The sequence below is a fragment of the Streptomyces sp. NPDC023723 genome, from assembly GCF_040639815.1.
Classification (GTDB): domain Bacteria; phylum Actinomycetota; class Actinomycetes; order Streptomycetales; family Streptomycetaceae; genus Streptomyces.
This window is the reverse complement of record NZ_JBFAAP010000030.1, coordinates 1-94973: the sequence shown is the minus strand read 5'-3', so window position 1 is coordinate 94973 and position 94973 is coordinate 1. Positions and strand designations below refer to the sequence as shown.

General features: G+C 74.7%; 78 protein-coding genes and 4 pseudogenes. 40 read left to right on the top strand and 42 right to left on the bottom strand.

What is annotated here, in order from left to right; all coding sequences use genetic code 11:
* Window positions 1-1398 (top strand): annotated as a pseudogene (locus tag AB0G32_RS26840) (hypothetical protein); the annotation flags it as partial.
* Here AB0G32_RS26840 and AB0G32_RS26835 read toward each other — a convergent pair.
* The 4 genes from AB0G32_RS26835 to AB0G32_RS26820 form a co-directional block, all read right to left on the bottom strand.
* Window positions 1368-3803: a right-handed parallel beta-helix repeat-containing protein gene (locus AB0G32_RS26835; RefSeq protein WP_361168371.1), complete on the bottom strand. Its 2436-nt coding sequence runs from the start codon at window positions 3801-3803 to the stop codon at window positions 1368-1370. The pseudogene AB0G32_RS26840 and the gene AB0G32_RS26835 sit on opposite strands and share 31 nt — an antisense overlap.
* A gap of 155 nt (window positions 3804-3958) precedes the next feature.
* On the bottom strand, window positions 3959-4564 hold the full coding sequence (locus AB0G32_RS26830; RefSeq protein WP_361168368.1) for a hypothetical protein: 606 nt from the start codon (window positions 4562-4564) through the stop codon (window positions 3959-3961).
* Window positions 4565-4783: 219 nt separating this feature from the next.
* A complete protein-coding gene (locus AB0G32_RS26825) occupies window positions 4784-5611 on the bottom strand; it encodes an MOSC N-terminal beta barrel domain-containing protein (RefSeq protein ID WP_361168365.1) in 828 nt (275 codons plus the stop codon).
* A 43-nt stretch (window positions 5612-5654) separates the two neighbouring features.
* Window positions 5655-6101 carry a DUF6643 family protein gene (locus AB0G32_RS26820; RefSeq protein WP_361168362.1) on the bottom strand — a complete coding sequence of 149 codons (447 nt, stop codon included), beginning with the start codon at window positions 6099-6101 and terminating at the stop codon, window positions 5655-5657.
* Window positions 6102-6412: 311 nt separating this feature from the next.
* Between AB0G32_RS26820 and AB0G32_RS26815 the strand changes: the two genes are divergently transcribed.
* On the top strand, window positions 6413-7672 hold the full coding sequence (locus tag AB0G32_RS26815; protein WP_361168385.1) for a TerD family protein: 1260 nt from the start codon (window positions 6413-6415) through the stop codon (window positions 7670-7672).
* 19 nt (window positions 7673-7691) lie between these two features.
* On the opposite strand, the gene AB0G32_RS26810 is transcribed toward AB0G32_RS26815, so the two are convergent.
* Window positions 7692-8876 carry a glycosyltransferase gene (locus AB0G32_RS26810; RefSeq protein WP_361168359.1) on the bottom strand — a complete coding sequence of 395 codons (1185 nt, stop codon included), beginning with the start codon at window positions 8874-8876 and terminating at the stop codon, window positions 7692-7694.
* A gap of 57 nt (window positions 8877-8933) precedes the next feature.
* On the opposite strand from AB0G32_RS26810, the gene AB0G32_RS26805 reads away from it, so the two are divergent.
* The 4 genes from AB0G32_RS26805 to AB0G32_RS26790 all read left to right on the top strand — a co-directional run bounded on the left by AB0G32_RS26805 (window position 8934) and on the right by AB0G32_RS26790 (window position 12552).
* A complete protein-coding gene (locus tag AB0G32_RS26805) occupies window positions 8934-9719 on the top strand; it encodes an aspartate/glutamate racemase family protein (protein ID WP_361168356.1) in 786 nt (261 codons plus the stop codon).
* Window positions 9720-9798: 79 nt separating this feature from the next.
* Complete coding sequence (locus AB0G32_RS26800; protein ID WP_361168353.1) at window positions 9799-10344, top strand: hypothetical protein; 546 nt, start codon at window positions 9799-9801, stop codon at window positions 10342-10344.
* Window positions 10345-10389: 45 nt separating this feature from the next.
* The gene (gene lnt, locus AB0G32_RS26795) at window positions 10390-12003 is read left to right on the top strand and encodes an apolipoprotein N-acyltransferase (protein WP_361168350.1); all 1614 of its coding nucleotides are present in this window, start codon (window positions 10390-10392) and stop codon (window positions 12001-12003) included.
* 69 nt (window positions 12004-12072) lie between these two features.
* Window positions 12073-12552: an NUDIX domain-containing protein gene (locus AB0G32_RS26790; protein WP_361168347.1), complete on the top strand. Its 480-nt coding sequence runs from the start codon at window positions 12073-12075 to the stop codon at window positions 12550-12552.
* 12 nt (window positions 12553-12564) lie between these two features.
* Here the strand turns inward: AB0G32_RS26790 and AB0G32_RS26785 are convergent, their stop codons facing one another.
* The 3 genes from AB0G32_RS26785 to AB0G32_RS26775 are packed head-to-tail and all read right to left on the bottom strand — an operon-like array spanning window position 12565 to window position 14815.
* Window positions 12565-13422 (bottom strand): biotin-dependent carboxyltransferase family protein, encoded by an 858-nt coding sequence (locus AB0G32_RS26785; RefSeq protein WP_361168344.1) that lies wholly within the window; start codon window positions 13420-13422, stop codon window positions 12565-12567.
* Window positions 13419-14066, bottom strand: coding sequence for an allophanate hydrolase subunit 1 (locus AB0G32_RS26780; protein WP_361168341.1), 648 nt, complete (start codon window positions 14064-14066; stop codon window positions 13419-13421). The genes AB0G32_RS26785 and AB0G32_RS26780 overlap by 4 nt, the downstream gene beginning before the upstream one ends.
* Window positions 14063-14815: a 5-oxoprolinase subunit PxpA gene (locus AB0G32_RS26775; RefSeq protein WP_361168338.1), complete on the bottom strand. Its 753-nt coding sequence runs from the start codon at window positions 14813-14815 to the stop codon at window positions 14063-14065. The genes AB0G32_RS26780 and AB0G32_RS26775 overlap by 4 nt, the downstream gene beginning before the upstream one ends.
* Before the next feature lie 155 nt (window positions 14816-14970).
* Here AB0G32_RS26775 and AB0G32_RS26770 point away from each other — a divergent pair, with 155 nt between their 5' ends.
* The 8 genes from AB0G32_RS26770 to AB0G32_RS26735 all read left to right on the top strand — a co-directional run bounded on the left by AB0G32_RS26770 (window position 14971) and on the right by AB0G32_RS26735 (window position 23692).
* A complete protein-coding gene (locus AB0G32_RS26770) occupies window positions 14971-15690 on the top strand; it encodes a DUF969 domain-containing protein (RefSeq protein ID WP_361168335.1) in 720 nt (239 codons plus the stop codon).
* Window positions 15687-16661 carry a DUF979 domain-containing protein gene (locus tag AB0G32_RS26765; protein ID WP_361168332.1) on the top strand — a complete coding sequence of 325 codons (975 nt, stop codon included), beginning with the start codon at window positions 15687-15689 and terminating at the stop codon, window positions 16659-16661. The genes AB0G32_RS26770 and AB0G32_RS26765 overlap by 4 nt, the downstream gene beginning before the upstream one ends.
* Before the next feature lie 57 nt (window positions 16662-16718).
* Window positions 16719-17369, top strand: a complete 651-nt coding sequence (gene pcp / locus AB0G32_RS26760) for a pyroglutamyl-peptidase I (RefSeq protein ID WP_361168329.1) — start codon at window positions 16719-16721, stop codon at window positions 17367-17369.
* Window positions 17369-18385 (top strand): DUF2891 domain-containing protein, encoded by a 1017-nt coding sequence (locus tag AB0G32_RS26755; RefSeq protein ID WP_361168326.1) that lies wholly within the window; start codon window positions 17369-17371, stop codon window positions 18383-18385. Before pcp ends, AB0G32_RS26755 begins: the two co-directional genes overlap by 1 nt.
* Window positions 18386-18842: 457 nt before the next feature.
* Window positions 18843-20303 carry a Y4yA family PLP-dependent enzyme gene (locus AB0G32_RS26750; protein ID WP_361168382.1) on the top strand — a complete coding sequence of 487 codons (1461 nt, stop codon included), beginning with the start codon at window positions 18843-18845 and terminating at the stop codon, window positions 20301-20303.
* Complete coding sequence (locus AB0G32_RS26745; RefSeq protein WP_361168323.1) at window positions 20300-21631, top strand: pyridoxal-phosphate dependent enzyme; 1332 nt, start codon at window positions 20300-20302, stop codon at window positions 21629-21631. Before AB0G32_RS26750 ends, AB0G32_RS26745 begins: the two co-directional genes overlap by 4 nt.
* A gap of 4 nt (window positions 21632-21635) precedes the next feature.
* Entirely contained in the window at window positions 21636-22844 is a 1209-nt protein-coding gene (locus tag AB0G32_RS26740; protein ID WP_361168320.1) for an aminotransferase class V-fold PLP-dependent enzyme, read from the top strand.
* A gap of 80 nt (window positions 22845-22924) precedes the next feature.
* Window positions 22925-23692, top strand: coding sequence for a class I SAM-dependent methyltransferase (locus tag AB0G32_RS26735; protein WP_361168317.1), 768 nt, complete (start codon window positions 22925-22927; stop codon window positions 23690-23692).
* A 31-nt stretch (window positions 23693-23723) separates the two neighbouring features.
* Here the strand turns inward: AB0G32_RS26735 and AB0G32_RS26730 are convergent, their stop codons facing one another.
* Window positions 23724-24575 (bottom strand): phosphotransferase, encoded by an 852-nt coding sequence (locus AB0G32_RS26730; RefSeq protein WP_361168314.1) that lies wholly within the window; start codon window positions 24573-24575, stop codon window positions 23724-23726.
* A 392-nt stretch (window positions 24576-24967) separates the two neighbouring features.
* Between AB0G32_RS26730 and AB0G32_RS26725 the strand changes: the two genes are divergently transcribed.
* The 5 genes from AB0G32_RS26725 to AB0G32_RS26705 all read left to right on the top strand — a co-directional run bounded on the left by AB0G32_RS26725 (window position 24968) and on the right by AB0G32_RS26705 (window position 32746).
* The gene (locus AB0G32_RS26725; protein WP_361168311.1) at window positions 24968-25411 is read left to right on the top strand and encodes a nuclear transport factor 2 family protein; all 444 of its coding nucleotides are present in this window, start codon (window positions 24968-24970) and stop codon (window positions 25409-25411) included.
* Window positions 25412-25493: 82 nt separating this feature from the next.
* Window positions 25494-26438 (top strand): MBL fold metallo-hydrolase, encoded by a 945-nt coding sequence (locus tag AB0G32_RS26720; protein ID WP_361168308.1) that lies wholly within the window; start codon window positions 25494-25496, stop codon window positions 26436-26438.
* A 97-nt stretch (window positions 26439-26535) separates the two neighbouring features.
* Window positions 26536-27537 (top strand): hypothetical protein, encoded by a 1002-nt coding sequence (locus AB0G32_RS26715; RefSeq protein ID WP_361168305.1) that lies wholly within the window; start codon window positions 26536-26538, stop codon window positions 27535-27537.
* A 281-nt stretch (window positions 27538-27818) separates the two neighbouring features.
* Window positions 27819-29660, top strand: coding sequence for an HSP90 family protein (locus AB0G32_RS26710; protein WP_361168302.1), 1842 nt, complete (start codon window positions 27819-27821; stop codon window positions 29658-29660).
* 2 nt (window positions 29661-29662) lie between these two features.
* Window positions 29663-32746 carry a hypothetical protein gene (locus AB0G32_RS26705; RefSeq protein ID WP_361168299.1) on the top strand — a complete coding sequence of 1028 codons (3084 nt, stop codon included), beginning with the start codon at window positions 29663-29665 and terminating at the stop codon, window positions 32744-32746.
* Window positions 32747-32815: 69 nt separating this feature from the next.
* Here the strand turns inward: AB0G32_RS26705 and AB0G32_RS26700 are convergent, their stop codons facing one another.
* Window positions 32816-34267 carry an amidase gene (locus tag AB0G32_RS26700; protein ID WP_361168296.1) on the bottom strand — a complete coding sequence of 484 codons (1452 nt, stop codon included), beginning with the start codon at window positions 34265-34267 and terminating at the stop codon, window positions 32816-32818.
* Between the two features lie 92 nt (window positions 34268-34359).
* Between AB0G32_RS26700 and AB0G32_RS26695 the strand changes: the two genes are divergently transcribed.
* From AB0G32_RS26695 to AB0G32_RS26685, 3 genes are all read left to right on the top strand, one after another.
* Window positions 34360-34983, top strand: coding sequence for a helix-turn-helix domain-containing protein (locus tag AB0G32_RS26695; RefSeq protein WP_361168293.1), 624 nt, complete (start codon window positions 34360-34362; stop codon window positions 34981-34983).
* 80 nt (window positions 34984-35063) lie between these two features.
* On the top strand, window positions 35064-36191 hold the full coding sequence (locus AB0G32_RS26690) for a sulfite oxidase (protein ID WP_361168290.1): 1128 nt from the start codon (window positions 35064-35066) through the stop codon (window positions 36189-36191).
* Between the two features lie 23 nt (window positions 36192-36214).
* On the top strand, window positions 36215-37132 hold the full coding sequence (locus AB0G32_RS26685; protein WP_361168287.1) for a Rieske 2Fe-2S domain-containing protein: 918 nt from the start codon (window positions 36215-36217) through the stop codon (window positions 37130-37132).
* 11 nt (window positions 37133-37143) lie between these two features.
* On the opposite strand, the gene AB0G32_RS26680 is transcribed toward AB0G32_RS26685, so the two are convergent.
* The 6 genes and pseudogenes from AB0G32_RS26680 to AB0G32_RS26655 all read right to left on the bottom strand — a co-directional run bounded on the left by AB0G32_RS26680 (window position 37144) and on the right by AB0G32_RS26655 (window position 44285).
* Window positions 37144-37563, bottom strand: coding sequence for a CBS domain-containing protein (locus tag AB0G32_RS26680; protein WP_361168284.1), 420 nt, complete (start codon window positions 37561-37563; stop codon window positions 37144-37146).
* A gap of 116 nt (window positions 37564-37679) precedes the next feature.
* Window positions 37680-38287 (bottom strand): annotated as a pseudogene (locus tag AB0G32_RS26675) (helix-turn-helix domain-containing protein).
* Between the two features lie 200 nt (window positions 38288-38487).
* The gene (locus AB0G32_RS26670) at window positions 38488-39933 is read right to left on the bottom strand and encodes a glyceraldehyde-3-phosphate dehydrogenase (protein ID WP_361168281.1); all 1446 of its coding nucleotides are present in this window, start codon (window positions 39931-39933) and stop codon (window positions 38488-38490) included.
* Window positions 39934-40051: 118 nt separating this feature from the next.
* Entirely contained in the window at window positions 40052-41317 is a 1266-nt protein-coding gene (locus tag AB0G32_RS26665; RefSeq protein ID WP_361168278.1) for an amidohydrolase, read from the bottom strand.
* 84 nt (window positions 41318-41401) lie between these two features.
* Entirely contained in the window at window positions 41402-42445 is a 1044-nt protein-coding gene (locus tag AB0G32_RS26660; protein WP_361168275.1) for a LacI family DNA-binding transcriptional regulator, read from the bottom strand.
* 76 nt (window positions 42446-42521) lie between these two features.
* Window positions 42522-44285 (bottom strand): beta-galactosidase family protein, encoded by a 1764-nt coding sequence (locus AB0G32_RS26655; RefSeq protein WP_361168272.1) that lies wholly within the window; start codon window positions 44283-44285, stop codon window positions 42522-42524.
* Window positions 44286-44535: 250 nt separating this feature from the next.
* On the opposite strand from AB0G32_RS26655, the gene AB0G32_RS26650 reads away from it, so the two are divergent.
* Window positions 44536-44937 carry an SseB family protein gene (locus AB0G32_RS26650; RefSeq protein WP_361168269.1) on the top strand — a complete coding sequence of 134 codons (402 nt, stop codon included), beginning with the start codon at window positions 44536-44538 and terminating at the stop codon, window positions 44935-44937.
* On the opposite strand, the gene AB0G32_RS26645 is transcribed toward AB0G32_RS26650, so the two are convergent.
* Complete coding sequence (locus AB0G32_RS26645; protein ID WP_361168266.1) at window positions 44938-45342, bottom strand: MarR family transcriptional regulator; 405 nt, start codon at window positions 45340-45342, stop codon at window positions 44938-44940.
* Between the two features lie 143 nt (window positions 45343-45485).
* On the opposite strand from AB0G32_RS26645, the gene AB0G32_RS26640 reads away from it, so the two are divergent.
* The 3 genes from AB0G32_RS26640 to crcB all read left to right on the top strand — a co-directional run bounded on the left by AB0G32_RS26640 (window position 45486) and on the right by crcB (window position 46744).
* Window positions 45486-45776: an ArsR family transcriptional regulator gene (locus tag AB0G32_RS26640; RefSeq protein ID WP_361168263.1), complete on the top strand. Its 291-nt coding sequence runs from the start codon at window positions 45486-45488 to the stop codon at window positions 45774-45776.
* 162 nt (window positions 45777-45938) lie between these two features.
* Window positions 45939-46373 carry a CrcB family protein gene (locus tag AB0G32_RS26635; protein ID WP_361168260.1) on the top strand — a complete coding sequence of 145 codons (435 nt, stop codon included), beginning with the start codon at window positions 45939-45941 and terminating at the stop codon, window positions 46371-46373.
* Window positions 46370-46744, top strand: a complete 375-nt coding sequence (crcB, locus tag AB0G32_RS26630; protein WP_361168257.1) for a fluoride efflux transporter CrcB — start codon at window positions 46370-46372, stop codon at window positions 46742-46744. Before AB0G32_RS26635 ends, crcB begins: the two co-directional genes overlap by 4 nt.
* A 71-nt stretch (window positions 46745-46815) precedes the next feature.
* Here crcB and AB0G32_RS26625 read toward each other — a convergent pair whose 3' ends face one another.
* Window positions 46816-47874, bottom strand: coding sequence for an acyl-CoA desaturase (locus AB0G32_RS26625; RefSeq protein WP_361168254.1), 1059 nt, complete (start codon window positions 47872-47874; stop codon window positions 46816-46818).
* A 237-nt stretch (window positions 47875-48111) separates the two neighbouring features.
* Between AB0G32_RS26625 and mptB the strand changes: the two genes are divergently transcribed.
* Both mptB and AB0G32_RS26615 read left to right on the top strand, forming a co-directional pair.
* On the top strand, window positions 48112-49518 hold the full coding sequence (gene mptB, locus AB0G32_RS26620) for a polyprenol phosphomannose-dependent alpha 1,6 mannosyltransferase MptB (protein ID WP_361168380.1): 1407 nt from the start codon (window positions 48112-48114) through the stop codon (window positions 49516-49518).
* Window positions 49515-50897 (top strand): glycosyltransferase 87 family protein, encoded by a 1383-nt coding sequence (locus AB0G32_RS26615; RefSeq protein WP_361168251.1) that lies wholly within the window; start codon window positions 49515-49517, stop codon window positions 50895-50897. Before mptB ends, AB0G32_RS26615 begins: the two co-directional genes overlap by 4 nt.
* An 11-nt stretch (window positions 50898-50908) precedes the next feature.
* On the opposite strand, the pseudogene AB0G32_RS26610 reads toward AB0G32_RS26615, so the two are convergent.
* Together AB0G32_RS26610 and rho are read right to left on the bottom strand one after the other, a co-directional pair.
* Window positions 50909-51796: pseudogene (locus tag AB0G32_RS26610) on the bottom strand (D-alanyl-D-alanine carboxypeptidase); the annotation flags it as partial.
* Window positions 51797-51895: 99 nt separating this feature from the next.
* Window positions 51896-53035, bottom strand: a complete 1140-nt coding sequence (gene rho, locus AB0G32_RS26605; protein WP_361168248.1) for a transcription termination factor Rho — start codon at window positions 53033-53035, stop codon at window positions 51896-51898.
* 307 nt (window positions 53036-53342) lie between these two features.
* Here rho and AB0G32_RS26600 point away from each other — a divergent pair, with 307 nt between their 5' ends.
* Complete coding sequence (locus tag AB0G32_RS26600) at window positions 53343-54065, top strand: class I SAM-dependent methyltransferase (protein ID WP_361168245.1); 723 nt, start codon at window positions 53343-53345, stop codon at window positions 54063-54065.
* Window positions 54066-54071: 6 nt separating this feature from the next.
* On the opposite strand, the gene AB0G32_RS26595 is transcribed toward AB0G32_RS26600, so the two are convergent.
* The 5 genes from AB0G32_RS26595 to AB0G32_RS26575 all read right to left on the bottom strand — a co-directional run bounded on the left by AB0G32_RS26595 (window position 54072) and on the right by AB0G32_RS26575 (window position 58091).
* Window positions 54072-55040 (bottom strand): acetylxylan esterase, encoded by a 969-nt coding sequence (locus AB0G32_RS26595; protein ID WP_361168242.1) that lies wholly within the window; start codon window positions 55038-55040, stop codon window positions 54072-54074.
* Between the two features lie 212 nt (window positions 55041-55252).
* The gene (locus tag AB0G32_RS26590; protein WP_361168377.1) at window positions 55253-55837 is read right to left on the bottom strand and encodes a hypothetical protein; all 585 of its coding nucleotides are present in this window, start codon (window positions 55835-55837) and stop codon (window positions 55253-55255) included.
* A gap of 335 nt (window positions 55838-56172) precedes the next feature.
* Window positions 56173-56937 (bottom strand): ferredoxin reductase, encoded by a 765-nt coding sequence (locus tag AB0G32_RS26585; protein ID WP_361168239.1) that lies wholly within the window; start codon window positions 56935-56937, stop codon window positions 56173-56175.
* Window positions 56930-57535, bottom strand: coding sequence for a molybdopterin-dependent oxidoreductase (locus tag AB0G32_RS26580; protein WP_361168236.1), 606 nt, complete (start codon window positions 57533-57535; stop codon window positions 56930-56932). The genes AB0G32_RS26585 and AB0G32_RS26580 overlap by 8 nt, the downstream gene beginning before the upstream one ends.
* Before the next feature lie 139 nt (window positions 57536-57674).
* On the bottom strand, window positions 57675-58091 hold the full coding sequence (locus AB0G32_RS26575) for a MarR family winged helix-turn-helix transcriptional regulator (protein WP_361168233.1): 417 nt from the start codon (window positions 58089-58091) through the stop codon (window positions 57675-57677).
* A 221-nt stretch (window positions 58092-58312) separates the two neighbouring features.
* Here AB0G32_RS26575 and AB0G32_RS26570 point away from each other — a divergent pair, with 221 nt between their 5' ends.
* Window positions 58313-59128 (top strand): putative protein N(5)-glutamine methyltransferase, encoded by an 816-nt coding sequence (locus AB0G32_RS26570; RefSeq protein WP_361168230.1) that lies wholly within the window; start codon window positions 58313-58315, stop codon window positions 59126-59128.
* Between the two features lie 29 nt (window positions 59129-59157).
* On the opposite strand, the gene AB0G32_RS26565 is transcribed toward AB0G32_RS26570, so the two are convergent.
* The gene (locus AB0G32_RS26565) at window positions 59158-59823 is read right to left on the bottom strand and encodes a GntR family transcriptional regulator (RefSeq protein ID WP_361168227.1); all 666 of its coding nucleotides are present in this window, start codon (window positions 59821-59823) and stop codon (window positions 59158-59160) included.
* A 253-nt stretch (window positions 59824-60076) separates the two neighbouring features.
* Between AB0G32_RS26565 and AB0G32_RS26560 the strand changes: the two genes are divergently transcribed.
* From AB0G32_RS26560 to AB0G32_RS26530, 7 genes are all read left to right on the top strand, one after another.
* Window positions 60077-60940, top strand: a complete 864-nt coding sequence (locus AB0G32_RS26560; protein ID WP_361168224.1) for an amidohydrolase family protein — start codon at window positions 60077-60079, stop codon at window positions 60938-60940.
* On the top strand, window positions 60937-61833 hold the full coding sequence (locus tag AB0G32_RS26555; protein WP_361168221.1) for a hypothetical protein: 897 nt from the start codon (window positions 60937-60939) through the stop codon (window positions 61831-61833). The genes AB0G32_RS26560 and AB0G32_RS26555 overlap by 4 nt, the downstream gene beginning before the upstream one ends.
* A 59-nt stretch (window positions 61834-61892) precedes the next feature.
* Window positions 61893-63218, top strand: a complete 1326-nt coding sequence (locus AB0G32_RS26550) for a cation:dicarboxylase symporter family transporter (protein WP_361168218.1) — start codon at window positions 61893-61895, stop codon at window positions 63216-63218.
* A 383-nt stretch (window positions 63219-63601) separates the two neighbouring features.
* Entirely contained in the window at window positions 63602-64492 is an 891-nt protein-coding gene (locus AB0G32_RS26545) for a hypothetical protein (RefSeq protein WP_361168215.1), read from the top strand.
* A 98-nt stretch (window positions 64493-64590) separates the two neighbouring features.
* The gene (locus tag AB0G32_RS26540) at window positions 64591-64965 is read left to right on the top strand and encodes a hypothetical protein (RefSeq protein WP_361168212.1); all 375 of its coding nucleotides are present in this window, start codon (window positions 64591-64593) and stop codon (window positions 64963-64965) included.
* 109 nt (window positions 64966-65074) lie between these two features.
* Window positions 65075-67090, top strand: a complete 2016-nt coding sequence (locus AB0G32_RS26535) for an NADPH-dependent 2,4-dienoyl-CoA reductase (protein WP_361168209.1) — start codon at window positions 65075-65077, stop codon at window positions 67088-67090.
* Between the two features lie 31 nt (window positions 67091-67121).
* Window positions 67122-67682, top strand: a complete 561-nt coding sequence (locus tag AB0G32_RS26530) for a PadR family transcriptional regulator (RefSeq protein ID WP_361168206.1) — start codon at window positions 67122-67124, stop codon at window positions 67680-67682.
* 53 nt (window positions 67683-67735) lie between these two features.
* Here AB0G32_RS26530 and AB0G32_RS26525 read toward each other — a convergent pair whose 3' ends face one another.
* On the bottom strand, window positions 67736-68287 hold the full coding sequence (locus AB0G32_RS26525) for a hypothetical protein (protein WP_361168203.1): 552 nt from the start codon (window positions 68285-68287) through the stop codon (window positions 67736-67738).
* 145 nt (window positions 68288-68432) lie between these two features.
* Entirely contained in the window at window positions 68433-69443 is a 1011-nt protein-coding gene (locus tag AB0G32_RS26520) for a fibronectin type III domain-containing protein (RefSeq protein WP_361168200.1), read from the bottom strand.
* Window positions 69444-69804: 361 nt separating this feature from the next.
* Here AB0G32_RS26520 and AB0G32_RS26515 point away from each other — a divergent pair, with 361 nt between their 5' ends.
* A complete protein-coding gene (locus AB0G32_RS26515; protein WP_361168197.1) occupies window positions 69805-70548 on the top strand; it encodes a glycoside hydrolase family 75 protein in 744 nt (247 codons plus the stop codon).
* 11 nt (window positions 70549-70559) lie between these two features.
* On the opposite strand, the gene AB0G32_RS26510 is transcribed toward AB0G32_RS26515, so the two are convergent.
* A complete protein-coding gene (locus AB0G32_RS26510) occupies window positions 70560-71312 on the bottom strand; it encodes an SDR family NAD(P)-dependent oxidoreductase (protein ID WP_361168194.1) in 753 nt (250 codons plus the stop codon).
* 141 nt (window positions 71313-71453) lie between these two features.
* Here AB0G32_RS26510 and AB0G32_RS26505 point away from each other — a divergent pair, with 141 nt between their 5' ends.
* Both AB0G32_RS26505 and AB0G32_RS26500 read left to right on the top strand, forming a co-directional pair.
* On the top strand, window positions 71454-72110 hold the full coding sequence (locus tag AB0G32_RS26505) for a helix-turn-helix domain-containing protein (protein WP_361168191.1): 657 nt from the start codon (window positions 71454-71456) through the stop codon (window positions 72108-72110).
* 122 nt (window positions 72111-72232) lie between these two features.
* Window positions 72233-72769, top strand: coding sequence for a TerD family protein (locus tag AB0G32_RS26500; protein WP_361168188.1), 537 nt, complete (start codon window positions 72233-72235; stop codon window positions 72767-72769).
* A 100-nt stretch (window positions 72770-72869) separates the two neighbouring features.
* Here AB0G32_RS26500 and AB0G32_RS26495 read toward each other — a convergent pair whose 3' ends face one another.
* The 13 genes and pseudogenes from AB0G32_RS26495 to entE all read right to left on the bottom strand — a co-directional run.
* Window positions 72870-73817 carry a methionyl-tRNA formyltransferase gene (locus AB0G32_RS26495; protein WP_361168185.1) on the bottom strand — a complete coding sequence of 316 codons (948 nt, stop codon included), beginning with the start codon at window positions 73815-73817 and terminating at the stop codon, window positions 72870-72872.
* Between the two features lie 51 nt (window positions 73818-73868).
* Window positions 73869-75116 carry a 3-deoxy-7-phosphoheptulonate synthase gene (locus AB0G32_RS26490; protein ID WP_361168182.1) on the bottom strand — a complete coding sequence of 416 codons (1248 nt, stop codon included), beginning with the start codon at window positions 75114-75116 and terminating at the stop codon, window positions 73869-73871.
* Window positions 75113-76525 carry an MDR family MFS transporter gene (locus AB0G32_RS26485; RefSeq protein WP_361168179.1) on the bottom strand — a complete coding sequence of 471 codons (1413 nt, stop codon included), beginning with the start codon at window positions 76523-76525 and terminating at the stop codon, window positions 75113-75115. Before AB0G32_RS26485 ends, AB0G32_RS26490 begins: the two co-directional genes overlap by 4 nt.
* Complete coding sequence (locus tag AB0G32_RS26480; RefSeq protein ID WP_361168176.1) at window positions 76522-86508, bottom strand: amino acid adenylation domain-containing protein; 9987 nt, start codon at window positions 86506-86508, stop codon at window positions 76522-76524. Before AB0G32_RS26480 ends, AB0G32_RS26485 begins: the two co-directional genes overlap by 4 nt.
* 1 nt (window position 86509) lies before the next feature.
* The gene (locus tag AB0G32_RS26475) at window positions 86510-87325 is read right to left on the bottom strand and encodes an ABC transporter ATP-binding protein (RefSeq protein WP_361168173.1); all 816 of its coding nucleotides are present in this window, start codon (window positions 87323-87325) and stop codon (window positions 86510-86512) included.
* Between the two features lie 82 nt (window positions 87326-87407).
* Window positions 87408-88337: an iron chelate uptake ABC transporter family permease subunit gene (locus AB0G32_RS26470; protein ID WP_361168374.1), complete on the bottom strand. Its 930-nt coding sequence runs from the start codon at window positions 88335-88337 to the stop codon at window positions 87408-87410.
* Window positions 88338-88417: 80 nt separating this feature from the next.
* A complete protein-coding gene (locus AB0G32_RS26465) occupies window positions 88418-89413 on the bottom strand; it encodes an iron chelate uptake ABC transporter family permease subunit (protein WP_361168170.1) in 996 nt (331 codons plus the stop codon).
* 1 nt (window position 89414) lies between these two features.
* Window positions 89415-90422, bottom strand: coding sequence for an ABC transporter substrate-binding protein (locus AB0G32_RS26460; protein ID WP_361168167.1), 1008 nt, complete (start codon window positions 90420-90422; stop codon window positions 89415-89417).
* A 3-nt stretch (window positions 90423-90425) separates the two neighbouring features.
* Complete coding sequence (locus tag AB0G32_RS26455) at window positions 90426-91307, bottom strand: siderophore-interacting protein (RefSeq protein WP_361168164.1); 882 nt, start codon at window positions 91305-91307, stop codon at window positions 90426-90428.
* Window positions 91304-91543 (bottom strand): phosphopantetheine-binding protein, encoded by a 240-nt coding sequence (locus tag AB0G32_RS26450; RefSeq protein WP_361168161.1) that lies wholly within the window; start codon window positions 91541-91543, stop codon window positions 91304-91306. Before AB0G32_RS26450 ends, AB0G32_RS26455 begins: the two co-directional genes overlap by 4 nt.
* Before the next feature lie 88 nt (window positions 91544-91631).
* The gene (locus AB0G32_RS26445; RefSeq protein WP_361168158.1) at window positions 91632-92828 is read right to left on the bottom strand and encodes an isochorismate synthase; all 1197 of its coding nucleotides are present in this window, start codon (window positions 92826-92828) and stop codon (window positions 91632-91634) included.
* A 145-nt stretch (window positions 92829-92973) separates the two neighbouring features.
* Complete coding sequence (locus AB0G32_RS26440) at window positions 92974-94470, bottom strand: tryptophan 7-halogenase (RefSeq protein WP_361168155.1); 1497 nt, start codon at window positions 94468-94470, stop codon at window positions 92974-92976.
* Between the two features lie 137 nt (window positions 94471-94607).
* Window positions 94608-94973 (bottom strand): annotated as a pseudogene (gene entE, locus AB0G32_RS26435) (2,3-dihydroxybenzoate-AMP ligase); the annotation flags it as partial.

The following is a 94973-nucleotide window of genomic DNA, read 5'->3' as shown; positions in this document are numbered from 1 at the left end:
CTGCTGCTGCTCGCCGCGGTGTACGCCGGCTGGGACCGGCCGGGGTGGGCGTCCGCCGGGCGGCTGCCGGGCGACGCGGTGTTCGGCGGCCTCGCCGCCGCGCAGGGACTGCTGGTGATCGCCCTCGCCGTCGTCGCCCACCTGCTGTACCGCACCGCGCCCGACCGGCGCACCGCGATGCGCGGCCTGGGCGGACCCGCCGTCGTCATGCTCGCCGGCGCCCTGGGCGGCGTCATGTCCGGCGGCGTCGCCCAGCGGGTGTCGGACTGGCTGGACGGCACCGGCACCTCCCTCGCCGGCCCGCCGGTCCTGCTGACCTGGCAGGCGTCCGTCATCCCGCCGCTGCTCCTCGTGCTGCTCGCGCTGCTCGCCCTGCTCGCCCGCCGCACCTGGTCCCGGGCCCGCGCGGAACGCGCCGAGGCGACCGACGAGGCGGCGGGCGGCCACCCCGACGAGAGTGGCGACCCGGCCCCCAGCCGCAAGGTCGCCGCCGCCCGCGCGATGGCCGGCCTCACCGACCGGGTGCCGCTGCTGGTCACCGTCGTCTCCACCACGACCTTCGTGCTCGGTCTGGCCGCCCTGGTCGGCGCCCTGGCCACCGGACGGACCCCGGCCGAGACCGCCGACGGTTCGTACGCCGTCGTGCACGGCGCCGCCGAGACCGCCCAGGCGGTGGGCTCCTGGCTGGTCGGCCTCGGCTTCATACTGTTCGTCACCGGCGGCCGTCGCGCCTACAAGGACGCCTCCGCGCGGCGCAGCATCGGCATACTGTGGGACGTCGGCACCTTCTGGCCGCGCGCCGCCCACCCGTTCGCCCCGCCCTGCTACGCCGAGCGCGCCGTGCCCGACCTCACCTGGCGCATGGCCACCTGGACCCGGACCACCGGCGGCCGGCTCGTGCTCTCCGGGCACTCCCAGGGCAGCGTGCTGGCCGCCGCGGCGGCCTGGCAACTGGAGCCGTCCGCCCGCGGCCGGGTCGCCCTGCTCACCTACGGCTCCCCGCTGGAGCGGCTCTACGGCCGCTGGTTCCCCGCCTACTTCGGACCGGACTCGCTCGCCGCCCTGCACCGGGAGATCGACTGCTGGCGCAATCTGTACCGGCTCACCGACCCGATCGGCGGCCCGGTGCGGCTGCCCGGCGACTGCGGCCCGGAGGTCGACCGGCCGGCGCTGAACGACCCCCTCTCCTACGGCCGCACCGCCGAGCACCCGCTGCCCGCGCCGATCCTCAAGCACGGCGACTACCAGGCCGACCCGGCGTTCGCCGAGGAGCGCCGGCGGCTGCTGGCCCGGCTGCGCCCGGAGGTGCCCGCGCCCCGGCCCGACGAGGACGGGCCCGGCACGGTGCCGGGCGCCGACGGCGGGACTCAGGGCTGCGCGGGCAGGTCCTCGGCGTAGAGCAGGGTCAGCTCGTCCGTACTGGGGTCCGCGACCTGCGCGACCCGGCTCGCGTGCCGCTCCACCATCGCCTCGAAAGTCTGGCGGGCGGTCCGCCCGTTGCCGAACGCCGGGCCCTTGGGCAGCACCGTGAAGTACTTCAGCAGGCCCTCGGCCGCGCCCGGCGCCAGCCGGTACTCGTGCTCGTCGGCCTGCTGCTCCACGATCCGCAGCAGTTCCTCGGGCCCGTAGTCGCCGAAGGTGATGGTCCGTGAGAAACGGGACGCCACCCCGGGATTGACCGACAGGAACCGCTCCATCTCCGCCGTGTAGCCGGCGACGATCACCACGACCGAGTCCCGGTGGTCCTCCATCAGCTTGACGAGGGTGTCGATGGCCTCCTTGCCGAAGTCCCGCCCGGCGTCCTCGGGGGAGAGGGCGTACGCCTCGTCGATGAACAGCACCCCGCCGTGCGCCTTCTGGAACGCCTCCTGGGTGCGGATCGCCGTGGAGCCGATGTGCTCGCCGACCAGGTCCACCCGGGAGACCTCGACCAGGTGGCCCTTGTCCAGCACACCGAGGGAGGCCAGGATCTCGCCGTACAGCCGGGCCACCGTCGTCTTGCCGGTGCCGGGGGAGCCGGTGAAGACCAGGTGCCGTTTGACCGACGCCGCCTTCAGGCCCGCCTGCTGCCGGCGCCGGCCCACCTCGATCATGTCGATCAGGGCCCGCACCTCGAGCTTGACGCTCTCCAGGCCCACCAGCGCGTCCAGTTCGCCCAGCACGTCCTGGGAGGAACGGGCCGGCCGCTCCGGCTCGGCGGCCGTGACCAGCGGCTCCTGCTCGGTACTGCGCTGGCCGGGGATCGAGCCCAGCAGCCCCGGCGACCGGGTCACCGTCTGCACCGCGGGCTCCCGGGTCTGCGGCGGCCCAAGGCTCGTACTCTCGTCGCTGGTGCAGTCCTCGACCACCGGACCCGCGTCGCCCGCGTCCGCCCCGGCGTCCGCGAACTCGTACCCGCCGCGCGCGCACCGCTCGGCACGGCACTTGCGCAGCGTGCTGCGGCAGCCGTCGATCACATGGAAGCCGTAGCCGCCGCTGTTCGTCACCCGGCAGTTCAGGAAGCTGCCGCGGCCGCCGGCCGACACATAGACGCCGGCCTCGCCGGGGGAGTCGATGACGCAGCGCTCGATGGTGGGGTCGGCGCCCTTGGTGACGATCACCCCGGTGCGGGTGGCGTCGATGGAGCAGTTGTTCAGCGTGCCGCCGCTGCCGTGGTCGCGGAACCAGGCGCCGGTCGCCGCCTCCCGGATCCGGCAGTCGTCGAGCTGCGCGGTGGCGCCGTCGCTCACCGACACTGCGGTGTTGCGCACCTGGGAGAGGTCGCTGTCGACGACGTCGGCGCGCGAGCCGCGGTCCAGGACGAACAGGGCGTCCGGCACGTCGTGCACCCGGCAGGAGTCGAGCACCGCGGTGGCGCCGTCGCTGACCCAGACCGCCGGGTAGTCGCCCGTGCTGTCGAAGATCTCGCACTGGTTGGCGTCCACCCGGGTGCCCGGGTCCCACACCGACAGGCCGTTGCGGCCGAACTGCCGCACGGTGGTGCGGGTCAGGGTGAGGACGGACCGGGAGCGCAGGTCCACCGCGTTCTCCGGGATGTCGTGGATGCGGCAGTCGGCGAGGGTGAGTACCGCGTCGGTGTCCAGGGTGATGCCGTCGGCGGTGGTGCGGTGCACGTCGCAGTCGGTGAGGTGCGCGGTGGCCCGGCCGGTGACCTGGACGCCGCTGCCCCGCACCTCGTAGATCTCGCACCCGACGGCCTCCGCCGAGGAGTGCTCCCCGGTCGCGGTGAGGCCCGAGCCCGCGGCGTGGTGGATCCGGCAGCGCTCCAGCCGGGGCCGGGCGCCGGAGCGCACCGCGACGCCCTCCTGGCCGGCCGCGACCACCTCGCACTCCTCGAACACCCCGCCGCCGCCGTCCACCACCGCGATGCCGATGCCCGCCGGGTTGTCGACGGAGCACCGCCGCACCGTCGGACGCGCGGCGCCGCGCACCTCTATCCCGGCGGCGGAGCGGGTGACGATCCGGACGTCGAGCAGTTCCGGAGTGCCCTCCTCGATCAGTACGGCGGGTGCCGCCGCGTCCTGTCCCTCGACGTGCAGGTCCTGCACCACGGCCGAGGCGCGCACGGTGAGCGGCACCCCGTCCAGGGGCGCGATCCGCACCGATCCGTGCGAGCCGTCGGGACCGCGCAGGGTCACCGCCCGCTGGACCACGAGGTTCTCCCGGTAGGTGCCGGGGGCGATGGTGAGCACGTCACCGTCGGCCGCGGCCTCCAGGGCGGCGGCGAGTGATGCGTACTCGCCCGTGCGGCGCCGCCACCGCGACGTACCGGTGTGCGTCACCTGGACCGTGCCCTGTGCCATGGCGTTGCTGTGCCCCCACCTCGTCGTACTGATGGCTCGTCGGCCGCCGGGGGCATGCCCCGGTGCTTCTCACGCGCGGGTCGATGCCGAAACGGGTTCGGCCGGTCCACCGTAGCGTGCGCCGCAGGGGTGGGTTGACCGGAGGCGCAACCCGGTCAACAGCCGGTGCCCGTCCTGCCCCAGTCCGGACCGGCCCGGTCCCAGGCCTGATCCAGGCGCGCGTAGCGGCGCCGGACCATGCGCCACAGGACCAGCCGGCGCGCTCCCTCGGCCAGGGCGGCGGCCGCCAGGGCGGCGCCGGTCCCGGCGAGGACGGCGTGCGTCATGGCGGTGGCGGCGTCCAGCGGACGGGCCACCGTCCGGCCGTGCTCGTCCGTCCATATCCCGAAGCGGTCGCCGGCGTGCGGGGAGTCGATGCCCGCCAGGACCGGGCCGCGCCGGGCCGATCCGTCCGGTGCCGTCCACTCGGCCAGGACACGGCTGCGCAGGTCACCCGCGGCGGCGGTCTCCGGGTCCACCTCCAGCGGTGAGCGGTCCAGTTCGCGCACGACGGTGGCCGTCACCCGGTGGCGGGTCTCCTGCTGGTCGTGGACCGAACGGCGCAGGGCGTCGTCGGCGGCGGTGCCCACCAGCACGCCCAGCACCGGTGCGACGCACACCATGAACAGCAGGGTGGCCAGCGCCACCCAGGCTTCGGCCAGGTCGGTCGCGCGGCGCAGCGGATTGTGCCGCCAGCGCCACAGTCCCCTGATCGCTCGCACGGTCCGCACCCCCTTCCCGCTCCGTGATAACCCCGGACCGCCCCGTTCATGAGCGGGGCCGTCGAAGAGAGAGCGAGATCACCTTCGGTGGCTCACCGCCCGGCGGCTGCCGCCGGGCGCCCGGCGGACCACTCACGAACTTCTCATCCGGGTCAACGCGCGGCACCCGCCCCCGGGTTCCCGCCGGACGATCACGGCCGGCGGACCGCTCGCGCCGGGTCAGCCGTCGACGGTGACCGGGTCGCCGACCCGTACCGTGCCGCCGGACAGCGGCACCAGGTTCTGCCCGAAGAGCAGCCTGCCGTCCCGGCGGCGGTGCCGGCCCAGGGTGTGCAGGGGCTCCCGGCCGCGGGCCGCGGTGGCCTGGTCGGTGGTGGTCACCACGCACCGTCCGCTGGGCTTGGCCACCCGGAAGGCGACCTCGCCGATCGTCACCCGCGACCAGCCGTCCTCCGCCCACGCCCCGGTGCCGTCCACGACCACGTTGGGCCGGAACCGGTCCATGGGCAACGGGCCCTCGGCGGCGTGATCGCCCCGCGCGATCAGCGAGTTGAGGGCGTCCAGCGAGGCGGTGGCCGTCAGCAGCAGCGGATAGCCGTCGGCGAGGGACACGGTCTCGCCCGGCCGCGCGTACACCGGGTCGATCGGCCGGCGCGTGGCCGGGTCGTCCAGGTGGACCAGACGTGTCCGAGCGCCCAGGTACGCCGCGCACCACGCGTGCGCGGCCTCGTCCGCGGCCGGTGTCACCCGGACCTTGTCCCGGAAGAGCTCCACCATGACCGTCTCCCCGCCGTCCGGCGCGGGCACCGTGAGCGGCCGCGCACCGGGCGCGGACAGCCGTACGCCGCCGCCGGGCAGCGGCTCGGCGGCGGCCAGCGCGAGGCTCGGCCGCTGGCGTTGCGTGACGACCTTTCCCCCGTCGTCGACCAGCATCCAGCGGCGGTCTCCGGTCAGCCCCCAGGGCTCCACCTCGGCCGCCCGGGGCGAGACGCCCCGGAACGCCTTGACCGGATGTACGTGGATCGACCGCAGTCGCGCGTTCCCCATGAGGCCATCGTGCCAGGCGGCACCGACAGCGGGCGGGTCCGGCTCAGTAGCCCCGGTACTGCTGGTTGTTGTACGGGTCCTGGTACGGCGCCGGGGCCGGCGCGGGCCGGGGCGCCGCCGGGCGCATCGCCTCGTACCCGGTCGGCGCGGGCGCCGCCGGGCGGGGCTGCTGGGGCTGCTGGGGCGCGGGGTAGCCGCGCGGCGCCGTCATCTGCTGCGGGATGTAGGCGGCGGGGGCCTGCTGGAAGGGCGCGGGCTGGGGGACCTGCTGCGGGTAGCCGTAGGAAGGCTGGGAGGGCGCCGCCGGCAGGGCGGGAAGCGCGGACGGGAGGGCCGGCAGGTGGCTGCCCGGGGCGTCGTACGCGGCGGGGACCCGGATCGGGGCGATCTGCGGAGTGCCCCGTTCGGCCACGAGCGAGTCGTAGATCGGGGTGTCCGGGAAGGAGGCGGAGTAGTAGCCGCCGCCATAGGTGGAGCGGGGGGAGGTCATGGCACATAAGTTAAGCCCACGATGTGCTGGTTGGGGAGACCGATAAGAGGGTTGTTTTCCGTGTCCGCCGTGACCTGGGATCCCCAATGCGAGCGAACTTGACGAAAAAGGGCATGCCCGGAACACGATCTTCTGATAAAGGCCGACTTGCGAACGTGTTACCGGCCGGTTGCGGCCCGGTTCCCCGGGCCGTCCGGGGGAGTTGGCCGGGCGGGCAACGGCGCAAACGCGCCACGCGCGGCAGAATGGACGGAGGCGCGGAACGCGCCCGGGCGCGTTGTCGGCAGGAGATGAGGGAGCCGGACATGGTCATGGCCAAAGGCTCGAACACCGCGGTGCCGACGGGGGCGCTGCGCGTCGAAATGGGCTGGCGGGCCGGCCCGGGCGTGCCCGCCGTGGACGCCTCGGCGCTGCTCCTGGTGAACGGAAAGGTCCGTTCCGACGCGGACTTCGTCTTCTACAACCAGCCCGCGCACCCCTCCGGAGCCGTCCGCCACGAGGGCAAGCGGGAAGCCGGCGGCCGGACGACCGACAGCCTCCTCGTCGACCTGGCGGGCGTGGAGCCCGCCGTCGAGACCGTCGTCCTCGCCGCCTCCGCCGACGGCGGCACCTTCGGCCAGGTCCCCGGCCTCTGCATCGAGGTCCGGGACGCGGCCGGGGACACGGTGGCGGCCCGCTTCGACAACCCGGGCGCGACGGTCGAAACGGCCTTCGTGCTGGGCGAGTTCTACCGCCGCCAGGGCGGCTGGAAGTTCCGCGCCGTCGGCCAGGGCTACGGCAGCGGACTGGCGGGCCTGGCCACCGACTACGGCATCACGGTGGACGACCCGCCGCGCGCCCCGCGGTCGCAGGTGACCCCGGCGCCCGTGCCGCAGCCCCCGGCGCCCGCGCCGGGCCGGTCTCCCGCACCGCCGGTCCGGCTGACGAAGGTCACGCTCACCAAGGCCGCCCCGTCCGTCTCGCTGACCAAGCAGGGCGGCACCTCCGGCGCCCTGCACGTCAACCTCAACTGGCAGACCCGCGGGCCGTCCTCGGGCCCGGGCCCGGGCTCCGGCTGGGTGCGCAGGCTGAGCCGGTCCCTCGCCCCGCAGGGCGGCCTCGACCTCGACCTGTGCGCCCTGTACGAACTCGCCGACGGCACCAAGGGCGTCATCCAGTCCCTCGGCAACGCCTACGGCGCCCTGGACCGGCCCCCGTTCATCCACCTCGACGGCGACGACCGCACCGGCGCCGTGGCGAGCGGCGAGAACCTCACCGTCAACCTCGACCACACCCGCGACCTGCGCCGCGTCCTCGTCTTCGTCACCATCTACGAGGGCGCGCGCTCCTTCGCCGACCTGAAGGCCACCGTCACCCTCCGCCCGCAGCACGGCGCCCCGGTCGACTTCTCCCTGGACGAGTGCACGGTCCCCTCGACGGTGTGCGCGCTCGCCCTGATCACCAACACCGGCGACGACCTCGTCGTCCAGCGCGAGGCCCGCTACCTGGTCCCCGAGCGCGGCGTCAGCCCGCAGCGCACCGTCGACCGCGCCTACGGCTGGGGCATGAACTGGACGCCCGGCCGCAAATGAGCCGCCCGCGCACGGGCGGTCAGCCCTCCTCGGGAACGGCCTCCGGACGGGCGTAGGTCCGGCCCTTCCACGCCGCGCCCCGCCCCCGGTAATGCTGGACCGCCGAGTCGACCGTCATCAGCAGGTACAGCGCCGCAGTGCACGGCAGCAGCGGCGCCAGCCACGGCGGCTGCCGGTAGTAGCGCAGCATCGGCAGGTACGTCCCCGTCATCACCAGCCACGCCAGAGCGCCGAGGACGGCGCCCGCCGCGCTCCCGGTGACCACGCCCGCGACCAGCGCGACGGGCGGGACCAGGTACACCAGCGCCAGCCCGGCGACCGTGCCGAGCAGCACCAGCGGGTTGTGCCGCAACTGGGCGTACGCGCTGCGCGCCACCATCCGCCACAGGTCGGCCAGGCGCGGATAGGGCCGCACGCTGTCCACCCGGTCGGCCAGCCCCAGCCAGATGTGCCCGCCGCCGCGCTTGACGGTCCGGGCCAGCGCGACGTCGTCGATCACCGCCTGCCGGATGGCGTCCGGGATGCCGGCCCGCTCGGCGGTCTCGGTGCGCAGCAGCACACAGCCGCCCGCCGCCGCGGCCGTCCGCGACCCGGGCCGGCCGATCCGGCGGAACGGGTACAGCTGCGCGAAGAAGTAGACGAAGGCCGGTACCACCAGCCGCTCCCAGACACTGGCCACCCGCAGCCGGGCCATCAGGGAGACGGCGTCGAAGCCCCCGGTACGGGCGGCGGCCACCAGCTCCCGCAGGCTGTCCGGCGCGTGCGCGATGTCGGCGTCCGTCAGCAGCAGGTACTCCGGTTCGCGCGCGCGGGCCAGCCCGATGCCGTGCCGCACCGCCCAGAGCTTGCCGGTCCAGCCCGGGGGCGGCTCCCCGGGCGAGGCGACGGTCAGCGGCAGCCCGCCCACCCCGAGGGACAGTTCGCGGGCCAGCGCGCCGGTGCCGTCCGTACTGCCGTCGTCGATCAGGAAGATCTCCGCCCGCCCCGGATAGTCCTGCGCGAGCAGCGACGGCAGGCTGTCCCGCAGTACCGCCGCCTCGTCGCGGGCCGGGACGACCACGCACACGGACGGCCACCCGGCGCCCGGGCGGGGACCGCGGCGGGGCGGCAGCCTGACATCGGTGCGCCAGAAGAAGCCCTGGCCAAGCAGCAGCCACAGCCAGGCGGCGAGTGATACGGCGGAGATCCAGACAACGGCGTTCACGTGCGCAGTCTCCCCCACGGCGGCCGGCCCGCGCCTGTCATCGTCTATCGTGGCCGGGTGAAGATCGCGCTCATGGACTCCGGAATCGGTCTGCTGGCGGCCACCGCCGCGGTACGGCGCCTGCGACCGGACGCCGATCTCATCCTCTCCCTGGACCCCGACGGCATGCCCTGGGGACCGCGTACGCCCGAGGACCTGACCGGCCGCGCCCTCGCCGTCGCCGAGGCGGCCGCCGCGCACCGCCCGGACGCCCTGATCGTCGGCTGCAACACCGCCACCGTGCACGCGCTGCCCGCCCTGCGGGACCGGCACGAGCCCGGCCTGCCCGTGGTCGGCACCGTCCCGTCGATCAAGCCCGCCGCGGCCGGCGGCGGCCCGTTCGCCATCTGGGCGACGCCCGCCACCACCGGCAGCGCCTACCAGCGCGGCCTGATCCGGGACTTCGCCGACGGCGTGCCGGTCGCCGAGGTGCCCTGCCACGGGCTCGCGGAAGCCGTCGAGCACGCCGACGAGGCCGCGATCGACGCCGCCGTGGCCGCCGCCGCGGCGCTGACCCCGGCCGACGTCACCACCGTCGTGCTCGGCTGCACCCACTACGAACTGGTCGCCGAGCGGATCCGGGCCGCCGTGCGGCGGCCCGGCCGCCCGCCGCTCGCGCTGCACGGCTCGGCGGGCGCCGTCGCCGCCCAGGCACTGCGCCGGATCGGCGCCGGACCCGCCCCCGACGCCCCCGCCGACGGCACCCTCACCGTGCTGCTCAGCGGCCGGGAGGGCGTGCTGCCCGCGCCCGCGCTCAGCTACGCCGAGGGCCGGCTGCTGCGGACGGCCACGCCCGCGCGCTGAGCCGGCCGGGCGCCCGGTCGGCCCAGTGACCCTGCGCAGCGCGGTACACACGGCGCCGATCGTGAGTAACCTCTTTGCCATGAGGGACCACCCCCACGGCGGGCACGTGCCCCACCCCGATGTCTGGACCGGCCGCGCCACCAACCGGGTCCAGTGGTTGCTGGCGCTGATCGGCGCCGCCTGCATGGCACTCGGTATCGAGCTGGCCGTCGTCTCGGCCTGGGAGTCCGGCATCGCCGCGCTGGCCATGGCCGTCGTCGGCTGCATCGCGGCCGGGCTGCTGGTCCTCTTCGGCACCCTGGCCTTCGTGCACGTCGCGCTGAAGGTCGACCGGGAATGCCTCGAAGTGCGCTGCGGTCACATCGGCGTCCCGCGCCGCCGCATCCCGCTGTCGCACGTGGCCGGCGCGGAGTTCGCCCCGATCGTGTGCCCGCGCCACTGGGGCGGCTGGGGCTACCGGTGGCGACCGGAGAAGGGCACCGCCGTGGTGGTCCGGCGCGGCGAGGGCGTGGTGCTGCGCCTGTGGGACGGCCACACGTTCACCATCACCGTGGACGACGCGGAGGCGGCCGTACTGGTCATCAAGGACCGGCTTCGCCCGAAGGCCCCCGGCACCGCGCACTGAGGCGGTGCCCGGGCCGGGCCCAGGTCACCCACGTACACTCCCGGGGTGACCGTCACCGCACCATCCGTCGCCGGGCCGGACCGGCCGGACCCGCGGACCGCGCCCGCCTCGCGCGCCGCGCGCCTCGGCCGCCGGCTCCTGCCCGCCGCCGTCGCCGCCCTGGCCGGCGTCCTGCTCTACGTCAGCTTCCCGCCGCGCACCCTGTGGTGGCTGGCGCTGCCCGCCTTCGCCGTCCTCGGCGGGGTGCTGCGCGGGCGCGGCTGGAAGGCGGGCCTCGGCCTCGGCTACCTGTTCGGCCTCGGCTTCCTGCTGCCGCTGCTGGTGTGGACCGGCGTGGAGGTCGGCCCCGGGCCCTGGCTGGCGCTGGCCGCGATCGAGGCGCTGTTCGTCGCGCTGGTCGGCGCGGGGGTGGCCGCCGTCTCCAAGCTGCCCGGCCGGCCGGTGTGGGCGGCGGCGATCTGGACGGCCGGCGAGGCGGCACGCGCGCGCGTGCCGTTCGAGGGCTTCCCCTGGGGCAAGATCGCCTTCGGCCAGGCCGACGGCGTCTTCCTCCCGCTCGCCGCGCTGGGCGGCACCCCGGTGCTCGGCTTCGCGGTCGTCCTGTGCGGCTTCGGCCTGTACGAGGCGGTCCAACTGGCGTTGACCGCCCGGCGCACCCGCGCCGTGCACAAGGGCGCGGCCGTCGCCGCCCTGCTCGGCGTCGCCGTCCCCGTCCTGGGCGCCCTCGCCGCCAGGACGCTGGTCAGCGACGAGGCGGAGGACGGCACCACCACCGTCGCCGTCGTCCAGGGCAACGTGCCCCGCGCGGGGCTCGCCTTCAACGCCCAGCGCCGCGCGGTGCTCGACTACCACGCGCGGGAGACCCGGCGGCTGGCCGCCCAGGTGGACGCGGGCAAGGTGGCCCGCCCCGACATCGTGCTGTGGCCGGAGAACTCCTCCGACATCGACCCGTTCGCCAACGCCGACGCCTATGACGTCATCGACGCCGCCGCCAAGGCGATCAAGGCCCCGATCTCGGTCGGCGGGGTGGTGCGGCGCGACGGCAGGCTCTACAACGAGCAGATCCTCTGGGACCCCGACAAGGGCCCCGTCGACACCTACGACAAACGGCAGATCCAGCCGTTCGGGGAGTACCTGCCGCTGCGCGGTCTGATCGGCGCCATCAACAGCGACTGGACGTCGATGGTCAGCCAGGACTTCAGCCGCGGCACCGAACCCGGCGTCTTCAGCATGGCCGGCACCCGGGTCGGCCTGGTCACCTGCTACGAGGCCGCCTTCGACTGGGCGGTGCGCTCCGAGGTCACCGACGGCGCTCAGCTGATCTCGGTGCCCAGCAACAACGCCACCTTCGACCGCAGCGAGATGACCTACCAGCAGCTCGCCATGTCCCGGGTCCGCGCCGTGGAGCACAGCCGGACCGTCACCGTGCCGGTGACCAGCGGCGTCAGCGCGATCATCCTGCCGGACGGCACCATCACCCAGCGCACCGGCATGTTCGTCGCCGGCTCCCTGGTCCAGGAGGTGCCGCTGCGCTCCTCCGAGACCCCCGCCACCAAGCTCGGCGTCCTGCCGGAGCTCCTCCTGGTGCTGGTCGCGGCCGGTGGCCTCGGCTGGGCGGTCGCCGCCGGTGTGCGCGGGCGGCGCGCCGGTGGCGTGTAGCGGTACGCCCGTCGCACGCCCCGCGTGGATCCCGGTGCCGGGCCCGGCGCTCCCGTTAGGGTCGGGCGCATGGCTACTCCCGACTTCATCCGCACCCTCCGCGCCACCGCCGGCCACCAGTTGCTGTGGCTGCCCGGGGTCACCGCCCTGGTCTTCGACGACGACGGCCGGGTGCTGCTGAACCGCAGGACCGACACCCGGCGCTGGTCGCTGATCGGCGGCATCCCGGAGCCGGGGGAGCAGCCCGCGGCCTGCGCGGTGCGCGAGGTGTGGGAGGAGACCGCGGTGCGGTGCGCGGTCGAGCGGGTGGTCCTGGTCCAGGCGCTGAACCCGGTGACGTACGAGAACGGCGACATCTGCCAGTACATGGACATCACCTTCCGCTGCCGGGCCCTCGGCGGCGAGGCCAGGGTCAACGACGACGAGTCGCTGGACGTCGGCTGGTTCGCGGTGGACGCCCTGCCGGAGATCGGCGACTTCGGCCGGTCCCGGATCAAGCAGGCGCTGGCGGAGGCGCCCACGTGGTTCGAGCCGCCGGCCGTCGACTGACCGGGCGGCGCGTCAGCCCAGTACGAACCGCACCGGCGTGCCCGGCGCCGCCTGGGCCGCGGCGGCGAGGGCGGGTTCGGGGGCGACCGCGATCACCGGGTAGCCGCCCGTCGTCGGGTGGTCGTGCAGGAAGACCACCGGGTGGCCGTCCGGTGGGACCTGGACGGCGCCCAGGACCATGCCCTCGCTGGGCAGCTCGTGCGTCGACGCCCACTCGAGGGCCGGGCCCTCGGTGCGCAGGCCGATGCGGTTGCTGTGCGGGGAGACCCGGTAGACCGCCGAGGTGAAGGCGCGCAGCGCGGCCGGGGTGAACCAGTCGGCGCGCGGGCCCGGACGTACCGGGAGGACCAGTTCGGTGGGCGGGGCGGGCCAGGGGGCGGCGGCCGGGGCCGGGGCCGGCGGTGCGGGGGTGCCGACCGGGACCACGTCGCCGTCGCGCAGGGGGGCCGGGCCGAGCCCGGAGAGCAGGTCGGTGGCGCGGCTGCCGAGCACCGGCTCCACGGCGACGCCGCCCGCCACCGCGACGTACGAACGCACGCCCGCCGTCACCGCCCCGACGTCCAGCACGGCGCCGGCCGGCACCCGCACCGGCGCGCCCCAGGCGGCCGGCCGGCCGGCCACCGTCACCGGGCAGGGCGCACCGCCGACCACGACGGTGACGGCCCGGTCGGGCCGCAGCGCGCAGCCGGTCACGGTGGTCTCCAGGACCGCCGCGCCGGGATCGTTGCCGAGCAGCCGGTTGGCCAGCCGTGTCGCGGGCGCGTCCAGCGCGCCGGAGCGGGGCACGCCCAGATGGGCGTGGCCGGGCCGGCCCGCGTCCTGGACGGTGGTGAGCGCGCCGGCCCGCACGGTGGTGAGCTTGGCGGTCATGGCGCGTCCGCCACGGGGACGAAGCGCACCCGGCTGCCCGGGGTGAGGAGCGCCGCGCGCTCCCGCGCCGGGTCCCACAGCGGGCTCGGGTCGGGCATGGTGCCGATCAGCTGCCAGCCGCCCGGGGTGGCGCGCGGGTAGACCGCGCTGTAGGGGCCGGCCAGCGCGACCGCTCCGGCCGGGACCCGGGTGCGGGGCGTGGCGCGGCGCGGCACGTGCAGGTGCGGCGGCAGTCCGGTGAGGTAGCCGAAGCCCGGCGCGAAACCGCAGAACGCGACCCGGTAGATGAAGGAGGAGTGGCGGGCGGCGACCTCGGCGGGCGCGGCTCCCCACAGCTGAGCGACGTCGGACAGGTCCGGGCCGTCGTAGCGCACCGGGATGTCCACGACGTCCCCGTCGTCGGCGGTGACGGCCGGGATCCGCCACTCGGCGATCCGGAGGGCCAGCGCGTCGGGGTCCCGTACTCCGTCCAGCAGTACGGTCCGGGCGCCGGGCACGATCTCCTCGACCGGCACCAGCGTGCCCGCCGCGCGGCGCCGCAGCAGTTCGGCGTGGAAGGCGGCGGTCCGCTCGGCGTCGGGCAGTTCGACGAGGAGCGCGTGCCGCCCGGCGGGGCGTGCCGTGAGCGGCGGTCGTGGTGTCATGCGAACGGTCCGACCTCGACGCCGGCCGCCGCCAGCGCCGTACGCACCCGCGCGGCGATCCGGGCAGCGCCCGGGGTGTCGCCGTGCACGCACAGCGAACGCGCGGCGACCGTGACCGTGCTGCCGTCCACCGCTCGCACCGTGCCGTCCACCGCGAACGCCACCGCGCGGCGCACCACCGCGTCCGCGTCCGTGACGACGGAGTCCGGCTCGCGGCGCGGGACCAGGGTGCCCTCGGGGGTGTAGGCGCGGTCCGCGAACGCCTCGGGCACGCCGGTCAGCCCGGCCGCCCCGGCGGCGGCCAGCAGCCGTGACCCCGGCAGCCCGAGCACCGGCAGGTCCCCGCCCGCCAGCCGGACGCCGGCCACCACGGCACCGGCCTGCTCGTCGTCGCGCACGGTGCGGTTGTAGAGCGCGCCGTGCGGCTTGACGTAGACCACGTCCGTCCCGGCGGCGCGGGCGAAGACCCGCAGCGCGCCGATCTGGTAGGCGACCTCGGCCGCCAGTTCGTCGGCGGGCACGTCCATCGCGCGCCGCCCGAAGCCGGCCAGGTCGCGGTAGGACACCTGGGCGCCGATCCGCACACCGCGCTCGGCGGCCCGGTCGCAGACGCGCCGCATCACCGAGGGGTCGCCCGCGTGGAAGCCGCAGGCGACATTGGCGCTGGTGACGACGGAGAGCAGGGCGTCGTCGTCGGTCAGGGTCCAGCGGCCGAAGCCTTCACCGAGGTCCGCGTTGAGGTCGATCACACCTCGAACCTAATAGATCGTTGAACGATTCGACAAGAGTTTGGGTCTTGTTAGATCGTTCAACGATCGCCTAGGGTCCGTGCATCTGCCACTTATCCGGGTTTCCCCGGTTCGTGTGCGTGTCCCCCTCCCCAAAGCCTGAAGAAGGCCACCGAATGATCGTGCTTCTCGGTGTGGTCGTGGTGATCCTCGGATTCGTCACGCGCCGCAATCCCGTCCTCGTGGTGGGCGTCGCCGGTATCGTCACCGGCCTGCTCGGCAGGATGAATCCGCTGGAGGTCCTCGCGGCCTTCGGCCGGTCCTTCGCCGACAGCCGCTCGGTCACCGTCTACGCCATCGTGCTCCCGGTGATCGGCCTGCTGGAGCGCTACGGCCTGCGCGAACAGGCCCGTAATCTCATCGGCCGCCTGGGCCGGCTCAGCGCCGGCCGGTTCCTCACGGTCTACCTGCTGGTCCGGCAGGTCACCGCGGCCTTCGGCCTGAACAGCATCGGCGGCCCGGCGCAGACCGTGCGGCCGCTGGTGGCGCCGATGGCCGAGGCCGCCGCCGAGCGCACCACGGGGGCGAAGCTGCCCGACCGGCTGCGCGAGAAGGTGCGCTCCTACTCCGCCTCCGCCGACACCGTGGGCGTCTTCTTCGGCGAGGACTGCTTCATCGCGATCGGCTCCATCCTGCTGATCACCGGTTTCGTGAACTCCACGTACCACCAGGACATCGAACCGACCCAGCTGGCCCTGTGGGCGATCCCGCTCGCGGTCTGCGCCTTCCTCATCCACGGCGCCCGGCTGCTGCTCATGGACAGGCAGCTCGAACGCGAGATGGCACTCGCCGCCGCCGAGCACGACCTGCCGCTTCCCGAGGGGGCCGACAAGTGATCAAGGTCGAATGGCTCTACTGGCTGATCGGGCTGGTCTTCGTCGTCATGGCCGCGCAGATGGCCATGGACCGCACCAACCCCAAGCGGTGGACGTCCGCCGCCTTCTGGGGCCTGCTCGGCCTCACCTTCCCCTACGGGACCGGGGTGGCCAACGCCACCGCGAAGAACGGCGGCTGGACGCTGCCCGCCGAACCGCTCGGCGTCGCCGTGCTCGCCCTGATCGTGCTCGCCGGGTTCAACTTCCTCGGCAAGGGCGTGCCGGTCACCACCACCGGTGAGCAGCGCGAGGCGTCCGCCGCCCGGCTCGGCAACAAGATCTTCATCCCCGCCCTGACCATCCCGCTGGTCGCCATCGTCTGCGCCTCCGTGCTGGACGAGTCCGGCCTGTTCGAGGACGGCAAGGCCACGCTGCTGGGACTGGGCCTCGGCTGTATCGCCGCCCTCGTGGTCGGCATGCTGGTCACCGGCGAGAAGAAGGTCTCCGTCCCGGTGCACTCCGGCCGCTCCATGCTGGAGGCGATGGGCTCCGCGCTGCTGCTGCCCCAGCTGCTGGCCGTACTCGGCTCGATCTTCGCCGCCGCCGGGGTCGGCGACCAGGTCGGCGACATCATGAACAAGGTCCTCCCCGACGACTCCAAGTACTTCGCGGTGGTCGCGTACTGCGTCGGCATGTTCCTGTTCACCGTGATCATGGGCAACGCCTTCGCCGCGTTCCCGGTGATGACCGCGGCGATCGGCTGGCCGGTGCTCATCCAGCAGATGCACGGCAACGAGCCCGGCGTACTCGCGATCGGCATGCTCGCCGGGTTCGCCGGCACCCTCTGCACCCCGATGGCCGCCAACTTCAACATCGTGCCGGCCACCCTGCTCGAACTGAAGGACCAGTACGGGCCGATCAAGGCCCAGCTCCCCACCGGCATCGCGCTGCTCGGCTGCTGCACCGTGATCATGGCGGTCTTCGCCTTCTGAGCCGTCGTCGTACGGAATCTCCGAGCAACTCCTGAGCCCTTCCAGGAAGGAATCGCAGTGACCCGCGTCCTCATCACCGGCTTCGCGCCCTTCGGCGGCGAGCGGGTGAACCCGTCCTGGCAGGCGGCGTCCCTGGTGGCCGCCGAACCGCCCGCCGGGCTCACCGTCACCGCCGTCGAACTGCCCTGCGCCTTCGGGGACAGCCTCGACGCCCTGCGCGCGGCCGTCCGCACCGTCGCTCCCGGCCTGGTGCTCTGCCTCGGCCAGGCGGGCGGCCGCCCCGGCGTCACCGTCGAACGCGTCGCCATCAACGTCGACGACGCCCGCATCCCCGACAACAACGGCCGGCAGCCGGTCGACGAACCGGTGGTCCCGGACGGCCCCGCCGCCCACTTCTCCACCCTCCCCGTCAAGGCGTGCGTCGCCGCGATGCGCGCGGCCGGCGTCCCGGCCGCCGTCTCGAACACCGCCGGCACCTTCGTCTGCAACCACGTCGCCTACGGCCTCGGCCACCTCATCGCCACCGAGTTCCCGCACCTGCGGGGCGGTTTCGCGCACGTCCCCTGGGCGCCGGAACAGGTCACCGACGGCCAGGCACCCGCCCTGCCGCCGGCCACCGTCGCGCACGGCCTGCGGGCCCTGCTGACCGCCGCCGCCCGCACCCCCGCCGGCCAGGACCTGAAGGTCACCGAGGGAGCCACCCACTGATGCCGCTCAGCACCCCGCTCAGCACCTACGCGACGCCGTTCGCCCGGCTCGCCCTCGCCAACATCACCCGCGAGTACCCCAACTTCCCGGCCCACCTGATCGGGTCCGCCGACGAGCGGATCGAGCCCCGGACCCTGCACCCGGCGTTCTACGGCGCCTACGACTGGCACTCCTCGGCGCACATGCACTGGCTGCTGGTCCGGCTGCTCAACAGGTACGGCGGCACCCCCGCGCTGCCCGGCACCGAGGCCGTCGTCGACGTACTGGACCGGCACCTCACCCCCGGCAACCTCGCCGTCGAGGCCGCCTATCTCCGCGACCACCCCTCCTTCGAGCGGCCCTACGGCTGGGCCTGGCTGCTCGCGCTGGCCGCCGAGTGCCGGGCCCGCGGCACCCGGGAGGGCGCCCGCTGGACCGAGGCGCTGGCCCCGGCCGTCGCCGTCGTCGACCGGCTGCTGGCCGACTGGCTGCCCAGGGCCACCTATCCGGTGCGCCACGGCAACCACCCCAACAGCGCCTTCGCGCTGGGCCTCGCCCTGGACTCGGGCGAACTGTCGGCCGGCACCGAACAGGCCGTGCGGGAGCGCCTGTTGGCCTGGTTCGCCGACGACCACGACGCGCCGGCGCACTGGGAGCCGTCCGGGCAGGACTTCCTGTCCCCGGCGCTGAGCGAGGCGGACGCGGTGCGCCGGGTGCTGCCGGCGGCGCGATTCGCGCCGTGGCTGGACCGCTTCCTGCCCGCGCTGCGCACGGGCGCCCCCTGCGCGCTGCTCGACGTCCCGGTCGTCTCCGACCACGCCGACCCGCAGATCGGCCACCTGCTGGGCCTGGCCCTCAGCCGGGCGGCGGCGCTGCGCTCCCTCGCGGACGCGCTGCCCGCCGGGCCGGTCCGCGACCGGCTGAGCACGGCGGCCGACGCCCACCTCGCGGCGGGCCTGCCGGCGGTGGAGCGCGGCGACTTCACCACCGATCACTGGCTGGCCACCTTCGCCACGCTGGCCCTCGACGGCCACTGACCTCGGACCGTTCCCCGGCCCCGGTCCTTCCCCGGCCCCCGGTCATTCCTCGAACCCCGGTCCTTCCCCGGACCCCGGTCATTGCCCGAACCCCGGTCCTTCCCCGACCCCCGGCCGTTCCGGCGTCCCCACGCCGGAACGGCCCTGCGCTTTCCGGCCGTCCGCGACCGCGTTGACGCGGGCCGGTGCGTCGTCGACGCTGAGCGGGACGGCCTTCTCGGTGTGACCGGTGCCGTTCCGACCGCCGTCGCGGCGCTCCGGCCGCCGCCGGCACCGCACGGGTCGCCCACCCCGCTGCCGGACGTGACGGTGGTGACGGTGCGCGCGAAACGGTGGCTTAGCGGCGCGCCTAAATGGAAACGATGATCGAGAGCGGTTGTCGCGACAACGAGGCGGCGACCGGCCGACATGGGGAGGGTACTCAGTGAAGGACGCGCCCTTGTACTTGCGGCCGCGGGTGGATCCACCGCTCGCCGCGCTGCTGGGGGATGTGCCGTTCCTGCACTCGCTGGTGGACGCGCTGGGATCACCGCTGAACGTGCTGCTGCCGGAGGTCGTCGCGGAGAACGCCGGACGGTTCCGGTCGGTCTACCGGCGTCACCACCTGGCCGGACGGGTGTACTTCGCGCACAAGGCGAATCGTTCCAGCGCCCTGGTGCGCAGACTGGCGGCGTGCGACCCGGCCGCGGTCGGCGTCGACGTGGCCTCCCTGGCGGAGCTGCGGCACGCGGTGAGCTGCGGGTTCACCGGGGACCGGGTGATGGCCACCGGCCCGAAGGACGCGGAGTTCCTGTGGCTGGCCGCACGGGTCGGGGCGACCGTCAACCTGGACTCGCCCGGCGAACTGGAGCTGCTGGCGGGGCTGGTACGCCAGTGCGGCCTGGGCCGGGTCGATGTCCTGGTGCGGCTGTCGGGGTTCGAGGCGGACCGGGCGGCCGGCACCCGCATGCTGTCCCGGCGCAGTCGCTTCGGCACCCCGGTGCGGGACGCGGACGCGCTCTGGTCGGCGCTGGAACGGTACGCGGACGTCGTCGAACTGACCGGAGTGGCCTACCACTTGGACACCACCGCGCTGGAGGAGAAGGCCCGCGCCCTGGAACAGTGCGTGCTGGTGCTGGACGAGTGCCGGGCCCGCGGGCTGGCGCCGCGCACCGTGGACGTCGGCGGCGGGTTCGGGGTCGGCTATGTCGAGGACGCGGGGGAGTGGGAGCGCTGGACCACCGCGCTGAGCGAGGCGGTACTGGGCATCCGCCCGCCGCTGGCCTGGCGCGGACACGGCTACGGACTGCGCAACGAGGGCGGTACGGTGCGCGGTTCGGCGGCGCTCTACCCCGCGCACCGGCCCGTCGCCGGCCCCGACTACCTCGAGGAACTGCTCACCCGCCCCGCTCCGGTGCTGGGCCGCGCCCCGGCCACGCTGTTGCTGGAGCACCTGCACGACCTGTACATCGAACCGGGACGCGCACTGGTCGACCAGTGCGGTCTGTCCCTCGCCCGGGTGCTGGACGTACGGCCCACGGGTGACGACCGGCATCTGGTGCGCCTCGGCATGAACGCCGGGGACGTGAGCCTGGAGGAGCACGGTGTCCTGGTCGACCCGGTGCTGCTGCCCCGCGGCGGCCCGGCGGACGCGGCGGACGAGGGCACCGGGCCGGTCGGCGTGCACCTGGTGGGCAATCTCTGTCTGGAGGCCGATCTGATCACCCGGCGGGTCGTCTTCCTGCCCCGGCTGCCGCGGGCCGGGGACCTGCTGGCGTTCGTCAACACCGCCGGGTACGCGATGGACTTCCACGCACACCGCGCGCAGCGCCAGCCGGTCGCGCGGACCGTGGCCGCCGAGCGGGCGGGCGGGTCCTGGCGCTGGTGCCTGGACGAGGACTACTGGCCGGTCAGCTACGCGCAGGGAGTGCGGTCATGAGGTACGACAGCATCACCGAGGCCATTGGCAACACGCCGTTGGTGCGGATCGATCCGGCTGTGCACGGGCTGCGGAACATCGATCTGTTCGCGAAGTTGGAGATGTTGAATCCGTTCGGTTCGGTGAAGGACCGTCCGGCGTGGCACATGGCGCGTCCGCATCTGGAGGCGGCGGCCGGCGGCGGGGGCGGCGGGACGGTGGTGGAGCTGTCCAGCGGCAACACCGCGAAGGCGCTGGCGTTGCTGGCGGGGTTGTACGGGCTGCGGTTCAAGAGTGTGACGAACCGGATGCGGGTGCCGGAGGTCCGGGAGCTGTTGCTGCTGCTGGGGGCGGAGATCGAGGAGTTGCCGGGGCAGAGCGAGTGCCTGGACCCGACAGACACGGATGATCCGTTGACGCGTTTCCACCAGGCGCTGTCGGAGCCGGACGCCGGTTATCTGCATACGGATCAGTACTTCAATCCGCGCAATGTGGAGGCGCACGCGGAGGGGACGGGTCCGGAGATCGTGAAGGATCTGGAGGGCCGGGTCCCGGACTGGTTCGTGGCGTGTGTGGGGACGGCGGGGTCCTCGACGGGGGTGGCGCGGGTGCTGCGGGAGCACGATCCGGGGGTGCGGGTGCTGGGTCTGGTGGCGGGGAAGTCGGATTTCATTCCGGGCATCCGGACCATCGACGAGGTGCGTCAGGTCGGTCTGTTCGACCCGGTGACGTACGACGTGATGGCGTCGGTGTCGTCGGGTGAGGCGATCGAGGGGATGGTGACGCTGATCCGGCGGTGCGGGTTGCTGTCGGGGCCGACGGGGGGTGCGGCGTACTTCGGTGCGGTGCGGCAACTGCGGGAGGTGGATGCCGGGCTGGAGGGGACGGGGCGGCGGGAGAGCGCGGTGTTCATCGTGTGCGACCGGGCGGAGAGCTATCTGAGCTACGTGCGCGAGCGTCGTCCGGAGCTGGTGGGGCGCGCTCCCCGGCGCAGCCCGGTGGCGGAGGTGTCGCAGGCGCAGGCGCGGGTGGTGGAGGTGGCTGAGGCACGGCGGTGGCTGGCGCAGGAGGGGCCGCGTCCGCTGGTGGTGGATCTCCGGGGGCCGCACGCGTATGCGGCGCTGCACATCGCCGGGTCGGTGAACATCGTGGACGAGGTGTTCGGGGAACTGGTGCGCGGTGGGCTGCCGTTCAGCAAGAGTGTGCCGGTGCTGCTGGCGTGTCCGGTGGGGGAGAAGTCGTTGCGGTACGCGGCGCTGCTGACCGGGATGGGACATCCGGACGTGCGGAGTCTGGCCGGCGGGATCGTCGCCTGGCGGGACGCGGGCGCCCCCCTGGTACGGGAGTGACCTGATGCCTGAGTACACACCTGACGAGGACCGGCTGTGGCAGCGCAAGCTGAGGGCACAGTTCCCGATCATCACCGGGCACCCGGAACTGGCGTACCTCGACAGCGCGGCGACCGCGCAGAAACCGCAAGCCGTACTGGACGCCGTACAGACGTACCTCACCACCACCAACGCCAACGCCGGCCGGGGCACCTACCCCTGGGCCAACAAGACCACCGAACTGGTCGAACGGGCCCGGTGGCGGGTCAAGGAATTCCTCGGCGACCGGGACGCGGAGCACTCCTCGGTGCACTTCACCAGCGGCACCACCGAGGGCCTGCGCACCGTCGCCCGGGACTGGCTGGTGCCCCAACTGGCCGACGGCGACGAGATCCTGGTCCCGCTCTCCGACCACCGGGCCAACCTGGAACCCTGGCAGGAGGCCCGGCGGCTGCTGGCCGCCCGCGGTGTCGACGTACACCTGCGGGCCCTGCCGTACCAGGAGACCTCCGGCGACTACGACCACCGGGCGCTGGCCGAGGCCGTCGGGCCGCGTACCCGCTTCGTCGCCGCCACCCACGTCCACCACGTCTACGGCGGTGACATGAACGTGCACCGGCTGCGCGCCGCCGTCGGCCCCCGGGTGCCGATCTGCCTGGACGCCGCGCAGAGCGTGGGCCACCTCCCGGTCGACGTCGGTGACCCGGCGCTCGACGTCGACTTCGTGGTCTTCTCCGGCCACAAGGCGATGGCGCTGCCCGGCACGGGGGCGGTGTGGGCGCGCAACACCCGCGGTCCCGTGCTGACCCCCGCCGGCTGGGCGGGCACCCCCAACACGGTCGGCGTCGTGTCGCTGCTGGCCGCGCTGGACTGGCTGGACGCGGCCGGTGTGGACCGCGTCGCACGGCACGCCGTCCGGCTGGCCACCCGGCTGACCGACCGGCTGCGGCTGCTGGACGTGTACGAGATCCTCGGCTGCGCCGCGAGCCTGGCCGCCGGCTCGCCGCTTCCCGAGGGGCAGCGGCGGCAGGGCATCGTCACCTTCCGGCACCGGGACATCCCCTCCGACGACCTCGGGTTCATCCTGTTCAGCCACGGGTTCATGGTCCGGGCCGACAGCCTCTGCCAGGCGGGCGCGGACGAGAAGGACGCGGTGGTGCGGGTGAGTCTGCACGTCCACAACACCGAGGAGGAGATCGACCGCCTGCTGGCCGTACTCGAGTCGTTGGCGTGAGAGGCTACTGACAATCGTTTCCATCTGTAGATTGCGTGGTACGTGCGACAGATGAGAGACGGAAGAGGTGGCGCGACCGGATGGGCGTGAGCATGGAGACGGCCAGGACGTGGGTGGAGCGCTGGGAGCGGCAGCAGCAGCGGTACGCGGTGGACCGCGAGGAGCGGTTCACCGTGATCTCCGACGTGGTCGAGCACGTGTGCGCCGGCCGGGCCCGGCCGCTGCTGCTCGATCTGGGGTGCGGTCCGGGCTCCCTGTCGGCCCGGCTCGCCCGCCGGCTGCCGGACGCGGAGATCGTCGCGGTCGACATGGACCCGGTGCTGCTGGAGCTGGGGCGCACCCATCACGCGGACGCCGCCCGGTACGTGGACGCGGTCATCGGCGAGGACGGCTGGACCGACGCCCTGGAGCTGTGCCGCAGCCTGGACGTCGCGGTCTCGACGACGGCCCTGCACTATCTGCCGGCCGCCGTCCTGCTGGAGACGTACCGCACGCTCGGAGCGCTGCTCCGGCCCGGCGGGGCGCTGATCAACGGGGATCACTTCCCGCCGGACGTGCGGCCCTGCTCCGACCTGACCGCCCATGTGGGGCGGCGCCGGGCCGAACGGGCGGGGGAGCACGGCCACGAGGACTGGGAGTCCTGGTGGAAGGCGGTGGCCGCCGATCCCGAGCTGGCCGATCTGTTCGAGCAGCGGGAGCGGTGCCGTCCGTCGTCCGGCGGTGGCGGCGGCAACCGGCACCTCTCCGTGCGCCGCCATGCCGAACTGCTGCACCAGGCGGGCTTCCGGCATGTCACACCGGTGTGGCAGGTGGGGGACAGCTGTGTCCTCGTAGCCGTCAAGGGGTGAGGCCGAGGGGTGCGGGCAAGGCAGGTCCTGTTCAGCCGTGGGTGGCCGGGCCGGCGTCCCCGAGTGCCGCCCGGATCCGGACGAGCCACTGCCTGCCCATCCGGAGGCCGTCCGGGAACTGGTCGTCCCGGTCCCAGCGCCAGGCCGTGACCATCGCCAGTATCAGCAGCCGGCACGCGCGCAGCAGGTCCTGGTCGACGCCCGGGCAGTGCGCGGCGACTGCCTCGGGCGCGTGGGCGAGGTCGAACTCGACGGGTCCGCGGCAGCAGGTCTCGAAGTCGATGAACAGCAGCCCGTCCCGCGTGCCGAGGACGTTGCCCGGGTGCGGTTCGCCGTGCAGCAGTTGGTCGGCGGCGCGGTGCTCGCCGACGGTGTGTCTCAGGTCGCGCAGGGTGTCACGGAGCAGTTCCCGGTCCGCATCGGCGAGCGCCGGCGTGCGGCCGGGGTCCGCCACGAGGTCCTGTGCCTGCTGGACCCGGTCCGTGAAGTGCGGTGCCGTGATGTCGAGCCGGCGCATGCCGGCGTGCAGCCGGGCGAGCGCGTCGGCGTAGTCGGCCGGTGCGGCCGCGGCGGCGGTCGCGGGTTCGTAGTAGGTCCACAGCGTGATCACGAAGCCATCCCGCCGGTGCACGCGGGGTGCCACCCGGGGATCGAGAGTGCCCACCGGGCACCCCGCCCCGGCGAGCCGCTGAGCGAGGTCGACCTCGAAGTGCGCGACCTGATCCGCCTCGGGGGCCACCCGGGCCAGCACGTCGCAGGGCAGCAGCCGCAGCGTGAGCTTGTTCGAGTCATGGAGGACGGCCGTGTCGTCGACCGGCAGGCGGAGTGACACGGCGGTCGAGACGGCCGCGGCGGTGGCCCGCCGCACCTGCGGCACCCGCATCGTCGCCACCCGCTCCCCGGAACGCCGCCGTGCCGCGCCGGGCGGGCGGCGTGCGCAGCATACTCAGCTGTTGCCATGCCGGGCCCGGCCTCCCGGGTGGCTCGTCCCGGCCGGGCGGGCCCTGTCGAGCGGCAACAGGTCGGATTCCTGCGCGATCGGGGTGTCACCGACGGCTCCGCGCTGCCACCCTGTTCATCCGCGGCGCCACCGTCTGCGTCTCCGAACCCGGCGAGAAGTCCCTGCACGCCATCGGCCTCACCACCGGTGTCAAGACCGCGGGGCGGCGGCGGGCGTCGCGCACTCGCCGAAACCCAATGTCCGTTCGGGAACGGGCAGTTAGGTTGGTGGGCGCGCCGGGCGATCAGGGGTCCGGCCGTACGAAGGGACCCGTCATGGCCGCAGCCGTACCCACCGACACCCGCGCCGCCGTCGAGGAGTTGCTGCGCCGGATGGGCGAGGGCGACCCCGGGCGCGTCGCCGAACTGTACGCCGAGCACGTCGACTGGAGTGTGAGCTGGCCCGAGGACGAGCACGGCCGTCCCGAGACCCCCTGGATCCGGCACCGCGCCACCCGGGCCGACGCGGCCGCCCACTACCGCGAGCTCGGCGAGCACCACGTACCCGAGCAGGTGGCCACGGAGATCGAACGGATCCTCGTCGACGGACCCGACGCGGTCCTGCTGGGCGAGATCCGCCAGACCGCCCGGTCCACCGGACGCGCCTACCGGGCCCGGTTCGCCCTGCACCTCACCTTCGCGGACGGCTTGATCACCCGGCACCACGTCTACGAGGACAGCCTCGCCGTCGCCCGCGCCTTCGACACCGGCGACCGGTGAGAGTGCAGTCGGGTGACCGATACCGCCGGGGCCGGCGCCCGACGGAGGGTGGGAGGAGCCCGAACACCTCCCAAGGAGAAGCATGTCCCTCTCGTCCACTCCCGCCCCCGCCGCGCCGCCCACCGTCAGCTCCATCGAGCTGGGTGACGTACGGATCGACCGGGTCATGGAGTACTCCGACACCACGCCGATGACCACCGACGTCTTCTTCCCCGGCAGCACCCCCGAGGAGTGGCGGCGGCACACCGAGCTGCTGGCGCCGCACCACTGGGAGCCGGAGCGCGACCTCACCCGTGCCGCCACCCAGACCTGGGTGCTGCGCAGCGAGGGCAAGGTCATCCTCGTCGACACCGGCGCGGGCAACGGCAAGTACCGCCCGCTGCAACCGATCTGGTCCTACCTGAACACCGACTACCTGGCCAACCTCGCCGCCGTCGGCGTCCGGCCCGAGGACGTCGACATCGTCGTCAACACCCACCTCCACGACGACCACGTCGGCTGGAACACCCGCCTGGAGGGCCGCGACTGGGTGCCCACCTTCCCCAACGCCACCTATCTGATGCCGCGGCCCGACGTCGAGTACTGGAAGCCGGAGAACCTCCCCAACACGGTGTTCGGACGGGGCAACCAGAACGTCTACGAGGACAGCGTCGACCCGGTCTTCGAGGCCGGCCTGGTGACCGTCTGGGAGGACTCGTACACCATCGACGGCAACCTCCGGCTGGCAGCCGCCCCCGGGCACACCCCCGGCGCGTCCATCATCCACCTGGAGTCCGCGGGCGACCGCGCGGTCTTCGCCGGTGACCTGCTGCACGGCGCCATCCAGGTGCACGAGCCGCACATCAACAGCTGTTTCGAGGAGGACGAGGACGGGGCCCGCGCCAGCCGCGCGCGGATGTTCGCCCACGCCGCCGACCACAACGCCCTGGTGCTGCCGGCCCACCTGCCCGGCCACGGCGCGTTCGAACTGCGCCGGCGCGGCACCGGCTTCGAACTCACCGCGTGGGCACCGTTCTCGGCGACCTGACAGTGGTGAAGCAGTCGTGAACACCCTGTGGGAGTGATGTCAGCGGTGCCGCTTATGCTGCACAAGTTGATCACGCGGGACCAGGGGAGGACGCGGCATGTTCGGCAAGCTGTTCGGCAGGGGCGGGGAGAGACCGGCGCGGGACCCGCACGCCCTTCCCGTCCCGCGCAGGCAGAAGAACGGGATGTACACGCTGCGCGCGCTCGGCGACCGGCGGGTCCTCGCCCTGGTGGCGGCGGCCGACGCCGGTGACTGGACGGCGGTCAAGGCCGCGCTGGCCCCCTTCGACCTCGGCCGCGACCACCGGGTCCTGGGCCAGCTGGCCGACCTGGCCGGGGTGCAGGACTGGATCGGCCGCGCGGTCGCGGAGGACACCGACGACCACAAGGAGCACCGGGCGACGGCCCTGCTGATCTCCGGAGCGCGGCACGTCAGCTGGGGCTGGGAGGCGCGCACCGCCGAGCGTGCCGTCAACGTCACCCAGGAGCAGTGGCGCACCTTCCACGAGCGGCTCGACATCGCCGAGGAGCACCTGTTCGCGGCCGCCGAACTGCGGCCGGACTGGGTCACGCCGTGGCGCACCCTGCTCACCTCCGGCCGCGGCATGTCGCTCGGCGCCGCCGTCAACGAGACCCGGCGCGACGCCGCCCTGCGCCGCGACCCGCTGGACCTGGAGTGTCACATCGAGTGGGTGTCCCAGTTGCAGCCCCGCTGGGGCGGCGAACCGGGCGAGGCCCTGGCGTTCGCCCGGGACGCGTTCGCCCGCGCCCCGCAGGGACACCCGCTCGGCTGTGTGATCGCCATCGCGCACATCGAGGACTGGGTCGAGTCGGACGACGGCGGCTGCCTCCAGAGCGACGAGATCCGGGCGGAACTGCGCCAGGCGGCCGACCACAGCATCCTGCACCCCGGCTACCAGCGGCGCCCCGGCTGGCAGCACGACTTCAACATCTTCGGCATGGCCCTGGCGCTGGCCGACGAGCGGCACACGGTCCGGCGGGTCTTCCAGGCCCTCGACGGCGCCTACACCGACAGCTGGCCCTGGAAGTACTTCGCGGAGCCGGAGAAGCAGTTCGCCCGCCACCACCGCCGCGCCTGAGTCCCCGCCACCACCGCCGCGCCTGCCACCCGGGACCACCCCGCCGCGCCTGAGCCCCGGGCCGCGTCCGAGCCCGCCCCGGCCACGGCTCCGGTACGGCCGACGGCCCCGCGGTACGTACGCCGGCACCCGTCCGTGCGCGGCCCGACGCGCCGGCGCCGGCGCCGGAACATCCCTGGCGCGTACCCGGCTCCCGGCCCGCCGACCGGCCGTGACGGTGCGCGCGCCGCCGTCCCGCACCCCAGCTGTCCCTGCCGACCCTCCCACCCCCGGACTGCCCGATGACACTTCCCGGCACCACCGCCGATCACACCTTCCAGGTGGACCTGCGCGGCCTCGTCGACCTGCTCTCCCACCACCTCTACTCCAGCCCCCGCGTCTACCTCCGCGAACTCCTCCAGAACGCGGTGGACGCGCTGACCGCCCGGCACACCCTCGAACCCGGGGCCGGCGCCGACGCGTTCGGCATCCGGCTGTACGCCGACGGCTCGGTGGTCCGCGTCGAGGACGACGGCGTCGGCCTCACCGACGCCGACGTGCACGCCTTCCTGGCCACCATCGGCCGCAGCAGCAAGCGCGCCGAGGGGATCGCCGAGCAACGCGGCGACTTCATCGGCCAGTTCGGCATCGGCCTGCTCTCCTGCTTCCTGGTCGCGGACGAGATCCACGTGCTCAGCCGCTCCGCCCGTACCCCCGACGCGCCCGCCGTGGAGTGGCGCGGCCGCGGCGACGGCAGCTACACCGTCCGCACCCTGCCCGCCACCGCCCGCCCCCGGCCCGGCACCACCGTCACGCTGACCCCCCGCGCCGACGCGGGGGAGTGGACCCGGCCGGCCCAAGTGCACGCTCTGGCGCGGCACTTCGGCGCACTGCTGCGCCACCCGGTGACCTTCGACGACGGCACCGCGGGCCCGGCAGGCCCCGGCGCGTCCGTCAACCCCGAGCCCGCCCCCTGGGCGCGCACGTACCCCACCCCGGGAGCCCGCTCCCGAGCGCTCGCCGCCTACGGCGCGGAGGTCTTCGGTTTCACCCCGCTGGACACCGTCGAACTGGACCTGCCCGCCGTCGGCCTCAAGGGCATCGCCTGCGTGCTGCCCGAGACGGTGCCGGCCGGCCGCCGCCACGGCCACCGCGTGCACGTCAAGGGCATGCTGCTGTCCGAACAGGCCGAGGAGATCCTGCCCGAGTGGGCGTTCTTCGTGCGCTGCGTCGTCGACGCCGAGAGCCTGCGCCCCACCGCGTCCCGCGAGTCCCTGTACGAGGACGACACCCTCGCCGCCGTCCGCGAGGCCCTCGCCGAACGGCTGCGGGACTGGATCGCGCGGGCCGCCGCCAGCGACCCCGACCTGCTCGGCCGCTTCCTGGCGGCCCACCACCTGGCCGTCAAGTCGCTCGCCGTGCACGACGACGAGATCCTGCGGATGCTGCTGCCCTGGCTGCCGTTCGAGACCACCGACGGACACACCACCCTCGACGAGTTCGCCCGCACCCACCGCACCGTGCTCGTCACCTCCACCGTGGAGGAGTTCCGGCAGATCGCGGCGATCGCCTCCGCCGCCGGGCTGGGCGTCGTCAACGGCGGCTACACCTACGACCGCGAACTGGTCCACCGGCTGCCCGAGATCCGCCCCGAGGCCACCGTCGCCGACCTCGACCCGGCCACCCTCACCGCCCACCTCGACCCCGTCGACCGGGAGACGGAACTGGCCGCCGCGGCCTACCTCGCGCTGGCCCGGGACGCGCTGGCCGTCTTCGACTGCGACGTGGCACTGCGCACCTTCCAGCCGGCCTCCGCGCCCGCCCTGCTCATGGACAGCCGCGAGGCCCGGCACGAACGCACCCGCTCCCAGCTCGCCCGCGAGCAGGAGGGCGGCCTGTGGGGCGACATCCTCGGTGCCCTGCGCCAGGAGGCACCGCGGGCCCAGCTGATCCTCAACCAGCTCAACCCGCTGGTCCGGGCCGCCGTCGCCATCGACGAACCCGAACTGGCCCGCACCAGCGCCGAAGCGCTCTACGGACAGGCCGCGATGCTGTCCCGGCGCCCGCTGCGGCCCGCCGAGTCCAGTCTCATCAACCGCTCCTTCCTCGACCTTCTCGCCCACGCCCTGCGCAAGGACAGCTGACGATGCCCACCGCACCCCCGCCCCAGAGCACCGACGAGCTGTTCCGGGCGCTCCAGGACAACGACCGCCGCCCCTACGGCCGCACCCGCACCGTGACCGCCGAGGAACTCGTCGACGCCGCCGAGCGGTTCGAGGAACCCGCCGTCCTCGTGCACGCGCTGCTCGAACTCCAGGAGGCGTACACCTACGGCGCCGAACCCCGTAAGTCGCCGGTCGTCTTCGCCCGGCTGCTCACCCTCTTCGACGAGCGGCCCGACGTCTTCGACGAACGGCTGCGCCACCAGCTGTTCTGGCGGTTCAAGTGGGTGGCGCACGCGCTGCGCCAGCTGCCCGAGATACCGCTCGGCAGTCTGCGCCAGTGGCTGACGGAGATGCACGACCGGTACGAGCGGGCCGGCCTGGGCCTCCAGCCCTACTACGGCCAGGCGTACCAGCTCGCCGCCCACCTCGGGGAGGACACCGACCTCGCCTACGAGCTGTGGGCGGGCCGCACCCGTACCCCGCTCAGCGACTGCGAGGCCTGCGAGATCTGCCAGCGCGCCCGCCACCACCTCGCGGCCGGCGACGACGAGCGGGCGCTGCGCAGCTGGGAGCCGGTGCTGGCGGGCCAGGAGTCCTGCCAGGAGGAACCGGCCCGGTCGATCTCCTACGCGCTGCTGCCGCTGCTGCGCACCGGACGCGGCGACCGGGCCCGCGAGCTGCACCTGGCCGGGTACCGCGGCTGCCGCCGCAACCCCTCGATGTCCGGGGAGGTCGGCCGGCACCTGGAGTTCTGCGCGCTGACCGGCAACGAGGCCCGCGGCCTGGAACTCCTCGCCGAGAACCGGAACCTGTTCGAGGAGGTCGACTCGCCGCTGGACCAGCTCGACTTCCTCACCGGCGTCGAGGTCCTGCTCCAGCGCGTCGAGTCCCTCGGCCACGGGAACCTGCCCGCCGCCGGTCCCCCGGGCCGCACCTGGACGGTGGCCGCCCTGCGCGCCGAGCTCCGGGGCCGCGCCGACGGCCTCGCCGCCCGCTTCGACACCCGGGGCGGCACCAGCGCCCACACCGACCGCCGCGCGGCCCGCCTGCACCGCAAACCCTTCCTGGACGCGCTGGAACTGACCCTGCGGACCCGGGCCCTCGCCGACGTGACCCCGGCCGCGCCCGCCGCCCTCCCCGACGCCACGGAGCCCGCGCTGCCGGAACTCATCGCCCGGGCGCGGGCGTTGGACGAGGAGGGGCACCCGGACGCACGGGCCCACTGGGCGCGGCTGCGCACGCTGGTAGCCGCCCCCGACTACATCCACCCCGACGACCCGGCGGTGGGTCCGCTGGTCCGGCTGCGCGCGGACCTGCTGGCCGACGAGGCGGGCCGGGCGGCCGAGAAGGACGACCACGTGCGCGCCCGCGCCCTCCACGAGGAGGCCGCGGACCGGTACGAGGACGCCGGCCGGCCGGCGGACGCGGCGGTCTCCCGGGCCTGCGCCCTGCTCGCCGCGGTCGAGATCCCGACGGCCGAGGCACCTGGTACGCCGACTGGTGCGCCGACCGCCGAACAGGCTGGTGCGCCGACTGGTGCGCCGACCGCCGAAGAGGCCGAGGCCGCCACCCCGTCCACTGAGGAGGCCGAGGCCGCCACCCCGTCCACCGAAGAAGCCGAGGCCGCCGCCCCGCCCGCCACCAGCCCCGCCGATGAAGCCAGGGCCGCCGCCCTGACCGCCGTACACGCGGCCGTGGTCCGGCTGCACGAGCGGACGTCCGGTCTCGCCCCCTACCAGGAGGCCCGGCTGCTGCGGCTGCGGGCGACCGCGTTCGGGCTGCGGTTGCAGCACTCGCGGAGCGTGGCGCACATCGCGCCGGTGCTCGCCGAGGTGGACCTGCTGCACGCGTTCGCCACCCGGCACGACCTCGCCGGGCAGCTCTCCGGCGCCCTGCTGCTGCGGGCCAGCACGCACGCCCTGGCCGGGGACCTGCCCGCCGCGGTCGCCGGCGTCGACACCCTCCTCGAGCGGCTGCGCGGCCACGGCCCGGCCTGGCACCTGCCCCGCACGCTCGGCCTGCGCGGCCGGCTCCAGCTCGGCCTGCGGGACGCCGAGACCGCGTACGCGAACCTCACCGAGGCGCTGCGGCTGGCCGCCGACTGGCCGGCCGGCGCGATCGACACCGCCCGGCTGCACGGCGACCTCGCCGAGTCCTGCCTGCACCTGGGCCGCCCCGACGAGGCCCTGCGGCACCTGACCCGCTCGGCCGAACTCGACCTGCGCACCGGCAGCCGTACCGACGCCTACTGCGCCTACAGCAACGCCGCGCAGCTCAGCCTCGACCTGGGCCGGGTCGAGGACTGCATCGCCCTGCTGGACTCCCTCCTCACCGAGCCAGACGTCGCCGCCGGGGAGGTGGACGACCGGCTGGTGGCCCAACTGCGCCTGACCCGGGCCCGCGCGCTGCACGCCGGGGAGGACCTCAAGGCCGCCACCGCCGAACTCGTCGCCCTCGCCGCCGAGTCGGCCGGCTGGGACGACGACCCGGGCAGCCACGCCATGATCGCCGCGGAGACCGCCGTACTCCTCGGGGAGTCCGGGGAGTTCGCGCGCGCCCGGCAGGCCGCGGACCAGGCGCTCGCCGCGCACGCCCGCGAACCGCGCTTCGAACAGCTCAGCAGCTGCCTGCGCGAACTCGCCCGGCTCCAGGCCCAGCGGCAGGGTCCCGAGGGGCTGGCCGACGCCCGCGCCTTCCTCGCCGACGCCGCCCGGGTCGCCGACGAGGCCCGCGCCGCCGGACACCGGCCGCACGGCCGTTCCCTGGACACCGCCCTGGCCTACGAACACGGGCGGATCAACGCCTACGCCGGTGCCTACGAGGACGCTCTCGCCGCCCTGGAGCGGGCCCTCGGCCTGCTCGGCGAGCCCGGACCGGAGGACGGCGCGGGGGAGTGGGCCGAGTGCGTCCGGTTCGCGGGCGCCGTGGAGGGCGTCTACCTGGAGCGACCCGCTCCCGCCCTGGCCCGCCTCGACGCGGCCGTCGGCCGGCTCACCGCCCTCGGCCGCACCGAGGAGGCCGAACCTCTGACCGCACTGGCGGCGCGGCTGCGCGACGAGGAGTGAGCCGGCCCGCGGAAGGACGGCGAGGACCGCGCTTCCCGCACGCAACAAGGGACCTGGCCGGGCGGCGGCTCAGTGACCGGTGCGGTCCCCCGCCCACACCGCCGGCCTGCGGTCCGCCCACGGGCTCGCCCGCTCCAACTGGCCGGCGAGCCGGAAGAGGCGGTCCTCCCGGCCGTACCCGGCGGCGAACTGCATGCCGACCGGGAGTCCCGTCGCGGCGTCCGCCGTCACCGGCACCGACATGGCGGGCGTGCCCGTCACGTTGAACACCGCGGTGAACGGCGACCGGCCCAGGACCCGGTCCAGCCAGCCCAGGCCGTCCAGCTCCCCGGCCCCCTCGGCGAACGTGCCGAGCGGCACGGGGAGTTCCGGCAGGGTCGGGGTGAGCAGCAGGTCGTACGTGTCGAAGTACCGGGCCAGGCTCCGGGAGACCCGGTTGCGCATCCCGAGGGCGGCGACGAACTGCGCGCCGGTGACCTGCCGCCCGTAGTGGTAGCTCGCGAGGACGGGCGGTTCGAGGGTGGAGGCGTCGACCGGCCGGCCGAGGGCGGCGGCCAGCTCGTCCACCTGTGCGGACAGGTTCGCCGCCCACTGCCGGGCGTTGGCCAGGACGAACTCCTCCCAGCCGGCCCCGAGATCCACCTCGGCCCGCGTGACCCGGTGGCCGAGGGATTCCAGCAGGGACACGGTGCGGGCCAGGGCGGCGGCGACCGGCGCGGTGGTGCGGTGCCCGCCCCACGCCTGGGCCAGCACCCCGATCCGCAGCGGCCCCGGGTCCCGGCCGGCCTCCTGGGCGTACGGCCGGGCCGGCGGCCGGGCGGCGTAGGGGTCGCCCGGTTCCGGGCCGGCGATCAGGTCGAGCAGGACCGCGCTGTCCCGCACGGTGCGGCTGACGGCGCCGTGCACGGCCAGGCCGTTGAAGATCTCGTCGACGGCGGGGCCCACCGAGACCCGGCCCCGGGTGGGCTTGAGGCCGAACAGGCCGTTGCAGGCGGCGGGTATGCGCAGTGAACCGGCGGCGTCGGTGGCGTGCGCGATCGGCACCACCCCGGCGGCGACGGCCGCGCCCGCGCCGCCGCTGGACCCGCCGGCGCTGCGCGTCACGTCCCAGGGGTTGCGGGTCGCGCCGTACAGCACCGGTTCGGTGGTGATGCTGTAGGCCAGCTCCGGTGTCGCGGTCCGTCCGAACGTCACGAGGCCGGCCCGGCGCAAGCGCGACATCAGGAAGGAGTCGCCGCCGGCCACCTGACCGGCCGCCAGCCGGCTGCCCAGCTCCATCCGCCGCCCGGCCATGGCGACCCCGATGTCCTTGATCAGGAAGGGCACACCGGCCAGCGGCGCGCTGCCGGGACCGGGCCGGTCGTCGGTGTCCCAGGTCTCCACCACGGCGTTGATCCGCGGGCCGACCGCGTCCGCCGCCGCCCGCGCCGCGGCTTCCAGTTCGGCGGGGGTCACCTCGCCCCCGGCCACCAGTTCGGCCAGTCCGACCGCGTCGAACCCCACGTACTCGGCGACTTCCACTGTCACTCCCGGTGCTGAGAAGAAAACGATACCTGTGAGTCCCGGACGATACCGAGCGGTATCACTCGGGACGGACTGGTACCGTAGCAGTCATGGAACCGACCGCCGCGAGGCCCTCCAGGAGACCGGAGCGGGTGGCGAAACTGCCGCCCCGGGAGCGCATCCTCGACGCGGCGGAGGAGCTCTTCCAGCGCGAGGGGATCCGGCGGGTGGGCGTCCAGGCGATCGCCGAGCGGGCCGAGACCACCAAGATGGCGATCTACCGGCACTTCGAGACCAAGGACGCGCTGGTCGCCGAGTGGCTGCGGATCGTCGCCGCCGACTACCAGGCCGCCTTCGACCGGGCCGAGGCCGACCATCCCGGCCGGCCCCGGGAGCAGATCCTGGGCCTGGCCCGGTTCATCGCCGACGGGCTGCCGGGGATCTCGCACCGGGGCTGCCCGTTCATCAACTCCCTGGCCGAGCTGCCCGACCGCGCCCACCCCGCACGGCAGGTCGTCGAGGAGCACAAGGCCCGCCAGACCCGCAGGCTGACCGGCATGTGCGCGGCGGCCGGGCTGCCCGACCCCGAGCAGGCCGCGGCCGAGATCACCTTCGTGCTCGAAGGCGCGCAGGTCAGCACCCAGAACGGCAGCGTCGACCGGGCGGGGGAGCGGCTGCTGCGCATCGTCGAGGGCATCCTGGACCGCCACCTCGGCCCGGCCCGGGACCACTGAGGGCCGCGGCGCGCGGGTGGGCGTCACCCGTCACTCCGTGCGCGGGCGGGCTTCGGCAGGGAAGCGGATAATCGCCGCATATGGGGCTCTGGGGCAAGCGGGACGACATGGTGGTGCACGAACGGGAGCCGTTCAACGCCGAGCCACCGCCCGCCGCGCTGACCGGCGGCGGCATCACGCCCCTGGACACCTTCTTCAGCCGCAACCACGGTCCGGTCCCCGACCTCGACCCGGCCGGCTGGCGGCTCACGGTGGACGGCCTGGTCGAGCGGCGGCTCAGCCTGTCGCTGGACGACCTGCGCACCCGGTTCGCGGCGACGGAGGTGACCGCCACCCTCCAGTGCGCGGGCAACCGCCGCCGCGCCCTGACCGATGTGCGCGACATCCCCGGCGAGACGCCGTGGGGGCCGGGCGCCCTGTCCACCGCCCGCTTCCGCGGCGTCCGGCTGGCCGATGTCCTCGGCCACGCGGGCCTGGACCCCCGTACGGCGCACATCGCGTTCACCGCCCCCGACGTCTCCCCGCAGGCCGACCCGCCCGAGCCCTACGGCGTCTCGGTGCCGCTGGCCAAGGCGCTGGGCCCGGAGGTGCTGCTGGCCTGGGCGATGAACGACCGCCCGCTGCCCCGGGTGCACGGCGCGCCGCTGCGCGTGGTGGTGCCGGGCTGGATCGGCGCCCGCAGCGTCAAGTGGCTGCACCGCGTCACCGCCCGGGCCACCCCCTCCGACGCCCACTTCCAGGCGGTCGCCTACCGGCTGCCGCCGGCCGCCGCCGACCCCGGCCGGGCCCGCCCCGGCGACGGCGTCCCGCTCGGACCGCTCGCCCTGAACTGCGCCGTTCTGAGCCCCGCCGACGGCTCCCGGCCGCCCGCCGGTCCGACCAGGATCACCGGTTACGCCCTGGCCGGCGAGGGCCGCACCGTCGCCCGGGTCGACGTCTCGTGCGACGCCGGCCGCACCTGGACCCGGGCCGGCCTGGCGGACGCGGCCGGCCCCTGGGTGTGGCAGCACTGGCACGCGGTGCTGGATCTGCCGGCCGGCGAGGTGGAGGTGGTCGCCCGCGCCCGGGACTCGGCCGGCGCCACCACCCCCGAGTCACCCGCCACCGTCTGGAACCCCAAGGGTTACGTCAACAACTCCTGGGGACGCGTCCGGCTGCGCTGCGGCGGGCGTTTCCGTCCCGCTCCCCGGGGGACTCAGCGCCCATGAACAGAAAGCCAGGTCACCGCCGGATGGGCCAGAACCGAGTCCTGTGGCTGCTGGACGCCCTGGAGCGCACCCCCAGGGCGGACAGGGTCATCGACGCCCTGGGCAAGGGGGTGCGGGCGCTGCCCCTGGGCTCCGCGCGGGACGCACTGCACGGCCGGTGGCTCGGCCACCCGCTGCACCCGCTGCTGGTGCAGGTCCCGATCGGCAGCTGGCTGTCCGCGGCGGTACTGGACCTGTGCCCCGGCCGCTCCCGGGAGGCGGGCCTGCTGATCGGCGTCGGCCTCGCCACCGCCGGCCCCGCCGCCGTCACCGGTGCCGTCGACTGGGCGGAACTGCACCCGCAGCAGCAGCGGGTCGGCCTGGCGCACGCCCTGGCCAACACGGCCGCCGTCGGCCTCTACGGCGCCTCGCTGCTCTGCCGCCTCACGGGCCGGCCCGGAGCCGGCCGGACGTACGCCTTCCTGGGCCTGACGGCGGTCGGCGTGGGCGGCATGCTGGGCGGGCACCTGGCCTACCGGCAGGCATCCGGCGCCAACCACGTCGAAGACGTCCCGCACCTCGTCACCCCGGGCTGGCACCGGGTCGGCGCGGTGTCCGAGTTCCCGGCCGGCGAGCCCGTCCGGCGCACCGTGGACGACGTGCCGGTACTGGTGGTCCGCGAATCCGGCGGTACCGTGCACGCGCTGGCCGACCGTTGCAGCCACCTCGCGGGCCCGCTCTCCGCGGGCGCCGTCGCCGACGGCTGCGTGACCTGCCCCTGGCACGGCAGCGTGTTCCGGCTCGCCGACGGCTGGAACGTCCGCGGCCCGGCCACCGCGCCGCAGCCCGCCTTCGACACCCGCGTCGTCGACGGCCAGGTCGAGGTACGGCTGCGCGGCGAGGACGGCCCGGCGCCGGACACCGGCAGCGCGGACCGGCGGACCCACCAGCACAGCGGCTGACGGCCGCCGCCTCAGCGGTTCGGCTCGGCCGCGCTGATCCGGGCCAGCACGCAGGTCGGGTCCTGCTCGACCGCCACGTCACCCAGGGTGATGATGCCGACCGGCTGCCCGTCGTCGACCACCGGCAGCCGGCGCAGCGCCTTGCCCCGCATCAGCTGCACGGCCCGGTCGACGTCGTCCTCGGGCGCGACACACACCACGTTGCCGCTGCACGCCTCGGCGACCGTCCGGACCGAGGCGTCCTCGGCGTCGGCGAGGATGCGTACCGTCAGGTCGCGGTCGGTGACCAGGCCGCGCAGCCGCCCGTCGTCGACCACCAGGACGGCGCCGATGTTCTTGTCGCGCATGACGCGGGCCACCTCCCACACCGGGGTGTCCGGGGCCACGGTGACCGGACCGAGGGTCATCACCTCACGCACCTGCGGAGCCATGTGCCTCCTCCTCGCCGGATACTGACGGTGTGTCAGAGCGGGTCCGGCGGACGTGACAGTGAAGTACCACCGCTGGGGCGGATCGAACCGGCGCCCGGTCGACATGCCCGGAACGCTCAGCCGGGGGTCAGGTCCTGGAGGCCCACCACGCGCAGCAGCCGCAGCCGTTGGTAGGAGGAGCCGCCGGGGGGCGGGCGGTGCGGACGACGAGCCGCTGGTCGTGCTCCGGGCTCAGCAGTGTCCCGCAGTCCAGTTCCGGGCGACCTCGTGCCCGGCCCCACAACGCCGCGAACTCCCCGCTTGCGGTGCGCGGTTGGGCCACGGCCGCCGCCCGGGCGGCCCGGTCGCTCCTCGGGCGGGAACGGCTCGCGGGCCGCCGGATCGGTGAAGTACCGCCGGATGACGTTGCGTTCGTCCGCCGGGCAGGCGGACGCGTCGCCGGTGAGGCGGTTCCTCCTTGGCCAGATGGAAGAGGTGGTCCCGCTCGTCACGGGTCAGCCGCAGCGCCCGGGCGACGGCGGCCGGCATCTGACGGGACGGGTGGGAGCCCCTGGCCTGCTCGAGCCGCGTGCAGTGGTCGGTGGACATGCCGGCGAGCCGCGCCACCTCCTCGCGGCGCAGCCCCGCCGTACGGCGCCGCGGGCCGCGCGGCAGTCCCACCGCGGCGGGGCCCCCGGGGGGTACGGCGGCGGCGCGGGAAGTCGGCCGGTTCGGATCGGTCCACCCGCCCAGCCTGCCCCGGCCCGCCGGGCGCAGCCAGGGACGGCCGGTCCCCGGACGAGGACGTCCCTCCCCGCCGCGGCCCGCGCCGCCGCAGGCTGGAGCCGTCCCCGCCCGGCACCGACGCCGGCACCCTCGACCAGGCCTACGTGCCCCCGGCCCGCCAGGACCCGGCCCCGCGGCGCCGCCGGGCGGCCTGACCGCTCAGGCCGCGGGTGCCGGATAGGTCGGGTACTCCACCCCGGACACGTGCTGCACGACCCGGACGACCTGGCAGGAGTAGCCGAACTCGTTGTCGTACCAGAGGTAGAGGATCGCGTTGTCGCCCTCCACCTTCAGCGCGCCGGCGTCGACGATCGAGGCGTGCCGGGAGCCGATGAAGTCGCTGGAGACCGCGTCGGGGGCGGTGATGAAGTCGATCTGGCGCTTGAGCGGCGAGGTCAGCGACACCTCGCGGAGGTGGTCGAGGACCTCGGCGCGGGTGGTCTCGCGGGCGAGCTGGAGGTTGAGGATCGCTATCGACACGTCCGGCACCGGCACCCGGATCGAGGAGCCGGTGATCGGGGCCTCCAGGCCGGGCAGCGCCTTCGCGACCGCCGAGGCGGCGCCGGTCTCGGTGATCACCATGTTCAGCGGCGCGGACCGGCCCCGCCGGTCGGACTTGTGGTAGTTGTCCAGCAGGTTCTGGTCGTTGGTGAACGAGTGCACGGTCTCCACGTGCCCGCGCAGCACGCCGTACTCGTCGGCCATCGCCTTCAGCGGCGGCACGATCGCGTTGGTGGTGCAGGAGGCGCAGGAGATGATCTGCTCGTCCGGCTTGACGGTGTCGTGGTTGACGCCGTGCACGACGTTGGGGACGTCGCCCTTGCCGGGCGCGGTCAGCACCACCTTGTCGATACCGGGGCGCAGGTGCTGCGAGAGGCCCTCGCGGTCCCGCCAGCGGCCGGTGTTGTCGATCAGGATGGCGTTCTCGATGCCGTACGCGGTGTAGTCGACGGTCGTCGGATCGGCGGCGTGGATCACCTTGATCGCGTTGCCGTTGGCGACGATCGTGCTGTTCGCCTCGTCGACGGTGATGGTGCCCTGGAACTGGCCGTGGATGGAGTCCCGGCGCAGCAGTGAGGCCCGCTTGACCAGGTCGCCGTCGCCGCTGTCGCGGACCACGACGGCGCGCAGCCGCAGTCCGTTGCCGGAGCCGGCCTTCTCGATCAGCAGCCGGGCCAGCAGCCGGCCGATGCGGCCGAAACCGTACAGGACCACGTCCCGCGGCTCACGCCGGTCGATCTTGTTGGCGCCGGTGGCCCCGGCGACGGCCCCGGCGGTGAACTCCGCCACCGACAGGCCCCGGTCGTCGGCCCTGTAGGTCGCGGCGAGCATGCCGATGTCGATCTGGGACGGGCCGAGGTCGAGCGCGGTGAGCGCCGTCAGGAAGGGCAGCGTCTCGGTCACGGACAGCTCGGCGCCGGCGATCTGCCGGGCGAAGCGGTGCGTCTTCAGGATGCTGACCACCGACTTGTTCACCAGGGAACGGCTGTGCAGCAGGACCGTCACGTCCCGCTCCCGGTGCAGCTTCCCGATGATCGGGATCATCGATTCCGCGATCTCCTCGCGGTTCTTCCAGTCGGTGAACGAGTCGTCGTTGACAGTCAAGGTTCCATCTTTCGAGCTAGGCGGCGCTCATATGTTAACCACACGGACCCGGATGATCGATCAAGTGGGGGTAAGTGTGATCGAATGAGCACCGCCGGGCCCGTCGGCCCGGCCCGCGCTACCCCGCCAGCCAGGCCAGCGCACCCACCGTCAGCGCCCGCACACCGGTGTCCAGGGTGGGCTGCGGGGCGGGGGCGAACCGCGGGCTGTGGTTGGACGGGATGTCCTGCCGGACCGTGCCCCGGTGCTCGGCCTGGGCGTAGGTCTCCGGCGGGATGCCGCCGATGCCCCAGTAGGTGTACGGCACGCCGAACGCGTCCGGGATCTCGCTCAGGTCCTCGCTGGCGGTCTGGAGGTCGACGGTGTGAAGGTCGGTGCCGAAGTGGCCGGCGAAGGCGCGGGTGACGGTGTCGGTCGCCCCCTCGTCGTTGACGGTGGGCGGGAATGAGCGCAGGTGCTCGATCTCCGGCTCCTTCGGCGCCCCGGACGCCTGCGCCTCGGCGCGCACGATCCGCTCGATCGCGGCCAGCACCTGCCGCCGCACGGCCTCGTCGTACGTGCGGACGTTGAGCTGGAGAACGGCGTGGTCGGGGATGATGTTCGGCCCGGTGCCGGCCTGGATGCTGCCCACCGTGACGACGACGGGCGTGGTGGCGCCGGTCTCCCGGGAGACCACCGTCTGGAGCCGGACCACGCACATCGCCGCCATGACCACCGGGTCGACACCGGTCTGCGGGGCCGAGCCGTGCCCGCCCCGCCCGTGCAGGGTGACCCGCAGGTTGTCGGCGGCGGAGAGGAAGGACCCCGGGCGGGTGCCGACGTAACCGGCCGGATACGGCAGCACGTGCTGGGCGAGCACCACGTCGGGACGCGGCACCTTGTCCGTCAGGCCGTCGTCGAGCATCGCCCGGGCCCCGTCGCCGTTCTCCTCCGAGGGCTGGAACAGCACGACCAGCGTGCCCTGCCAGCTGCCGTCCGGCGCCGCCGCCATCAGCCGGGCGAAGCCGACCATGCAGGCCACGTGCACGTCGTGTCCGCAGGCGTGCATCACCGGCCGCTCGTGCCCGTCCGCGTCCTTCGCGGTGGCGGCCGACGCGTACGGCAGCCCGGTCGCCTCCCGCACCGGCAGGGCGTCCATGTCCGCGCGCAGCAGCACCGTCGGACCGGTGCCGCGGGTGAGCACCCCGGTCACCCCGGTCCCGCCGAGCCCCTCGGTCACCTCGTAGCCGCAGCCGCGCAGCGCCTCGGCCGCCTTCTTCGCGGTGCGGTGCTCCTGGAAGCCCAGCTCGGGGTGGGCGTGCAGGTCGCGGTACAGGTCCTCCACGTCGGACCGGATGTCGTGCAGCCCGGACAACACGGCCTGCGCTGCCGTCTCGACGGTCATGGCGATGCCTCCGCTCAAGTGATCTTCGAGCGTCAGCGAAACATCCCGGCGGCCGGGCCGCAACAGCCGCGGCCGGGCCGCGCGCTACCGGACCGGCGGCGGTCCGCTGCTGCGCCGGACCACCAGCTCGGCCGGGACCCGCGCGTCCGACGGCGCCGGCTCGGCGCCGTCGATCCGGTCCAGCAGCAGCCGCAGCGCCCGGGTGCCGATCTCCGCGAAGTCGGTGCGCACCGTGGTCAGCGGCGGCAGGAAGTGCGCCGCCTCCGGGATGTCGTCGTAACCCACCACGCTGACCTCGCCGGGGACCGGCCGCCCGGCCTCGTGCAGCGCGTGCAGGACACCCAGCGCCATCTGGTCGTTGGAGACGAACACGGCCGTCAGCGCGGTCCGCCGCGCCAGCCGCCGGCCCAGTTCGTACCCGGCGTCCGCGCTCCAGTCGCCGACCAGCGGATCCGGCACCTCGGCCGCGGCCGCCACCAGGGCCGCCCGCCAGGCGGCCAGCCGCAGATCGGCGGAGGTCCAGCCGGCCGGTCCCGCGATGTGGTGGACGGTGCGGTGGCCCAGGGACAGCAGGTGCCCGGTGGCCTCGCGGGCCCCGCCGCCGGCATCACCGACGACGGCCGGGGTGTCGTCCAGCACCACCAGGGGGGTGGCCAGACCGGTCGCCGCCAGTGCCGGGCCCACCCAGCGCTGCGGCGCGATGGCGATCACCCCGTCCGCACCCTCGGCCGACAGCCGGTCCACCGCCTCCACCACCGTGTCCCGGTCGGCGGTGTCCAGGGCGATGGAGCTGACCAGGTAACCGGCCTTCTGCCCCGCCGTGTCGACGGCGGCCAGGATCGCGGCCGGCCCGTAGCGCGCGGCGTCGAACGAGATGACCCCGAGCATCCGGGTCCGCCCGCTGGCCAGCGACCGCGCGCTGCGGCTGGGGCGGTAGCCGAGCTCCCGCATGGCCTCGCGGACCGCCTCCCGGGTCTCGGGGCGGACGGCGGGATGCTCGTTGAGCACCCGGGAGACCGTCTGCTTGGAGACGCCCGCGCGGCGCGCCACGTCGTCCATCACCGGGCGCGCTCCGGCGAAGCCCCGCCGGCTGCGCCGCGCGGGGCCCTGGGGCGCGCTGGGGCTCATGTCCGCTCCGTTCCTCCGCGCCGGACGGGCGGTACGGCACACCCGCCCCACCCGGCAGAGGCCCAGCATAGGCCGGTCAGACCTGGACCGGCCCCAGGTCCGGGGCGTCGGTGAAGCGGGCGCGGGCGGCGGCCGTGCCGTGCAGTTCCAGCACCACCAGGTCGTTGCCGCCCGGCCGCAGCACCGGCGCGGGGACGTACAGCGTGTGCTGCGGGCCCCGGTTCCAGTACCGGCCGAGGGCGAAGCCGTTGACCCACGCCTGCCCCTTGGTCCAGCCGGGCAGCGACAGGAAGGTGTCGGCGGGCTCCGCCACCTCGAACGTGCCCCGGTGGTACGCCGGTACGGCGGCGGAACCCGCCGGTGCGGGGGCGAATGCCGCCGGGTCCGGGACGCCCGCCGGCACCGGACGGCACGCCCAGCCGCGCAGCGCCCTCCCGTCGAAGGAGACCGGGCCGAGCAGGCCCTTGGGGTCGCCGATGTGCGGCCCGTAGTTGACCCCGCCCAGGTCCTCGACCAGGACGTCCAGCACGGCGCCGGGGCGCGGGACGCGCACCGCCAGCGTCTCCTCGTTCCGCTCGCGTTCCAGTACCCCCGCCGGGGCGCCGTCGACGAAGACCTGGGCCCGGTCGCCGACCCCGCCCGGGAAGCCGAGCAGTCCGGCACCGGCGGTCGGCACGGTGGTGCGGTACAGCACCAGGCCGGACGCCTGCCCCAGCTCGTGCGCCGGCCGCGGGTCGTCGTCGAGGGCCGCCGGGTCCGCGGCCAGTGTGTACGGCAGCAGTGGCGCCCACTGGTCCAGCTCGGCGTCCGTCAGCGGCAGTTTGGGGCTCGCGGCCGGGACCGGCTCGTCCGGCACCGGGGCGTGCCGGGCGATGACCTCGCGAAAGGCGTGGTACTTCGGCCCGGGGTCGCCCGACTCGGTGAGCGGGGCGTCGTAGTCGTAGGACGTGACGGTGGGGGCGTAGGCGTGGTGGTGGTTGGCGCCGTTGGTGCGGCCGAAGTTGGTGCCGCCGTGGAACATGTACAGGTTCACCGACGCCCCCGCCGACAGCAGCCGGTCCAGGTCGGCGGCGGCGTCGGCGGTGTCCCGCACGTGGTGCGGCCCGCCCCAGTGGTCGAACCAGCCGATCCAGAACTCGGTGCACATCAGCGGGCCCTGGCTCCGGTGCGCGCGGAGCCTGCCGAGCGACTGCTCGATCCGGCTGCCGAAGGTGCCGGTGGCCAGGACGCCGGGCAGGCTGCCGGCGGCCAGGTGCGCCGGGTCGGCCTGGTCGCAGGTGAACAGCAGCTCCTCGACGCCGCGCGCCCGCAGCCCCTCGGCGAGGTGCTTCAGATACGCGGTGTCGTCGCCGTACGCCCCGTACTCGTTCTCCACCTGGACGGCGATCACCGGCCCGCCGGAGGCGGCGAGGTGCGGCAGCAGCGGGGGCAGCAGCAGGTCGAGATAGCGGTCCACGGCGCCGGTGAACCGGGGGTCGCTGCTGCGCAGCCGGATGTCCCGGTCGGCGGTGAGCCACCCGGGCAGCCCGCCGCCGTCCCACTCGGCGCAGATGTACGGGCCGGGCCGCAGCAGCACCCGCAGCCCCGCCGCGCCGGCCAGTCGCAAGAAGTGCGGCAGGTCGAGGATGCCGTCGAGGTCGAGCGGGCCCTCGGGGTCCGGCTGGTGGAGGTTCCACGGGACGTACGTCTCCACCGTGTTGAGCCCCATCAGCCGGGCCTTGCGCAGCCGGTCGGCCCACTGTCCGGGATGGACCCGGAAGTAGTGCAGCGCGCCGGAGATGACGCGGAACGGCTCGCCGTTCAGCAGGAATCCGTCGGACGTCGTCGTCAGGGCGGGCATACGGGAGTTCCCTTCGAGGGAGCGGGACGCCGCTCGGGACGGTGCGGTGTTACCGGTAACATCACACCGTGCGGCCGGCCCCGGGTCAACCCCCGGTGCCGCCCCTCGGCGAGCCGGGCGCCGCCGTCTCGCCCGCCGGGCAGGATTGCCGCGCCCGGCACCGGGTACGCGAGGCGGGACCGCGCCCGTGCCGATCATCGCGAGTCATCGCGAGAGCGGGCGGCACGACCGCAGCTACCAGGGAACTGCCATGGAGACACCTGCGAACGACAACATCGCCACCCCCGCGCAGCGGGCACTGGACACCCTCACCGAGAACACCGCGGACACGGCGGCGCTCGACACGCTGGCGGGCAGCGAGGTGCTGGTGCCGGTGCCGGACGACGCGGGCGACGACGACGCCGCGAGCGCGTCCTCACTGGCGCTGCCGGTGCTGGAACAGTCGGGCGGCGGGCAGGTGGTGCCCGTCTTCACCTCGGAACTGGAGATGGCCGACCTGCTGCCGTTCGTCTCCCGCTACCGCCTGGTGCCGCTCGGCGCGCTCGCCGCGCAGTGGCCGGCCGACGACCTGTCGCTGTCCATCGACGCCGGCTCCGAACACCGGCTCACCCTCACCTCGGACGGTGTCCGGACGCTGCTCGCCAGGCCCTAGCTAGCCGTCCTCGCCGTCCTCGCCGAGCAGCCGGGCCAGCACGGCCCGCTGCAACGGCAGTGTCTCGGTGTGCAGGTCGCGGCCCCTGGGGGTGAGCGCCACCCAGACGCCGCGCCGGTCCTCCAGGCAGACGGTGCGCCGCACCAGGCCGTCCCGCTCCAGCCGGGCGATCAGCCGGGACAGCGCGCTCTGGCTGAGATGGACCCGGCCGGCCAGGTTCTGCACCCGGCAGTGACCGTGCTCCTCGGGCGCGGCGGCGGCGAGGAGGTCGAGCACCTCGAAGTCGCTGGCGCCGAGCCCGTACGGGTGCAGCACCCGGTCGATCTCACAGAACGTGCGCGCGTGCAGCGAGAGGATCTCCCGCCACCGGTCCTCCAGCCGCACGCCGGCCGTCTTCGCTGCCATATCCGCATGGTAGTCCCGCCGCGGCCGCCACTCGTCGGCCCGGCCCCGTCCGCCCGGAGTCGCGCATCGCCGGACAGCGGGCCCGCGGCTGCGGGACAGTGGGGAGCGACGGCAAGGCCGTCCCCGGTGGAGGGAGGGACACGATGCTGAGGCGTCCCGTCGACGGCACGCGCCTGGACATCCTGGAGTGGCTGAAGGACCCGGCCGCGCACTTCCCGCCGCCCCGCGCACCCGCCGGCTTCGCCGCCCACGGCGTGGACGCGGACGCCGTCGCCGCCCGGCTCGGCGTCCCCCGCCGGGTCGCCGAGACCCACCTCGCCCTGCTCGCCGCCGTCGGCCTGCTCCGCGTCAGCAGGGTGCGCGGACGGACGTACTACCGGCGCGACGAGGTCCGTATCGCCGAAGTCGCCCGCATGTTCGAAAAGGGCTGGTAGCCGGGCTGGCAGCGGCGGCCCGGCGTTAGGCTGGGCACCGGCCGCGCCCGCGCGGCGCGGCGGAGGGGCCCGCCGTACCCGAACCGCGGCACCGCCGCCGCCAACGGTCCCTGCTTGCGCACGAAGGCATCCCATGCCGGCGAGTAGGAGACGCACCACCCGATGAGCACCGACCGCCCTGCCGAGCCGCCCCCGGCCCGGGGTCAGGCACCCGTCGTCGCCGCTGTCGCACTGGGCGGAGGCGCGGGCGCCGCCGCCCGCTACGCGGCCGCCCTGTGCTGGCCCACCGGGCCCGGCGGCTTCCCCTGGACCGTCTTCTGGGTCAACGTGGCCGGCTGCGCCGTGATCGGCGCGTTCATGACCCTCACCGACGGATGGCCGGTCCACCGCCTGCTGCGCCCCTTCTTCGGCACCGGGGTGCTCGGCGGCTTCACCACCTTCTCGACGTTCGCCGTCGACTTCCAGCGGCTGACCGCGGCCGGGCACCTGACCACCGGCCTGGCCTACCTCGCCGCCACCCCGCTCGCCGCGCTCGCCGCGGTCTGGGCGGCCGCCGCCGGCACCCGCCGGGTCCTGACCGGCGGGCGGCCGTCGTGAACTGGCTGCTCGTCGTCGTGGGCGCCATGATCGGCGCCCCGGTCCGCTACCTCACCGACCGCGCGGTCCGCGCCCGCTGCGGCCCGGCCTTCCCCTGGGGCATCCTGCTGGTCAACGTCGCCGGCTCGCTGATCCTCGGCCTGCTCACCGGCGCGGCGGTCGCGGGCGCGGCCGGCTCCCGCCTGCAACTGATGCTCGGCACCGGCCTGTGCGGCGCACTGACCACGTACTCGACCTTCTCGTACGACACGCTGCGGCTGGCCGGGACGGGCGCCGGCCGGGCCGCCGCCGGCAATGTGCTGCTCAGCGTGGCGGCCGGCGTCGGCGCGGCGTTCGCGGGCGTGGCTCTGGGCGAGGTTCTCCGGGGCTGACCCGACGTGGCCCCGGGACAGCCGGAGGGGCTTCGGAGGTCGGCCCGTGCCCGCCGCCCCCCGCCCCGTACTCACCGGGCGGCGCGCAGCGGCTCCCCGACGCTCCGCATGTGCCGCAGCGCCTCCCGGTGCGAGGCGAGCAGTCCCGTCTGGTGGTAGGGGACGCCCAGTTCGGCGCAGTACCGCTCGGTGATCCGCTGGGCCCGGGCCAGCGCGGGAGTGGGCATGCTGGGGAAGAGGTGGTGCTCGATCTGGTAGTTGAGGCCGCCCATCAGCGCGTCGATGAACGCGCCGCCGCGCACATTGCGGGAGGTGAGCACCTGGCGGCGCAGGAAGTCCAGCCGGGTGCCCTCCTCGATCATCGGCATGCCCTTGTGGTTGGGCGCGAACACCGAACCCAGGTAGATCCCGAACAGCCCCTGGTGAACGGCGACGAAGACGAGCGCCTTGCCGGGGGAGAGGACCGTGAACAGCCCGCCGAAGTACACCGCGAAGTGCCCGGCCAGCAGCGCGCCCTCCAGCACCGGCCGCTTCACGGCCGGGCCGCGCAGCGCCTTGACACTGTTGAAACTCAGGTTGAGACCTTCGAGCGTCAGCAACGGGAAGAAAAGCACCGCCTGGTGCTTTCCGACGAATCGCGCGATTCCCACCGCCGCGCGCGCCTGCCGCCGTGACCAGACCAGAATGTCCGGCGAGACGTCCGGGTCCTTCTCCTCGTGATTCGGATTGGCGTGATGACGCGTGTGCTTGTTCATCCACCAGCCGTAACTCATGCCCAGCAGCAGATTCGCGGTCAGCAGGCCGCCGGCCTCACTGGGGCGCCGGCGGGAGAACACCTGGCGGTGCGCGAGGTCGTGGGCGGCCAGGGCGAGCTGGCCGAAGACGACCGCGAGCGCCACGGCCACGAACAGCTGGCCCCAGCTGTCGCCCAGCGCGAGGAACGCCGCCACGCCCCCCGCGAGCGCGGTTCCCACCGCCCCGAAACGTATCGAGTAATACAGCGGGCGGCGCCGCAGCAGCCCCGCCTCGGTGATCCGGCGGGAGAGTTCGGAGAAGTCGCTGCCCCTCTCCCGCTCCCCGCGGGATGCGCGTATGGACGTCTGATCGGCGAGCACCGTTGGATTGGCCATGCGCTTCAGTATGTGAACGAGGCCCCGGCAGCAGAATGATGTTGGCCCCCGGACCCGCGCGGTGCGCACCCCCGGCCGGGGGTGGGGCTGACACCACCATCGACCACCACTATCGGCCACCGCCATCGGCCACCACCATCGGCGGAGCCGGGAGCACACGGCGGTCACCCGAGGTCTCCCGGGCGGAGGGCGGCACGTCGACTCCCGGCCACCCGGCGCCGACATGCTGCCCGCGTGCTGCCCGTCGTCCGCTCCGCCGACCTCCGCCGCTGCCGGCTGCTCGGCCTGGCCGGCACCGCCGCCCTCGCGGCGGGCGGTGAGACGGCCGGTGCCCTGCCCGTGCGCGAGCTGCTCGCCCCCGCCGCCGGCCGCGCCGCCCTCGGCCTGGTCGCCGTCTACTTCGGCATCGTCCTGCTGATCGCGGCCTGGGCGCTGCTCGGCCGCCAGGTGCGCGGCCCCGAGCCGCCGACGCCACGCGCCCTGCTGCTGACCCTGGCGCTCTGGTCGGCGCCGCTGCTGCTCGCCCCGCCGCTGTTCAGCCGGGACGTCTACAGCTACCTCGCGCAGGGCGCCATGGCGGACGCAGGCATCGATGTGTACACCCACGGCCCGGCCCGGCTCGGCGGACCACTGGCCGACGAGGTGGCGCCGCTGTGGCAGCACACCGGTGCCCCGTACGGCCCGGTGTTCATCGGCGTCTCGGCCCTGCTGTCCGCACTGACCCGCGGCGAACTCCCGGCGGGCGTGGTCGGGATGCGGCTGGTCGCGCTGGCCGGGGTCGCGGTGATGGCGCTCGCGCTGGCCCGCCTGGCCCGGTACAGCGGCGCCGACCCGGCCGCCGCGCTGTGGCTCGGCGCGCTCAACCCGCTGGTCCTGCTGCACCTGGTGGCCGGCGCCCACAACGACGCCGTGATGCTCGCACTGCTCGGCGCCGGACTGGCCGCCGCGCTGGGCCGTTGGCCGGCCGCCGGGGCCGCGCTGGTCACCCTCGCCGCCCTGGTCAAGGCACCCGCCGCGGTCGGCCTCGGCGCCGTCGTCGTGCTCCAGGTCCGCGCCGGACGCCGTCCGGTCCGGGCACTGCTGACGACCGTCCTCACGGCCGTGGTCACCACCGTCGCCGCCACGGCCGCCACCGGCACCGGATACGGCTGGGCGGCCGCCCTCGACACCCCTGTCTCGACCGGCAACTGGGCCCTGACCAGCCTCCTGGGCGGCGCCACCCGCACCCTGCTGGAGCGCCTCGGCAGCGGCCTCGCCCACCTGGCCGTGCCCGCCTGGCACACCCTGGGCCTGGTCTGCGCCGCCGTCGCCGTCCTCCTGGTCTGGGTCCGGCTGCGGCACCGCCCGGTGTACGCCGTCGGCCTCAGCCTCGCCGCCGTCGCCGCCCTCGGCCCGGCGATCCGCCCCTGGTACGCACTGTGGGGCCTCTACCTGATCGCCGCCGCCGCGCCCACCGCCGTACGCCACCGCGCGGCGGCCGTGACCGGCGTGCTGGCCCTCGCCACGCTGCCCGGCGGCGGCCCGGCGGACACCGGACAGCTGGCCCTGGCGGTCTGCGGCGGTGTGCTCGCCGCGATCGTGCTGTGGCAGGCCCACCAGTTCCAGCAGGCCCGCCCGGCACCGGCGCTGGACCCGGTCGCATGAGGCGGCCGTCCACCGACCGCGGCCGGCTGCTGCTGATCCTGGCCCTGGCCACCGCCGTGACCGTCTTCACCGCCACCGTGCCCCTGCTGCGCGACTGGTTCGACCTGCGCGTCTACCACGGCACCGTCGACAGCTGGCGCCACCACGGCGGCCGGATCTACGACTACCGGGTGCCCGGCACGGCGTACGGCTTCACCTACCCGCCGTTCGCGGCCCTCGCCATGCTGCCGATGGCCCTGCTCGGCCTGCCCGCCACCGTCGCGGTCTGCCTGCTGCTGGACCTGATCGCCCTCGCGGTGGTCCTGCGGGTCCTGGCGGCGGGCGCCCGGTGGCGTCCGGGCGTCTACGGCTGGGCGCTGACCGGCTGTCTGCTGGCCCTGTTCGAACCGCTGCGCGACACCGTCAGCTTCGGCCAGGTCAACCTGGTGCTGCTGGCCCTGGTGCTGGCCGACGCGCGGCTGCTGGCCACCGGGCGCGGCCGGTGGGCGGGCGTCGGCATCGGACTGGCCGCGGCCGTCAAGCTCACGCCCGTCCTCTTCATCGGCCTGCTGCTGCTCGCCCGGCGGTGGCGGGCGGCCGGGACCGCGACGGCGGTGGCCGCCGGGGCGACCGCGCTGGCCGCCTGGGCGGTGCCGGACGCCTCGCGCTTCTACTGGACCGAGGCGCTGTGGGACACCAGCCGGGTCGGCCGTCTCGCCTATGTCTCCAACCAGTCCCTGCAAGGGGTGCTGGCCAGACTGGGCGAACCGGACCGGGCGGTGTGGGCGGCGGCGGTGCTGCCGGTGCTGGCGGTGTGGGCGTGGCGGACCCGGCGGGCGGTCGCCCTGGGGGACTGGCCGGCCGGCTTCGCCCTGACCGGACTGGCCGCGTGCCTGGTCAGCCCGGTCACCTGGGTGCACCACCTGGTGTGGCTGCTGCCGGCCCTCGCGGTTCTGCTGCGCACCGGGCACCCGCGGGTCGCGGGCGCCCTGTACGCGGTGCTGTGCACCAGCGTGGTGTGGCTGTGGACCGACGACGCCTCGGGTCCGGACGGTTTCCTCGGCGCGAACACCTACGTCTGGATCACCCTCGGCCTGCTGCTGGCGCTGCCGGCCGGTCACTCCTCGTCGGACCGGCCCGCCACCCGCCGCAGCACGAGCAGCACGGCCCCGCCGCCCAGTCCGGCCGCGCCGGTGATCGCCCAGGTCTCCGCCCAGCCCGGCCCGTCCTCGGCCGGTGCCGCCGCCGCGACCGGTTCGGCCGACGAGGCCGGCCCCGGCCGCGACCGCGCGCGGGGAGCGTCCAGCGAGCCGACCGGATCGACCCGGCCGGCCGACGCGAACCCCCAGTCCAGCAGCGAGCGGGCCTCCTCGTACACGGTGAAGGCGCCGCCGTCCTGAGGGTTCAGCACCGTCACCACCAGGGTCCGCCCGCCCTGCCGGGCGGCGGCCACCAGGGTGTGCCCGGCGCCGCTGGTGTAACCGTTCTTGACACCGACCAGCCCCGGGTAGGCGGCGACCCCGTCCGCGCCGGTCAGCAGCCGGTTGGTGTTCTCGATCGGGTACGTGTCCCCGCCGCCGCCCGGGAACAGCGCCGCGGCCCGGGCGCAGTACCGGGCGAACTCCGGGTTGCGCAGCCCGGCCCGGCCGAACACCGCGAGGTCGAAGGCGGACGACACCTGGCCCGGCGCGTCGTAGCCGTCGGGCGACCGCACGTGGGTGTCGCGGGCGCCCAGCGCGCGGGCCTTGGCCTGCATCCGGGTGGCCGCCTCGCGCCAGCCGCCGCCGAGCGCGGCCAGTACGTGCACGGCGTCGTTGCCGGAGTTGAGGAACACTCCGTTCCACAGGTCGGCGACCCGGTAGGTGCGGCCCTCGGCGACCCCGACCAGACTGCTGCCCGGACCGACCTCGGCCAGTTCCTCGGGCCGCACCTCGTGCTGGATGCCGCCGGGCAGCACCGGCAGCATGGTGAGGGCGAACAGCGTCTTGAGGGTGCTGGCGGGCGGCAGCGCGCGGTGCGCGTCGTGCGCGGCCAGCACCGCGCCGCTGCCGGCGTCGGCCACCACCCAGGACAGGGCGGACACATCGGGGAGTTCCGGCGCCCCGGGACGCGGCCGGACCTGGGTGCCGGCGCGGTACAGCAGGGCCGGCTCCGGGGCCGCCGCGCGCGCTCCGGGATACGGGCCGGGGTCCGGTGGCCTGGTGCGGACCGCCGCCGCGGCGGGCGCCAGGGCCAGCAGCCCCGTCGCGCACAGTGCGCAGCCGGACAGAACCAACCGGGAAGAGAATCCGATAGTCATACCGCAAACGTAGGAATGTGGGCGCCAGGCGCCACATCGTGAGGGCCGAGTGGCGGGGACCGGCACCCGGATGCCGCACGCCCGGCCGGCGACGGCCCGTCAGCCGGTGGGCAGCGTCGGCTGGATGCGGCGCAGGAACGTGGCGTTGTCCGGCGTCGCGCGCATGCGCTCCAGGAGCGTCTCCAGGCTGCCGTGCCCGTCCCGGCTGCGCAGCGCCCGCCGCAGTCCGGTCACGGCCGTCAACTCGCCGGGGGTCAGCAGCAGTTCCTCGCGCCGGGTGCCGGAGGCGTCGACGTCCACGGCCGGGAAGAGGCGGTGGGAGGCGGGCTCGCGGCTCAGCCGCAGTTCCATGTTGCCGGTGCTCTTGAGCTCCTCGAAGAAGAACTCGTCGGCCCGCGAGCCGGTCTCCACCAGCGCGGTGGCCAGGATGGTGAGCGAGCCGCCCTCCTCGGCCTGCCGGGCGGCGCCGAAGAACCGCTTCGGGCCGGTCAGCGAGCCCGCGTCGACCCCGCCGCTGAGGGTGCGGCCGCCGGGACCGGCGGCGTTGTTGTGCGCCCGGCACAGCCGGGTCAGCGAGTCGAGCAGGACGACCACGTCCTCACCGGCCTCGACCAGCCGCTTGGCCCGTTCGATCACCAGGTCGGCCAGCGCGATGTGCTGCTTGGGCGTCCGGTCGAAGGTGGAGGCGTACACCTCGCCGCGCACCGAGCGCCGCATGTCGGTGACCTCCTCGGGCCGCTCGTCGAGCAGCAGGACCATCAGCCGGACGTCGGGGTGGTTGCCGGTCACGGCGGCCGCGAGCTGCTGGAGCAGGACCGTCTTGCCGGTCTTCGGCGGCGCCACGAGGAGGCCGCGCTGACCCTTGCCGACCGGGGCGAGCAGGTCGACGACGCGTCCGGCGAGGCCCGCCGCCGGGTGCTCCAGGCGCAGCCGCCGGTGCGGGTGGAGCGGCGTCAGGTCGCCGAAGCGCCGCCGCGCGCCGGGCCGCTCGGGGGCGCGGCCGTTGACCCGGACCACGTCGGTCAGGGTGCGCCGGTCGCCGCGGACGCCTTCGACGAGATCGCCCTTGCGCAGGCCGTGCCGGCGGATCAGCGCGGCGGAGAGCTGCGGGTCCGCGGCCGTGGGCAGCAGACCGGCGGTGCGCAGGTGGCCCTTGCCGCCCGCGTCGAGGTCGAGGACGCCGCCGAGGGTCTCGGCCGGCCCCTGCTGGACGGGAGGGTGTTCGAGTGTGGTGGTCATGAGGGAGGGTCCTTTCGAGGACGGCGAGCGAACGAGACGCGTGGGGAAGGGGGAGAGAGGCCGTGCGGGCAGGCGGTGAGACGTGCCTGCGGACGGCGGGGGAACAGCACCTCGGCGACAGCGGGAGAACCCGCTCGCGGGGTGGTGTGAGGAAAACCGACGCCCCGACCGGATCGGACGGGCGGTTCGGTGAACCGGGATGAGAACGGCACCGGCGTCCCAAGAAGGGGACGTGCACGTGTGCTAACCAGACTGTACCACGACCGGCGAGCGGCCCGGCCGCCACCGCTGCCGCTACGCTGACCCGATGTCCCGCCCCGAGGCTCCCACCCTGCGCGAACTCGCCGTCCAGGCACTGTCGTCGGTCGAGCACGGCTACGACCTGCTGGCCCCGAAGTTCGACCACACCCCGTACCGCACCCCGCGACCGGTGCTGGACGCCGTGACCGCCGCGCTGCTGCCGCTCGGCCCGTTCGACGCGGGCCTGGACCTGTGCTGCGGCACCGGCGCGGGCCTGGACGTGCTGGCCCGGGTGTGCCGGACGAGCGTCACGGGCGTCGACTTCAGCGCGGGCATGCTGGAGGTCGCCCGGCGGCCCGCCCGCCCCGCCGGACCGGCCCGCTCCTGGGTCCGCGCCGACGCCCGCGCGCTGCCCTTCACCGCGGCGTTCGACCTGGTGGTGAGCTTCGGCGCGTTCGGGCACTTCCTGCCCCGCGAACTGCCGGGACTCTTCGCCCAGGTGTACGCCGCGCTGCGGCCGGGCGGCCGGTTCGCCTTCCCGCTCGGCGCGCCGCCGCGCCCCGGCTCCCGGGCCTACTGGGCGCTGCTCGGCTTCGACACCGCGATGCGGGTGCGCAACGCGGTGTGGCGGCCGCCGTTCGTCATGTACTACCGGACCTTCCGGCTCGGCGACGTGCGCCGGGAGCTGGCGCGGGCCGGTTTCCTGGTCGACCTGCACCCGCTGCCCGGCATCGGGCGGCGGCCCGACGGCGCGCCGCGCGCCCGCCTGGTCACCGCCCGCAAACCCTGACGTCCGTCAGATCCGGCCGCTGAGCCAGCGCACCTTGGCGGCCTGCTGGAACGGCCCGCCGCCCTCGTGGTCGTTGAACTCGTACACCTCGATGTCCTTGTCCTGGTGCGCCCAGGCGTTGAACGCCGCGAACACCGTCGAGGGCGGGCAGGTCAGGTCCTCCAAGGCCGCCGAGAACAGTGCGGGGGCCCGGCCGCGGGCCGCGAAGTGCACCCCGTCGAAGTAGGACAGCGTGCGCCGCACGTCCTCGGCCCGGCCCCGGTGCGTCTTCAGGTACAGGCCGATCTCCCGGTAGGGGTGCCGGTCGGTGATCGTGGTCGCGCGCGGGAAGTCGCACAGGAACGGCACGTCGGGCGCGACCGCCGTCAGGTCCGGCACCAGCCCGCCGACCGCGAGGGTGATGCCGCCGCCCTGGCTGCCGCCGAGCACGACGGTGCGCGCGGCGTCGGTCAGCGGGTGCGAGCGGGCCGCCTCGACCGCGCGCACCGCGTCGGTGAAGACCCGGCGGTAGTAGTAGTTCTCCGGCGCGTCGATGCCCCGGGTCATGAACCCCGGGTAGGCGGGCGCGCCGCCGACCGGGTCGGCCGTGGCGCCCCCGCCGCCCCAGCCGCTGCCCTGGCCGCGGGTGTCCATCACGAAGTGCGCCCGGCCGGTGGCGGCCCACAGCAGGTGCTCGTGCGGCAGGCCGCGCCCACCGCCGTAGCCTATGTACTCGACGATCAGCGGCAGCGGCCGGTCGGCCCCGGCCGGCAGGTTCAGCCAGCCCTTCACCGGGTGTCCGCCGAACCCGGCGAACGTCACGTCGTACGTCCGTACCGCGGTCAGCCCCGTGTCGACCGGCTCGAAGCGGGCGTCCAGGTCGTGTTCGCGGGACTCCTGGAGCGTCTTGCTCCAGAACGCGTCGAAGTCCTCCGGCTCGGGCGACGTACTGCGGTGGTCGCGGAGTTCGTCGAGCGGAAGGTCGAACAGGGCCATCGAGAACCGCCTTGGGGAGAGGGACAGCGCCGGACCGTCCGGATGATCACACCGTACGTGAGTGATCGGAGGACTCGCCAGATCCTGGTCGCAACTCGTAAGGGGGCGGCGTCGGTGTGTGCACCCGGGGCGGTATGTTCTCGCTGGTCAACCGGGTGGCCGGGACGACCGAGGGTCCCGGTGGACGAGCTCGGCCGCGGAAGGTGATCGGATCAGGCGTCGCGGTGCGACCACTGCGGTTCGGTACGGGCCCAGGCGCGGTCCCACTCCGCCAGCCGGCGCCGCAGGGCGACGCGGCGCACCGCGCAGTGCCCGAGCAGGATGGTGGCCGCCGCGCCCGCCGTGGCGCACGCGCCCATGGTGACCGCGTGCCGCCACACCGTGGCGGCGTCGGCCGGCGGGGGCACGCTGCGGCCCCGCGCGTCCAGCCACACGTCGACGGTCTCGCCGCGCCGGGTCTGGGCCGGCAGCCGGGCCGCGGTGGTCCGCGGCGCCTCGCCCGGCTCGGACCAGCGCACCGTCGCCCGGTAGGAGTGCTGTCCGCCGGACTGCACCGACGGCAGTGTCTCGGGGGTCGCGCCGATCACCTCGGCGCGGACCTGGCGGCGCTCGGCCCGCTGCTCGGCGGCGACCGCCCGCGCTTGGCCGTGCGCCCACCAGGCCGTGGCCGCCCCCACCGCCGGGGCGCCGACCAGCAGCAGCACCGCCACCACCAGTACCGTCCACGCCTCGATCACGTCCGACCGGCGCCGCAGCGGATTGCGCCGCCAGCGCCAGCCGCGCACCCGCATTCGCATCTCGTCCTCCTCGCCCCCGCCGCGGCCGCGGGGCCGGACGGCCGGCCGCACGGCTTCCCGGGCCGCCGGTCCCTCCGCGTCGGCCACGCGCACGAGTACCCGCACGGTTCTGGTACCCCGTCCGGCCGCACCCGCGCCACCCCGGCGCCGCTCAGGTGCCCAGGGCGGGCGACGGAAAACGCGGAGGGGGCGTGGGCAGCGGACCGTGAACCGTGGGCAGCGGACCGTGAACCGTGGGCAGCGGACCGTGAACCGGGGGCAGCGGGCCGTGGACCGGGAGCCGCAGGTGCGCCCCACCGCAGTCGCGGTCCCTACAGCGGTACCTACAGCGGGCCCTACCCGAACCGCTCGACGCGGATCCGGTCGACCGGCTGGCCCGCCGCGACCAGCAGCCGCGACGCGTGCTCGGCGAAGGAGTTGGACCCGCACACGTACGCCTCCCAGCCGCCGGCCGGGCGCTCGGCCAGCAGCGGCGCCAAGTGGGCGGCCGTCAGCCGGCCGACCGGCGTCCCGGCCGGTGCGGACCGGGTGAACACCCGCGTCGACTCCGCGCCGTACTCCCGCGCGTAGAGCAGGTCCTCGGGAGCGCGCGCGGACACCACGAGCCGCAGCGGCACCGACAGGTTCCGGGCCCGGTGGTGCCGCACCATCGACATCAGCGGTACGACGCCGGAACCGGCGCCGACCAGCAGCGCGGGCCGGTCGCCCGGCCAGGCGAAGAACCCGCTCAGCGGGCCGCGCACCGCTACCTGGTCACCGGGCCGGGCCACCGTGTGGAACCAGCCGGAGACCTCGCCGTCCGCGACCCGGTCCAGGGTCAGTTCGATGTGCCCCGAGTCGTCCGGCGCGGACGCCAGGGAGTAGTGGCGCTGCGCGGTGTAGCCGTCGGCGGCGGTGAGCCGCAGCAGCAGGTGCTGGCCGGGCAGATGACCGGCCCAGCCCGGCACCGCGAACCGGAAGGTCGCCGCGCGCGGTGTCTCACGGCGGATCTCGGTGAGCGTCGCGGTCTGCCAGCGGGCCGCCACCTGCTCGTCCACGGCGATCCGCCCGGGGACGGCGAACCGGGTGCGCGGCAGGGGAGCCGCCGTCGTCTCAGTCACCGGAGTACCTCTGTTCCTCCCACGGGTTGCCGCGCGGGTGGTAGCCGTTGCCCTCCCAGAAGCCCGGCTCGTCGTGGTCGAGCAGTTCCAGGCCCGCGACCCACTTCACGCTCTTCCAGAAGTACAGGTGCGGCACCACCAGCCGGGCCGGGCCGCCGTGCTCGGCGTCGAGCGGCCGGCCGTCCGACGACCAGGCGATCCAGGCACGCCCGCCGGTCAGGTCGGCCAGCGGGAGGTTCGCCGTGTAGCCGGTGTGCGCGTGGACCACGGCGTGGGTGGCGGCCGGCAGCGGACCGGCCGCCGCCAGGAAGGAGTCCAGGGACACGCCCTCGAAGCGCATCCCGAACTTCGACCAGCCCGTCACACAGTGGATGTCGCCCTCGTACGCCGCCGCGGGCAGCGCGTGCGCCTGCTCCCAGGTCCAGGTGCGGGCCTCGGCGACCAGCCCGCCGACCCGGAAGGACCAGTCGGCGGCCGGCAGGTCGGGCGTGACCTCGGCGGACAGCACCGGCCAGTCGTCGCGCGCGTCGTACTGGCCGGGCGGCAGCCCCGGACGGACGGCGCGGGGGCGTCCGGTGAAGCCTCGGGTGATGTTCATCGCGGTGGTGCCTTTCGGGCCGCTTGGACAGGGCGGCGTGCGAACCGTGGGTCGGAGGTCTCCACGGTACGTGTTCCACCGGCGTACTCGGATTCCGGCGGCGTACTCGGAGGCGCTCAGGCGCTGCACACGGCCGTGCTCAGGCGTTGTACCGGGCCAGATAGGTCGCGAACCGCACCAGGTCCTCCTGCGGCCAGCCCGCGAGCCGCTCCCGGAACGCCGCCCGGCGGCTCTCGGTGACCTGGGCCAGGATGTGCCGCCCCGCCTCCGTCAGGTGCAGCACCTGGACCCGGGCGTCGTCCGGGTCGGGGCGCCGCTCGACCAGGCCGGCCCGCTCCAGGGCGGTCACCTGGCGGCTGACGGTGGACTTGTCCAGCGCGTAGTGCGCGGCCAGGTCGGTGGCCCGGCAGCCGTCCCGCTCCTCCAGATGCCCGAGCAGGGTGTACGACACCAGCGACAGCTCGGGGTGCATACGGCCCGCCGAGGCGCGGGCCCGCCGGGCGAAGGCGGTCAGCTCGCGGTGGATGATCTCCTCGGCCCTGTCGGGTGCTGTCACGGGACCTCCCTCACTTACTTGGTTGCATCATACAACTTGCCGGCGGGTGCCGGTGCGGTAGTGTGGCCGACGGCCGCGGACCGTCCCGGCCGTCGTGACCGAGGAGGTGGGACCCATCACCGCTGTGTCGGCCCGGGCGTTCTCCTCCCTCGACCGCCGGATCACCTCCGGCAGGTGACCGCGAGAGCGCCCTTCGGTACCCGAAAGGCTCCTCGTCCTCCATGTCGTCACCGTCTTCTTCGTCATCGTCTTCACCGTCTTCTTCCGCTCCCTCCCGCGAGTACGTCGTCGCCGCGCTGCGCGCCGCCGGCTGTGTCTTCGCCGAGGACGAGGCGGAGCTGATCCTCGCCGCCGCCCGCACCCCCGGGGAGATCACCGCCCTGGTGGACCGCCGGGTCACCGGCCTGCCCCTGGAACTCGTCGTAGGCTGGGCCGAGTTCCGCGGCCTGCGGATAGCCGTGCGGCCCGGGGTGTTCGTCCCCCGGCGCCGCACCGAGTTCCTCGTCGAGCAGGCCCTGGCGCACGCCCCGGACGCGTCCGTCGTCGTCGACCTGTGCTGCGGCTCGGGCGCGGTCGGCGCCGCCCTGGCCGCCGCGCTCGACGCTCCCGAGGTGCACGCCGCCGACCTCGACCCGGCCGCGGTGCGCTGCGCCCGCCGCAACCTCGCCGCGGCCGGCGGCCGGGTGTACGCCGGGGACCTGTTCGAGGCGCTGCCCGGCACCCTGCGGGGCCGCGTCGACCTGCTCGCGGCCAACGTGCCCTACGTGCCCACCGCCGAGGTCCCCCTGCTGCCCGCCGAGGCCCGCGACCACGAGCCGCCGCTCGCCCTCGACGGCGGCGCCGACGGCCTCGACGTACTGCGCCGGGTCGCCGCCGGCGCGGGGGACTGGCTGGCGCCCGGCGGCTGTCTGCTGACCGAGACCAGCGAACGGCAGGCCCCCGCCGCCCTCGACGCCTTCACCCGGGCCGGTCTGACGGCCCGGCTGGCGGTCTCGGAGGAGCTGTACGCCCACGTGGTGACGGGGGTGCGAAGGTAGCGCCCCGCCGCCTGCCCGGGCCGCTGTCCTCAGGCGGGCGGCAGCTGTTCGGTCATGCGCAGCTGGTCGATCACACTGGCCAGCTGGGCCGCCGCGGCCGCGTCGGCGGCGTCGGGGTCGCCGGCGGTGACGGCGTCGATGATGGCCAGCAACTGGGGCAGTGACTCCTGGGGGCGCCCGGAGCGCAGCGCGAGGCGGAACTGGAAGCGCACCATCTGCACGTTGAGCCGCTCCAGCTGGCGTTTGGCGATGGTCTGACCGCTGAACTCGATGACTAGGTCGTGCAGCTTGCGGTTGAGCGCCGAGTAGGCGTGGAAGTCCTCCGCGGCGACTGCCGCGCGCAGTCGCGCGCCGAGCTCGATCAGCTCGGCGCGCTGCGCCGGCGTCGCGTGCTCGGCCGCCCTGCGCGCGCACAGCCGCTCCAGCACGGAGCGGCACTCGGTGATCTGGATGGCCTCCTGGACCGATATCACCCGCACGCTGGCGCCGCGGTTGGGCACCAGCTCCACCAGGTCGTCGGAGGCGAGGTCGAACAGCGCCTCGCGCACGGAGCTGCGGGTCACCCCCAGCTGATCGGCCAGGTCCTGCACCACGAGCCGCTGCCCCGGCAGCAGGTCGCCGGCCCACAGGGCCTGCCGGATGTGCGTGCTGACGTGAAGGCGCGCGGCCGCACCCTTGATCTGCGTGCTGGTCACCTGCTGCTGATCCCTCTCTCCCGGAATCCGTCCGTCAAGACCTGGTCCGCAGAACGCCGACACGGTCGCCGATCCTATCATCAGCGATACTTGCGAAAGGATTGCTGAAAATATTGCCGCCAAAATCATTGACCATGATTGCGGCACCCGGTTAGCGTCCCGTTCTGCCGGCGCGGTGCTCTTCGTCCACCGGATCCGTGCGACTCGCGGTCCCACGGCCCGCGCTCCGGCGACTGAAAGGACAGGACCCTCCATGCTGGTGATCGACAGCCACACCCACGTCATCTCGCCCGACACCGGGCGCTACCCGGCCGCCCCGATCGGCGGGCGCCGCTCGGACTGGTCGCAGCGCCGCCCGGTGGACATCGACGGACTCGTCCGCGCGCTGGACGACGCCGGGATCGCGAAGGCGGTGGTGGTGCAGGCCTCGACGGTCTACGGCCATGACAACCGGTACGTCGCCGAGGCGGTACGGGCCCACCCCGACCGGTTCATCGGGGTGTACTCGATCGACGCCCTGGCGCCGGACGCCGTCGAGCGCATCAGGCACTGGCAGGCCGAGGGTCTTTCCGGCTTCCGGCTCTTCACCACCGGCACCACGATGCCCGGCCAGGCGGACTGGCTGGGGCACGAGGACTCCTATCCCGCCTGGGCCCATGCCGAGGAGCACGGCATACCGGTCTGCCTGCAGATGACGATGCAGGGCCTGCCCACGCTCCGCGAGCTGATGAAACGATTCCCCGGGGTGCGGGTGCTGCTGGACCACTGCGCCCGCCCCGACCTGTCCGACGGCCGGCCCTACCGGCGTGCCGAGGACCTGTTCGCGATGGCGGAGTTCCCCGGCGTCCACCTCAAGCTCACCCACCGGGCGCTGGACGCGGCGGCGGCGGGCGGATCCGTCCCCGCCGAGTTCCTGGCGGACCTGGTCGCGGCCTACGGCGCCGACCGGATCGCGTGGGGCTCCAACTTCCCCGCGGCCGAGGGCACACCGGCCGAACTCCTGGCGCAGGCCCGGAAAGCGGCCTCGGAGCTGCCGGGAGCCGACCAGGACCTGGTCTTCGGCGGTACGACCGCCGCGTTCTACGCCCCCGCCGCGCCGACGGGAGCCTCCCGATGACTGACCTCCCCGTCCTGCGCACCGTCCTGGGCGACTACCCGCACACGGCCCCGCTGAAGAACGGCGACGTGCGCAGCGCCCGGGTGCGCCTCGACTTCCTGCCCGTCGCACCCATCCACCGGGCGTTCGCGCCGATGGTGCGCGACGCGGCCTACGACCTGTGCGAACTGGCCGTCGTGACCGCCCTGCAGGCCGTCGCCCACGGCCGCCCCGTGGTCCTGCTGCCCGCCGTGGTCGCCGCCCGCTTCCAGCGCGGCTGCCTCATCGCCCACGCCTCACGTCCGGTACGGCCCGAGGAACTGAAGGGCAAGCGCGTCGGAGTGCGGTCGTACACGCAGACCACCGGGATGTGGGTGCGCGCCCACCTCGCCGAGGACTACGGCCTGGCCGCGCGGGACGTGCACTGGATCACCCGCGAGGGCGCGCACGTGGCCCAGTACGCCGACCCGGCGTTCGTCACCCGTGAGTCGCACGCCGCGAGCCTGCCCGACCTGCTGCGCGCGGGGACCGTCGACGCCGCCGTCCTCGGCAACGACCTGCCCGAGGGCGACGAGTTCGTCCCGGTCTTCCCCGACGCCGCCGCCCGCGACCGGCAGTGGTGGCGGCAGCACGGCTTCATGCCGGTCAACCACATGGTGGCGGTGGCCGCCTCGACGTGCCGCGAGAACCCGGCCGCCGTACGGGAGGGCTACGCGCTGCTGCGGCGTGCGGACGCCGCCGCGGCACGGGCCGACGGCGCGCCCCGCCCCACGCTCTTCGGGTGGGACCGCCTGCGCGGGCCCCTCGAGTCGGTGATCGACGCCTGCCTCGCCCAGGGGCTGCTGCCCCGGCGACTCAGCCCCGAAGAGGTCTTCGGCCCGGCCAGGGAGGTGCTCGGAAGCGACGCGGACTGACCCGTACGGCCCTCGACTCCCCTGTCGGCACCGGACATTCAACGGAGAAACCGGAAACGATGAGCGAAACCACTTCCACGGCAGCCCCCGCCGCCGGGGGCACTCCCGCGCAGGACCCGAAGAAACGCCCGCCGTTCTACCGCGACCTGGCCTTCCAGGTGCTCGCCGGAGTCGCGCTGGGCGTCCTGGTGGGCGCGGTGGTGCCCTCGGTCGGACAGCATGTGCAGTTCCTCGGGGACATCTTCATCCATCTGATCCAGATGGTGGTCGGCCTGATCATCTTCTGCACGGTGACCCACGGCATCGCCAGCGTCCGTGATCTGGGCAAGGTCGGCCGCATCGCGATCCGGTCCCTGGTGTACTTCGAGGTCATCACCACGGTCGCGCTCGTGATCGGTCTCGTCGTGGTCAACGTGCTCAAGCCGGGCTCCGGCATGCACATCGACCCGTCGTCCCTGCACGCCGACCCCGCCGCCACGGCGCCCGCGAAGTCGGAGGGCTTCGACGACTTCCTCGTCGGTCTGGTGCCGACCTCGGCGGTGCAGGCCTTCGCCGAGAGCAGCATCCTGCAGATCCTGGTCTTCTCCGTACTGTTCGCCTGCGGGCTGGCCTCCGTCGGCGACAAGGCGCAACCGGTGCTCGACGTGGTGTCGACGGTGCAGCAGGCACTGTTCTGGATCATCCGCAAGGTGATGCGCATCGCGCCGCTGGCCGCCTTCGGCGCCATCGGTTACACGGTGTCCGAATACGGTCTGGGGACCCTGCTCTCACTCGGCCGGCTGGTGGCGGTCTTCTACCTGATCGTCGTGCTGTTCTTCGTCCTCGTCCTGTGGCCGGTCGCGCGCTACGCGGGGGTGAGCCTGTGGAAGGTGCTGCGGTACTTCCGCGCGGAACTGGTGCTGGTGCTCGGCACCAGTTCCTCGGAGAGTGTCTTCCCGCAGCTGACGGCCAAGCTGAAGAACCTCGGCGTGGACGAACCCGTGGTGGGTCTCGTGCTGCCCACGGCCTACAGCTTCAACCACGACGGTACGTGCCTGTACTTCGCGGCGGTGTCCGTCTTCCTCGGCCAGGCCACCGGGGCCGACCTGAGCTGGACGGCCCAGCTCGGGCTGCTGGTGGTGCTGCTGCTCACCTCCAAGGGCGGCGCCGGGGTGTCCGGATCCGCGATCGCGGTGCTGGCGCTGACGCTCAGCGCGACCCACGCCATCCCGGTCAGCAGCATCGCCCTGGTCCTCGGCGTCCACAGCATCCTCTCGGCCGCCTTCGTCTTCACCAACATCGCCGGGAACTGCGTGGCCACCCTCGTCGTCGGCAAGTGGGAGAAGGCGATCGACCGGGAACGGCTGCGCACGCAGCTCGACGCCGGGTACCAGGTGGCGGCGTAGCCCGCGGGCACGGCGGCCGGCGGCCCGCACCTCGCCGCCGGGGCCGGCGGACGAGTACGCTCCGCCGGTTCCCGACGGCCCGCGGCCCGGCCCGGTGCCGGACCGGCGTCCGCCGCTGCCGGGCCCGCGCGGGGCCGTTCGCGCCGCCGCCCGCGAGAAGGGCCGGCCGCCCGCGGAGGACGGCCGTACCCGACCGGGGCGGGCACCGGCCTGCGCCGTCCTCCGGGGGAGACGCCAGGCGTCCTCCGGGGAGACCCCCGGCGTCCTCTGGGAAGACCCCAAGGTTGGTCTGTACATGACCCGCCGGGCCGGGTCACACTGTGCGCCGAGCGCTTCCCTCCCCGGAAGAACTCCCTGCCGCCCCCCCACCGAGGAGCCGACCCATGCCCCTTGCCGTCCGGCAACGTTGTCAGGCAGCCCTGGCCGGGATCGCCGTCTGTGCCCTTGCCGCCGTGCTCGCCGCCGCCCCGCCCGCCTCGGCCGACTCCTCGGCCGCCGCCGACACCTGGACCGAGGTGGGCTCCGACCGGGCCGACCCGCTGACCGAGAGCCAGGGCCTGGCCTCCGTCGAGGTCCCGGCCAACAGCGCCAACCGCTACACCGGCATCGGCACCATCCCGCTCTCCCTGTCCGGCCGCGGCTGGAACCACGTCGGCGACCCCGACGCCTCCTACGACGGCCACTACATCGAGCCGTACCAGCGCGACGACGGCGCCGCGAAGCTGTACCGGGTGCAGGCGCCGGACGGGAGCTGGGCGGAGTACACCCACGCGCTGAGTGCCGGCGAGGCGCTGAACAACTCCTGGGCCGCGATCTCCCCCGACGGCCAGTGGATGCTGTCCGGCGAGTGGGGCACCATGAGCCGGCTGCTGGTCTTCCCGACCCCGGGCGTCAACCCCGCCACCTCGCCCGCCGCGAACCTCCCGCAGGCCGCCACCGTGCGCCTGGACCGTCCGGTACGCGATGTCCAGGGCTGCGACTTCGTCACCGCGACCCGGCTGCTGTGCTCCTCCGACGACCCGGCGGGCACCCTCTTCGGCATCACCAAGCCGCTCCTCCAGATCGACCTGTCCGCCGCCCCGAACGGCACCGCCGACGTCACCGGCCAGGTCACCGCCCTCCGGCAGCTCCCGCTGCGCAGCTCCTGCTCGGGCACCTTCGAGGCCGAGGGCATCGACTACGACCGCCGCACCGGCACCCTGCGGGTCATCGTCGTGTCGCCGGGCTTCTGCGTGCTGACCGACAGCAAGACGTACCGCCTCACCCGCGGCTGAGCCGCCGCGCCCCGCCCCGGACGGCGCGCGGTAGTGCTCCGCCCGGGGTGGTGCTTTTCTTGGTGGGTGGGGGGCACGGCCCGAGAGGAGCGACCATCATGGACGCCGAGCGAACCCACCCGGAATCCGTCTCGGTGGAACTGAGCGGATGCAGCAAGGAAGACGCCCGGACCGTCTTCGACACCCTGTGCGCCTGCTACACGTCCGACCGGTGCGCGGACGACGTCCCCCGGGACTGCCACGAGGTGCGCCCCACCGTGTGGCTCGGCACCTTCGACGTCTCCGACGACCTGCCCGGCGAGTGCGGCCCGACCCGGCTGGACGCCACGGTCGACGCCGACGTGCAGGGCGGCTACTGGGCGATCGAACGGTTCCGCACCACCCTGGACTCCCTGTTCACCGTGCGGGACCTGAGCACGGCCTCCGGGGACCAGGAGCGGGAGCTGCACGTCCGGCTCGAGAACCACCGCTGACGGCCCCGGGCCCTCCGTACGCGACGCACCCGCTTTATGCAACTAGTTGCAAAAAGGGTTGGGCGTCCTCTACAACAGAGGCACGTCACCGCCGCGCACGGAGGGCCCGATGAGCCGCTACCCGCACCTGCTGAGCCCGCTGGACCTGGGCTTCACCACGCTGCCCAACCGGGTCCTGATGGGCTCCATGCACGTGGGCCTGGAGGAGGCCGAGCGCGGCTTCGAGCGGATGGCCGCCTTCTACGCCGCCCGGGCGCGCGGCGGCGTGGGCCTGATCGTCACCGGCGGCATCGCCCCCAACGACGAGGGCCGCCCGTACGAGGGCGGCGCCAAGCTCACCACCGGGGCGGAGGCCGAGCGGCACCGGGTCGTCACCGACGCCGTGCACCGCGAGGGCGGCCGGATCGCCCTCCAGATCCTGCACTTCGGCCGGTACGCCTACCACCCGGACCTGGTCGCCCCCAGTCCGCTGCAGGCCCCGATCAGCGCCCATGTCCCGCGCGAGCTGACCGACGCCGAGGTCGAGCGGACCATCGACGACTACGTCCGCACCGCCCGCCTAGCCCGCGCGGCCGGCTACGACGGCGTCGAGATCATGGGCTCCGAGGGCTATCTGATCAACGAGTTCATCGCCGCCCGCACCAACCACCGCACCGACCGCTGGGGCGGCACCTACGAGAACCGCACGCGCTTCCCGGTGGAGATCGTCCGCCGGGTGCGCGAGGCGGTCGGCGCGGACTTCATCCTCGTCTACCGGCTCTCCATGCTGGACCTGGTCCCGGGCGGCTCCACGCTCGACGAGGTGGTCGCCCTCGCCAGGGCCGTCGAGGCCGCCGGGGCGACCATCATCAACACCGGCATCGGCTGGCACGAGGCCCGGGTCCCCACCATCGCCACCTCGGTGCCGCGCGGCGCCTACGCCTGGGTCACCCGGCGGCTGATGGGCGAGGTGTCCGTCCCGCTCGTCACCACCAATCGCATCAACACCCCGGAGCTGGCCGAGGAGTTGCTCGCCGAGGGCACCGCCGACATGGTGTCGATGGCCCGCCCGATGCTCGCCGACGCGGACTTCGTCGCCAAGGCGGCGGCCGGCCGGCCCGAGGCCATCAACACCTGCATCGGCTGCAACCAGGCCTGCCTGGACCACACGTTCAGCGGGAAGATCACCTCCTGCCTGGTCAACCCGCGCGCCTGCCACGAGACGGAACTCGTCCTGGCCCCCACCCGCACCCGCAGGCGCGTCGCCGTCGTCGGCGCCGGACCGGCGGGACTCGCCTGCGCGGTGACCGCGGCCGAACGCGGCCACCACGTCACCCTGTTCGACGCCGCGCCCGAGATCGGCGGCCAGCTCAACGTCGCCCGCCGGGTCCCCGGCAAGCAGGAGTTCGACGAGACGCTGCGCTACTTCCGCACCCGCCTCGACGACCTGCGTGTCGACGTCCGCCTCGGCACCCGCGTCACCGCCGCCGACCTGGCCGGATACGACGAGACGGTGGTCGCCACCGGCGTCACCCCGCGGGTCCCCGACATCCCCGGCGTCGATCACCCGAGCGTCCTCGGCTACCTGGACGTCCTGCACGGCGGCGCCCCGGTCGGCGACCGCGTCGCGGTCCTCGGCGCCGGCGGCATCGGCTTCGACGTGGCCGCCTACCTCACCGACCCCGGCGACCGGGCGCACGCCGACCCGGCGACGTACTTCCGGCACTGGGGCGTGGACACCGGCTACCGCGCGCCCGGCGGCCTGGCCGCGCCCGCGCGCCCCGCCCCGCCGCGCACCGTCCACCTGCTCCAGCGCCGGACCAGCAAGGTCGGCGCCGGCCTGGGGAGGACCACCGGCTGGATCCACCGCGCCGAACTGAAGCACCGCGGCGTCACCATGATCCCGGGCGCCCGCTACGACCGGATCGACGACGCCGGACTGCACGTCACCGTCGGCGGCGAGCGCACCGTCCTGGAGGTCGACACCGTCGTCCTGTGCACCGGCCAGGAACCGCGCCGGGACCTCTACGACGAACTGCTCGCGGCCGGCCGCCGCCCGCACCTGATCGGCGGCGCCGACGTGGCCGCCGAACTGGACGCCAAGCGCGCCGTCAAGCAGGGCACGGAGCTGGCGGCGGCGCTGTAGGGGCGGCCGCGGCCGTCCCTAGGATGAGCCCATGTCACTCCCGCACGCGATCCTCACCGCCCTGCTCGAAAAGCCGTCGTCGGGACTGGAACTGACCCGCCGGTTCGACCGGTCGATCGGCTACTTCTGGTCGGCGACGCACCAGCAGATCTACCGCGAGCTGGGCAGACTGGAGGACGGCGGACTGATCCGGGCACTGCCGGCCGAGCAGCCGGCCCGCGGCCAGAAGAAGGCGTACGAGGTGCTGCCCGCCGGCCGCGCCGAGCTGGCCCGCTGGACCGCGGCCGCCCAGGACCCCAAGCCGCTGCGGGACGTGCTGCTGCTGCGGCTGCGCGCCGCGGCCGTGGTCGGCACCGCGGGGATCGAGCCGGATCTGCGCCGTCATCTGGAGCTGCACGAGGCGCAGTTGGCCGAGTACGCGGAGATCGAACGACGGGACTTCCCGCCCGGCCGGGACGGTGCCGAGGACCGGCTGCGGCATCTGGTGCTGCGGGCCGGCATCGACCTGGAGACCTTCTGGACCCGGTGGCTGCGGCAGGCGCTGGCCGACCTCCCGGAACTGCCGGACCCGGCGGCCGGGCGCCCCGGGTGAACCGGGCGCCCCGGGTGAACCGGGCGGCCCGGATGAACCGGCGGCCCGGGTGATCAGAACCGGTACGGCTTCGAGCGGCGGCGCAGGAACCAGGCGGTCGCGATGACCCCGGAGCCCACCAGCGCGCCGCCCGCCACCAGCGTGGCCGTGCCGTAGTCCTTGACGGCCCCGCCGACGCCGCCCATGACGCCCCGGGACGGCGAGGCCGACGCGGAGACCGGCGGCCGGCTCGTCGCCGACGGCGAGGCGGACCGGGAGACGATCACGGTCTGGGTGCCGGCGGTGCTGTTGTTCGAGCACATGACGATGACCGTGTAGGTGCCGGGGCTGACGCCCGACCACGCGGCCGTCTGGCTCGCACTGGTGCCCGACAGCGCCACTTGGCGGCCCTGGGCGAAGCTGGACTGGCCGCTGCCCAGCAGGGAGGCCGTGCCCCAGCTGCCGTTGAGCTGGGCGCAGGCGGTGGTGGTGACCGACACCGTGGACCCGGTGGTGCTCACCGAGATACCGGGGCCGGCGGCGGCCGGGTGGGCGGTCAGGGCGAGGGGCAGCGCGGCGGCTGCCACGATCGGGCCGGAGCGGAGAAGCGGCTGAGAGATGCGCATGGTGACTGCCCTTTCGACAGCACGGCCGGCGGCACATCCCTTGCGCCGCCGAGTCAGGAACGGCCCGTGCCGTCTCACCGGCAGCCAACAGGGCGAGCGTCCGCACCGCATGCCGAGCGCATCCGGGCAGGTGACGGCCGCGGACTCAGTCCTCGCCGGTGGTGACGGTCCGCTGCGCGGAGTACCCGCCCCAGGTGCCGTCGGGCAGTTTCGCCCGCACCCGCACCCGGTGCGTGACACCGGCCTCGCGCCCCGCGTAGAAGCTGTGCTCGGCCCGCTCGCGCGGCGCCTCACCGCCGTAGACGAGCGAGGTGGCCGGCTTCCCGTCGAGCTGGATCTGGTACTCGGTCACCACGCCGTCGGTGACCGGCGGCACCCAGCTGAGGTCGATGTGGTACGCCCCGTCGGCGCGGTGGCTGCCCGCGCGCAGCCCGGTGGGCGCGGTGGCCCGCCCGTCGTCGCTGCCCGGCGTGGTCACCCGGACCGCGGTGCCGGCCGGCGAGACGTTGCCGGCCGCGTCCCGGGCCCGGACCGTGAACGCGTAGGCGTGACCGGGCCGCAGCCCCGTCACCACGGCCGCCGTCTGGTCCCCGCCGACGCTGTGGATCTTCGTGCCGCCCTGCTGGATGTCGTAGGAGACCACCTCCCGGTCGTCCGGCGCCGCGGTCCAGGAGAGCTGGACCGCACGGCCGCCGGCGGCCCGCGCCGCGAGGTGCGACGGCGCGGCGGGCGGCACGCGGTCCTCCGCGACGGCCGCCGGCGTGGTCGCCCGCACCGCCCCGCTGGGCGGCCCGGTCCGCCCGTCCGCGTCGCGCGCCCGCACGGTGAAGGCGTACCCGGTGGACGGACTGAGCCGGGTGACGTCCACCATGCGCTCGGTGCCGGACACCTCGCGCACCTTCGTCCGCCCGCGGTAGACCTCGTAGCCGTCGGCCCCGGCGACCGCGTTCCACATCACGTGCACGGTGGTCGCGGTCCCCGCCTCGGCGGTGACCCCGGTCGGCGCCCCGGGAGGCGGCTGGTCCCCGCCCTCCGCCGCGGTTCCCCAGCCGCAGGAGACGGCCAGCGCCGACGCGGCGCAGAGCAGGGCGACACGGCGCGGGACGGCCCGGGGGCGCGGGCGCCGGCGGTCGGCGGGAGCGGATACGGCTGGCACGATGCTGCCTCCCCGGGGCGATCCGATGGTCTTACGACAATGGTCCGGACCAATATGACGCCGGTGACGCGGTCACATCAAGAGGGCGGTGTGCGCGGTCACCCGGAGGAGTTACGTATGCTGAGGTCCAGGACGGTTCAACTTCCCGCCTCGACGGGACAGTTGGGCCCGACGGCGCGAACCGCTGTCGTCGCTGTGCCGCGCCGTGCGGGCGGCCGGAGCCGGTCAGGCGCCGGCCGCCCGTCTCTCGTCGGCGGGCCGGGCGTGCACCGTCTGGCCCTCCCCTGGTGGCCGTGGGCCGGACGCGGCCGGAGATTGGGCTGAGTACCCGTCAGTTCTCGCCGACGCCCCAGGAGAGACCATGGTGCGTGTCCAGACCGCCCAGTCGCTCGCGCTCGTCGCGGCCGGTGCCGCCCTGCTCGCCCCGACGACGCTGCCCGACGCGCCCCCGCCCCGCCCCGGCGCCGGACCGCAGGCCCGCCCCGCTTTCCAGGAGGTCCGGGAGAGACCCGGCGACGACGCCGTCACCGCCGCCGGCCTGCTGGCCAGGACCCGGCACTGCGACCCCGTGTCGCCCGGCCGCTTCCGCGGCGACGCCGGGAAACCGGCGGCCATCCCGGTCTGCGGCACGTCCGGCGCGGTGTTCTTCGAGGCCGACCTCGACATCGACTGCGACGGCCGGCCCGGCGCCCGCTGCAACCGCGCCACCGACCCGGTCTTCACCCCCGCCACGGCCTTCGCGCAGTCCGACGGCCGGCCGCTGGACGCCGAACACCTGCCGTACGTCGTCGTGCCCGGGGCCGGCGCCGGCTGGGACCACCGGGACCACGGCATCACCGGCGGCTCGGTGGCGGCCGTGGTCTACCGGGACCGGGTGCGGTACGCGGTGGTCGGCGACGTGGGCCCGCGCGGCCTGGTCGGCGAGGGGTCCTACGCCCTGGCGGAGGAACTCGGCATCCGGCCCGACCCGCGCGGCGGCGGAGTGCCCTCCGGCGTCACGTACATCGTCTTCAAGGACAGCCGGGTCGGCTCCGCCGAGGACCGGCCGGCCGCCGAGCGGGCGGGGCGGCGGCTGGCCCGGCAGTTCCTGCGCGGCGACCGGTGACCGCCCCGGGCTCAGACCGCCGACCAGCCGTCGTCCACCGGCAGGATCGCGCCGTTGATGTTGCTCGCCGCGTCCGAGGCGAGGAACACGATCGCCGCGGCCTGCTCCTCCGGCCGTGAGACCCGGCCCATGTTGACGTAGTGCGCGCCGATCGTGGCCGGCCCGGACGCGGCCTGGTCGGCGTCGACGGAGATGGCGGTCGCCGTACCGCCCGGGCAGATGGCGTTGGCCCGGATGCCCTTCCCCCGGTACATCACGGCCAGGGACTTGGTCAGCCCCACCACGCCGTGCTTGGAGGCGGTGTACGCGGCACCGGCGGCGCTGCCGCGCAGGGCCGCCTCGGAGGCCGTGTTGACGATGGCGCCCCGGCCCGCCGCCAGCATGTGCGGCAGCACGGCGCGGGTGAGCTGGAACGGGGCGGTGAGGTTGACCCGCAGCACCCGCTCCCACTCCGCGTCGGCCACGTCCGCCAGTGCCGACATGCGGTCCATGATCCCGGCGTTGTTCACCAGGACGTCCACCCCGCCGAACCGCTCCACGGCGGTGGCCGCGACCCGGTCGACGACCGCCTGGTCGCTCAGGTCCCCGGTGACGGCCACCGCCGTGCCACCGGCCTGCTCGATCTCCTTCACCACCGCCGCCGCGCCCTCGGCGTTGAGGTCGGCCACCACCACCCGGTCGCCCTGCCCGGCGAAGGCCAGTGCGGCGGCCCGCCCGATACCCGATCCCGCCCCCGTGACGATCACGCTGCGCCCGCCGGTCATGTGGTGCTCCTCAGTTCGAAGTGACGGGGCGCAATGCCCCTCGTCCGCACCCTACGACTTAATGTCTCCAAGCGACAAAAAGTGGTGGGGGAGAATCCCCGTGCAGCGACCACCGGTGCCCGAGGGAAGGCGGAGAACGACGTGAGCGCAGGCCGCGGACGGACGGGGCGACCGCCCCTGACCGAGGAACGCAAGGCCGAGATCCGGCTGGAGATCGCCCACGCCGCGGTGGACCTCTTCGTGGCGCGAGGGGTCGCCGCCACCACCGGCGAGCAGATCGGCCAGGCGGTCGGCGTCTCCGCGCGGACCGTCTGGCGCTACTTCCCCAGCAAGGAGAGCTGCGTACGGCCGCTGCTCACGGCCGGCGTCGAGCTGATCGCGGACGCGCTCCGCCACTGGCGGCCGGGCCGGCCACTGGAGGAGGCCCTCGACTTCGCCGCCGGACAGGCGCTGGCCGGCCCGGCGCCCGCGACGGTCGGCGCCCTCGTCCGGCTCACCCGTACCGAACCGGGGCTCCGCGCGGTCTGGCTCCAGACCCACGACGAGGCCGAGCCCGCGTTCGCCCGCGCCCTCGCCGAACGGGCCGGGCTGCCCGCCGGCGATCTGCGGCCGGTGATCCAGGCGGCCATGTTCAACGCGGCGCTGCGGGTGGCGGTCGAACACCACGCCTGGCACACGGCCGGTGCCCGCGCCGCCGGCACCCCCGCCGGCACCCCCGCCGACCCGGCGACGGCCCGGGCGCAACTGGCCGGGACGCTGCGCGTGGCGCTGGCGGTGGTGGGGGAGGGGCTGGGATGAGGAGGGCCGAGGTGCCCTCACGCCTTCCGGTTTCGGGAAGTTTCCCGGTCCCGGGTGATCATCTGCTGGATCATGAGCGCAGACATCGTCAGCGGACATGACGAACGAAGAGGGGCGGATCCGTGCGTGACGTCGGCAAGCGAGTGAGCAAGGTCGAAGTGCGGCTCAAGTGGGACCCCAGTGCCTGGGACCAGCCGCCCCATCATCTCGACATCATCGCCACCACCTACTCCGCCCAGGCGCCGTACGGACCGCCGGTGTACGTCGTGCACTACGACAGCCGCTCACCGGACGGCACCATCAACATGAGCCGGCACAGCCGGACCGGGCAGGGCTTCGGCTTCGTCGAGGCGATGACCCTCGAACTCGACCGGCTGGCCGGGTCCTTCGCCCGGGTGATGGTGGGGGTGGTGATCCACCAGGACGCGGGGCACAAGACGTTCGGTGACATCTCCGGCACCGGAGTGGTGGTCGCCGAGGGCTACGGGGAGTTGCTGGCCGACGACCTGACAGGGGTCGCCGCGGCCACCGCGGCCACGGTCGCCGAGTTCACCAGGGACGCCGCCTCCGGGGCCTGGAGCTTCCACGAGGCGCTGCGCGGATTCGACAGCGACCCGGTGGTGTTCACCGCGGAGATGGGCGGTACGCCGCGGTCCTGAGCGGACGACGGTACCGGGCGTCTGTTGGACGACCGGTTCGCGGTCCCGGCCCGGTGGTCCCGCGCGCGGGACCACCGGTGACGGCCTCGGGGACGGCCGGTCAGGGCCGGGCGGTGAGGTAGCCGCCCATCGTGGTGAAGTACTCGGCCGCGGGGCACTCGCGGCCGTCCTCGGTCCGTACGCGGGTGAGGGCGAGGCCGTGGTTGCGGCCCCTGCGGGCGTCGGCGCCGGCGACGATCACCACGCCGTCGCCCTCGCGGTAGAAGACGCGGCCGGGAGTGCCGCCGTAGCGGCCCCGGGAGACGAAGGCGCCGAGGATCTCCAGGCGCCTGCCCTTGTGGAAGGTGAACGCGGCCGGGTACGGGGCGGACTGGGCGCGGACCAGGCGGTGCAGGTCCTCGGCCGGCCAGTTCCAGTCGATCCGGATGTCGTCCTCGGCGCGCTTGTGGAAGAAGGACGCCTGGGAGCGGTCCTGCGGGGTGAACTCGGTCTGCCCGGCGGCGATGCGGTCCAGCGCGCCGATGGTGACCGGGGCGATCAGGTCGACGGTCTTGTGGAACAGGTCGGTCGCCGTGTCCGCCGGTCCGACCGGGACGGCGCGCTGGAGCACGATGTCGCCCGCGTCGAGTTCCTCGTCCATCATGTGGGCGGTGACCCCGACCTCCGTCTCCCCGTTGAGGAGCGCCCAGATGAGGGGGGAGAAGCCGGCGTACTTCGGCAGCAGCGAGTCGTGCACGTTGAGGGTGCCGTGGCGGGGCAGCGCGTAGACGCGCGGCGGGATCCAGGTGCGCCAGTTGTTCGCCACGATGATGTCCGGGTCGGCCTTCTCGAGCAGGCCGACCAGTTCGTCGTCGTCGGGGCGGCTGCGGATGACGACCGGGACGCCGTGGGCGGCGGCCAGGTCGGCGACGGAGTCGCTCCAGATCTTCTCGTAGGCGTGCTCGCTCTTGGGGTGGGTCACCACCGTGACCACCTCGTGGTCGGAGTCCAGGAGGGCCTGAAGCGTCCGGTGTCCCCAGGTCTGGTAGCCGAACATGACGACCCGCATGAAGGTTCCTCCTAGGCGCGGCAGCTGACTGGACATCGAGTAAAGCAAGGCTTACCTAACGGCACAATGGGGTGGGTGTCCCGCACGGCGCCGACCGGCCGCCAGCGCCAGGGCGTCGAGCAGCGGAGCGGTGCGCGACCAGCCCAGGCACGGGTCGGTGACGCTGAGGTCGCGGCGGAGGGGCGCGGCGGAGAGGTCCTGCCGGCCGTCGGACAGATAGGACTCGATCATGACGCCGGCCAGGACCGGGTCGCCGTCGCCGATCCGCCGGGCCAGGTCGGCGACGACCTCCGGCTGCCGGTTGTGGTCCTTGCCGCTGTTGCCGTGCGAGGCGTCGACGACGACGCGTGCGGGCAGGCCGGCCGCCGTCAGCGCGGCGCGCGCCCGGGCGACGCCGGCCGCGTCGTGGTTCGGGGCCGGGCCGCCGCGCAGCACCAGATGGGCGTCGGGGTTGCCGGTGCTCCGCAGGACGGCCAGCCGGCCGTCCGGGGTGAGAGTCGGACAGGTGTGCGGGTGGGCGGCGGTCCGGACGGCGGCGACGGCGGTGTCCAGGGCGCCGGAGACGCAGTTCTTCATGCCGACCGGCATGGGGAGCCAGGAGGCCAGGTGGCGGTGCGGCTGGCTGGCGACGGTCCGCGCGCCGACGGCGGCCCACGACACCGTGTCGGCGAGATACGGGGCGAGCACCGGGTCGACGAACTCGTAGGCCAGGGGCAGTCCGGTGGCGGCCGCCTCGGTGAGAAAGCGGCGGCCGGTGCGCAGTCCGGTGGCCAGGTCACCGCGGCCGTCGAGCCCGGGGGAGGCGAGCAGGCCGGTCCAGCCGAGGTCGGTGCGGGGCTTCTCCAGGTAGGCGCGGAGGACGACGACCAGGTCGTCGGCGAGCCGCCGCGCGGCGCCGGCCAGCAGGTCCGCGTACTCCAGGGCGGCGGCGGGGTCGTGCACCGAGCAGGGACCGGCGATCACCAGCAGCCGCGGGTCACGGCGGTCCAGGACGGCGGCGATCGCGTCCCGCTGCCCGGCCACGGCCCGGACCGCCGCCGGGGGCAGCGGATGCGCCGCGGCCAGCTCGGCCGGGGTGGGCAGCGGGTGTGCGGCGGCCGCTTCCCGGCGCCCCGGCGGGTGGTCCTCCCGGTGGTGCGGAGAGCCGGGGCGGTCCGTGGCCGGTGCGGGTGCTGGTCCGGGGGTGTCCTCCGGGCGGTGTTCCGCCGGCGGGTCCGGGGGAGCGGGTGGCCGCCGTGTCTCCTCGTCCTGGCGGTGGTCCGTCGCCAGGTCCGCCCGCGCGGGCGGCCGGCGCGTCACGGCCGTCTCCGCGCGGCGCGCGTGCGTGGCAGTCTCGTCGCCCCGGCGGCGGCCAGCGCGCCGAGTCCGGCCACCCACCAGAACGTGTCGGAGAACGCCGCCGGGACGTCCTGGTGCCGTGCGGCCAGCCGCTCCTGGAGGAGTACGGCGAGCGCGGCGGTGCCGAGTGAACCGCCCACCGTGTTCAGCAGGTTGAGCGCCGCCGCCGCGCGGGGGATGCGGTCGGGTTCGATCCGGCTGTACACGATGTTCATCACCGGGGAGCTGATCATCGCCATCCCCACGCCGCGCACCGCCAGCGCCGCGGCCGTCGCGGCGTCCGGCAGGCCGTGGTCCAGCTGGGTGAACGGCACCGTGCCGGCCAGCACCAGCGCGATGCCGGTGAGCACCAGGGTGCGCGGCGCGACCGCGTCGATCGTACGGTTGACCAGCACCGTGCCCGCCGCCGCGCCCAGCCCCTGCGGAGCCAGCAGCAGCCCCGCCTGCCACGCGGTCAGGCCCCGGCCGGTCTGGAAGTACAGCGGCAGCAGGAACATCGTCCCGAACACCGACGCGCCCAGCACCAGCAGCGCGAGGGCGGCGGCGCCGAACGGCGGCCGGGCGAACAGCCGGGGGTCGATCAGCGGGGTGCGGCGGGTCCGCAGCCCGTGCGCCACGAAACCGGCCAGCATCGCGAGGCCCGCCGAGACGCCGGCCGCGGCGGTGCCGGGGCGGCCGTGGGCGATCTCCGTCAGGCCGAACACCAGCACGGCGAGACCGGGGGAGAGCAGCGCCGCCCCGCGCGCGTCGAACGCCGTCCGGCGCGCCGCCGGTGCCACGACCGGGACATGGCGGCGGGCCAGCAGCATCGCGGCCAGCCCGACCGGCAGGTTGACCAGGAACAGCCACTGCCAGGACGCCACGCCGAGCAGCGCCCCGCCGGCCAGCGGCCCGAGCACCGGCGACAGCAGCGGGACCACCGCGACGACGCTGATCACCCGTCCGGTGCGGGACGGCCCGGCGATCCGAGCCAGCAGCGCCTGTCCGGTCGGCGGCAGCAGTCCGCCGCCGAGCCCTTGGAGCACCCGGAAGACGATCAGGCTCGGCGCCGACCAGGCCAGCGCGCACAGCGCCGAGCCCAGCAGGAACACACCGACGGCGGCCAGCCAGACCCGTCGTCCGCCGTACCGGTCGGCCAGCCAGCCCGAGGCGGGCACCGCCGTCACCACGGCCAGCAGATACGCGGTGCTGACCCACTGGATGCCGGTGACCGAGGCCCCGAACTCGCCGGCCAGGGTGTCGATGCCGACGCTGACGATGGTGGCGTCCACCGACGCCATGAACGTACCGAGCACCAGGATGAACGCGACCCGCCACAGCCGTCCGTCGACCCGCTCGGCCGGCGTCGGGGCGGTCGTGTCCCGGCTCATCGGTGCGCCAGGAGGGTACGGACGTCGTCGTCCAGGTGGTCGGCCAACCGCGCGAGCAGGGAGAGGAGTTCGTCGGCCAGGCCGTCGGCCCGCACCCCGGCGCGGGTGGCGAGCACACCGGTCCAGGTGGCGCCGTCCGGCATGACCGTGAGGGTCACCGGATGGTGGGTGGCCTCACGGAAGCGGGTGCCGACGAGGGTGAGGCCGGGGGCGGGCGAGCGCAGCCGGTTCGGGTCCACCGGGTAGTTCTCGAACACCACCAGGCTGTCGAAGAGCCGGCGCCGCCCGGTCAGCCGCTCCAGGTCGGACAGCGCGACGTGCTGGTGCTCGGCCAGCGCCCGCTGCCCCGACTGGAGCGCGTGCAGCACGTCGGCGAGCGTGCCGGTCAGCCGGGCCCGTACCGGGACCGTGTTGGCCAGCAGACCGATGATCTCCTCGACGCCCTCCAGCTCCGGGGGACGGCAGGCGACCATCGCGCCGAAGCAGACGTCCGCGCGGCCGGACCGCCGCGCCAGCAGCACCGCCCAGGCGCCCTGCACCAGGGTGTTGCGGGTCAGGCCGCGCCGGGCCGCGAGGCGGGTCAGGCCGGTCACCAGGTCCGCGTCGAAGGTGAAGACGGCCGGTTCCCGCCAGGCCGGGCCGAGGTCCCCGCCGCCGGTCAGGTAGTCGCCCTCCGGCAGGCCCGCCAGCTCGGTGGACCAGGCGCCGGGATCGGGCTCGTGCTCCGCGCGCCAGCGCAGGTAGCCGGCGAACGGGACGGGGGCGGGGAGGTCCGGTGCCGCGCCCGTGAGCCGGGCCGTGTACAGCGCGAACAGCTCACCCAGCACCCGGGGCGCCGACCAGCCGTCGGAGAGGACGTGATGGCTGGTCAGGACCAGGTCGGCGCGCTCGGCGTGGTGGCGGATCACAGTCAGCCGCAGCAGCGGGCCCGCGGCCAGGTCGAACGGTTCGGCCAGGTCGGCGGCGAGTACGTGCTCCGCCGGACCGTCGGACACCCGGAAGTCCGGCCGCGGCGACTCGGGGAGCACCGCCAGATCCGCCGGGAAGACCGCGCCCAGGTTCGGGTGCCGGGCCATCAGGTCCGCGCCGGCCGCGCGCAGCGCGGACACCTCCAGCGGGCCGGCGAGCGAGAACACCGACTGCACGGTGTAGGGGTCGGGGCGTTCGGTGCGCGAGTGCCGCAGCATCACCTCCTGGAGCGGGGTGAGCGGCTGCACCTCGGCGGCCGGCCGGCCGCCGTCCAGCGCGCCGATCTCCGGCGCGGCGGCCAGGTCGAGCAGCGCGGTCCGCAGGTGCCCGGCCAGTTCCTCGACGTCGGCGGCGGCGAACAGCGCGGCCGGCCAGGTCAGCCGTACGCCCAGCCGGTCGTCGCGGACCAGGGCGTTGACCATCAGGGCATGCGGCAGCGGCAGCCGGCCGGTGCCGCCCGAGCCGAGCGGGTCCGCGTCCGGCGGGGCCTGCCAGGCGCTCTCCTCGGCCGGGGCGGCGGGGAACCGGCCCAGGTAGTTCCAGGACAGCTCCGGCTCGACCGGGTCCAGCAGACCGGCCGCGGTCAGGATGCCGTGCCCCAGGCCGTCGCCCTGGGCGCGCAGCCGCCGCGCGACCGCCCGCGGGTCGTCGTCGGCGTCCAGCAGCACGGGGTGGACGGCGGTGAACCAGCCGACGGTGTGGGAGAGGTCGACCTGTGGCGGGCGGCCGTGGCTCTCCAGCGCGACCAGCACCCGAGGTGCCCCGCGCCAGGCCCGGACGGCCCGGGCGAGCGCGGTCAGCAGGACCGCGTCCGGCGTCCCGCGCAGGGCCGCGGGCAGCGTCGTGACCAGGGCCCGGGTCGGGCCCTCGGCGAGCTGGAACTCGTGGTGCAGCGCGGTCGACGCGGTGTCCCGGGCGGGATCGAGCGGCCGGGCCGCGAGGCGCCGGCCAGGCACCATCCGGCGCCAGTGCGGGAGTTCGGCCCGCCGGTCGGCCTCGCGCAGCGCGCGCGCCCACCCGAGGAACGACTGCCCGTGCCGGGCCGGTGTGCCGCCCTCGTGTAGGTGCCGGAGGTCGTCGAGCAGGACCCGCCAGGAGACCCCGTCGACCACCAGGTGATGGGCGGCCAGGACGAGCCGGCCCGGCCGGTCCGGCCCGGCGTCCACCCACAGCGCGCGCAGCAGCGGACCGGTCCGCGGGTCCAGCGCGTCGCGGACGGCGGCGGTCCACGCGTCGACCAGCGGGCGGATCCGTTCCGTCGCCGCTACCCGGGTCAGTACGTCGGCGCCGGTCACCGCGCCGGGCGGCGGGACGCGCAGCACGTCACCGGTCAGGTGGGCGCGGAGTACGTCGTGCCGGGCGAGGAGGGCGTCGAGTACCGACCGCCAGCGGGTCTCGTCGCCGCCGGGCGGCACGCACACCTCCACCCACTGGCAGAACCCGTCGGCGGCGGTCCCGGCCCGGCGCAGCAGGTCCCGCATGACCGGGGTCAGCGGCGCGTCCCCCACCGCCGGGGCGTCGCCGCCGCCCAGCGGGCGGGCGCGGGCCGCGATCCCGGCCGGCGTCACCCCCTCGAACACGTCCCGCGCGCCCAGCCCGAGCCCCTGCCGGCGGGCCCGGGAGACCACCTGGAGGGAGACGATGCTGTCCCCGCCGATGGCGAAGAAGTCGTCGTCGGGGCCGATGCCGTCGTCGCCGAGGACGTCCCGGAACACGCCGAGCAGCACCGCCTCGGCCTCGGTGGCCGCCTCCCGGCGCCCGCCCACCGCCCGTTCGGGCGCCGGCAGCGCGGCCGCGTCCAGCTTCCCGCCGGGGCCCAGCGGCAGCCGGTCCAGCGGTACCAGCGCGGCCGGCACCATGTGCTCGGGCAACTGCCCGGCCAGGTACCCGCGCAGGCCCTCGGGGTCCCACTCGGCGCCGTCGACCGGGATGACGTAACCGACGAGCCTGCCCTCGCGGACGATCACCGCGCCGGCCCGCACGTCCTGATGGCGAGTCAGGACGGACTCGATCTCGCCCAGCTCCACCCGGAAGCCGCGGATCTTGACCTGGTGGTCGGCCCGGCCGAGGAAGACGAGCTGTCCGTCGGGCCGCCACCGCACCAGGTCGCCGGTGCGGTACATCCGGGTGCCCGGCGGGCCGAACGGGTCGGCGGTGAACGCGGCGGCGGTCAGCCCCGGCCGGCCCAGATAGCCGCGGGCCAGGCTCGGCCCGGCGAGGTACAGCTCGCCCGTCACACCGGTGCCGACCGGCTGGAGGCCGCCGTCCAGGACGTAGGCGCGGACGTTCGGGTCGGGGCGGCCGATCGGCGGCGGGCCGGCGTCGTCCGGGTCGTAGCGCCAGGTCACGGCGTTGATGGTGACCTCGGTGGGACCGTAGGCGTTGAAGAGCGCCCGGCGGCCCGCGCCCCAGCGGCGGGCCAGCGCGGGGTCGAGGCGTTCGGCGCCGACGACGAAGAACACGTCCGGGTCGACGGTGCGGTCGTCGGGCATCGCGGCGAGGAAGGACGGCAGCAGGTTCACGCCGGTCACCCGGTGCGCGGCGATGTAGTCGAGGAGTTCGTCGCCGGGGACCCGGACCTCCTGCGGCGCGATCACCGAGGTGCCGCCGGACAGCAGCGGCACCATCGTCTGCCAGAACGCCACGTCGAAGCCGGTCGACGCGAAGTGCAGGTAGCGGTCGTGCTCGGTGATGCCGACGACCTCCTCCTGGAGGGCGATCAGGTCGGGCACGCCGCGGTGGGTCACGCCGACGCCCTTGGGGCGTCCGGTGGTGCCGGAGGTGTAGATGACGTAGGCGAGCGCGTCCTCGGTGAGCCGGGCGCGGGCCTCGGCGGGATCGGTGGCGGGCAGGCCGGCCAGCGCCGCCGGGTCGTCCAGGCGCAGTACCGGGATGCCCCGGGCGGCGGGCAGTGCGGCGCCGGTGGTCACGGCGGCGGCCGGCGCGAGGTCGTCCAGCATGAACGCCAGCCGGTCCCGGGGATGGTCCGGGTCCAGCGGCACGTACACCGCGCCCGCCTTGACCACGCCGAACAGCGCCACCGTCATCTCGACGTCCCGGCCCAGCAGCACCGCCACCGGGTCCTGCGGCCGGACCCCGAGCCGGATCAGCGCGTGGGCCAGCCGGTTGGCCGCCCGGTCCAGCTCGGCATAGGTGAGGCTGCGGTCGCGGCAGACCAGCGCCTCGGCGTCCGGCTTGCGGCGCACCCACGCGTCGAACTCGGCCAGCCACGGCCCGCGCCGGCGCGCCGGGACCGCCCCGGTGCCGGTGCGCAGCATCCGCTCCCGCTCGTCGGGGTCGAGCAGGGGCAGCGCGAGCGCGGGCCGGTCGGGGGCGTCGACGATCTCGCGCAGCAGCCGGTGCAGCCGGCGGCCGCAGTCGCGCACCGCCGGCTCCGGGAAGGCGCGCGGCTGGTAGCCCAGGCCGAGCGTGATGGCGTCGCCGGGGAGCACGATGACGGTCAGCGCGTAGTGGGTGGCGTCGGTGATGTCGACGCCGGCCAGGTCGAGGCCGGGGGCGAGCGGGGTGCGGTCGCGGCTGGAGAGCGGGAAGTTCTCCATCACCAGCATGGTGTCGAACAGTTCGCCGACGCCCGCCGCCCGCTGGATCTCCGGCAGTCCGACGTAGTGGTGGTCGGCGAGCGCGACGCTCTCGGCGTGCACCCGCGCCAGCAGCTCCGCCGCCGTCTCGTCCTGGGTGTGGCGCACCCGCACCGGGATCGTCGTACCGAGCTGGCCGATCATCGACGCCACGCCGTCGACCTCGGCCGGCCGGCCGGACACCGGGCAGCCGAACACCACGTCGCGGCGCCCGGTGAGCCGGCCGAGCAGCAGGCCCCAGGCCGTCTGGAGCACGGTGGTCAGGGTGACGCCCCGGTCCCGGGCGAAGGCCCGCAGCCGGTCGCTGAACTCCCGGCCCAGCTCCACCGCCACCCGTTCCGGCCGCTCGACCCCGGTGCCGGCGCTCGCCGGTGCCAGCCGGGTCGCGCCGTCGACGCCGGCCAGCGCCGCGCGCCACGCGGCCAGCGACGCCCGCCGGTCCCGCCCGGCCAGCCAGCGGAAGTACTCCGCGGTGTCGGGGGCGGACGGCACGGCCGGGCCGCCGCCCAGCTCGGCGTAGATGCCCAGCAGGGCGCGGCCGACCAGCGGCATGGACCAGCCGTCCAGCAGCGCGTGGTGGTTGGTGAGGACGAGTTTGTGCTCGGCCGGGCCGGTGCGGGACAGCAGGAAGCGGATCAGCGGCGGCCGGGTCGGGTCGAACGGCCGCTCCAACTCCGCGCGGGCGGCCGCCGGGAACCGGTCGTCCCGCCGCCACTCCAGCGCCACCTCGGCGGGCACCACCTGCACCACCTCGTCCCCGGCCTGCGCCAGGTGGACGCGGAGCGCCGGGTGGCGGCGCAGCAGCTCCCGCGCCGCCTCGGCCATGCGGTCCGGGTCCAGTACGCCGTCGAGGGTGGTGACCGCCTGCACGACGTACACGTCGGCGTCCGCGTCCCGTTCGTCGCGGAGCAGGGTGTGGAAGGAGAGGCCGACCTGGAGCGGGGTGGCGGGCCAGACGTCGTCGATCCGGCCGGCCCGCTCCAGGGCGTGCACGGCGTCCTGGTCGAGGGCGACCAGCGGGAGGTCGGAGGGGGTGAGCCCGCCGACCGCGTCCAGCGCGTGTCCGGCCAGCAGGTCCAGCGCCTGCGACCAGGACTTCTGGAGCGCGGTCAGCGCGTCGGGGCCGACCACCTCCCGCGCCGCGGTCCACTCCACGGCGAGCCGGGGCGCGCCCTCCTCGTGGACGAAGCAGTTGAGCGCCAGCACCTGCTCCAGCGCCTTGGCCCCGGGTTCGAGCACCGAGAAGGCGTCCCGCTCCGGCAGCCGCCACCCGGTGCCGGACAGCGGCGCGAACCGGCCCAGGTAGTTCAGCAGCACGTCCGGCGGCGGTACGGCGCTCAGCGCGCCGGACGTGTCCGGGTCCAGGTGGCGCAGCACGCCGTAGCCGATGCCCGCGCCGGGCACGGCCCGCTTGGCCTCCTTCGCCGCGCGCAGCACGTCGCCCGCGTCACCGGCGGCCGGGACCCGCACCGGGTACTCGGCGGTGAACCAGCCGACCGTGCCGGCCAGGTCGAGGTGTTCCCGGCCGTGCCCCTCCAGGGTCACGGTCACCGCGGCACCGGCCCGGGCGGCGTCCCACTCCCGCAGCGTGAGGACGAGCGCGGCGAGCAGCACCTCGTCGACGCCCGCGCGGTAGGCGGCGGGCAGGGTGGTCAGCAGGGCCTCGGTGACGTCCGGCGAGGCGATGGTGAGCGACCGGTGGGCGGTGGCCACCGTGTCCCGCGCCGGGTCCAGCGGGCGGGCCCCCAGCCGGGTCGCGGAGTCCAGCGCGGCCGTCCAGTGGGCGAGTTCGGCCCGGCGCGCGCCGGCCGTGCCCTGTTCGGCGAGGAGCGTGGCGTGCAGCCGCCAGGACGCGCCGGTACGGGGCAGCGCGCCGCCCGCGCAGGCCGTGTGCAGGTCGGGCAGCAGGATCCGCCAGGACACCCCGTCCATCGCGAGGTGGTGCACGGCCAGGACCAGCAGGTCGGGTTCCTCGTCCGGGGTGCGGACCAGGGCCGCGCGCAGCAGGTCGCCGGCCGCGGGGTCGAGTTCGTCCGCCAGCCGCCCGGCCACCGCCGCCGCGTCCGCCCCGCGCACCTCGTGGACGACCGGCCGGACCGCGCCCGCGGGGAGCACCGCCAACTCCCCGCCGGGCCCGACGCGCAGCCGCAGCGCGTCGTGCCGGCCGAGCACCGCCCGTACCCCCGTCTCCAGGTCGGCGCGGGCGAGCGCGCCGACCCGCAGGGCGGTCCACTGGGCGTAGCCCGCTACGGCGGCCACGTCCGGGTGGACGTCCAGCAGGGTGCGCACGACGGGCGGCGCGGGCACCGGGCCGGTCGGGTCGTCGGCCGGTCCGGCGGTGTCCGCGACCGGCGTCGCGGCTGCGGCCAGCGCGGCGAAGCTGCGGCGCGCCAGCAGGTCCCGGGGCCGCAGCTCCAGGCCCTTGGCGCGCAGCCGGCTGCTCACGGTGATCGCGGTGATGCTGTCCCCGCCGAGCGCGAAGAAGTCGTCGTCCGCGCCGACCCGTGCCACCTCGAACACCTCGGCGACCGCCGCGCACAGCAGCCGCTCCCGCTCGGTGTTCGCCGCCCGTCCGGAACCGGTCACCGCGGGCGCGGGCAGCGCGGCCCGGTCCAGCTTGCCGTTGGGGGTGAGCGGCAGCGCGTCCAGCACCAGCACCGCGGCGGGCACCAGGTGGTCGGGCAGCCGCTCGGCCAGGCGGGCGCGCACCTCGTCGGGCGTGGCCGAGCCGGACACTATGTATCCGACCAGCCGGGACGACCGTACGGCCGCGGCGGCGGCGGTGACGCCGGGCAGCGCGGCCAGCGCGGCCTCCACCTCGCCGGTCTCCACCCGGTGCCCCCGGATCTTGACCTGCCCGTCCGCCCGCCCCAGGTACACCAGACCCCGGCCGGGCACCCAGCGGGCCAGGTCGCCGGTGCGGTACATCCGCGCCCCGGGCGGGCCGTAGGGGTCCGCCACGAACCGCTCGGCACTCGCGCCGGGCCGGCCGAGATAGCCGCGGGCCAGGTGCGGGCCGGCCAGGTACAGCTCGCCCACCGTGCCGTGCGGCACCGGGTGCAGGGCGTGGTCCAGGACATAGCCGCGGGTGCCGGCGAGCGGATGGCCGATCGCCGGCTCGTCGCCGGTGACCGGCGCGCTGGTGCTGTCGACGGTCGCCTCGGTGGGCCCGTACATGTTGCGGGCGGTGACCCCGGAGGCGGCGATCCGCCGCCACAGCGCGGGCCCGGTGGCCTCGCCGCCGAGGATCAGCAGGGTGGGGCGCAGGTCGAGCAGGCCGCCCTCGATCAGCGGGGCCGCCATCGACGGGGTGGTGTCCACCACGTCGACGCGGTCGCGGGCGTACGCGGCGAGCAGGGCGTCGGCGTCCCGGGCGGTCTCGGTGTCGTACAGATGGAGTTCGTGGCCGCACAGCAGCCACACCAGGTGGTCGAAGGCGGAGTCGAAGGCGAACGAGTAGGTGTGCGCGACGCGCAGCCGCCGCCCCGCGGCCCGCTCGGCCTCGGCGACGACGGTGCCCCGCTGGTGGTGCAGCAGCGCGGCCAGCGCGCCGGCCCGGCCGAGCACGCCCTTGGGGCGGCCGGTCGACCCGGAGGTGTGGATGACGTAGGCGAGGTGGTCGGGGTGGCGGGGGGCGGCCAGTTCGGCCGCCGACAGGGGGGCCGAGGGCTGTGCTTCGGCCGCCGCGCGCAGGACGTCCCACGGCAGCCCGTCGACCGCGCCCGCCGTCACCACCAGCGCCGGGCGGGCGTCGTCGAGCAGCGCGCGCAGCCGCTCGGGCGGCTGGGTGACGTCCAGCGGGAGGACGGCGGCGCCCGCGTCCAGCACCGCCAGCAGGGCGGTCAGCAGCGCGGCCGAGCGGGGCAGCGCCAGGGCCACGACGTCGTCGGGGCCGATGCCGCGGGCCCGCAGCGCACGGGCCGACCGGTGTACGTGACCGGCCAGTTCGGCCGCCGTCAGCCGGTCGGCGCCGCACACCAGGGCGGTGCGGTCCGGGGCGGCGGCGACCATCGCGTCGAACGCGTCCGGCACCGCGAGCGGCACCCCCGGCAGCGCCTCGGGCGTCCACGCGGCCGGCGGGCCACCAGCCCCGGCCAGCGGGATCCGGCCCACCGGCAGCCCGTCCAGCAGCCCGGTCAGCAGGGCCCGCAGTGCCGTCAGTTTGCCGTCGACCGCGGCCTGGTCGGTGCCGCGGGCGTCCACCTCGAAGCCGAGGTTCAGCCCCCCGTCGGGGGCGGGCAGCACGGTCAGGCCCATGTCCTCGGGCGGGCCGCCGGCCACGTTGCGCATCACGCCCTTCGCCCCGGCGAAGTCCAGCGCCAGGTCGAACGCCTTGAGGTTGATGCCGCGCCCGTGCAGCAGCGCGCCCGCGCCCGGCACCCCGAGGTCGCGGGGCAGGTCCTCGCCCCGGTAGCGCTGGTGGGCGCGGGTCTCCCGCAGGACCGCGGCGACCCGCCGGGTCAGCTCGCCGAAGTCGTCCGTGCCGCGCACGGTCACCCGCAGCGGCAGTACGTTGACCGCCATCGCCGGGGTGCGCAGCTCCACCGATTCGGTCCGGCACATCAGCGGCAGCGCGAACACCACGTCGGCGCGGCCCAGCATCCGGTGCAGGAAGGCGGCGTAGCAGGCGATCAGGGCCTCGCCCCAGGTGACGCCCGCCCGGTCGGCGCGGGCCCGCAGCCGGGCCGTCTCCTCGGGCCCGAGCACCGCGCGGGCGGTCAGCGCGGGTCCCGGCGGTCCGGCGGCGGCCCGGGTGTCGCCGAGGTCGGGCAGCGGGGTGAAGCGGTCCACCCAGTAGGCGCGGTCCTCGGCGGCCCGGTCGCTGTCCCGGTAGGCCCGGTCGGCGGCGACCAGGCCCGCCATCGTGCCGAAGGCCGGCTTCGGCGGTTCGGCGCCGCGCACCAGGGCGGTGTAGTGGGCGGCGGTACGGCGGGCCAGCATCGCCCCGCTGTAGCCGTCGATGACCAGGTGGTGGCCCATCTGCGTGTACCAGACCTCACGCTCCGACAGCCGGATGACGACCGGCGAGTACAGCGGCCGGTCCACCATCTCCCGGCATCGGCCGGCCGCCCGGGCCCGCTCGGCCTCGACCAGCTCCCGGGCCGCGGCCGCCGGGTCGGTCTCGGCGCTCAGGTCGATCACCCGGGGCGGCTCGACCGGCGTGTCGTCGACCGTCTGCCGGGGGCCCGACGGGGTGTCGAAGACCCGCAGCCGCAGGCTCTCCGCCTCCTCGTTGACCGCCCGGACGGCTTGGGCCAGCGCCCCGGCGTCGACCGGCCCGGCGCCGCGGATCTCCACCACGTCGCCGACCACGTAGTACGGCGAGTCCGGCTCCAGGCGCTGCGCGTGCCAGATCCCGCGCTGGGCGCCGGTCAGCGGGAGGAGACGGTCCGAGGGGACGCGTGCGGCGTTCAACTCACTCTCCTTGCAGCGTGGGGACGATCATCGGAGTGCCGGTCACCGGGTCGGGGACGATGACGCTGGGCAGGTCGAACACGTCCTTGACCAGCGCGGCGTCCACGATGTCCGCCGGTTTTCCCTCGGCGGCCACCCGGCCGTCCCGCATGGCCACCAGGTGGTCGGCGAACCGGCACGCCTGGTTGATGTCGTGCAGCACGGCGACGACCGTGCGGCCCTGGTCGCGCAGCCGGGACAGCAGACCGAGCAGCTGGTACTGGTGCGTGATGTCCAGGAAGGAGGTCGGCTCGTCCAGCAGCAGATACGGCGTCCGCTGGGCGAGCACCATCGCGATCCACACCCGCTGCCGCTGGCCGCCGGAGAGTTCCTGGACCGGCCGGCCGGCCAGGTCCAGGACGCCCGCGGCGGCCATCGCCTCGTCCACCGCCGCCTCCTCGCCCGCCGACCACACCGTCAGCAGCGACTGGTGCGGGAAGCGGCCCCGGGCCACCAGCTGGCGGACCTTGATGTCGTCGGGGGCGAGCGGGTCCTGCGGCAGGAAGGCGAGCTGCTTGGCCAGCGCCTTGGACGGATAACCGCCGACCTCGCGCCCGTCGAACGCCACCTGTCCCGCGTCGGGGCGCAGCAGCCGGACGAACGCCCGCAGCAGGGTGGACTTGCCGCAGGCGTTCGGGCCCACGATCGCCGTGAACGCCCCGTCGGGGAGGTCCAGGGTGAGCCGGGTGGACACCACGCGGTCGCCGTAGCGCAGGGTGATGTCGCGCGCGGTCAGCCGGACCGTCCGGCCCGTTTCCCGGGGATCCTGTGCGGTCACGCCCGCCCCACCTCCTCGCTCAGCGGTGCGGCCAGGGCGGCCCCGCGCGTGGTCGCGCCGGTCTTCGGCGGGTTCCGTGTGCTCACGCCCGCCCCACCTCCTTGGTCAGCAGCCAGATCAGATAGCCGCCGCCGAGCGCCGTGCTCACCACGCCGACCGGCAGCGCGACCGGCGCCAGCAGCGCCTGGGCGACCAGGTCGGCGCCCTGGAGCAGGACGGCCCCGGTCAGCGCGGCCGGCAGCAGCGGAATGCCGGGCGCGCCGGTCAGCCGGCGGCCGATCTGCGGGGCGGTCAGCGCCAGGAACGCGATCGGTCCGGCCACCGAGGTCACCGTCGCGGTGCAGCCGACACCGACCAGCACCATCAGCAGCCGCAGCCGGCCGAGCCCCACCCCGGTGGTCACCGCCAGCGCGTCACCGAGCGTGGTCTGGTGCACGGCCCGGGTCCGCACGGCCATCAGGGCGAGCAGTACGGCGATCACCGCGAACGGGATGCGCAGGTCGGCCCAGTCCACGCCGTTGAGCGAGCCGGCGCTCCAGCCGACCGCGGCGATCGCCACCTCCAGATCGGCGCGCAGCACGATCCACGAGTTGAGCGCGGTCACCATCGCGTTGACGGCGATGCCGATCACCACCAGCCGCAGCCCGGAGAAACCCCGGTCGGCCGAGAGCAGGTAGACCACGGCCGACACGATCAGCGCGCCCAGCAGCGAGGCTCCGGCCAGTTGCGCCGACGTGCCCGACAGCACGGTCAGGGCGAACAGCGCCCCGGTGTAGGCGCCCGCGTCCAGCCCGATCACGTCGGGGCTGCCGAGCGGGTTGCGGGTCAGGTTCTGGAAGAGCGCGCCGGACACCCCGAGCGCCGCCCCGAACACCATCCCCGCCGCCACCCGCGGCAGCCGCCACTCGGAGATGACCACCGAGTGGTCCGCCCCGCTGAGCACCGCCAGCACCTCGCCCGGGGAGGCCCAGGAGGCCCCGTAGCACAGCCCGAGCAGTCCCAGCCCCAGCATCAGGGCGATCAGCACCGCGCAGACCAGGACGGTACGGCGACCGGAGCGCACCGCGAGGGTGAGCCGCGCCGTCGCCGCGCTCACAGCGACCCCGCCCCGTAGCGGCGGACGGCCCAGATCAGCACCGGGCCGCCGAAGAACGCCGTCACGATCGCCACCGGCACCTCGCCGGTGGGCAGCAGCACCCGCGACCCGATGTCGGCGACCAGCAGCAGGACCGGGCCCAGCACCATCGAGTACAGCAGCAGCCAGGGCACCGAACCCGCCGCGAGCCTGCGCACCAGGTGCGGCACGATCAGCCCGACGAACAGCACCGGCCCGGCCACCGCCGTCGCCGCCCCGCTGAGCACGGTGATCAGCACCAGGGCCAGCGCCCGGGTCCGGGCCACGCCCGCGCCCAGGGTCCGGGCCACGTGCTCGCCCAGCGCCAGCGTGTTGAGCGAGCGGGCCAGCAGCAGCGCGCCGGCCAGCGCCGCCGCGATCGCCAGCAGCGGCAGGGTCAGCGGCGCCTGCTCCCGGCCGGCCAGCGTCCCCACCGACCAGAAGCGGTACGCGTCGAACACGTCCGGCAGCATCAGGCGCAGCCCCAGCGCGATGCCGCCCAGCACCGCCGTCAGCGCCACGCCGGTGAGCACCAGGCGCAGCGGCGAGCGCCGCCCCACCGCCATCACCAGCAGCGCGGCCAGCACCGACCCGGCGATCGAGCACAGCAACTGGCCCGCCTGCGCGCCGGCCAGGCCCAGCGCCGAGCCGACGGTGACCGCGAAGCCCGCGCCCGCGGTGACCCCGAGGATGCCGGGCTCGGCCAGCGGGTTGCGGGCCAGCGTCTGGAGCAGGGCGCCGGAGACCGCGAGCGCTGCGCCCACCGCGACCGCCAGCAGCGCGCGCGGCGCCCGGACGTCCCGCACGATCACGTGGTCGTCCGTCCCCCGGTAGTCGAACAGGGCGCGCACCACCTCGGCGGGCGCGACCCGGTGGGCGCCGACGCCGATGCTGAGCACGGCGACGACGGCCAGCAGCACCAGCCCGCCGAGCAGCAGGCCGGCGCGCGGCAACTCCCGCCCGGATGCGGCCACGTCACCGGTCCAGCAGCGGGGCGAACGACTTGTCGATCGCGGCCAGGGTCTTCAGGGCGTCGCCGTAGGTCGCGGCCTCGGTGTAGGCGATCGGGAAGGCCAGGTGCTTCTTGACCGCGGGCAGGTTCTGCCACAGCTTCGAATCCATGGCGTACTTCACCGACTCCGGGACACTGCCGTCGGGGTCGACCGAGTAGGTGATGACGTCGGCCTCGCCGAGCGAGTCGGAGAGTTCCTCGATGGACGGGTACTCGCTGACCGACTGGGAGCCGGGACCGGCCTTCTTGACCTTGCCGTAGTAGGTGGCGCCGATGTCCTGGGCGACGCTGGTGCCCCACGAGTCGCCGAACTCGCGCTGGAAGGTGCCCTTGGAAGTGTCGCCGTAGGCGCCGACGTGCCCGAACTTCAGCCCGGCCAGCGCACTTTGGTACTTCTTCTTCAGCTCCGCCGCCTTCGCCTCGTATGCGGCCTTGGTGGCCTGGTAGGCGTCGAGCACACCGGCGGCGTCGGCGTGCTTGCGGGACACCTCCCGCCACTGCGCGGGCACGGTCGGGCCGATCGCCACCACCGGGGCGATGGACTTCAGCCGCTTCATGTCGATGTCACCGAGCACGGGCGTCGGCACCCCGAGCACGATCAGGTCGGGTTCGGCCTCGGCGATGGCCTCGTAGTTGGTCTCGGCCGCCGACTCGCCCGCGACCTTGGTCAGCTTCTTGTACGTGGCCAGGTCCGCGTCGCTCATCATGGCCTCCCCGCGCTGCCACGAGGAGATCCCGACGAGCGGCGCGTCGTTCTCGATCAGCGCGGGCACCGCGTACCCGGTGGCCACCACCCGCTTCGGGTCGGCGGGGATGGTCACCTTGCCGTTGTCGGCGGTGAACACCCGGGTGGCGGCCTTGTTCCCGGAGGTGCCGGCCGGGTCGCCGTCGTCCGAGGAGGAACCGCAGGCGGTGAGCGTCAGGGCCAGGGCCAGGGCGCCGACGAGGCCCGCTGATCTGTAGGTGGACATGCGCTACTCCTTGGAATCGTGGTGCTCGTGCGGCGGCTGGTCGTCCTCGTCGTCGAAGTCGGCGACGCCGCGTTTCCAGTAGCCGGTGACGATGAAGTCGTCCCGCTCCAGCTTCAGTTCCTCGCGGACCCAGCGGCGCAGCGGCTTGATCTGCCCCGCCTCGCCCGCGATCCAGGCGTACAGCCGCTCGCCGTCGGGCACGGTCACGCCGGCCGTCACCGCCCGCGCCAGTGCCTCGCCGGTGCCCGGCGGGCGGTCGCCGCGGTGCAGCCAGGTCACCTCGATGCCCTCGGGCGCGGACAGTTCGATCTCCTCGGCGGGCCCCGCGACCTCGACGAACGCCCAGCCCCTGGCGTCCCGGGGCACCTCCTCCAGCCAGCGCGCGACGGCGGGCAGCGCCGTGATGTCCCCGGCGAACAGGTAGCGGTCGTAGGCGGGCGGCACGAACAGTCCGCCGGGCGGTCCGGCGACATGGATCACCGTGCCCGGCCGGGCCGCCTCGGCCCAGCCGGCGGCCAGCCCGCCCGGGTGCGGCGCGATGTCGAGGTCGATCTCGCCGGCCACCGGGTCGTAGCGGCGCACGGTGTACTCCCGGGACGTGGGCGAGGGGCGCGGCCAGCGCAGCAGGTCGCCGTCGGGCACCGGCAGTCGCAGCGTGCCGTCCGGATCGGGGAACAGCAGCCGTACGTGGTCGATCGGCGAGTGCGCCTCGAACCCCTCGGTGCCCGGCCCGCCCAGCGTCACCCGCAGCAGCCCGGCGCCCACCTCGGTGACGCGTACCACCCGCGTCTCGCGGACCCGGATCGGGTAGCGCACCTTCGCCGGCCGGCGGCCCGCCCGGACCTCGGCGATCCGGTCCAGGTGCCCGGGGCCGGTCCGGGTCACTGGCCGCCGCCCGTCAACAGCGCCGTCCAGTGCGCCAGTTCGGGCCGCTCGGCCAGGTCGGGCAGCTCCAGTTCGGCCGCCCCGCCGGCCCGCCAGCGCTCGACCAGGGTCATCAGCCGCACCGAGTCCAGGCCGAGGTCCCGCAGGTTCTCGTCGGGCGCGATGTCGGCGGGCGCGCAGCCGAGCAGTTCCGCGACGTCCGCGCGGATGCGGTCGGGTGACAGGGTCTGGTTCATCGGCCGGCTCCTGTGGAGAGGGGCGCCGGCCACCCGGCCGGCGCGTCGGGTGCGGTGGTCGTCGCCCCGGGAACGGTTGGGACGGTGGTCATGCCACGTCCTCCAGTCCGAGGGCACGCAGCAGGGTGCGGAACTTCGCGGCGGTCTCGGCCAGTTCGGCCTCGGGGTCGGAACCCGCGACGACGCCGGCACCGGCGAACAGCCGGACCGTCCGGTCGCACACCTCCGCGCTGCGAATGGTCACGGCCCACTCGCCGTCGCCGCCCTGGCCGCTCCAGCCGACCATCCCCGCGTAGTAGCCGCGGTCCTCGGGTTCGAGGTCCGCGATGGCCGCGCGGGCGGCGGCGGTGGGGACGCCGCAGACCGCCGGGGTCGGATGCAGCGCCTCCGCCAGGCCGAGGGCCGAGCAGGCCGGGTCCGCCGGGTCGCGCAGCCGCCCGGTGATCCGGGTCGACAGGTGCCACATGGTGGGCGTGCCGATCACCTCGGGCGCCTCCGGTACGTCGAGGCGGGCGCAGTGCTCGCCGAGCACCTCGGCCACCCGCCCGGCCGTGTAGGCGTGTTCGCCGAGGTCCTTGACGGAGGACCGGAGCCGTGCGATCCGGTCCCGGTCGACGGCGTCGTCGCCCGCGCGGGGCGCCGACCCGGCCAGCGGGTTGGCGACCACGGTGGCGCCGTGCCGGGACACCAGCAGTTCCGGACTGGCGCCCACCAGGGTGCGCGGGGCCGGGTCGCCGGGCGCGGTGACATCGGCGGCGAAGGCGTAGGCGGCCGGGTCGGTGCGCACCAGACGGGCCAGCAGCGCGGGCACCCGGACCGGGGCGGCGGCGGTCAGTTCCAGGCACCGGGCCAGCACCACCTTGCGCAGTCCGGCCCCGTCGATCAGCTCCAGCGCCCGGCGGACGGCGTCGGTGTAGGCCGCGGGGCCGGGGCGGTGGCGCACCCGCCAGCCGGTGCCGGGCTCCGGGACCTGGGCGCGGAGCCCGGCGGGGGCGCCCGCCCGCCGAACCACCGCGGGCACCAGCAGACCGGCCTCCGCCTCCGGACGGAACCCGACCGCCCCGACGACCACGGGATCGGCCAGGCCGGCCGCGGCGGCCGCCGCCAGCGCCTCGGCCGCGGCCGGCGCCCAGGAGCCGTCCGTCGAGCGGACCCGGGCCCGCACCCCGTCGGCGAGCAGCGTGCCGCGCGCCGAGGAGAAGTAGAAGGAACCGGTCAGCCAGGCCGCCAGCAGATCGGCGGAGCGGTACTCCGGGGTGGGACGCAGCAGTGCGGATACGGACACGTTGGCGAATCCTTTACTCCGGTGCGCGGGCGCATGCCACCGATCAAGACGTCCGGTGCCGAAAGCAAAGTTAGGCTAACCTAACTGGTCGGGTGTCTGGCAAGAGGGCGCAACGCGCTGTTTCTCACGAGTGGTTGAGGCTCCGTCAGGGCACGGCCCAGCCGAGTCCGTCCGCGGAGGTGACCAGTCCGCCGGGGAACAGGGGGCGCTCCAGGCTCGTCGCGCCGCCGATGGAGGCGCGCGCCTGGATCTCGTTCATGCCCTGCATCACGCCCGTCACGACCTCGGTGCCGAACAGCTCGCCCATCCGCTCGCCGCTCTCGGTGCGCGCCGGCCCGGTCCGGTCGACGGCGTCCGCCAGCTCCCGCGACGAGGCGTCGAAGCGTTTGCGGAGCTCCGCCACGTCCATCAGCGCCGACTCGCCGGAGCCGACCGCGGAGACCCCGCCGACCAGTTCCACGAAGGCGCGCAGGTCGGTGGCCTCGGCCTGGGAGACTTTGCGGGCCTGCCAGAAGTAGGAGTCCTCGCCCTGCTGCATGTCGTAGAAGGCGAGCAGGAATTCGTAGAAGACGCCGTACTCGCGGCGGTAGCGGCGTTCGAACTCGGCGAAGGCGCGCTCCTCGTCGAGGTTGCCCGACAGTGCGCTGTTGATCGAGCGGGCGGCGAGCAGGCCGCCGTAGGTGGCGAGGTGGACGCCGGTGGAGAAGACGGGGTCGACGAAGCAGGCCGCGTCGCCGACCAGCACCATCCCGGGCTGCCAGAAGCGCTCCATGGCGTAGGAGTAGTCCTTGCGCACGCGGAATTCCCCGTACGGACCCTCGGTGACCCGGGTGGCGTCGGCCAGATAGTCCTTGATCATGGGGGCGCGCTCGATGAACTGGGCCATCGCGGCCTCGGGGTCCCGTGAGAGGGTGCCGGCCTGGGAGCGGTTGACGACGGCGCCGACGCTGGTGAGGGTGTCGGTGAGGGGGATGTACCAGAACCAGCCGTCGTCCCAGGCGCAGCACAGGATGTTGCCGGAGTCCGGCGCGGGAAGTCGCTTGCCGCCCTCGTAGTAGCCGTAGAGGGCGACGTTGCGGAAGAAGTCGGAGTAGTCGCGGCTGCCGACCGTGCGGGCGAGTCTGCTGTTGCTGCCGGAGGCGTCGACGACGAACCGGGCGCTGGTTTCGTGGGGTTGGCCGTCCGAGTCGGTCCAGCGCAGGCCGGTCACCCGGTCGCCCTCGGTCAAGGTGGCTACGGCGGTGCACTGTTCGCGGACGTCGACGCCGACCCGGCGGGCGTTGTCGAGGAGGATCTTGTCGAACTTCATCCGCTCGACCTGGTAAGCGGTGGAGGTGGGTCCGGACATCAGGGGCGAGTAGGCGAACAGGAAGTTCCAGGGCTCCGGGTTCGAGCCCCAGCGGAAGGTGCCGCCGCGCTTGGGCATGAACCCGGCCCGTTCGATCTCCTCGTGCACACCGAGGAACCGGCAGATGCCGTGGATGGTCGCGGGCAGCAGGGACTCGCCGATCTGGTGGCGGGGGAAGGACTCCTTCTCCAGCAGCAGCACGCGGTGCCCGGCCATCGCGACCAGCGCGGCCGTGGTGGACCCACCGGGGCCGCCGCCGACCACGACGACGTCAGGCGATTCGGCGGTGCTCATGGGACTCTCCTCGCTGGTCTCGCGGAGGGCGCGTCACGGCCCCGAACGAGAAGTTAGGTTAGCCTAACTTTCGTGAGTGGGGGAGAGTGCGTACGGACTCAACATCCGTGCTGCTCAGGCGAGTTGAGGACCTCTCGTTACTGATCCGCCGCGGACCGCAGACCGTTCTTGCTGACCTTGCCGACGCCGGTTCGGGGGAAGGCGCCGACGAACTCGACGCGGTCGGGGACCTTGTAGTCGGCGATGCCGCGCTCGCGGACGAAGGCCCTGATGTGCGCGGCCGTCAGCGGTCCGGCGCCCTCGCGCGGGATCACATAGGCCAGGGTCCGCTCGCCGAGGAACCTGTCGGGCACGGACACCAGGGACACGTCGTGGACGGCGGGGTGGGCGAGGATGATGTTCTCGACTTCTTCGGGGGCGATTTTCTCGCCGCCGCGGTTGATCTGGTCCTTGGCCCGGCCTTCGACGACGAGGTGGCCGGTGGGCAGGCGGCGGACGATGTC

What these genes read in the sequence shown, in the direction of transcription:
- AB0G32_RS26835 (WP_361168371.1), bottom strand. Translation starts at nt 3,803, where the DNA reads ATGGCACAGGGCACGGTCCAGGTGACGCACACCGGTACGTCGCGGTGG.
- AB0G32_RS26825 (WP_361168365.1), bottom strand. Translation starts at nt 5,611, where the DNA reads ATGGGGAACGCGCGACTGCGGTCGATCCACGTACATCCGGTCAAGGCG.
- AB0G32_RS26820 (WP_361168362.1), bottom strand. Translation starts at nt 6,101, where the DNA reads ATGACCTCCCCCCGCTCCACCTATGGCGGCGGCTACTACTCCGCCTCC.
- AB0G32_RS26815 (WP_361168385.1), top strand. Translation starts at nt 6,413, where the DNA reads ATGGCCAAAGGCTCGAACACCGCGGTGCCGACGGGGGCGCTGCGCGTC.
- AB0G32_RS26800 (WP_361168353.1), top strand. Translation starts at nt 9,799, where the DNA reads ATGAGGGACCACCCCCACGGCGGGCACGTGCCCCACCCCGATGTCTGG.
- AB0G32_RS26790 (WP_361168347.1), top strand. Translation starts at nt 12,073, where the DNA reads ATGGCTACTCCCGACTTCATCCGCACCCTCCGCGCCACCGCCGGCCAC.
- AB0G32_RS26785 (WP_361168344.1), bottom strand. Translation starts at nt 13,422, where the DNA reads ATGACCGCCAAGCTCACCACCGTGCGGGCCGGCGCGCTCACCACCGTC.
- AB0G32_RS26780 (WP_361168341.1), bottom strand. Translation starts at nt 14,066, where the DNA reads ATGACACCACGACCGCCGCTCACGGCACGCCCCGCCGGGCGGCACGCG.
- AB0G32_RS26770 (WP_361168335.1), top strand. Translation starts at nt 14,971, where the DNA reads ATGATCGTGCTTCTCGGTGTGGTCGTGGTGATCCTCGGATTCGTCACG.
- AB0G32_RS26755 (WP_361168326.1), top strand. Translation starts at nt 17,369, where the DNA reads ATGCCGCTCAGCACCCCGCTCAGCACCTACGCGACGCCGTTCGCCCGG.
- AB0G32_RS26745 (WP_361168323.1), top strand. Translation starts at nt 20,300, where the DNA reads ATGAGGTACGACAGCATCACCGAGGCCATTGGCAACACGCCGTTGGTG.
- AB0G32_RS26740 (WP_361168320.1), top strand. Translation starts at nt 21,636, where the DNA reads ATGCCTGAGTACACACCTGACGAGGACCGGCTGTGGCAGCGCAAGCTG.
- AB0G32_RS26735 (WP_361168317.1), top strand. Translation starts at nt 22,925, where the DNA reads ATGGGCGTGAGCATGGAGACGGCCAGGACGTGGGTGGAGCGCTGGGAG.
- AB0G32_RS26730 (WP_361168314.1), bottom strand. Translation starts at nt 24,575, where the DNA reads ATGCGGGTGCCGCAGGTGCGGCGGGCCACCGCCGCGGCCGTCTCGACC.
- AB0G32_RS26725 (WP_361168311.1), top strand. Translation starts at nt 24,968, where the DNA reads ATGGCCGCAGCCGTACCCACCGACACCCGCGCCGCCGTCGAGGAGTTG.
- AB0G32_RS26720 (WP_361168308.1), top strand. Translation starts at nt 25,494, where the DNA reads ATGTCCCTCTCGTCCACTCCCGCCCCCGCCGCGCCGCCCACCGTCAGC.
- AB0G32_RS26715 (WP_361168305.1), top strand. Translation starts at nt 26,536, where the DNA reads ATGTTCGGCAAGCTGTTCGGCAGGGGCGGGGAGAGACCGGCGCGGGAC.
- AB0G32_RS26710 (WP_361168302.1), top strand. Translation starts at nt 27,819, where the DNA reads ATGACACTTCCCGGCACCACCGCCGATCACACCTTCCAGGTGGACCTG.
- AB0G32_RS26705 (WP_361168299.1), top strand. Translation starts at nt 29,663, where the DNA reads ATGCCCACCGCACCCCCGCCCCAGAGCACCGACGAGCTGTTCCGGGCG.
- AB0G32_RS26695 (WP_361168293.1), top strand. Translation starts at nt 34,360, where the DNA reads ATGGAACCGACCGCCGCGAGGCCCTCCAGGAGACCGGAGCGGGTGGCG.
- AB0G32_RS26690 (WP_361168290.1), top strand. Translation starts at nt 35,064, where the DNA reads ATGGGGCTCTGGGGCAAGCGGGACGACATGGTGGTGCACGAACGGGAG.
- AB0G32_RS26685 (WP_361168287.1), top strand. Translation starts at nt 36,215, where the DNA reads ATGGGCCAGAACCGAGTCCTGTGGCTGCTGGACGCCCTGGAGCGCACC.
- AB0G32_RS26680 (WP_361168284.1), bottom strand. Translation starts at nt 37,563, where the DNA reads ATGGCTCCGCAGGTGCGTGAGGTGATGACCCTCGGTCCGGTCACCGTG.
- AB0G32_RS26665 (WP_361168278.1), bottom strand. Translation starts at nt 41,317, where the DNA reads ATGACCGTCGAGACGGCAGCGCAGGCCGTGTTGTCCGGGCTGCACGAC.
- AB0G32_RS26660 (WP_361168275.1), bottom strand. Translation starts at nt 42,445, where the DNA reads ATGAGCCCCAGCGCGCCCCAGGGCCCCGCGCGGCGCAGCCGGCGGGGC.
- AB0G32_RS26655 (WP_361168272.1), bottom strand. Translation starts at nt 44,285, where the DNA reads ATGCCCGCCCTGACGACGACGTCCGACGGATTCCTGCTGAACGGCGAG.
- AB0G32_RS26650 (WP_361168269.1), top strand. Translation starts at nt 44,536, where the DNA reads ATGGAGACACCTGCGAACGACAACATCGCCACCCCCGCGCAGCGGGCA.
- AB0G32_RS26645 (WP_361168266.1), bottom strand. Translation starts at nt 45,342, where the DNA reads ATGGCAGCGAAGACGGCCGGCGTGCGGCTGGAGGACCGGTGGCGGGAG.
- AB0G32_RS26640 (WP_361168263.1), top strand. Translation starts at nt 45,486, where the DNA reads ATGCTGAGGCGTCCCGTCGACGGCACGCGCCTGGACATCCTGGAGTGG.
- AB0G32_RS26635 (WP_361168260.1), top strand. Translation starts at nt 45,939, where the DNA reads ATGAGCACCGACCGCCCTGCCGAGCCGCCCCCGGCCCGGGGTCAGGCA.
- AB0G32_RS26625 (WP_361168254.1), bottom strand. Translation starts at nt 47,874, where the DNA reads ATGGCCAATCCAACGGTGCTCGCCGATCAGACGTCCATACGCGCATCC.
- AB0G32_RS26615 (WP_361168251.1), top strand. Translation starts at nt 49,515, where the DNA reads ATGAGGCGGCCGTCCACCGACCGCGGCCGGCTGCTGCTGATCCTGGCC.
- rho (WP_361168248.1), bottom strand. Translation starts at nt 53,035, where the DNA reads ATGACCACCACACTCGAACACCCTCCCGTCCAGCAGGGGCCGGCCGAG.
- AB0G32_RS26600 (WP_361168245.1), top strand. Translation starts at nt 53,343, where the DNA reads ATGTCCCGCCCCGAGGCTCCCACCCTGCGCGAACTCGCCGTCCAGGCA.
- AB0G32_RS26595 (WP_361168242.1), bottom strand. Translation starts at nt 55,040, where the DNA reads ATGGCCCTGTTCGACCTTCCGCTCGACGAACTCCGCGACCACCGCAGT.
- AB0G32_RS26590 (WP_361168377.1), bottom strand. Translation starts at nt 55,837, where the DNA reads ATGCGAATGCGGGTGCGCGGCTGGCGCTGGCGGCGCAATCCGCTGCGG.
- AB0G32_RS26580 (WP_361168236.1), bottom strand. Translation starts at nt 57,535, where the DNA reads ATGAACATCACCCGAGGCTTCACCGGACGCCCCCGCGCCGTCCGTCCG.
- AB0G32_RS26570 (WP_361168230.1), top strand. Translation starts at nt 58,313, where the DNA reads ATGTCGTCACCGTCTTCTTCGTCATCGTCTTCACCGTCTTCTTCCGCT.
- AB0G32_RS26560 (WP_361168224.1), top strand. Translation starts at nt 60,077, where the DNA reads ATGCTGGTGATCGACAGCCACACCCACGTCATCTCGCCCGACACCGGG.
- AB0G32_RS26555 (WP_361168221.1), top strand. Translation starts at nt 60,937, where the DNA reads ATGACTGACCTCCCCGTCCTGCGCACCGTCCTGGGCGACTACCCGCAC.
- AB0G32_RS26550 (WP_361168218.1), top strand. Translation starts at nt 61,893, where the DNA reads ATGAGCGAAACCACTTCCACGGCAGCCCCCGCCGCCGGGGGCACTCCC.
- AB0G32_RS26545 (WP_361168215.1), top strand. Translation starts at nt 63,602, where the DNA reads ATGCCCCTTGCCGTCCGGCAACGTTGTCAGGCAGCCCTGGCCGGGATC.
- AB0G32_RS26540 (WP_361168212.1), top strand. Translation starts at nt 64,591, where the DNA reads ATGGACGCCGAGCGAACCCACCCGGAATCCGTCTCGGTGGAACTGAGC.
- AB0G32_RS26535 (WP_361168209.1), top strand. Translation starts at nt 65,075, where the DNA reads ATGAGCCGCTACCCGCACCTGCTGAGCCCGCTGGACCTGGGCTTCACC.
- AB0G32_RS26530 (WP_361168206.1), top strand. Translation starts at nt 67,122, where the DNA reads ATGTCACTCCCGCACGCGATCCTCACCGCCCTGCTCGAAAAGCCGTCG.
- AB0G32_RS26525 (WP_361168203.1), bottom strand. Translation starts at nt 68,287, where the DNA reads ATGCGCATCTCTCAGCCGCTTCTCCGCTCCGGCCCGATCGTGGCAGCC.
- AB0G32_RS26515 (WP_361168197.1), top strand. Translation starts at nt 69,805, where the DNA reads ATGGTGCGTGTCCAGACCGCCCAGTCGCTCGCGCTCGTCGCGGCCGGT.
- AB0G32_RS26510 (WP_361168194.1), bottom strand. Translation starts at nt 71,312, where the DNA reads ATGACCGGCGGGCGCAGCGTGATCGTCACGGGGGCGGGATCGGGTATC.
- AB0G32_RS26495 (WP_361168185.1), bottom strand. Translation starts at nt 73,817, where the DNA reads ATGCGGGTCGTCATGTTCGGCTACCAGACCTGGGGACACCGGACGCTT.
- AB0G32_RS26485 (WP_361168179.1), bottom strand. Translation starts at nt 76,525, where the DNA reads ATGAGCCGGGACACGACCGCCCCGACGCCGGCCGAGCGGGTCGACGGA.
- AB0G32_RS26470 (WP_361168374.1), bottom strand. Translation starts at nt 88,337, where the DNA reads ATGCTGGGGCTGGGACTGCTCGGGCTGTGCTACGGGGCCTCCTGGGCC.
- AB0G32_RS26460 (WP_361168167.1), bottom strand. Translation starts at nt 90,422, where the DNA reads ATGTCCACCTACAGATCAGCGGGCCTCGTCGGCGCCCTGGCCCTGGCC.
- AB0G32_RS26450 (WP_361168161.1), bottom strand. Translation starts at nt 91,543, where the DNA reads ATGAACCAGACCCTGTCACCCGACCGCATCCGCGCGGACGTCGCGGAA.
- AB0G32_RS26440 (WP_361168155.1), bottom strand. Translation starts at nt 94,470, where the DNA reads ATGAGCACCGCCGAATCGCCTGACGTCGTCGTGGTCGGCGGCGGCCCC.